Source organism: Priestia sp. 10L35 (genome assembly GCF_056395685.1).
In genome coordinates this window covers 288,358-402,778 of record NZ_JBFTKA010000004.1, presented here as the reverse complement: position 1 = coordinate 402,778, position 114,421 = coordinate 288,358, and the positions used below count along the sequence as shown (strand labels likewise).

The following is a 114,421-nucleotide window of genomic DNA, read 5'->3' as shown; positions in this document are numbered from 1 at the left end:
TATGAGTGTTTGACTCTTTGCCCTTGATGAGAGAAAAGCAGCAGGTCGTTACATACGATGTACATAGATTAGAAATAGGAAAGTAGGTTAAGAGAAAGATGGATATTTTGCTAGGTGTTCTTCCTTCCGTTGCGTGGGGAAGCATGATTTTAGTTAGTATGAAGATGGGCGGTGGACCTTACAGTCAAACGCTTGGAACAATTATTGGAGCTTTGATTCTTTCATTTGTTCAGTTTATGATTGTGCAGCCAGTGTTAACGCCAACACTCGTTATTGTCGGAATTGTTTCAGGTTTGTTCTGGTCAGTAGGTCAAAGCAATCAGTTTAAAAGTGTTCCATACCTTGGTGTTTCAAAGTCAATGCCGATTTCAACGGGTATGCAATTAGTATCAACAGCTCTTTTTGGTGTTATTGTATTTAAAGAATGGTCAACGCTTCAAACGATTGTGCTTGGATCTATTGCAATTCTTTTAATACTAGCAGGCGTTGTGCTTTCTTCATTAGACGGTAAAAAAGAAGGAGCACAAGGGGCTCCGGGACAAACGAAAAAAGGAGTTATCACTCTTATCATTTCAAGTCTTGGGTTCTTAGTTTACGTAGTTATCGCACGTATCTTCAACGTAGACGCATGGGCAGCTTTATTCCCGCAAGCAATCGGTATGTTAATTGGCGGCTTAATCATTACATACAAACATAAGCCATTTAACAAATATACGATTCGTAATATCTTACCAGGTCTAATCTGGGCATCTGGAAACATGTTCTTATTCTTATCTCAATCAAGACTAGGCGTAGCAACAAGCTTTTCATTATCGCAAATGGGTATCGTTATTTCAATTTTTGGCGGTATTGTCTTCTTGGGAGAAAAGAAAACAAAGCGTCAATTATTCTATGTATCTCTTGCGAGTGTACTGATTATTTCAGGCGGTATCTGTATCGGTCTCGCAAAAGCACACGCTTAATTTATCGATGTAGAAAAACCCTCATGGCTAAAGTGCAGCCATGGGGGTTTTTTTTAGACCTAAGGTTAAAAACTTAGTCAAAACCTACCTACCCATAGTGCTCTGCGGAATTTCAAGGCTGCGTGTTTATGTTGGGGTTTCTCGTTCTTAAGACTGATAATTTTTCATTCTTTGTTAGGAAGCTGTTTGGTGTGTGATGGCTTATAGTAGTAGAAAAGGATGGAGGGAAGGCTATGATTAAGAGTATTTATGAGACGCATGTGCAGGTGCGGAATTTGGAAGATTCGATTGAGTTTTATAGACGTCTTGGGCTGACGTTTGTTCATAAAATTGAAGAGAGGCGCTGTGCTTTTTTCTTTGTTGGGGAACAAAAGCAGATGCTTGGACTTTGGGAAACCGATGAAAAAGAGTTGAAAAGAAGTCATTTTGCTTTTGGAATTGAAGCAGCGGATATTCATGAAGCGTTAACGTGGCTGCGTTCAAAAGGTATTGAACCGGAAGAGACGTCGTTTGGAAAGCCGCAAACAGAACCGATTGTTCATACGTGGATGCCAGCGGCTTGCGTGTATTTTAATGACCCTGACGGTAACCGTTTAGAGTTAATTACACTTTTAGATGATAAGCCCGTTATATCTAAGGATTTTCCTTATTTAAGTGAATGGAATAAAGAGACCGGAACGAAATTATTTTAGCCTAAGTGAAAAACGCACCATTGATCAACGTGTTTGATTCGTGGTGCGTTTTTTTGGTTATGGTTAACGTAGGTTTCATGTGTGTAGGTCTTTCTAGCAGTTGATTGGAGGGCAAGGCGAAGACTCCTGCGGGAAAAGCGGAAGGGGTGAGACCCCACAGAGCGCAAGCGACGAGGAGGCTCACCGGCCGCCCGCGGAAAGCGAAGCCTTGCACGGAAATCAACTGCGGTGTCAAGCGATCTGTGTGAGCTCATGTATCCCATTTGTTCGTATTTAGGTTGGGTTCATTTCGTTATAATTCAACCTTTCTTGTGTATCATAAAACGTATGATTGACATATTTATAAACATATAATATATTTGTTTATAAATTAATAAACAAATAAGAAAGGTGTCTATTTATATGGTAAACGATTTGTTTTGGGAATCATCTTTTGAAGATATGAAGAAAGGGTACGGGGAAAGCGAAGATCACTACCACTGCTTACTGTGCGGTGAAAGCATTGAAAAAGGCATTATTTATCCGGTGGAAGGTGTTTTTTATGAAGCAAAACGTTATATGAAGCTTCATGTGGAACAGCAGCACGGGTCTGTGTTCCAACATTTAATAGAGCTAGATAAAGATGTAACGGGTCTGTCTGATCATCAAAAAAATTTAGTGAAGTTTTTTAAAGAAGGAAAAAGCGATAGTGATATTCAAAAAGAAATGGGAATTGGCAGTTCATCGACCATTCGGAATCACCGCTTTACGTTAAAGAAAAAAGAGCGTCAGGCAAAAGTGTTTTTAACGCTGATGGAACTGTTGAACGACGGGGAAGAAGAGAAGGCGGTACCCGTAACAAATACGGCGCCTAGAAGAAGTCAGCGCTACAGCGTCAGTGATGAAGAGCGTGAAAAAATTTTAGCGAAGAATTTTCCGCAAGGCTTGAACGAACCTCTTCGCACCTTTCACTTGCAAGAAAAACACCGTCTTGTTGTTCTTGAAGAATTAAGTGGACATTTTGATGTTGGAACAACGTATACCGAAAAAGAAGTAAATGATAGGTTAGCACCTTTTTATGACGACTACGCCGTGCTGCGACGCTATTTAATTGAGTACGGTTTCTTAGAGCGCAGCGCAGACGGAAGCAGCTACTGGAGGAAAGGAGAGACAGAGATGAGCGAAAAAGACTATAAAAAGCAAATGAAGCAGCTAGCGAAAGAAGTAAAAACAGAAGGCGGCGTGTATCAAATAAAAAACCTTCACAATGATAAGATTTACATTGGCTCTACGCCTAACATCAAAACGTTAAACGGCGTAAAGTTCACGTTAAAGACGAACACTCATCAAAATAAAGAGCTTCAAAATGAGTGGAATACGTACGGAGCGGATTCTTTTTCAATTGAGATGCTGGAAACGATTAAAAGAGAAGAAGAAAAAGCACTTTCAAAAAAGGATTTGCTGAAACTGGAAGCGAAATGGTTAGAGAAGCTGCAGCCTTACGGCGAAAAAGGCTATCATTCGCCGAAAGCTGATACAAAGGAGAAATAGGTGTGAAGAATCAAGATGTTAAAAGTGAAGCAGTGGAATCAGAAAAATCCGTCAGTAAGCTGATGCTTGTGTTTTTGATTCCGCTCATGTTAAGTAACGCCATGCAGTCCGTTGGGCAGCTGGCGGGGAGTATTATTGTCGGAAGAGCGCTTGGAGTTGATGCGTTAGCCGCTATTTCCGCTTTTTTTCCTCTGTTTTTTCTGCTCGTGTCGTTTTCGATTGGAATTGGTTCAGGAAGTTCCATTTTAATCGGGCAAGCGTACGGGGCGCAAAATGAAAAACGAGTCAAAGAAATTATCGGTACCACGCTCACGTTTACATTTTTAGTCGGGATTGTGCTTGCTGTTTTGGGAAGCATATTTGCTCCGGATATTCTTCGGATTATGGGAACGCCGGCTAATATTATTGACGTAACGGTTCACTATGCGCGCATTTTGTTTGTGGCAATTCCTGTTTTGTTTTTATACTTTGTTTATACGACGTTTATGCGCGGAACCGGAGACTCTAAAACGCCTTTTTACTTTTTAGTTGTGAGTACGGTCTTAAACATCATTTTCCTTCCGATTTTAATTTTTGGATGGATCGGAGTGCCAAAGCTTGGAGTGTACGGCGCTGCGTACGCAACGGTGTTTTCAACCGTATTAACGTTCATTATTATGATTATCTATTTACGCAAGAAAAATCATCCGTTAAAGTTTGACTCATCTATTTCATTAAAAATGGACGGAACGCTTTTAAAGCTGCTTATGCGTTTAGGGATTCCAGCGAGTATCAACATGATTTTAGTTTCTCTTTCTGAAATCGCGGTCATTACGTTTGTAAACGGATTTGGCTCAGACGCTACAGCAGCGTACGGAGCGGTGAACCAAGTGGCAAGCTATGTACAAATGCCGGCAATCAGCTTAGGGATTGCGGTTTCTATTTTTGCGGCGCAGTCGATTGGTGCCAATAAATTTGAGCGTTTAAAAGAAGTTATTCGCTCTGGAATTATGCTGAATTACGTTATTGGCAGCGTATTAATTTTACTTATTTATCTCTTTTCTAATCAAATTTTAGCTTTGTTTTTAACAAGTCAGCACACGCTCCATATTGCCGAAGAGCTGTTAGTGATAACACTTTGGAGCTATTTGATTTTCGGTCATGCGCAAATTATTACCGCTACAATGCGAGCAAGCGGTACGGTGCTTTGGCCTACGGTATTTAGTATTATGGCTATTTGGTGTGTAGAAGTACCCGTAGCCTACGTGTTATCGCAGTTTACACCTCTTGAAATCAAAGGGATTTGGATTGGATATCCAGCGGCGTTTGTTGTCAGCTTAATCTTGCAGTACAGCTATTATCAATTTGTATGGAAGAAAAAGAAAATTGAACGTCTTGTCGGATAAAAAACGAGTGGAAACGCTCGTTTTTTATTTTTCCTAATTAAAACACCCTTAGCTAAGAGTTTTAATAGGATAGTGCATATAACTTTTTGATGAAAAGAGGGTATGACACTATGAGTAAATCTGGATTTGTGCCGGATAATTCAAATATTAAAAAAAGCTCCGGAACGCCTAATCTGTCAGTGAACTATAAGCAAAACGTCCTGTTCAAACGAAATGATCAAAATATAGCGTATCAACTAACCTCAACTCAGCTGCCTGCTATGCTTGGAGGTGCTTTTGTTGATTTATATATGACGAAAGGGCATATGAGAGAACCCCACTGGCATCCAAACGCGTGGGAATTAGATGTCGTCGTTTCAGGTGAAGTGCAGGTGTCTGTCTTGGATCCTGATACAAGCAGCATGCACAATTACCGGATAAAACAAGGGGAAGTTGTGTTTATACCGATGGGCTGGTGGCATTGGATTGAGCCCTTATCGGAAGAAGCGCATCTTCATCTCTTTTTTAACAATGATCAATTCGAATCTACAGAAGGATCCGACGTGCTGCGCTTAACGCCTCCGATCGTGTTTCAAAAAGCATACGGAGTAAGCGCAAGCGAAGTAGCAGAAGCCGTTGTTCCGATTACGGATACGGTTATCATTGGGCCGCCTAATGATCATTCTTTTTATCAAAAGAGCTATCTCAAAGATGAACGGGATGAAAGAATTGTGGTTAAAATAAATGAAAAAGTAGTGCCTGCTGAAGATAAGTAGCATAAAAAACCATTGAGCCTATGGTCAATGGTTTTTTCATGAAGCGTTTTTTATAAAAACAGCTCGTTGCGTTCTAAATGCTTATACAGCCGCGTTGTGACTTGTTTTTGATTCCATTCATTTTGCGGAAACTGCTGCTTGTCTACGTGAGAAACGGCCGGCTTGTAGGTTTTTTGAATCCGTTTGATATCATTAAAGGTTGCGTTGGTTTCAATGTGATCAGCCAGCGTAAATACAAGGGAATGCAGCTTTGCAACATTGGGAATCGTAGCTGCTTGGCTGAAAATAGCTTTCGCAACGGACAGCTGTCTTTCATGCGCAGTAAAGATGTCTTGCTCATTACGCTCCTTTAAAAAAACAAGTGCTTCTTCTCCGTTAAGGCGAATCGATCCTTTTGGAAAAACAATGTTGCTATGTTCAAAAGCACGTTTGTTTGTGACGATAATGCCGCCTAATTTATTTACAGCATCGACGACTGCCTGCTGATCCATTTTGACATAATAATCAACAGGAAGCTTTGCATACGTTTCGACGTTCTTTACGACAGCATTCATATTTCCTCGATGATAAATGGTTCGCAGTGTTTCATTGCCGAGCTGAGTTGACCCTGGCCAGTGGGTCATTTTTATTGATTCATGCTGTTTATTAACAGTCATATATACAAATGACGTATTTTGATCGTTCTCTTGAATTAAAAGCAGGGAAAACGGTTGCCCTTTTTTTAAATTGACGTGTGTTTTGTTCCCATGCTCAAGCGGTACATACGTTTGATCAACGGCGGCTTTCACCGTATGATAGCCTGCAAATGTGATGCTGACAAAACTGACGAGTAAAAATAGTACGAGACCGCCAATCCACTCTTTTTTTGCTTTGCTGCTCATCGTCTCACCTTTTTCTATCGAAGTCGTTCGTAGTATTGCCATCTTAAAAGGGGAGTAAAACAAATGAGCGCTATTTTTATTGCTTATCTTGCTTTTTCTTGGCGTAGGTTTTGAGCTCTGTAATTAAAATCGCTTGTTCTTCCACATCGTTAAACGCTTCGATGCCATAAAGGTATTCGGTGTGCCGTTTTTCTTTCCACACGCAAAGTCCGGTAATATGGATAGGTTTTTCATTTAAATAAAAGCTGATTTTCAGCTGAATTTGATGGTTGAAAATAGGTAAATCAAGCGGTGTGATTATTTTGATTCCTTTTGGTGAAAGGTCGATAACGGACAAAGGACCTGGCTTAGAATCGATTTCTTTGTTGTCGTATTTAGCAATGGAAAACGTTCCAACAATGGGAGTCTCAAATAAAAAGCGAAACGGTTCTTCACGTTTAAAATGCATGTATCATCAGTCCTTTTCGTAATCTAAGTTTGTTAAGTAAGTATTCGATGAAAGTCCAAAAATTCCTACACGTTTTTCCTCATCACACATATAATGTTTATCGGTGTAGAAAATCTCACATGACCAAAGACCGGTCATGTGAGATATTCTAGACCTAATCGTAGGGGGATCCCCCTTGAGGGGTTGATCGTCTACGATTAGGTGAACCTTTGCGGGAGGATTCAAGCTTTATTAGTTATCGATTGCCGATTATAACTGCTTTTATAGTATCGGAAGTTTTGTTTGAAACTTTAAATGGTGAGGAAAAGGTTTTGAAAAAAGCGCTACGCTAGAGTTGGATTGTATGTTAAAATTAAACTTTGTGAAGTAGCTGTATTACAAGTCAGCATTCCTTCAACTAATTAGGAGGTGAGATGAATGGGCACTGATGACCCCATTTCGATGAAGGTTACTGCAAAACAAGATAGGGGCAACAAAGGTGTATATGTTCCTCTCATTTCAACGAAGGAAAATACTCCTTAATGCCTCAATGATGTGAGGTGAAAAATCAATGATTAAAACATACTTATATGATGATGAAACTAAAGAAATGGTAACGAATCTTGATTTAGGAGACGTGCATGAGAAATTGCGCAATCCTGATAATTTGCTGTGGATTGATTTGTATGATGTCCACGGACAAGAGCTTGCTCAAATTGCTAAATTATTCGATTTTCACCCATTGGCGATTGAAGACTGCTTACACGACAGTCCTCGCGCTAAAATGGATGATTACGAAGACTATAAATTTTTCGTCTTTCACGCGCTTCGCTATAACGAAGAAAGTGATGACGAGATTACGACGCTTGAGTTAAATGCCTTTGTCGGATCAAATTACGTAGTGACGATTCATAAACATAAAATGGGCTGGCTTCGCAAAATGGATGCTGTGTGCTCACGCTATCCAAAGTTTATGAACCGCGGCGCCGACTTTTTACTGTATGCTTTGATTGATGGCATCACGGACGAATACTTTCCGATTTTAGACCGAATTGACATGCGTATTGATGAATTAGAAGATGAAATCTATAACAAAGAAGTCCGCGGAGTGACGGAAGAGTTCTTGGCGTTAAAAAGAACGATTATCTTAATCCGTCGCGTTATTCTGCCTCAGCGCCGAATTTTCTTAACGGTTAATGGAAAGTGGAAATTCGACATACGAGAGGAAAATGTTCCTTTCTACATTGACTTGCTTGACCACTTAGAGCGTATTGTAGACTCTGCTGAAACATTTAGAGACCTCGTAAACAGTGCACTTGATACGTACTATTCTATTACCAATGCCACTTCATCTGAAAAGCTGAACGTCTTAACGCTGATTTCAACGATTATGCTTCCGCTGACGTTCGTAACCGGATTTTTTGGGATGAACGTACCGATTCCATATCAAAATTCCCACTGGGCTACTGCTGTTATTATCGTTATGTTAATTGTGTTAACGTGGGGAATGTGGAAGTACTTTAAAAACAAACAGCTTTTATAACAAAAAGGCACTTGGCCATAAGCCAAGCGCCTTTTTTCTTTATTTTGTCACCGTTTTTGTTGTTGCTTTACTCGTATTGTTCGCTTTGTCTTTTGCAGTTACGCTTAAGACTGTTTTTTCTTTTTGCTTTTTAATTTTTACTGAGTATTGTCCTTTGCTGTTAGCAGCAGCAGAGCCAATGCTTTTTTTGTTTACTGTTACCGTTACGGTAGCATTTGCTTCTGCTTTACCTGTTACAGCCGTGCTTTTTGTTGTGACAGCATTGACGCTTGGTGCAGCAGGGGGAGTTTTATCGCTCACTTTTACAGTCGTAGCTTTACTTGTATTGTTGGCTGCGTCTGCTGCTGTTACGCTGATTGCTGTACCTGCTTTTTGTTTTTTAATCGTTATGCTGTACTGGCCTTTTGCATTGGCTTTTGCTTTGCCGATTTCTTTGTTGTTCACTTTCGCTACAACAGATGCATTTGCTTCAGCTGTTCCTTTAATAGCTGTATCCGCGTCGCTGACTGGATTCACTTTAGGTGCATTTGGAGCAATAACGTCACGCACCGTTACTTTTACTTCTTCACTTTCTTGTTTTTGGCTGTTTGTAGCCGTGATGTACAAGACTGTGTTTTCTTTTTGTTTTGGAATTTTTACTTTGAACGCGCCTTTTGCATCAGCTTTTGCTGAAGCAATCACTTTCTTAGCGCTGTTTTTAACATTTACCGTAAAATTCGCTTTAGACGTTCCTGTTACGTACTCATCTTTATTCGTTACGGCTTTTACCGCTGGTTTGGCAGGTGCTTTTTGAACAACTGCACGAATGCTCGTACTTGCTTTTCCGTTTGTGACAACTACTTGTAAAACGGTATCAGCTTTTTGAGCTGGAATGTTCACAGAGAACGTATTTTTTGCATCAGCTTTAACTGTGCCAAGTGTTTTTGAGCCGTTCATTACTTTAACAGTTGAACCGCTTTGAGCTTTACCTGTAACAATTTTTTGCGTGCTGACAAATGTATTTACCTGCGCTTGCAGCTGCTGTGCACTTACTGCGCTGTACGCATTTAAACGTCCCCATCCTGATACGTAATCGTAGCCTGGAGCAGGGGGTTCTGCTGGACTTTCTTCATCATCGTATACAGGAGCATCTTTTTCATCAAATTTAATATCTTTAGCTGTATCCGTTAGACGTTTTTCAACGTCTTTTGGCTTTAAGCCTGGGTTTTGTGATAGCAATAATCCCGCAACGGCTGCCACGTGAGGTGTTGCCATTGATGTTCCGCTTAAATAAGTGACGTTTCCGTCTGGAACAAGACTTGGAATATCAGAGCCAGGAGCTGTAATATCTAATCCTTTTCCGTAGTTTGAGTAGTCAGATACGATATCTAAACGGTTTGATGCGCCTACTGAAATCGCATAGGCAGATGAAGCAGGGTAAGAGAGTTCTTCCATACCGTCGTTTCCACTTGCAGCTACAACCGTTACGTTATGATCGTATGCGTATTTTAACGAATATTCAAGCACGCGGCTGTAAGATCCGCCAAGGCTTAAGTTAATGACTTTTGCACCGTGATCAACCGCGTATTTAATACCGTACGCAATTTGTTCTGTATCTCCGCTTCCAGATGCGTCTAGAATTTTAACCGGTAAAATTTTTGCATGAGAATTAATGCCGGCCATTGAATAGTTATTGTTTGCAGAGGCTGCGATAATACCTGCTACGTGAGTTCCGTGTCCGTTGTCGTCTGTTGCATTTGACGAACGATCCACGTAGTTATAGCCTGTTTTTGTATCCACCACGCCTTTTAAATCAGCTAGTGATGAATCGACGCCCGTATCGGCAACGGCAATAACCGTATCTTTTAATTTTTGACCGTCTAGTAATTTTTCAAGTGATTCGTATTGAATATCGGCATGTTGCGTACCGTCATTTTTACCCGTATTGTTTAATGACCATTGATACGGATATTGTGAATCCATTGAAAGAGCGTGGTACTCTTGAACCGGCTCGATAAATTCAGTTTCAGGAAGTGCCTGAATTTGTTTTGCCGTCATTTTACCTTGAGCAGATGACGTGCTGAAGCTTTTTGCATTGCTGTCATCTAATTGAATTACAAACATATTATCAAAAGAAGCAGCTGATTGTTTTAATGGATTAATAGATTCAATGCTTGCTGATTTTGACTGTGCTTTTGTTTTGAATGATTTAGCATTTGCACCGTCTTTTAATTTAACAATATAGCGAGTTTCAGCTTTTGTTGAAATGCTGTTTGCGCTGACTAACTTTGCTCTTACTAATACAGACGATACGTTTAAGTCCGTTACGTCTTTTAATTTTGTCTGTGCTGCTACTTTTTCCAAGTCTTTCTTTAAAGCAGCCGGAACGGATTTATAAGCGATGCTGTATAAATCATTGATTGCTTTTTGATCAGCACTTGTAATCATATATGTGCTTGATGCGCCGTTTTTCGCCACATCTGTAAATAGACCCTTTAGCTGAACTAAATCTTTGTATACTTGTTCGCGCATCGATTTATCAATAATCATTTTAGAACTGATAAACGGAGCGGCTTTGTAGTAAAGAGAAGAAAGGTCTTTTCCGCTTGCTGTTTTTGAAAGCACAGCGTCGCGAATCGTACGCAAATCTTTTAAAATACCTTTTCCGTTTTCTTTTTGGCTTGTACTTAATTCAGCCGGGCATTCTTCTTCCATCATTTGAGAAGGAGGAAGTGAAGCGCCTTCATAGCTGATTGTATATGGAACTTCTGTTTTTTCTTCCGGCTGTGGTTCTGGAGAAGTTGAACCATCTTCCGCATCTTCTTCAATCATGTCGTCTTCGCTTCCATAATACTCAACTTTCACATAATAAGGGCCAGTCCAAGCGATTGGAAAATCAAGCTGAGCAGGCTCATCTTTGTAGGAGTATCCCATATAACGGTCAAATGCCACGTTGTTTTTGGCATTTTCAAGACTAGAGTAAACCGTGATGTTTACTTCATCATCACTTTGAAGCTTAATTCGGTAGTGTGAAAACTTTGCTACCTCTTGCTTAGAAGGATTAATTTTGTACCAATGTGTTTGTTCTGGTTCTGTAAATGTTCCTTTTGCTGCTTTACCAATGCTTAATGTTTTTTCATTAGCAGGTGGATTGCCTGCCGCTTGTGTTTTCAGTAAGCCTAATTGGCTAAAACACAAGGTGAACATTAAAGCAAAAGCAATAAAACGATAAATTGACCCTTTTTTCATGTTAAACCTCCAAAAAAATATAGTAAAAAACAGGAATTACATACCTATTAAACCATAAAGTTTAAAAAATTGTAAATAATTACTGTTGCTTATTTTAGTATTTTGTCAAGTTATTAATCTCGCATAAGAAATGGTGAGATAAGTCCTAGTTGCAAAAAGTAGAAAAAATTGGAATAATAAAGATTGAGCCTTTTTATAAGAGGCGAGAGTACGCTGAAAAGGGAAGAAGGGAATGAGAATTATTTTTCAAAGCAGAATTCACTGGAGAAAATCTGATCGGTTTCTTTTTACCTGTGTTTATAAAGAGGAAATCGGGCTATATAAATAAAGATTGGAAAAAATTTCAGTCTAATTAAGTTCATTTGTAGCATATAATACGAGCTGGATTTCTTTTATAATAAACAAAAGCAAAGAAAGAGCAAATGGTGAAAAGGAGTGAAAGAAGTTGTCAAATGTGATGCAACGACAGGAAAAACGAATGAAGTTTGATGCCGAACAGCTTGCACCCCTTGATGTTGATAAAGAGACAAAGAAGTTGCTAACAGAAAAAGGATTGCCCAAAGAAGCTTCACCATTTCTAGAGTTCGTTTCATCCAAAGGAAAGCTAACAACATTATGCGAAACATTTGAGTTATCATCTCGCTACCAGCACTATTGGTTTTTAGGAACAACAGGCGCTGGAGATCCAATTTGTCTTCATCAAAAAAACGGTTCGGTTGTGCTGCTCGATACGTCCAACGATGACTGCGAGCGTTTCGTGAATACAACTTTTCCGCAGTTTTTAGCATGCTTAGATGTGTTTGAAGAGCTAGTAGAAGAAACGATTCAAGCTAACGGAGAATCTGCATACTTAGAGAGACACATTCCTGCTGAGGTGCTGCAGCGATGCAAAAAACGTATGAATGAAATTGATGAAGCTTGCTTAGCCCCTTATTCTTTTTGGTTCAAAGAACTTTCTTTTTAATATAGTAGAAAAATAGACATGGCCGTTTTGGTCATGTCTATTTAGTTGTGGCTGCAGGGCTATTAATATAGATAGAATAAATAAAAATAATAGTATATAATGGATATAAATTCCTTTTTTTAAAGAAGGCGGAGGGTGTAAATGATTTCTTTATTTGGATTAATGGGTGCTTTCTTTGTTCTGCTTTTTGGTGCGTCGTATTTCTTCTATAGAAGGAACTCACCTGGGCAGTACGGAATTTCACTTAGCAGCATGCTAATAAGCATATTTCTATTTCTATATAGCATATTTGGAGTTGGCGGCTTTGAAGGAATGGGGCTTGGTGCTTTAGCGGCTGCTTTGTTCTTGGCATCTGTTTTGGGCTTGTTCGTCAGTGTTCTTTTTAATATCATAAATAGACACGGGAAAGGTGCTGTGTGAAATGGGAGAAATAACCTTTAGAGAAGCGGTGCGGGAAGATTTAGATCAAATTGTTGGAATGCTTGCTGATGATATGCTTGGAAGCAAACGAGAGCGCTACGAATCACCGCTTCCAGCCTGTTATGTTCAAGCATTTCAGGCAATTGATGCGGATCCAAACAATGAACTGATTGTCGCATGTAAAGATAGTGAAGTAATAGGTGTTCAACAAATAACCTTTACGCCCCACATTGTACGACAAGGCGCGTGGAGAGCAACGATTGAAGGAGTCCGAACCGCTTCGTCAGAGCGCGGAAAAGGGGTTGGATATCAGCTGATTACATGGGCGATTCAACGAGCGAAAGAACGTAATTGTCAGTTGATACAATTAACAACTGACAAGGAACGGTCAGAGGCTTTGCGTTTTTATCAAAAGCTTGGATTCACAGCTTCTCATGAAGGATTAAAGCTCCATTTGTAATTCGCTATTAATGATTGTATCTCCGTAGTAAGAATTTTTTGATTAAAATGAATTTTTTAGTTTAGTTCAATTGAAACGTGGTATACAAATAGTACAGAGCCGATAGAAATTTTTCTAAGGCTACTGTGAAAGGTAAATACTTAGCTTCATGAAGGGACTGGTTTCGTTTTGGAATACTTAACAGCAACTTCAGCAAACGTATTACCTCATATGAAAAGCAGATATTCTGATCTGACAATTGGCACTCTCGTTATGAACCGATATACGTAGCGAAAGGGCCTCACAAGGGCAAATGAACATGAAATAATTAGCATGATATGAAGGGAAGAACCTGCATCAGTTTTGATGCAGGTTCTTTTTTGTGAGATGCGGCAGGAAATCTTATACAAAATTTTGGAAGGAATTTATATGTAAAATCTATAAGTTACGTATGGTAAGTTATTTTACCATCACGGATGAAATCATACATACAACAATTATGAAAGAAGCTAAAAGCCAGCTGGAACATTACCGTAAGAAAATCCTCAAATGAATGCACTACGAAATTTCTTATAACTTATTTGACACCTAAGGTATAAAAGAGTATACTTATGTTAAACATAGTAATTATGTCGGATAAGTAGGTTATGGTGCTGTGAACAAGACTTCTACTAATAAAGAGGAGATCTAGTCCAAATCGTACAGTCCGACTTTGATGAGATGCTTTCAAGCATCTTTTTTTTGTGCAAAAAAACAGCCGCAGGGGCTGTTATAGGGCAGTAATTCTTCCTTTGTAAGCATCAATCAACCGCTGGTTATGTTCATCTGAACCTTCCATGTTTCCGCTTAAAAAGACAGGAGGCGTGATACCGCGGCTGAGCAGTTTTTGGATGGCTTTAGATAGGACATTATTTAAGATAGCGCCTCCAATTACAGTGGAACCGGAAGCGAAAGAAATATCTTGCTGATGAAGAAGAACGTCTCCTTTTGGAATATGATTATTAATAACAAGATCTACGACATCATGAAGGTATTTTCCGCTTTTATGTCGCGAAGCCCGGCTCGTGGCATAAGAAGGAGAGGTAAGCCCGATAACAAAGGCGCCTTTTTCTTTTGCAATTAAGGCCACATCAATCGGAACGGGATTTACGCCCGACGTAGAAATCACAATCATGATATCGCCTGATACGATATCTTCTTTTTCCATAAAGGTGGAGGCATAGTCGTTTTTACGCTCTAGCTGTGAAGAGCGCGAAGCTCCTTTATGAAGCATCAGTTCTTCTACAAAAATAGGATGAATCGGCGCAAGCCCTCCGGAACGGTAAAACACTTCTTCCGTTAAAATATGAGAATGACCGCACCCAAATAAATGAATAAGGTGATGAGAAGCTAGTTGCTGTGAGATTTTCTCGGCTGCGGATTCCATTGCCTGCTGTTCATGCGCCTCCACTTTAGCAAGCAGTTTTGTTAGTTCCTGTAGATATAAACTAGACATAAAAAAACTCCTTAGTTAAGATCGTGTCATGTTAATCGTAAACTTATAGCGGTCTGCTCGGTACGAAGATTTCACCACTTCAAGCGGCGTACCGTCTTGCAAATGCGTATTTCTTTGAATTAATAGAACGGGTGAATATGAGCTGATTCCAAGATACTTCACTTCGGTTTCAGAAGCTAAAATGGATTCTAACGTTTGGTTGGCTTCGCCAATTTTTAGTCCGAGCTCTTCTTCAATATAGCGGTAGAGAGAGTCATTAACAATGGATTCTGTTAAGCCTTTGACTAAGTTAGCGGATACATATACGCTTTCGAGCGCCATTGGCACGTCGTCAGCTAAACGAATACGCTTGATTTCATAAACGGGCGCATGAAGAGAAATGTGCAGCTGCTCGGCAATTTTTTCTGAAGCCGCAATAATTTCAAAGCTCAGCAGCTTACTGCTTGGCACCATTCCGCGCGCTTTCATATCTTCTGTAAAACTCGTTAATCCAACGAGCTGCTGCTCCAGTTTTTTTTCAGATACAAAGGTGCCGCGGCCTTTTTGACGGTATAAATAACCGTCGTTTACTAAATTGTTAATTGCTTGGCGAACGGTCATTCTGCTGATTTCAAATCGTTCTGCAAACTCTCGTTCAGAAGGAAGCGAATCATTCGGTTTTAACTCTCCGTTTTCAATTTGTTTTTTCAACTGTTCTTCAATTTGATAATAAATCGGAAGAGGTGAGCTTTTATCAATCACTTAAGTTCTCTCCTTTATGTAAACCTCCTCATCTAAAAAAGACGAGGAGGTATGTTATCTATATATGCTCTAACTAATAGCGAGACACCTTTCTTTCATAAAGACGGATTGATTATAGCCCGGTCAGGCTGCTTGACTATTCTTTCAAAGGCTCACTTTAGATAAAGCTTCTTGGTCCGCAATAATTGTAACACAGTGGTGCTTCTTTAAAATAGAAGCAGGGAAGTTCTCTGTGATTTCTCCGTTAAGCAGCTGATACATTGCTTCTGCTTTGGCTTCCCCGGAGATAAGCAGTAAAATTTCTTTACTTTTCATAATCGATTCAATTCCCATTGTAATAGCCTGAGTAGGCACTTCGTCAAGAGAATTAAAGTAGCGCGCATTGGCTTTTCGCGTTGACTCTTCTAACGTCACAATATGAGTAGGAGAGTTGAATGACGTACCAGGTTCGTTAAAGCCAATATGTCCGTTTTGGCCGATTCCAAGAATCTGAAGGTCAATGCCTCCGTGATTTTGAATCATTTCATCGTAGCGGCGGCATTCTTCTTCAGGCGTATCAGCTAGGCCGTTAGGAACGTGCGTGTTGCTTACGTCAATATCAATATGATTAAATAACGCATCTGCCATATAGTAATGATAGCTGTTTGGATCTTGCGGCTTCATTCCGACATATTCATCTAAGTTAAAGGAAGTAACGTGTTTGTAAGACGTGCCGTGCTCTTTATGATCTTGAATTAAACGATCATATAATCCTTTCGGCGTGCCTCCCGTTGCAAGTCCCAGATTCATATTTGGTTTTTTATGAAGTTTGCTAATCAGCATATCAGCTGCTTTTGCGCTCATTTCACTGTAATTTTTCACTTGGATGATATTCATTGTTAGTCCTCCTTTTTAAAGCTCAGTGTGCCTCGGCAAAATGTCATTTCAACATCTAAGTTTTCATTTAACACCACGATATCCGCATCTTTTCCAATTTTGATGCTTCCTTTTGTATCGAACAGATTAAGCTGTTTTGCTGGGTTTTCAGCAGTCATTTTTACGATTTCTTCCAATGAACAGTTCGTAAAGCTCATCGTGTTTTTAATCGCATCGTTCATCTTTAAGATGCTTCCTGCTAATGTTCCGTCTGCAAGGGTAGCGGTTGTGTCGTTTACGTGAACAGGCTGTCCTCCTAAATCATACGTACCGTTTTTTAGCCATTTGGCACGAAGAGAATCCGTGATAAGAATCATGCGTTCACTTGTGATTTGATCGTACGCAAGCTTGACCATTTCAGGTCGGCAGTGGATGCCGTCTGTAATCAGCTCTACAAATAATTCATCTCTCAAATAAGCGGCGCCTAATACGCCCGGCTCTCTATGGTGAAGACCGCGCATGCCGTTGTATAAGTGCGTAATATGAGACGCTCCTGCTTCGATGGCTTCACCAACTTGATCATATGTGCTGTCAGAATGACCAATAGAAGCGACGACGTTTGTTTCTTTTAAATAAGAAGTAAGCGCTAAGCCGTTTGGCTGCTCCGGAGCTAATGTAACAAGTTTAATATGTCCTCCGGCTGCTTTTTGCCACTCTTGAAACAGTGACACATTCGGATCTTGAATGTGAGTAGGCGGCTGTGCACCCGCACGTTTTGGTGAAATAAACGGACCTTCTAAGTGAATACCTACTACTTCAGCATCCGCATTTGTTTGCTCTTCGATATAAGCGCCCGCGTTGCGAAGCGCTTTTTCAATCGCTTCATTCGATTGCGTCATAGTAGTTGCCAAAAAGCTTGTTGTACCTTCTTTTGGGAGCGTGCGTGCCATTGTTTTTAATGCTTCTGTCGTACCGTCCATTGCATCGGCATTGTTAACGCCATGAATATGCACATCAATGGCACCCGGAATCACTTTATAGGAAGGAGAAAGTTCAATTACATGGTCTTTTGGCTGACGTACGTATTGATGTGTCTCTCCGATTTCAGTAATTTTCTTGTTCGTTAGTTTAATATACCCGTTTTTTAATGTCTGATTTTCACTATAAACGGTTACATTATAAATAATGATGGATGAATGTGTATCCATACATACACTCCTTTGCTCGTTGTATTGATTTAAGTGTAACGCTTTTTGGAATAGTTGTCTAGACCAGTTGATTCTTTTTTGTGAACTAGAAAGTTTTGTAAGGGCTTTTAACATTGATATAGAAAGGTTTTTAAAAAGAAAATTGGTATAGACAACTATATATTTTCTGTGCTAGTATGAGTCCATGCAGTAAAACCGCCGTTATTTCAGCTGATGATGTAATCATAGGCCGGGGATGAATGCGGTAACTTGTCATCCGATAAATATTGTTACGAAAATCCTTGCTCGTAACATCGGGTTAAATACGTTATATAAAGGGGATAGAAACATGCTGAATTTTTTACAACGTATTGGTAAATCGCTTATGCTGCCAATCGCAGTATTACCTGCTGCGGCATTGCTTCTTCGTTTGGGTCAAAAGGACTTATTGGATATTCCATTTATGGCTCAAGCCGGAGATGCGATTTTTGCGAATTTAGCACTACTGTTTGCACTCGGAATTGCTGTAGGGCTTTCAAAAGATGGAAGCGGCGCAGCAGCACTTGCCGGAGTGGTCGGTTATTTTGTTCTAACAAAAGGAACTGTAGCTATTGATAAAGATATTAACATGGGTGTACTCGGCGGGATTGTCTCGGGGGTCACGGCTGGTTTACTATACAATCGTTTCTCAGCCATTAAGCTGCCAGAGTGGCTCGGCTTCTTTGCAGGAAAGCGGTTTGTACCGATTATTACCTCAGTCTTTATGCTCGCGCTTGCAGGAATCTTCGGGGTTATCTGGCCGCCGATTCAAGATCAAATTAACAACTTAGGAACGTGGATTACAGGAGCAGGAGCGCTTGGTGCAGGTATATACGGATTTTTAAACCGTCTACTGATTCCAATTGGACTGCATCACGTGTTAAACAGCTTAGTATGGTTTGTATTCGGAGACTATCACGGCGTAACGGGAGATTTGAACCGCTTCTTTAAAGGCGATCCAACCGCAGGAACATTCATGTCTGGATTCTTCCCGGTTATGATGTTTGGTTTACCGGCAGCTGCGCTTGCGATGGTTGCAGCAGCTAAAAAAGAAAAACGCAAACAAGTCAGCGGTATGTTAATTGGACTTGCTGTTACTTCTTTTTTAACGGGAATTACAGAACCAATTGAATTTCTATTTATGTTCGTAGCGCCGCTATTATACGTTATTCATGCCGTTTTAACGGGAATATCGATGGCTTTAGCCGTTGCCCTTGGCATTCACGCTGGATTTGGATTTTCAGCAGGGGCCATTGATTTCTTCTTAAACTACGGAATTTCACAAAAACCGCTGCTGTTAGCGGGAATTGGAATTGTGTATGCAGTCATTTACTTTGTCATTTTCTACACGCTGATCAAAGCGTTAAATTTAAAAACACCGGGACGTGAAGATGATGAAGAAGTAGACACATCAAACGAAACGGTTGTGGCAACAGGCGATAAATATGTGGATATGGCGTCTTATTTTATTGAAGATTTAGGCGGAAAAGAAAACTTAACCGCGATTGATAACTGTGCGACTCGTCTTCGTTTACAAGTAGCTGATGCCGGCAACATTAACGAAGCTGCCTTAAAGCGTCACGGAGCGAGAGGAATCATGAAGCTCAGCAAAACAAATGTTCAAGTCATTGTCGGAACAGAAGTAGAGTTTGTTGCGGACGCAATGAATCAATTAGTTAAATACGGCACTGCGTCAACCGCTGCACCTGTTGAACAACAGACTGTTCAAACAGACGCACACACAGAGTTTGTTTTACCGTTTGAAGGCGTTGTAAAGCCGCTTAGTGAAGTAGAAGATCAAGTATTTTCACAAAAAATGATGGGTGACGGCTTTGCGATTGAACCGATTGAAGGAACGCTCGTATCACCGATTAACGGTGAAGTCATGACCGTATTCCCAACAAAACATGCGATTGGCTTAAAAACAGTAGAAGGAATTGAAATCCTCATTCACGTTGGATTAGATACCGTGAATTTAAAAGGCGAAGGATTCCAAGCGCTTGTTCAAGAAGGCGACAGCGTTCAACAAGGGACGCCGCTTTTACAAGTGAATGTAGACTATGTTAAAAAGCATGCACCGTCTATTGTGACACCAGTTGTATTTACCAATTTGCCAGCAGATAAAGAAGTGAAGCTGTTAAAAACAGGCTACCAAAAGCAAGGCACAAAAGACGTTATTACATTTTAATCAAAAGGCTGGAACAAATGTGTTTTAGTTAAAGATCCGAATGATTCATCGTTCGGATCTTTTTCTTTTCTTCATAATTGAGAGAATTTTGTGTTAAAATTTAGGATGTTTGATACAGCTAGTGTGGAGCAGAGAGGGAGTAGAACAAGTGAAAAAAGAAACGGCATTATTCACAGTAAAGGTGACAGCATGTTTATTATAGGAGCATTAGTCAATGGATTAGCAATTGTTATAGGAACATTAATGGGCAAGCTTGCTCACCGCATTCCTGAAAAAGTAAGCGTGACGGTGATGCAAGTGATGGGTTTATCCGTTATCACCCTCGGTTTGCAAATGGGCTTTAAAAGTCATCAGTTTTTAATTGTGATTTTGAGCTTAGCCATTGGAGCGGTTATTGGTGAATTCATTGATTTAGATGAAAAGCTAAACCTTTTAGGCAATATGATTGAACGAAAATTTCAATCTCAGCAAAATGACAAGCAAACATTCAGTATTTCACAGGGGTTTGTAACAGGGACGTTAATCTTTGTCATTGGAGCGATGGCGATTGTCGGGGCATTAGACAGCGGAATACGCGGCGATCACAGCGTATTGTTTACAAAAGCGGTGATGGATGGATTTATCTCATTATTATTAACCACTACGCTTGGAATAGGCGTTATTTTCTCAGCTGTGCCCGTGTTTCTATACGAAGGCATCATTGCGTTATTTGCCACGCAAATTAATGCGATTGTGCCACAAGATTTAATGAATAGTATCATTGCCGAAGTCACGGGAGTAGGCGGCGTATTAATTTTAGCAATTGGGATTAATTTATTAGAAATTATTAAAATTAAAGTTGCGAATTTACTGCCTTCGATTTTAATTGCGGTTGTGATTGTAGTTGTACAGCATACATATTTTTCATGAAGAAAAAGCTTGTGAATAGTATTCGCAAGCTTTTTTGTATATATGAGCAAAAGTTAAGGGAATAGCAGGTATAAAATGATGCGTGGATAATGGTATAGAATGAACCGAAAATAAAAAGGAGGATTAAAAATGCCGAGTCCCGTTTTCAATAAAATGAATACGGTATTTATTCACGTAGCTCATTTAAAAACTTCGGTAAAATGGTATAGCGAGTTATTGAATCAAGAATACAAGATGAGCGAAGTTAAGAACCCGGTTTATAATCTTAAAATTGATGGAGAAACAGGATTAACGCTAGACGCAGGTCCTGAAGGAAAAGAAAAACAAATAGCGGTTAGTCTCCATCCAATTTTTAATTTTCATACTGAAGATATTAAAGAAGCATATGAATTTGTTAAAGGGCTGCACTATACGATTGATTCTCCGATTACTTCTTTTGAAGATTTTTCGTTTTTTACCATAAAAGATCCGGATGGACATGTGGTCATGATTTGCACAGGTTAAGTCGTTAGCTCCAGAAGTTTAAGGTATAGTATACTAAGAAGAAAACCCTAATGAGATGAAGTAAGGAGAAATACTGCTTATGAAAGACAATCAACAGATTACAGCTCTTATTGCTGCACAAGTGGAAAAGTTAGCACGTCAATTTGGCTATGACTTTTTATCTGAAAAACAAGGAAATCAAACGCTTTGTCAAATTCTTCAGCGAGATGAAGACGGATCTATTTTGGCAACGCCGCTTAGTTTTCATTTACATATGAATGAAGACAAAGGGACGGGAGATATTATTTACTACCATGAACAAGGAGAATTTAAGCGTCAGCAGGTGAATGTATATGAAGAAAACAGCCTTGTGAACGTGTTGTTATTTATCCAAGAGCGCTTAAAGGTCAATCGATAGAAGCGAGTTTCCTAACATATGCAAGAAAAAAAGCAGGGAGTTAGCTCCCTGCTTTTTTCTATGAATTGATATAGCGCAATCCTACGCGGTTATTAAAAATTTGGTTGTGATTTTTGAAGATAAAAGCACCTGCTGCGTGATCAATTACCAGCTCATTGTCGTACACTTCTTCCATGTCGTCATCAACAATAAATTCTAAGTCTTCAACCGTTACAACTTTTTCATAGGGTTGAAGGCTGCGCTTTGAGATGATCTTCATTTCATAAATTGTATTAACAATATCGCAGCTTCCTCGATCAAAAGAAAGCTGAATCATTTGATTTTGTTCTACGTTCCGCAACGCTTCTTTTGCAGAAGGAGTGACGCGTATATTCATAATGATATCCTCCTTTTTCTATCCTCAAATTAAATTGTGTAAAATGTATTTAGCAATACTTTACTCGATTTTTATATCACCGGCAAGAAAAAAGCTTTCTTATATTATTTCCCTTTCGAACCAGAACAAAACGCTGCTTTTTTATCATCTTTTCATAAAGGCGTACATAGATATCACCTGTATGTGATTAAAGGAAAAAGAGATCGACTATAGAAAAGTACCGATTCGTAATTCTTAGGTGTAAATGCTTAAAAATAGGAATATATTGTAATAAAATAAGAAGTTAAGTCATTTACCTATTTTAATAGTTATTGAAATAGTTTTGAATAATTGGTTTTATTTTCAATATATTGGGTACTTAAGTAGAGTGCTTTGCACACGATATTGCACCGAAAGACATCGGTTTATCGGACTAATTATTGTCTTATTTTGTCGAAGTAGTAGAATTTATGGAAACCATTCCTTATCATGTACAAAGTGACTAACAAAATACATAGGAGGTTCTGGTGTAGATGAGTGAGAAAGATCAAAACAGAACAACAGACGAAACAGCGGCTTCGCTAGAAACAGCGCCCGCTCCCAAAAAAGCACCGGCTAAATGGATTATCATTTTAGCAGCTTTAATTGTGATTATTGGAGGAGCAATTACATTTGCTACGGTATTTAAAAAATCTCCTAAGCAATTATACTTAATTTCTGAAGTAAATACGTATCAAAAAGCAGCTGATGAATTAGAAACAAAGTACAGTGAAACGATGGCTTATCAGGAAAAAGCGATGAAGCAGCCTTCTGCTACAAATGCTACTATCAAAGGCGGCTTTAACATGGATTCACTTTCGTATGATCCAAGCTTTAAAATGATTCAAGATCTTATCAGTAAAGCTGAAATTAAAATTAAAGTGGAACAAGATCCGAAAAAAAGTGAAGGATACGGTTCACTGGCTCTTAATATCGGCGGTTCAAAAGCGCTTGACCTAGAAGGCTTTCAAACGAAAGAAAGAATAGGCTTTAAAGCCCCGATTCTAGCAAATGAATATTTCTATTTAAACTTAGACGAATATGGACAGGTAGCGCGTAAGTTCGATCCTTCTTATTCTGGTCCTGAAACGCTTGATATTAACACAAGCAACGTGAGTTTAGAAGACTTAAAGTTAACGGAAAAAGAAAAGACCTACATTGCAAAAGAGTACGGAACGTTCATTTATGATGAGTTAGACAGCGATTATTTTACAAAAGAAAAAAATGTGGATTATAAAACAAATGGCAAAACGCTTCAGTTAACAAGCGTGACGCTTAACATGTCTGATAAAGAAACAAAACAATTTATGGATAAGCTTATTGCGAAAGTAGCAAAAGATGACAAGCTTCATACCATCTATGCAAATCACGTATCTAAGCTGTTTAAATCTTCGGCAGCAACGAATCCAGAATTAAAAGATATGGCAGATCCAAAAGAATTGAAAAAATCAGTAAAAGAAAGTCTTCAAGACTTCCAAAAAGAAGCAAAAGATACGACTTACCCTGGCGGTGTTAAATCAACTGTGTACGTTCAAGATGATGTTGTGGTAGCTCGAGATATGAACATGGGCGTAAAAAATGCTTCTAACGATAAAGGCAAACTTAACGTAGTAACTAAAAATATTCCGTATGAAGATAACAAAACGGCTAAGCAGTTTAAAGCAGTTTTAGCGGATAGCACTACCGATGATGCGTTTACGTTTGATATGAAAAATAACGTAACAACGGAAAGTGAAAAACGAAAAGAAAACATGTCTATTCATTTGTTAACAAAAGATTCAAAAGATGAAGACACGAATATGACGTTTAAAATGGATTCGGTAATCAATGGTAAAACCGATGCGAAACAAACGGCTGACCGTACTTTCTCTTTAGACTTAGGTGATCAAGAAGATCTAGTAGTAAACGGGGAAGTAAAGCAGAATCAAGCAATAAGTGCTTCAAAAGGAAAAGCAGATTATTCGTTTGATATTCGTACAAAAATAGGACCAAAAGCAGATCCGGCAAACGTTACGTTAAAAATTGACTCTGCTTCTCAATTAAAAAAATCAGCAGCTATTCCAGAGCTTGATGCGTCTAATGCAACAAATGTAAAAGATGTAACGCCTGAAGATATGCTGTCGATTCAAGAAAATTTCGCTAAAAATGTTCAAGGTCTCATGATGAATATGGGAACCGCTGGTTACTAAAAGGTGCAAAGCAGATGAAGATATATTTCTCTTTGACTCTTTTTACATGTAAAGCTCTATTGAAAAATATAAAATCTCTCATACTGCTAATAATGATCCCTGCTCTGTTTTTACTTGGAGCAGGGATCATTATTAGTCAGACCATGCAAGGTGAGGAGAGAGTAAATCGGTTCCCCGTGGCAATTGTGGATAAAGATGACACTGCACAAACGAAGTACGTCATCGAACAGCTGACTGAAGGTAAGCTTCGCAAGATCATGAAGCCTCTTTACACGAATGAACAGAAAGCTAAACAGCTGCTGCAGCAAAATAAAGTGGCAGCCATTGTGACGCTGCCAAAAGGTTTTAGTCACGATATTGCTCATGGGAAAAATCAGCCTTTACACGTCATTGGGAATAGCAATAAGCCGCTTCAGTCACAGCTGTTTCGCTATGTGATGGAAAGTGCAGCCGACTACACATCAGCTGCTCAAAGCGGTATTAATACGGTTGAAGCCTTTTTAGAAAAAGAAAATGTTTCCGATGAAAATAGACGCGCAGAGTTTAAGAAGAGCTTGGTGACGTTTGGGCTTCATGTGTTAGATCGAGGAAGTTTATTTGATGAACAAATAGAAACGAGTTTCTTTCAGCAGGATATGAAGCAATATTATGTCCTGTCTTTTGCTGCTTTGCTGCTTATGATTTGGAGCTACGGCGGATGGCTGCTTGCTAGTGAAACGCAGACTTCTCCCGTGCTGGCTCGAATGAAAACAAGAGGTGTATCGTTTGTCCACATTTATTTAGCACAGCTGACGGCTCTGTATGTTCTTTTGCTACCGGCCTCTGTCGTTTTGTTCGGAAGTCTCCTTAAAGGACTCAAACTGCCTGTAACCGGTACGTACGGAGAGCTTTTTTTAGGGGTAAGCGGAAGCTTGTTTGCTTTTTTATGTTTGTTTTTACTGCTTCGGGTTCTTTTTTTATCACAAAAAGCTTATCAAATAGCTGGTTTGCTGTTTATTTTGCTGAGTGCGATTTTAAGTGGACATGTTGTGCCGGTCGTCTATTTACCGGACTGGGCGAGTGGTTTTCAAAAATGGTCACTCAACACCAGAGTCTTGGAGCTGTTATTTTATGAATTTGATGGATATAACACAAACGAAGCTTTTCTTTACCTTAAGCCTATTCTCATTACGGCAGCGGGAAGTTTTGTTATTGCTGTTTTCTACGTGATGACGCTGCAAAGGCGGTGGAGAAAATGATCAGTGAAAAAATAAAGCAGCTGCTGAAGCGCCCTATGCTTGTTATCATGATTTTCTTTTTACCTTTAATAGGAACGATTATTAGCAGCTCGTTTTTAGCAAAAGTACAAAGTGATTCAAAAATACCTGTTGCTCTTGTCGATCAAGATCACAGCCAAATGTCTAAACAAGTGATCAATCGACTACAGAAAACAACAGAAATTCAGTTTCTTTCTCTGAACGAAGAACAAGCGAGAAAGCAGCTGGCCAAAAATAAAATTGACAGCATTTTTATGTTTCCTAACGGATTTCAACAAGAAGTAGAAGCGGGGAATTATCAAGGAGTCATTGATTTGCTCACGCTGCCTTCTTCCGTTGCCACAGAAGCGGTTCGAGAAGTCGTGGCGAGTGAAGTGACAAGGTTAACGACAAATATTAAAGCGGCAAATGAAGTGCGTTTTTTATATAAAGTTTATAACATTCATGCAGGACCGGATTTATGGAAAGAAGCGTATCGTTATACCGATAACCAGTGGAAGCCAAAGCCGCTGATGACAATTGATTACGAGGCGCAAGGAACGAAGCATACGAAGCAAGGGAGCGCTCAAGTGACCGGATACGTGCCGCTATGGGGATTCTTTACGCTTTTACTTTGCTGCCTCACATCAGATTGGATGATTAAAGAGCGGAGGCACCTTTTCAAACGAATGAAAACGATGCAAAAAGGACTTTACGGTTATATTCGAAGCGTCAGCACTGCTTATGCTGTGCTATACGTGCTTCAAGCTCTCATAAGCTTTGCTCTATTTAAATGGCTTTATGGAGTAGAGTCTTACGGTGTGCTGCTGTATATGTGTATCTATGTGATTGTGTGCGTTGCTTTTAGCACGTGGCTTGCAAGTGAAAGCCAGGGAGTTGGATCTTATTATATGATCAGCGTTGTCATGGTCCCAGGACTCAGTATAATAGGAGGGAGCTTTTTCCCGGTAGGAGAGCTTTCTGCAACGATTGAAAGAATAAGTCAGTGGCTTCCGCAGCATCTGCTTCTGTATCAGCATGCACTGCCGCTTACGTTCATTTGGAAAGAGCTAGCTGTTTCCATTGCATGTATATGTTTGTGCGCGTTTAAAATAGTGTGGAATGTGAGGAGCATGAAATGATTGAAATTAACAATGTTAGCAAAACATACGGAAAAAAACGGTCGTTAGCAAATGTTACCCTGAACGTAGAAAGTGGAGAAGTCATCGGTCTTTTAGGACCAAACGGCGCTGGTAAGTCGACGCTTCTGTCTATTTTGTCTACCATTACGGCTCCTTCAAGCGGGAATGTCACGATTGGAGGCTTATCGCTTAAGAAAAATCAAAAAGCAATTCGAGAAGTCATTGGCTACGTTCCACAAGACATAGCGCTGTGGGAAGAGCTTAGTGTAAAAGAAAACATGAAAATGTGGAGCAAAATGACTTCACGCTCTCTGTCGAATGAACAGCTTCAATCTCTTTGCTCAGCTGTACAGCTCGAAGGAAGATGGAAGGAAAAAGTGAAAAATTTATCAGGAGGCATGAAGCGAAAGCTAAACATAGCCGTTTCACTTATTCATGAACCGTCCGTTTTGTTAATGGACGAGCCAACGGTCGGAATTGATTTGCAGTCCAAGCTTGAGATTATTCGTTATATTAAACAGCTGGCGTCAAAAGGAAAGACGATTATCTATATTACCCATGATTTGAATGAAATCTTAGACGTGTGTCATCGGTTTGCGGTCTTAAAGGAAGGAAAGCTGGAATTTGTCGGCACGATGGACCAAGCGAAGGAAAAGACTGGGGAAGAGGCAGAAGAGAACGTTGTGTATAAGCTGCTGCATGATTAAGATAAAGTAATGATAAAAAAGAGCCGCTTCATGAAGAAGCGGCTCTTTCTATTATGCTTGTGTAACTTCTTGTTCTGGTGAATGACTTTCAGGCTGCACGCGTTCTTCTTCAGGAAGGGCACGTACTTCTACTTCTTTCATTTGGTGACCGTCCATTTCTTTTGCAATAAACTCGTATCCGAAAAGTTTGAACGATTCGCTTTCCTGGATATCGATATTTTGCATTAGCATCCAGCCGCCAATTGTATCGATATCGTCGTTTTCAATTTCGATATGAAGGACTTCGTTAACTTCTTCAAGCAGTACTTTTGAGTTAAAGACAAAGTGCTGATCGCTGATTTTTTGAACAAGCGGCTTTTCATCTGTATCAAACTCATCTCGAATTTCTCCAACGATTTCTTCTAAAATATCTTCAACGGTAACGATACCAGCCGTACCGCCGTACTCGTCAATCAACACAGCCATATGCGTACGTTTCTTTTGCATCGAGCGCAATAGATCTTGAATCGCTACGGTTTCAATTACTTGAATAATAGGATTCATATAAAGCTTCACGCTTTGCTTTTTTAACGCATCGTTAATTACGACATCGTTTAGAATCTCTTTGACGTTGACTAAGCCGATAATGTTATCTTTGTCTCCGTCAACGGTAACAGGGTAGCGAGTGTAGCGATCTTCTACAGCAAGCTTTAAGAAATCTTCAATGCTGTCGTCTTCAGAAACAGCTGAAATTTCTGTTCTTGGTACCATGATTTCGCGAGCAACACGGTTATCGAATTCGAAAATGTTGTTCACGTACTTATATTCAGACTGGTTAATTTCCCCGCCTTTAAAACTTTCTGATAAAATAATGCGCAGCTCTTCTTCACTGTGCGCAAGTTCATGCTCTGAAGCTGGCTTTAATCCAAACATTCCAGTTAATAAACGGGCAGAACCATTTAGTAACCAAATGAAGGGGAACATAATTTTATAGAATAAAATTAACGGACGAGCAAACAATAACGTAACTGTTTCAGCTTTTTGAATCGCAAATGTTTTTGGCGCTAATTCACCAACGACTACGTGAACAAACGTTACAAGCGCAAATGCGATAATGAATGAAAGAATATGTGTTAAAGATGCAGCAACACCCATTTTTTCAAACAGGGGTTCTACAATCTTCGCAACAGTCGGTTCTCCCAACCAACCGAGTCCTAAAGCAGTAATCGTAATACCAAGCTGACACGCAGATAAATACTCATCTAAGTGTGTCGTCACGGTTTTAACCGCATTCGCTCCTTTTTTTCCTTCAGCAACAAGTTGATCTACCCGTGAACTACGAAGCTTCACAATTGCAAACTCTGAAGCAACGAAAAAAGCAGTGAGTACAATTAAAATCGCAAAAATAATTAAGTTAATGGTTATCAATGAATATACTTACTTTATAATGCTATAAAGTAAGTAAACACCTCCTGTAAATAATAAATTTACGACAGCAGCAGCAGTAAAGAGTGCAAAAGAGTGACGCTTTCTGGTGAGAGCCGATTCATCATTACTTTTCGATCTTCTTCATTCAGCTTTTCCATAAGCGGTGCAACTTCTTTTAAACTGTCGTTTAGTACGTAAAATTTGGATGCCAATTCGTCTTTGGAGTGGCTATTCTCGGATTGCTCTATAGAAAATAGAGAAGAAATCTCTTCAAGAGAACGGCCTTCGCTTTTTAATTTTTCAATTAAGTAAAGACGTTTCAGCGCTTCTTCGTTATAAAAGCGATAGTTAGAAGCAGAGCGTTCTGCTTTTAACAAACCAATGTTGGTATAATAGTCAACCGTGCGTTTCGTTACATGTGCCATCTCTGCAAGTTCGCCAATTTTGTATGTCGCAACCCCATCAGAATACCACCTCCTTTAACTGTGTCAACCATCACGTGATGGTTTTTATCTGCGTAACTATTTATCTTTTATCCTATCGTAATTAAGTATACGCGCGTAAGATCAAAAAGTTTCATTTTTTTATTAGCATTCAGTATATCTCAAAATAAGGTAGTTTGACAAAGATTTTATAAAAAAACTCGCTTATATTAAGCGAGTTTTTTAGTAGGATGACGTACGATAATGTGCATGCGTTCATACACATATTGAATACGTTCAGTATAATCTATGAACTCAGGGCTCATTGGAGATAGCTGATCAGCAATACGGTGCATAATAGCAGCTTCTTCTTTTAACGAATCTAAATTTTGAGTTCGGTCAATTCTTGCTTTAAATGTTAACGAAATCATGTTATTCACCTCGTTGTTATGTTACTCGTTATAAGGCGCTATGTCCGTGACTTTTATCACTCTAGTCAAAGGTGATAACGTAATTATTTGATGTTTGCCGGCGTTTTGTGTAGGATGATTAGAAAAGGGTTTTTATGGGAGAATGAAATGAATTTAAAACGAATGCACCACGTAGCCATTATAGGAAGTAATTATGAACGTTCAAAAGCTTTTTATGTAAATGTGTTAGGATGCAAGATTATAGAAGAAACATATAGAAAAGAAAGAGATTCATATAAACTAGATTTAGAAGTAGCTCCTGGCTATCAAATTGAGTTGTTCTCGTTTCCAAATCCGTCACAGCGTCCTTCAAGACCTGAAGCGTGCGGTTTACGCCATTTAGCTTTTGCCGTTGAAAGCGTAGAGGATTCCAAGCGTGAACTAGAGCAGCAAGGGATTGATGTGGAACCTATTAGGGTAGATGAACTAACGGGAAAAAAATTCACTTTTTTTGCTGATCCGGACGGGTTACCGCTAGAGCTTTATGAAGAGAAAGAGGGGGAATAAGGAGTATGTGCAATTATTTATTTGTATACGGAACGCTTCTTGAAGGAGAAGGTAATCACGGATTGCTGCATCATGCGCGCCCTATTGCCAAGCAGGCAAAAACGAAAGGGAAATTATATGACACAAAGCAAGGCTATCCTATGCTTGATATTGACAGTGAACATAGTGTATACGGAGAAGTATATGAAGTGACCGATCAGCTTATGTGGAAGGCTCTTGATGAATTAGAAGGGTATATTCATGAAGGTCATAAAGATAATGAATATGATAAAGTTGTGCAAACGGTTGAAACGGACCAAGGTGAATTTGAAGCCGTTGTGTATGTGGCAAGCGATCGTTCGCTGCTGCACGAATTTATCCCGAGCGGAAACTGGCGCGTGTGGAAAGAAGATTTATTAGAAGGTATGCTGTATTTTGCTTACGGTTCATGTATGGATAACGATCGTTTTATTAAGCACGGGGTGGATCAGCATTTCCAGGACTGTCTCGGCAGAGCGGTTTTTAAAGGCTATACGCTTCGATATAACCACGTTATTCATGACGGAGGACGTGCAGATATGGTGGAAGAAGGCGGAGTCGTTGAAGGCAAACTGTACCGCGTGCCGCCTGAAGCAATTACGTACCTGTATGGCAGAGAAGGCGTAGATAATAATGGCTATCGTCCTGCTATTATTTCTGTCGAGCATGAAGGTAAGATGGTGGATCATGTTCTTACTTTTTTTGTGTTAAATAAAGAAAAAGAAGTCGCACCTCCGGATCATTATTCGACTGAAATTATTCGAGGGGCAACAGGTGTACTCAGCGAAGAATATGTTCAGAAGCTAATAGAACAAGTCCATGCGCTAAAAAATAGCGATGTTGTAAATAACTAATGTAAAAAGAAGCAGGAACAAAAATAGTTTAGTTGAAGAAAGCTCCGAACGAGTAATCGTTCGGAGCTTTTTATTGTTATGGTGAACGCAGGCTTAATCTATTTAACTGCTTCTAGCTGTTGATTGGAGGGCAAGGCGAAGACTCCTGCGGGAAAAGCGGAATAGGTGAGACCCCGCAGGAGCGTAAGCGACGAAGAGGCTCAACAGCCGCCCGCGGAAAGCGAAGTCTTGCACGGAAATCCACAGCGGTGTAACAAGCAGTCCAGCTCATGTATCCCATTTGTTCGTCTTAAGATTGGATGGATTTTGTTATGTTATATGTTGCATCAGCTAAATGAAACGGAGAATTCTGTTTGAAATACACCGTCTTTTGATAAACGGTTGATGCCTAATTTTTCTTTGAAATTTCCGTTGTGATCATGCGTATCTGCAATTCCAAACCAAGGTTCGATACAGAGAAAAGGAGCGATTGTATGATTTTCTGTATCATACTTTGACCAAATACCGACATACGGGAAATCATTAAACTGAACGTTAATTTGATTTTCATTAACCGGCGATTTAATCGTAATTCCGTCAATATGACTAAAAATTAACGCATCATTTGCAAATAAATCTGCGCTTAGCGGCAGCTGATGCAAATTTTCTGCAGCTCCTTTTTCATGAATAAGAGCGTCTTTTAATATAAATTCCTTCGGCGTAGTTTCAGAAGGCTCTATTTCTAAAAAGTAATCAGAAATCTGCTCGTTTTCACGTAACGGAATACGAAAAGCAGGGTGGGCTCCAATTGAAAAATACATATCGTCTTTATCTTCGTTCACTACTTTCCACTGAAAAGTTAATCGGTTATTTTCCAGACGGTAGCTGATTTCAACTGAACATTCAAACGGATATACGTCTTTAAAGCGGCCGTTTGTAGCAAATTGCAGCCGTGCCGTTTCGTTTGTTTGTTCGATCACGCTGAAAGCAGAATCACGTAAAAAACCGTGCTGTGGCAAAGAGTATTCGCGCTGATCAACGGTATACTGATCATTTTTTAATCGGCCTACGATTGGAAACAATACGGGGGATACTCGTCCCCAATAAGCGGGGTCTCCGCTCCACATGAACTGCAGGTCTTTTTCTTTATGAAATACTTCTACAACTTCCGCTCCTTTTTCTTGAATACTTACTTTCATTTTGCTATTTTCTAGTACAATCATTACAACATCTCCCAAATCATTCTTGTACGCTCGAGCAGCCTCAAACGTACTGGCTTTGCCTATATTATACCCTTCTTGGCAAAAAAGGTATTAATTTCCCTATTTTTGTTCAAATTAATATAGAAAAAGGAGGGTTCAAATATGAATCATGCAACATTATTGCTCATTAAATTTGCAGCGGCACTTATTGCGTTTGGTATAGGCCTTGATTTGTTTTTTGATGCAACCATCGGAGACATTATTTCCTTTAGCTTGCTAACGACAGTTGTGACATATTTAGTAGTGGATCGAATTGTACTGCCTCGAGTGGGCAACCGTGATGCCATTATTGTTGAATTTGTTCTAACCTATATGAGCGTATGGATTTTTGGAACATTGTTATTAGACAGCTACGTTCAAATTGCTTGGGGAAGTATTATTTCTGCAGCTATTATTACATTTGCCGAGGTTTTTGTTCACCGCTACTTATTCAACCATATTGAAACGAAACATACAGCGAGAACGCGTCCCGCTTTTAAGCGAAAACTAGCGTATGACACAGAATTTGCAGAAGAACAGCATGTAGAAAACAAGGAAAATCCAAAATAAAAAGAAAGCTCACTTTTGAGCTTTCTTTTTTATGTGTTAATGCATAAAAGTTATTTCCTTTAAAGGCCAGTATTTCATATTGACTTCTCCCATGATCGAAGAAATCGGAGTGAGGCCAAAATGTCTGCCATCTCGGCTAATGCGTCTGTTGTCACCAAGAACTAATACGTATCCATCGGGTATCGTGCCGTCTTGAGACAGTTCGTACGTGGAAAAATTTTCAGTAAATCGCTCGTAAGCGGGCACTTTGGATAAATATTTATGAAGATGCGGTTCTTTTTTGACTTTGTTATTTATATACAGAACATCATCTTTGTATTCGACCGTTTCTCCTGGTAAGCCGACGATGCGCTTTACTAGAAAATCACTGCTATAGGGAGCTTGCAAAACGACAATGTCAAAGCGCTCCAGCTTGCTGTGTTTGTTAATAATAATTCGATTGCCTTCGTGCAAAATAGGCTTCATAGAATCGCCTTTTACAGTGTAGGGCTGAAACCAATAGTGCTGAACGACAACAGAAAGCAAAACGGTGCCGAGGATGACGCTTATGTATGTAAGAATTTCACGCTTTATTTTTTTATTGACCATAATGGATGAACACCTTCTTAACGGTAAGACTGTCAATTTAAGTTTTTCATAGAGATATAACAGTGTTGATTGTACCATTCAGAACTAAAGTTTTCCATATCTATCTGTTTATGCGTGTATGCCAAAAATATGCATGAGGGAACAAAAAATGAAAAGAGCCGTTATTCTAGGGAATAACGGCTCTTCTTTATTATAACTGAGCGCGCTCAGTTCGAGTAGCTGGTTGATTTGGTTCTTCTTCCACAACAGGCTCAACAGGCTTATGCTGCTTGATTTCTTCTTCCAGCTCAGCAATTCGCTTGTTTTTCTGTTTCACTTGTCCTCTTAGTTGAACAATTTTTACAAAGCTCAATGAAGCAGCAACAACTCCTCCAAACACGGCTGTTGTTAAGATAATTAAAATAAGAGGCCATTTTTGTGAACCAAATACATAGTTGAATTGTACAGGATCGTTGTTAATTACAGCTAAAACAGCAATGATAAGAGCAAATATAAGTCCTAAAATAAAAAAGCTCTGTCCTTTCATAAGCTGCACTTCCTTTCTTTACAGAGTCATTACAACTTTTATAGCGTAACCACTCATCTTAAGTGTTTGCTATCTTGCTTATAGGTATACGTATCCACATTTAAACAAAATCAAACATTTTCTTGATTATATATATCTTTCTTTTAAAACACAATATATCGATTGGTGTAGAAACTTTGACATGTCCAAAGACCTGGTATGTCGAACTTTTGGAATAAAGAGCTCGCGTATCCTTTTTTGCTTAAGCAGAGGGAGAGACTGGCATTTAACTCATATATGCACAAAGAGACCTTTATCTATTAAAGGTCTCACTGTTAATAAAGGGGTATAAACACAAGATGAAAATCAGTCCAGAAGCTGAGACTTTGGCTTAATTGCATTAAACTATTTCATTATCTATCGCCCGGAGCAGGATGGTCTACACCTTTGACATGATGCCGATGCTGGTTGTCTTCACTGGTATAAAAGTCATAATAGTGAACATGCATACCGTTGCCAATGGGAATAGCGGGACCAGAGTAGGCTTTGTAATGATGTGTATGTCCGTCTTCAAAAACAACATAGCCTTCTGTATAGTGAATGTGGCTTCCATCCTCGCTTTGAATTGGAGGAGACGTTACATCGAGGCACTGATGGACATGTCCTGACGCAACAGAAGTGTAGTCCACTGAGCCATGATTATGATGAGGAACAAACCCTGAAATAAAATCATCTTTGCCTATTTTTTTCATTTTACTTCCCCCTATAAATTCAATTTTAAAAAACTGTTTAAGTAAATTTTTTAAATGGACATTTGAATTTCTCTGTTTAGTTAAATTCAAAAATACATGCTATTGATATGAACAAAGAAAAATAAATATGACTTTTGATAATGAGGATTTATAAAATGGGTAGTTTTCCTGTGTGTTTGCCGTTTCTACTTGATAACTTTCACATATATTTATTAAGGTAGGACAAGTTATTACAAGAGAGGAAGTCAGCATAATGAGTTGGGAAAATAAAAAGAGTCTATGTCAGGAGTTTGCGAGAATTCTAGGTGGACAAGGCAGTTTAGATGAAAATGGCGTTTGTTTGGTACAAAAATTTCGGACGATTCGTTTTAAAATTTTAGGGCGTCCAACACGCTCTCCGTTAGTTACTCCTCAATTTTTTACTTTTGAAGATTTAGATAGCAAGGGAAGAGCGCTAAATCTAGGTGAAACCGTGCTTTTGCAAGAAGAGGTAAATCCATTATTAACGGAGCTTAGAAAAAGAGATATTAAGGTTACGGCCGTTCACAACCATTGGCTATTTGAAGAGCCGAGAGCAATGTATATGCATTTTGAATCCGTAGAACCACCGTTAGATTTTGCACGAAAAGTAAGAGAAGCGTTTAAAGTATTAAAAGGATAGAAAGCAGTTTTTTATAGAATCAGTTTATTCTTACTTACTGCTTTTAAAATTAGATTAATAAAACTTTAAATATGTATATTATATATTGGTTTATAAACTGCGCTTGAATGAACCTATCAGGTTAACTAATTTTTGAGCAGTGAGATTATTCGGGTACTTCTATCCAAATAAAAAAAGCACGCGTTCGCCGCGTGCTTTTTTTATGTATAAACTTAAAATGCGTTTAGGGTGTTATCGCTTAACCACTGTTTGCGTTCAGCTGCATCTTCGAATAACTCATCTGCATTTGTAAATTGAGAAGCAATGACATATTCAATTGTTGCAAGAGGAGCTGTTAGCAAACGCCAGTTTAATACGATTGTATTATCTTGAGTCGTAGCGTATTCTTCACCTAACTCGTCCCACTTAACAGATTCAGGAGCATTGTCTGCAGTTTTTTTAACAGATTTCAAAGCTTCTTGGAATTTTTCACCTGCGCGGCCTTGGTACCATTCTGTTAATAGTTGTCCAATACCTTCATTTGTTTGCTGCTCGTTCCAGCTTTCAGGTACTGTAGCAATGAATTTTGCACGGAATGTCATTTCAGCCTTTGCTACATCTCCACGAACGATGTTTAAGCGGTATTGACGTCCTAGGTAAGGGAATTTGTCTCCCTCTTCAAAAGAACCAGTTTTAGCTGCAGAAGCTGCTGCTTTAGGAGCCTCTTTTTTAGCTGTTTCTTTTTTTACTGCTTCTTTCTTTGGAGCAGCTGGCTTTTCCTCAGCTGGCTGTGAACCGTTTAGTTGTTTTAAAATCCATGTTGCTTTGCGTGCGATGATTGAACGCACATTGTTTTCATTAAGACCTCTTGGGATAATAACTTTTACCCCTTCTTTGTCACAAATTTGCACCGTGATATCGGTTCTATTTGGAACGACTTCAATTTTGTAGTCAATTGTTTGATTGCCTGTTTGATACGTATACATAAAATTTTTCGTACTCCTTTCTACAAATCTTCATTTTATAAGCAAAGGTAGAGTTTGGTCAAATGAAAGAATAATCAGACAGTTATCAACTGCTGTTGCAGCGCCTTGCAGAATGAAATGTATTCCAATATTTAGTGGAAAAGCGCCAATAATAATTGTTTCAATTCTTCTTTAGTTTTTACAAAAAAATATAAAAATATGCCGATACTACTAATATAGATTAGACATTCTATGTCTTTAGATTGTATAGGGGATGAAAAAATGAAAAAAGCTTTTCAAAGTTTACGCATGAAAATGCTATGTATGATTGCAGCCATGATGGCCATAACATCTACTGTAATTGAAGTAACAAATTATTATCTTATTGTGAAACAAGAGCAAGCAGCTTCGATTACGCTAGTGATTACATTTCTGTTTGTTTCTTTTACAACTACCGTGTTCTATTTTATCATACGTCGCTACATAATTGCGGTTGAAAATTTGTCAAAAACAATGAAAGGGATTTCAAACGGTGATTTATCTGTAGATCTTGCTCCTTTGAAAGGGAAAAATGAGATTAGTACACTCATATCTTCATTTAATGAAATGATGATTCACATGAGAATGCTGCGTCAGAAAATAAGTAAAACAAAGAGCACGGTCAGTCATTCCTCAGAGCAACTGTTTGCAAGCATGGAGGAAACAAAAACAGCTGTGACAGAAGTTACGATGTCGATTCAAGAAATTGCTGCGGGTTCTGATAAGCAGTTGCTAAATGTGGTTGAAACCGAGCAAGCTATGGTGGATATGGCCAAGCTCCTTCAGAAAATGACTGATCATTCTTCAAGGGTACAGCAATCGATGAACAGAGCCTCTGAACATGCTTCCACTGGAAATGTTTCGGTGAAAGAGGTGACGAACCAAATGAATAAAATCTATGAATCAGTTAAGATATCCACTAGTGAAGTAAAGGGACTCGAAGATCGTTCTACAGAGATTGGACGAATTATTGACACGATTACAAGAATTGCTGAACAAACAAATCTTCTTGCACTTAATGCTGCTATTGAAGCTGCAAGAGCTGGGGAACATGGAAAAGGTTTTGCTGTAGTAGCAGGAGAAGTACGTAAGCTAGCGGAAGAATCTAAAACGTCCGCTATACAAATCAGTCATCTGTTAAAAGAAATTGAAGCGCAGGCAAAGCAGGCTTATCAAAACATGGAAGTCAATACAGAAGAAGTCACACTTGGTATTGCCACTGTCGAAGATGTAAATGAACAATTTTCCACAATCATGGAAGATGTTTTTGCTGCTCAAGAACAAATGAACAAAATGACAAAGGCAACAGGAGAGATTGATGGGTATTCGTTCAAGGTAATGGAGTCTGTCATGGGCCTTTCAGAGGTTGCTAAACAAGCAGCTGCTTATGCTGAAGAAGTAGCTGCGGCTTCACAGGAGGAGTTAGCATCTATAGAAGAACTTGTGGTGTTGGCAGCTACTTTAAAAGCTACGGTAAGTGAATCCTGAAGTTGATCTTGGTATATACGTAATGAGGCTGTGAAAAAAGTATTTTCGTTGCAGGAAGATCCGAACGATGAATGGAGATTCTTGATAGAGAATCCAACTTCGTTCAGATCTTTTCATGGTTATGTTGGACGTAGGTTTCATGTATGTAGGTGCTTCTAGCTACTGGTTGGAGGGCAAGATGAAGACTTCTGGGGGAAAAGGAAAAGGGGAAGAGGTGAGCCACCCAGGAGCATAAGTGACGAGGAGGCTTAGCTGCCGCCTGCGGAAAGCGAAGGTTTGCACAGAAATCGACAGCGGTGTAACAAACAGTCCAGCTCATGTATCCCATTTCTTCATCGTCAGCTTGGAGTGATTTAGTTATGTCTCAATCTCTTTTGTTTTATTTATACCCTTTATAGAAAACGATAAATAGAATTGACACGTTATAAAAGCAGTTGTATAGTGAGTACGCAAGGCGGCAGTCTGTCTTTTTTAATTCTTAGTAAACTTATAAGTTAAATAAAATATTTAAGCACTACATAAGGAGACGAAGAGATGAAAAATGAATTCCGTTTGGCAACAAATGACGACGCAGATAACTTATTGAACTTAACTCTACAAGCATATAAGCCTATTCGAGAGCTAGGCATTCCTTTCTTAGCAGCTACTGCTGATCTTGCCCTCGTTAAGAAAAATATTTCTCAAAACCTTTGCTATGTATATGAAGAAGATAAAAGAATCGCTGCAACTGTGTCTATACGAATGCCTTGGGGAGAACATCCAGGTCCGTTTGCTGTTCCGCATCTTTGGTGGTTTGCAGTAGACCCGTCGTTTGCCAGGAAAGGCGTTGGATCTAAGCTGCTGCATCTAGTAGAGGAAGAGATAATAAAAAATATGTTTAAATCACCAGGTGTGTCTTTAGGAACAGCAAAAGAACATCCTTGGTTAGTTGAGATGTATGAACGAAAAGGATATGTTCAAGCTAAAGAAAAGCGCCTTGCAGAAGGTTATACGACCGTATTTCTTTATAAAAAATTCAATAAGGTACACTCTTTGTCGTAAAAGATAGAGAAGTGATCCAAATTAAGAAATGTGAAAGAGTGATAAATATGACAGATCAATTACTACTAAATGAGTTAATAGACATACGCCGTGAGCTGCACCGGTTTCCAGAGCTTTCAATGAAAGAATATGAAACAACTAAACGTATTAAAAAGTGGTTAAAGCACTATGATATTTCTATAGCGGATGCATTCCAATTAGACGTAGGGACAGTAGCAGAAATTGTAGGAGGAAAGCCGGGACCTACTATCGCTATTCGAGCTGATATTGATGCGCTGCCAATTGAAGAAAAAACCAATCTGCCATTTGCTTCTGAAGTGAACGGTGTTATGCACGCGTGCGGCCATGATTTTCATACGGCTTCTATAATCGGAGCAGCTATCCTTCTTAAAGAGCGTCAGCAGGAGCTTTGCGGTACGATTCGATTTATCTTTCAGCCAGCCGAAGAAACGGCTTCAGGGGCAAAAATGCTAGTTGAAAAAGGTGTGCTCGAAGGAGTGGAAGCGATATTTGGGATGCATAACAAACCGGATCTTCCTGTAGGAACCATTGGTATCAAACCGGGACCTTTAATGGCAAGCGTTGATCGTTTTGAAATTGACGTCAAAGGAGTAGGAGGTCACGCGGGTATTCCTGAAAAAACAATAGATCCGATTGCTGCTGCTGGTCAAATTGTTACTAGTTTACAAACCATTGTCAGCCGTAATCTCAGCCCCTTTCAAAATGTTGTTGTCAGCATAACTCAAATCCACGGAGGGAGCTCGTGGAACGTCATTCCTGACAAAGTAACGCTTGAAGGAACGGTGCGTACCTTTCAAGAAGAAGCGAGAGAAAAAATACCGGCTCTTATGAAACGAACTGCTGAAGGGATTGGCGCAGCTTTCGGGGCTTCAGTAGACGTTAAATGGTATCCATATCTTCCTGTAGTCAACAATGATGATAAGCTGGAAAAACTGGCTATTAAAGCGGCAGAGGATCTTAGTTATCAAGTCGTAGAAGCTGAACAATCGCCTGGAGGAGAAGATTTTGCCGTATATCAGCAGCATGTACCAGGATTTTTTGTATGGATGGGTACAGCTGGAGAATATGAATGGCACCATCCTTCTTTTTCATTAAATGAAGAGGCATTACTTGTAGCAGCTTCTTATTTTGCTAATCTAAGCTTTCATTTTTTGAATTCATTCCATTACCGAAAAAATTAAAATATTTTTATTTTTCTATTTACGCGGATGGAATTGTTTGATAAAATAAATTTTAAATTAAAAAGTTATCACGAGTGGACGAGAGATCTGGCTCTTTGACTCCACAGCAACCTACGAATGTAAGGTGCTCCTACCAGCAAAGCATGTGCTTTGGGTGATAAAACGGGTGAAAAACTCATTTTGCATCAAAGCAAAATGAGTTTTTTTTATTTTTCTAAAAGGAGAGGGTTTTATGAGTCATACAGCAGTTGCAGCACATACAGGAGAGAAAGCATTAAAGGAAGCAGTGAAATTATTAGGAAAGCATTATCAAGTAGCTTATCGTGAGTTAGAAACATTTTATGAAATTGTGGTCGAAAACCATGTTCGTACATATGCTGTAGGCATAGATATTAAAGATATACAAAAAGCAAATGAACTAGAAATTTATTCATCATGCTGTTCCAAGCTTGAGCGAGTAGGCTGTCTTTTATAGAAGAAGTCTGCTCGCGCCTCTATTTTTTAAGTGTTTTTAAATAGAAAGCATGGTTTTTGACAAGCAAAGAATCTGGTGGGTATAATCAATACTCACTAGGTTTTAAAATTAATCATAAATTGTCGAAATTTTTACACAAATTAAAGGTTACATTCGAAATGAATTGTGGTATGTTATAAAACAAGAATATTTTATGAAAGGAGCATTGAAATGGAAATGTCTCTTGAACACGGAAACGATGCAGGAAGCGAACAGCTTATTGATCGTATCCTAGATTTTTTAGAAGATGACCAAAAGTAAAAAAAGAGTGTGCGGTGCTATCCCTAGCCGCGCACTCTTTTTTTATCATGTGCATAAAGGCAGCGCCATACTATGATACATAGGGATAGAATGAAAGGGTCTCTGTCAAAGGGATTGACGAATGGTTTTGTTTGATAGAAAATTTAGAAAAAGGAAAGAGATGAAGGGTATGTCGAACAAAACATCTTTGTATCAAACAAAAGAACAGTTAAAAAAACTTGTAAGCGAATTGGTTTCTATACCTAGCGTGACAGGAACGATGGCAGAAGTGGAAATGGCTGAATCGATAGCGTCGTATTTATTGAAGCTGCCTTACTTTCAAAAAAACGAGCAAGTCGAGCTTCATTCAACAGGAGACGGGCGATCGATTGTCACAGCTTTTGTTCAAGGGAAAAATACGAATAAAACAGTTGTACTAGTAAGTCATTACGATGTAGTGGATGTACAAGATTATGGACAGTGGAAAAAGGATGCTTTTCACGCTGATACATTAACGAGTACTTTTTATAACCATATGGAACAAGTTCCGGCGCACGTACAAAAAGATATGATAAAAGGAGACTGGCTTTTTGGCCGAGGAACGATGGACATGAAAGCAGGCATTGCCTTGCATATCAGTATGGTTGAACGAGCATGCAACGGAGAGTTTGACGGAAACATCCTGCTGCTGTCGGTACCGGATGAAGAAGTAAATTCGCTTGGGATGAGAAAAGCAGTGCCTGTTCTTTTAGAACTTGCCCGCAAACATCAGCTGGATTTTTCTCTCATGCTAAATGCAGAACCGGTGTTCAGCCGCTATCCTGGAGATCAAACGAACTATGTGTACTCAGGATCGATTGGAAAAATCATGCCAAGCTTTTTGTGTTATGGAAAAGAAACTCATGTAGGGGAACCGCTAGCTGGTTTAAATGCTAATTTACTAGCTTCTTATTTAACAAAAGAAATAGAATTAAACGTTGATTTTTGCGAAAAAGTAAGAGATGAAACGAGTCCACCTCCTACGGTGCTGATACAAAAAGATTTAAAAGAAGAGTATTCAGTTCAAGTTCCGCACTCTGCCGTTGTATTATTTAATTTATTTATGTTAAACCGCTCTCTTAAAGAAGTAACAGATCTGCTGTTGAAATCGGCTGACAAAGCGGCTTTGAATGTAAAAAAACATTATAATAAAGCCGCTAGGCAGTACGCTGAGGGAATGAAGGGTTCATCTCTTGACGTGAACGTATGGACGTATGAAGAACTTTATACTCATGCAGTCAAACAGCACGGCGAAAAATATGTGCACGAAATGGAAGCAGCACTTTTGGCACAAGAGGAGGATGACAGAAATAAAACCATTAAATTAGTAAACTCTTTAGCTGGTTTATGTAAAGAAGCAGCTCCGATGATGGTCTTATTTTTTACGCCGCCTTTTTATCCGGCCGTTTGTTCACATGATGATCCGTTTGTACAAGAGATTTTGTCAAACGTACAGGCAACTGCCAAAGAGCAATTCCAATTGGAGCTAGTTGAACAAAGCTATTTTGGCGGAATTTCGGATTTAAGCTATGCCAGCCTGCAGCATCCGCTTCATACATTTAACACGTTAGTAGCCAATATGCCCCTATGGAATAAAGGGTATCATATCCCGTTAGAAGAGCTAGAGGAGCTGAAGATGCCGGTGCTGAACATTGGACCGCTGGGAAGAGATGCGCATCAATGGACCGAAAGATTAGACGTTCAGTATTCCTTTGAAATTTTGCCTCATTTCATTTATCAAGCTATAAAAGAAGCACACAAATAAACATCCGTCCGCGGATGTTTATTTGTTGAATTTAAAAAAAGCTCCTTGTACGGTAATTTGTTGCGGTGTTAGAGCGTGATCCAATTCAACCAAAAATGGACGTTCTCCAACTTTTTTTAATGTATCATGGACAACACCTTGTGTTCCGCTGCAAAAAATAAGGTTTCCTCCATTGACATATAGTTTTTGACAACGTGCATCAAGTAAAGAGTCTTTGTAGCTTTCGCCAGACTGAACGTCCAGCAGTTTCGTCCACTTGCTGATGGATTCTTCGAGGTTATGTACAGCACAGTAAATATTTTTTAGCTGCAGCTGACCAGCTTGGTGGGAAGAAAGATCCGCTAGCTTTGGCTTGCGTTTTTCTTCTGGTTCACCCCATTCAATAAAAAAAGGAAGAGGCAGGGAATCGTGGTCAGCTTCAATAAAACACATTTTCCATTGAAGTCTTTCTCCATCATTGGTTTGGCGAGAACCCGCTACAGGGCCTTTTACAGTGACGTTCTTGCTTTCCAGCTCTTTTATCAGCAAATCCATATCATCTGTACGAAGTGCAAATCGGCCAAAATGACCAAGCGGTGTATGTTCGTTAACAAGCTGCTGAATAAGGTCATTATCTGTAACGTTTTGAGCTAACGCGATATCTCTAAGCCCAAGCCATTCAATATAGCTGAGGTTAAAATAAGCCAACGTGTTAAAAGTGCCCCATTTTTCATGGATGCCGCCTTTAATGACATTTATTCCATATTCGTTTAGTTCTTTCTGAGCTTTAATAGGATCAGGTGAAAAATGAACAAGATGATCAAAAGATAAGTGCATGGATAGGCCTCCTTTTAAGAGAGATTCTTTCCCATTATTATACGTTGTTTTCCTTTTCAAGAAGAGTAAAACGAATGATTATGTAAAATAAAAATCTTAAAAAAAGCAAGCCGCGTATGTTTTAAACTCGACTTGCTTTAGATTTATTTAGCGACGACAGCCATGCCCTTTAAAGCAGCAGCCAAATGATTTATTAAACCATGGGTATGAGCAGCAAGGTGAACCGCAGCGACAGCGGCGACGGCTAGAACGACGAGTAGAACGGCGAGTAGAACGGCGAGTAGAACGGCGAGTAGAACGGCGAGTAGAACGGCGAGTAGAACGGCGAGTAGTGCGGCGAGTAGAACGGCGAGTAGTGCGGCGAGTAGTGCGGCGAGTAGTGCGGCGAGTAGTGCGACGAGTAGTGCGGCGAGTAGTGCGGCGAGTAGTGCGGCGAGTAGAACGGCGAGTAGAACGACGACGAGAGCGTCTGTGAAGAGCAGTTGGCTCTTGGTACATAAACGTTTCAAGCTCAGTAGAAGCAATCGCTTCTGTTGCTTCTCTAATTCTTTCAGCAGTGATATGCATATAAACACCTCCTGGCTAATTCGGTATATAATACAATATGTACAAGGAAGGCGTTTGGATATAGTGAAAACATGGAATTTGTCTAAATTTGTGAAAGAAATGGAGTGGTTTTCATGCTTCAAATCCTCGAACATCAAAGAGTAGATATCGCTCTTCAAATAGTAGCTGTGCAAGTAGAAGCTTATCAAGAAGAAGCAAGGCTCATTGGTTTTTCAGATATTCCTCAGCTTACAGAAAGCAAAGAAGATATTATGAAAAGCAAGGAAGTGTTTATCGGAGAAATGATTGAAGGTAAGCTAGCAGGAGTGCTGTCGTTTGAAAAAGAAAATGAGCGATTAACGATTTGCCGCCTCGTTGTGCGTCCTCGTTACTTTCGAAAAGGAATCGGAAGCCGTCTTTTAACACATGTACTTCAAAGATATTCTGAATGTGAATGTATGGTGTCTACAGCCGAAAAAAATACACCTGCGATTAAGCTGTACAAAGCGCATCAGTTTTCAATTATAAAACACACTGCAGCTGCTGATAACCTTGTGTTAGTAACGATGAAAAGAGGTTAAGACATCGCTAAATTAATCTAAAGGCCAACAAATGAGCTAGTAGGAATCGACTGTTGATTTCCAATTAACACAGCTAGAATACTCCTAACAATAAAAAATCCGAACGCGCTGGATTCTCCATCAAAAATCTCGATTCACCGTTCGGATCTTCTTTCGACTAAAATAATGTTGTCCCGGCCTCTACGATGAGAGTGTTTGCTCAGAATAATCTAGAGCTGTATGACGCTGAATCAGCAGTAAAGCAGCTAAAGTGACAACTGCTCCGATAATAAAGGGCAGCGTCATATTGAGTTTAAAGGCAAATGCACCAAGCAGAGGACCAAAAATACGCCCTAAGCTATCCATTGAGGCGGTTAGCCCCGAAGCAGAGCCATATCCTACTTTGGTTCTCATTGTAATTAATGAGAGGACACAAGGACGAATAAGGGCATTTCCTGCTGTAAATATGCACAAAAATAAGGTAGCATTAACGGCACTAGAAGATAACAAAATAGACGTAAATCCTATTGCTGAAACCAATAAGCCAATGGCCATCAGCTTTTTTTCATTTCCTTTTTTAAATCGCTGCAGCACACCGCCTTGAATCAGCGCTTGAGTTAAACCGCTCGCCATAAACATCCATCCGATTGTCGTAGGAGTAGCATTAATTTTCGCTATTTGAAAAAATTGAAAAGTAGCTTCTAAACCAGCGAGCGTAAAAGTCGCTAAAAATGAAAGAACATATAAATACTTCATAGCTCCTTGAAAATCTGACGTGAAGTCATGCCATCTCGATGTCTGTACTTTATCAGCAGATTCTTTTCGTAAAGATTCTTTTAACGTAAAGAATGAGAACGCTGTCATAATCAGTGACAAGATACCAGAGATAACGAAGGGAACAAACAAGCCGAAAGATGAAAGGACGCCGCCTAATGCCGGTCCAAAAATAAAGCCTAAGCCAATCGACATTCCTAACAGTCCCATTGCTTTCGTTCGGTTTTCTTCATCTGTACTATCAGAAGCATATGCAAAAGCACAAGGAATAACAGCTCCTGCGAACAAACCTCCGATGATGCGCGACGTATACATTAAAGTCAGAGAGTTTTCTGCCACCGAAAAAAGAAAAAAGCTTGCGCTAAAGCCGAGTAAGCCCCAAAGTAAGATGGGACGCCGGCCTTTTATATCGGAAAGCTTCCCCCAAAAAGGTGCGGTAATAAAAGATGCGATCGAATAGCTAGCCATTAGTACTCCTAAATTGACCGTGCTTGCACCCGTGGCACGAATAACTTCAGGTACGATGGGGATGATCACTCCAAAGCCGACAAATACCATAAAAATAACAAACATTAACGTTCCAAGCTGTTTGTTCATATGCAATTAAGCCCCTTTCTCTGTAGAACATGCCGTGAGTTTAGTATACCAAATACAAAGAAGTTTTTTACGTATATTTGGTAAAAAGCGTTTTATTTACAAATGGATAACTATGTTAATATTTACCTGTTTTGCTGAGGATGATACAATTAAAAGAAAAGGGACGTGAAGCGATTGCCAATATGGATTGTATTTGCTGGGATCATAGGCGGTCTTTTAGGGTTTGGGGCGCTAGTGGATTATATAGCTAAGAAGAGAAGTATCGAATTAGATCCAGAAGAAGGAATAAAGAATGCTTCTGATGCAGAACAAATCTATGTGGAAAATTATCTTTATCAAACAAAAGAAAATAACAATCACTTTCAATAAAAAAAGCTTGGAGACGAATCTCCAAGCTTTTTTAATGCGGTAAAAAGATGAGCTGATAGAGAAATAAAACAGCAAAGACATACACAAGTGGATGGACTTGTTTGCCTTTTCCTTTTACCAGCTTCATTAACGGATAAGAAATGAAGCCTAGCGCAATTCCTGTTGCAATACTTGATGTAAGAGGCATCGCTAGAACAACTAAAAAGGCAGGGAACGCTTCATCAAAGTCATTCCAATTAATTTTAGCTACAGCACCCATCATCAAGCTTCCGACAATAATTAATGCAGGTGAAGTAATAGCTGCTACGCCAGAAACCGAGCTTACAACCGGACTAAAGAACGCTGCAACAATAAATAAAATGGCTACCGTCACACCTGTTAGACCTGTACGTCCGCCTGCTGCTACACCAGATGAAGATTCAACGTAAGCCGTTGTTGGGCTTGTACCAAATAAAGCTCCAATCGTTGTACCAAATGAGTCAGCAAGCAATGCTTGACGTACGCGAGGCATCTTATTACCTTTCATAAGACCGGCCTGTTGAGCTACTCCTACCATTGTACCTGTTGTATCAAAAATTGTAACAAGTAAGAAAGAAAAAACAACTGTGTACAGATCATGATGAATAACATCTCCAAAAGCAGCAAAAGGATTTGAAATCATTAAGCCGTCTGGAAGGTGAGGAGAAGCAAACAAACCTTTATCAAATGAAAGCTGTCCTCTAAAGAAAGCAATTAACCCCGTAATAATCATACCGAAGAATAAAGCGCCGTTTACATTTAGCGTATATAAAATGATTGTAATCGCAAGTCCAATCAGTGTTAAAACTACTTTTTCAGACTGCAAATCACCAAGTCCAATTAAATTTGACTTATTTGCAACAATAATACCGGCTGAACGAAGCCCGATAAACGCAATAAATAAACCGATACCAGCACTAATCGCGTGCTTTAAATTGTTTGGAATAGCTTCAATTAATTTTTCACGAAACGATGTTAACGATAGGATGATAAAGATAATACCCGCTACGAATACAGCTGAAAAAGCAGTAGCATAGTCGATACTTCCATTTGAACCAACAACTAAAGCAGCAAAGTATGCATTCATTCCCATACCGGGAGCAATAGCGATTGGATAGTTAGCTGCAAGAGCCATCCATAGCGTAGCTACGACTGCTGAAATAATAGTAGCTGTAAATACTTGATCAAAAGGAACGCCGGCGCTGGACAAAATAACTGGGTTCACAATGACGATATAAATCATGGTTAAAAACGTTGTAATACCAGCTAAAATCTCCGTTTTAGCATCCGTGTTATATTCTTTTAACTTAAACATAAGTAACCTCCAAAAATAACGAACATTAAAAGCAACATGATATATAATATTCGTTTTTTACTTGAAATGCAATAGATTTGCATATAAAAAATCAAAAACTAAAAAAGTGACGATAAAAGAGCTAAAACAAGTGTGAAATATTTCTTTTTTTCGGTGCTTTTTATAGTGTGTGCGTATAGAAGAGGCTCATACGAAAAAAAGCCGCTTGGGCTGCAGCGGCTATGTTGCTTGTTTTGAGGCAACGACTATTGGAAATTTTATTTTAATGGAAAGAGTTAAATCGTTATACGTATATTCCAAGCGTCCGTGGTAGTTGGAAACAAGTTCAGAAATAATCCACGTGCCAAGGCCTTCGTGGCGTTCTTTCTTTTCTGTAACATGAAAAGAAGTAAACAAGTGATCTTGACGCTCTCGTGATAAAGGAGCGGTAGAATTGCTGACTTCTAAAATGTAAATGCCGCTTCGGATCATACTCGAAACGGTTATCTCTTTTTTCTCAGAAGAATGAGCGGCTTCTAAAGCATTATGCAGTAAATTCATGATGAGATTCATTTGGTCAAGATGCTTTAAAGGCAGCTGTGATAAAGGTGAATCTAATTGAACATTCATATGTATTCCCCACGTATGTGCTTGATTCTTGCTTTGATGTACAACAGAAGCAACGTGCGAATGTTCACCTTGAATATATGAATGGGTATCATTCAAAGCTTCAACGTAATCTTGAATATACTCTTGTGCCTGCTGTCTTTGATTTGTTTCTAGAAGATAGGATACGGCACTGACATGTTTAATAAAATCATGTCTTTCAGCCCTTAACGCTTGAAAAAGCTCATTGTTTTTTTGAATTTCACGTGAAGCACTGCTTTCCCGGTTGGTTACGAATATGTATTGTTGATAAGACGAAAACATGTCGGTCATGTAACCAATCATTGCGATAACGGTTAGGCCAATACTAAAAGGTGAAGATAGGCTAAATAAAAGCAGGAAAAAAGACGTCAGTACGATTGCTTTTTTTATAGTTAGTGAAGGAGCCGTTTGATATTTCTTTCTCCATATAAAAAATGAACCAATTATAAAAGAACTAAGTAGGAGATGTAAACTAACAGGCAGGTCTTTAAAAAAGAGGAGCACGAAAACAGTTAGTAAAACTAGTGTGTAAAATAGTTTCATTTTAGATAGTCCCTCCTTTAAAAGTATTCTTTTTGCAAGATGTCTAAATTTGTTTTCGTGATTAAAGCTGTTTTTTCGGTGCTTTGAAACATCACTGAGTAGGAGTGCTTAGTATACAGGGAGAAATTTTGAATATAGGAAATGTTGATAATAAAAGCTCGATGAGACCTTAGAAAATGACTCGCTGTTAATTCTTTTTCAATTTCGTTTAATGATTGATAGGTACTAAATTCTCCATTTGTCGTTATGATTGTGGTAGAGCGACCTGTTCGTTCTGCATATATAATATCTTGTTTGTTCAGCACTTGCATTTCGGTTTTTTGTTTTAAAATAAGCTTATCTCTTGTGTCAGTTGATTGTTTTTTTTGATGAAAACGCTGAATGCCTTTTAACAAACGCTCTTTAGAATAAGGCTTCATAATGTAGTCTAAAACGTTGAGTTCAAATGCATGAACGGCAAAGCCGCTGTGCCCAGTGACAAAGATGACTTGAATATCAAGTGCGTAGGCATTGATAAAGTCTGCAAGCTCATAACCTGATAGCTTTGGCATTTCAATATCTGTAATTAATAAATCAATTTCATTTTTTTTAATTTCGTTATAAGCTTCCTCCGCGCTGCTAGTCGAAAAAAGTATGTCTATATCATCTTCTCTTTCTAAAGAAATCCTCAATTTCTCTAAATCATATGAATGATCGTCCACTAATCCTACTTTCATAAATAAAAACCCTCTTTGTTTCATTCTATTGGATATTACCACACTATTTTACCATGATTTACAAGGTGGAAAGGACGTTTCGCGACATAAAAAACCCTCTTTATGACAAGATGGAAGATGCTGTATGAAAAATAAGCTAAGATATAGTCAATCACAGTAAAAGGGGAGAGCGGATATGATTGAAATCAAAGGTGTTACGAAATATTTTAAAGAGAAAAAGCAAACAATTGCAGCAGTTCAAGATATTCATGTAACTATCTCACAAGGAGAAATTGTAGGGCTATTAGGTGAAAATGGTGCGGGGAAAACAACTCTTTTACGTATGCTGTCGACTGTACTTGAGCCATCGGAAGGTAATATGTTCATTCACGGAATTAACATTCATAAACAGCCGGATAAAATAAAACAAAGAATTGGCGTGCTTTTTGGCGGTGAAACAGGCTTATACGACCGTTTGACCGCTCGTGAAAACTTAGCTTATTTTGCTAAGTTTTATGGCATGAGCAAACATGAAACAAAGATAAGGATTGAGGAACTGGCCAAACGTTTTGGAATGAAAGACTACTTGGATCGCCGCGTCGGAGGCTTTTCAAAAGGAATGCGTCAAAAAGTAGCCATTGCACGCACTATTCTTCATAACCCGGACGTTATCCTATTTGATGAGCCGACTACAGGATTAGACATTACATCAGCAAACATGTTTCGTGAGCTTATTAAAAGTCTGCAAAGAGAAGGAAAAACGATTATTTTTTCCAGTCACATTATGGAAGAAGTGGAGATGCTGTGTCAGTCTATCATCATGATTCATAAAGGAAAAATGATTTATCAAGGAACAAATGAACAGCTTTATAAAGAAGAAGAAAGCACAGATTTAAACTATATCTTTATGTCGCGTATCGTGAGGGGGGCTTAATATGATTTGGCATATTTATAAAAAAGAGTTAATTGATTGTTTGCGAGATCGAAAGACGATTATCTTTAGTGTGTTGATTCCGATTTTATTAAATGTAGGGATGCTGTTTTTTGTAGATAGAATGATGTCTAGTAATCAACCTGATGGTATGTCCATAGCTGTTGAGAAAGGCTCAGATACAAGTGTAGTGGAATGGTTAAAGAAAGATAGAAACCTTCAAGTTGTGGAAAGCGAAGATCCACTTCAAACAGTGGAAAAAGGCAAAGCATCAGTAGCTTTAAAAGTTGATAAGAAATTTTCTGATAAAATTCTCCATATGCAATCGCCGGACGTAATGATTTATACAAGTCCAGATAGCGTAGAATCTTCACGTACAACAGAGTACGTTACAGCTATATTAAATAAACAGAGGGACGGCATTATAAAAGAACGTTTAACACAATTAAATATTAATGATCAAACGATTCAGCCCTTCTATGTCAAGGAACAAAGCCTTTCAAATAAAGATAATAGTTCATTAATTATGGTGGCAATTTATGCTCCTATGATTATTGCTATAGGGGTGTTAGGTGGTATTGTACCTTCCGCTAATGATATTTTCGCAGGAGAAAAAGAGCGAAAAACGATGGAAGCTCTACTCATGGCTCCTATTAAAAGACTACATTTACTAATAGGGAAGTGGTTTACTATTTCTACATTTGGGGTCTTAAGCGGAGTGCTTTCTACTATTTCATTTGTGCTTTTTGTACGCTACTTTACCGTGACGTTAAATGATGCCTTGAATCTAAATAATCATCTCATTGCTTTTAGCGCTTCATTACTAGTGGCTATCACTTTGTTTGCCTTATTAGCAGGGCTAATTCTTTGTATCTTTAGTCTCTTAGCAAGTTCGGTTAAAGAAGCGCAAAGCTATACATCGCAAATTGTTACAGTAGCGATACTGCCATGCTTTTTACTGATGGGAAAATCTGTAAACGAGCTGCAGTCCAATGTCTTTTTAATTCCTATTTATAACGTATTTGCACTTATGAAACAGCTTCTCTACGGTGTCTATGACATGCAGAGTCTCGTCTATACAATAGGAAGCTTATCGGTTTGTACGGTTGTTTTATTTGCGGTTGGTTATACGATGTTTACGAAAAGCCGCTGGGTGCTTGGTAAAGGTTAAGAGACTGGGCAAAAGTAGTTTAGTTGAAGGAAGGTCCGAACGAGTAATCGTTCGGATTTTTTTATTGGAATGGTGAACGTATGTTTCAAGTATGTAGTTAGCTGCTTCTAGCTGTTGATTGGAGGGAAAGACGGAGACTCCTGTAAAAAAAGCGGAACAGGTGAGATCCCACAGGAGCGGAAGCGACGAGGAGGCTCACCGGCCGCCCGCGGAAAGCGAAGTCTTGCACGGAAATCAACAGCGGGGTAACAAGCGCTTCATAATAGCTCATTTACCCCATTTGTTTGTCTCTAGATTGAATTGATTTCGTTATGTCTCAACTTTTTGTGTAGGGAAAGAGCAATTAAAAGAGAATGTAGGAAGAAAGGAGAGTGAGACAGTTGCATCCTATTATAGTAGAAGAAATTCCTGACTCTATAAAAAAGTATGTGAAAAAAATCGAAAAAGTGACGTTTCCAAAGCAGGGATGTACGTCGGATGTTGGTATCCTTCATACCGCTAAAGGAAGGTATGTTTTAAAGCGGACAAAAGGGGAAAAGTACAGAAAATGGTTATATAAGGAATATTATGTATTAAAAAATATACAGGCACTGGCGGACTTTCAAAGCCCGAGTGCTTACAAATTCGTTCAAACAGCTGTTATTGACTGGAGCGGAGGAACTTGCGGAGATGCTCGTTATGATATGGCGCTTGCTGTGCGCTTTGAAGACGGAATCTTTACAGGTAAAGAGCGCGCGTCTTTTTTTAAGGGATATGGCAAGCAGATTTCACAGCACGAATTTTGTTATTTTGCAGAAGGATTGTACGAGTTTTTCTAAGCAATAATGACATCATTTTCTTCATTTGTTGAACGTCCACTTTCTTTGACGAATTCATACTAGTTTTGTCACGCATGAAGGGATTTAAAAATTTCTCTCGAAATGGCTAGTAAATGAAAAAAATGGAGGGATGGAACATGACGATGAAAACGGTAGATGTGGCAAAAGCGCTGGGAATACATCCAAGTACGGTATTAAAGTGGGTCAAAATGGCGGATATCGAGCTAGAGAGAAATGAATCAGGACACTGTGAGTTTACAGAAGAAAATGTTGAAGCACTTAGAAACTTTCAAAAAAATCGCAATCGTCAAGCCGTCGTCAAAGTGGTAGAAAAAGTAGTGGAAAAAGAGGAGGTCGTTATATCTGATGAACGTGCACAAGACATGCAAAAGCAGCTTGATCAGCTTTTTTTAAGGCTAATTGAAAATGAAAAGCGTACAGAAGAAAAAGCGGGAGAAGTAGTGACTTTTCAAATTTTAGAGCATCGTTCAGAAATAGATCGATTAAATAAAGTTATTACGAAATTAGAAAATCGAGTAGTGGAACTTGAAAGTCAGTTAAAAAGTGAAGACAGCTTAAAAGGTAAAAAGCCTGTTCCGAGATGGAGAAGCTTTTTAACCGGTATTTTTAGCTATTAGCAGCGATTTACCATAACGGTAAATCGCTTTTTTTATGGAATTTTATGAAAAATACATCAACTTGTACAGAATTGTGGAAAAAAATCTCAATAATAGTTGACGAAACGCTTAGTAATTTGATAAAACTAATTAAGTTAAGAAAGTGAAATACTTTCGTAAATACATATTCGTTATCAGGCGATAGCGTTAAGGAGAGTGACAAGTGAAAAAAAGAGAAGAGCTCGTTCAAGAAATGGAGACGCTGTTTCGCTTTGTGTTCAGACAGCTTCGCCAAGAAATTAATGAAGTATACAATTCAGAGCTATCAACAAATGAATTTATGGTGCTTCGTATGCTGGTTGATTCCGGCAGGCAGCGATCAACTGATTTATCAAAGCATCTTCAGGTTTCAGCAAGCCACATTACGGCGGTAACCGACTTGCTTTTATCAAAAGGCTACATTGCACGCAAACGGTCTGAAAACGATCGGCGTATTATTGATATTGAACTGACCAAGGAAGGACAGGATATTTTTAATGCTATTCAAGAGAAGAAACGAGCCTATTTCCTTGAGCGTTTTGAGCACTTTACAGATAAAGAAATTGAAACGGTGAATAAACTGTTTCACAAAATTAAAGGCGATCAAAAATAAAGCGCTTTAAATGCGGAAGAATAATCAGTGAACATGGCTTTCACTGATTATTTTTTTGTCTTAAAACGCAAAGAGTATGAAAGGCAAGTTAGTTGGTGAGAACATAAAATCAGCGTATAATAATAGAAAGAACACATGAAGGAGGTCATCTTTTTGACAGAACAATATGAAGTAGCAACTTTTGCGGGCGGCTGTTTTTGGTGTATGGTGAAGCCCTTTGATGAACAGCCAGGCATTATAAAAGTTGTATCTGGCTATACAGGCGGTCACAAAGAGAACCCGACGTACAAAGAAGTATGCTCAGAAACCACGGGCCACTATGAAGCGGTCCAAATTACATTTGATCCAGAGGTTTTTCCATATGAAAAGCTTTTAGAACTATACTGGCCTCAAATTGATCCAACGGATGCAGGGGGACAATTTGCGGATCGAGGCGATTCATATCGAACAGCTATTTTTTATCACAATGAACATCAAAAGGCACTAGCTGAAGAATCGAAGCAGCAATTAGAAGCAAGCGGTCGTTTTTCTGAGCCGATTGCTACACAAATTCTACCGGCAAAACCGTTTTATGAAGCGGAAGAATATCATCAAGGTTACTATAAGAAAAATAAATTCCGCTATGCTATGTATCGACGCGGATCTGGACGTGATCGTTTTATTAAAGAAAACTGGAAAGACTTTGGACACGACGAGCAGCTGAAAACGACATTAACGCCTATTCAATATGAAGTTACTCAAAATGACGCAACGGAACCTCCGTTTCGCAATGAATTTTGGGACCATACAGAAGATGGTATTTATGTAGATATCGTATCAGGAGAGCCGTTGTTTAGTTCAACTGATAAATATGATGCCGGATGCGGATGGCCGTCTTTCACAAAAGCGATTAATAAAGATGAAGTAAAAGAAAACATGGACGTTAGTCATAATATGGTTCGTACAGAAGTACGAAGCAAAACGGCTAACTCTCATTTAGGCCATTTATTTGATGATGGTCCGCAAGATGCAGGCGGCTTGCGCTACTGCATCAACTCAGCAGCTCTTCGCTTTGTTCCGAAGGAAGATTTAGAAAAAGAAGGATACGGGGAATACGCTGTTTTATTTAACAAATAAAATAATATGAAAGAAAGAGCGTGATTCAACTTAAAGTTGGCTCACGCTCTTCTTTTTGTGCTTTCTTTTGTTTTATTTTGGCTCGAATAAGGCTATAGAGAAAAAGGAAAGGAATGTAGCCATAAATAAAGTAAAAGCCGGTCATGGATAATCGTGTATTAAGCTGATCGATGGTTTCTCTATCATCAAAGAAAATAGAAAAGCCAAGAAGAGCAATAAGAACTAATATGAGAAAAATCGTAGGCGGCTTATTAAATGTTTTACTAAATCCACGAATTGTACACCATACGCTGACAGCAATAGTAGGAAGAACGACTAAAAGCCACAGAGAAATTAAAATATATTCAAAACGCTGTAAAAATGGGATTTCAATAATTTTAGCCATTGTTAAAGTTGGCCAGATGGTATGGCCTAACTGTCCTTGACTAAAGTAAGCAAATGATACTAATGCTGTGCACAAATATAAAAAAGTACTGAACAAAACCCCATATTGCCCCCACTTCTGACTAGTAGCGCCATTTTTTATAAATGGATAGAAAAAAAGCACGGATTCAAATCCCAAATTCTCAAAGGTCATCATTTTAGTTGAAATTAAAAATTCCCATATTGTGTGGTCAAATAAAGGAAATAAATTATTAAGGTGCCCATACTTTAACGGATAGAGTAAGGCAAATACGAGCGGCAAGGGAAGCATGACTCCAAAAAAGGCAATTCCAGTAATCACACGAAACCCACCGGAAACTGTGTAGTAAATAATAGGCAGGTATACAAGTGATACGACCCATGTTTCTAACTGTGGAAACATCCATATTTGCAAAATCTCTACATATGTTCGGTAAATCGTTAATGCAAAGATAAAATAATAAATGGAAGCGGCAAGGGTTAAAGCCCCTCCAAGGTATTTTCCAAAATATAGCCGGTGAATATCAATAATATCGCTGTTTTCACGGGTTAAAATATTAAAAATCATTGCCAATAAAATACAGGTGCTGATCGCTGCAAGGATGATAGATATCCATGCTTCATATCCGGCACCTTTAATAACATAACGCTGAAATCCTAGTATTCCAACGCCAATCTGAGTAGAGTGAACTAAGAAAAAAAGAAAAGAAGGGGAAACTTGATTTTCTTCTTTAATTGTATTGTGCATCTTTTCTTCCTCCTAGTTGCTAATACCGGTTTGAATAAGGTGAACGCGAGCTTTTACTTCAATATTCATATCCGGATATTGCGCTTTGAATTTTTCACTGTTAAACCTTCTCGTTTTACTTCGAACATAATCTGTAAAACAAATGGGGTCGATTTTGTGCTGCTGAAGCTTCTTAATAAAAGCATCCCCGTCTTTTTCAATATCTTTTTGAAGCGTTTTTTCAACCATTTTAATACGGGCTGGGTCTGTTAAATCTATCCATCCAGGAAACTCTTTTACAAGACCATCGACAGTTAAGTGGGCAACGATACTTGGGTTTTGATTATTTCCTTTAATTTCATATTTTGTTTTGGTTCGCAAGTTTTGCAGTATAATTTCGCCTTTACGGTCACTTTCTTTAATTTTTACTGAGTAGCGGCCGTGCTTTGTTCCGCTTGTTAGCAGCTTAAATAAAAACGTTTCTTTCATTCCGATGGTTGTAACGACTTTTTGTTCTTTGAAAAGCGCCAGCCCCTTTAATTTAATAGCATCTTTTTCTTGTGCTAAAACAGGAAGGTATGGGTCACGGTCGTCGCTAAAAAAACTGAATAAAAAAATTTGTAAATTGGTGTTAGGCAAATTTTCTGTGCGGATATTTTGTTCGATTAAATTAGAAATAAACTGATAGTCCTTAATTTTCTTTTTTGTAACGGAGCTTAATAATTCATGTGCGTTGCCGTCTACAATGCTTAATTTAATATTACGTCCAAGGTCTGGATTTCTAGCAATTGTATTTACTAACTCCTCTACTCCATGTGTTGCAAATTCTTTTCCCATAACGATGCTTCTCAGCTGCCCAAACGCGACGGGAAGAGATGATTTATTGTTTAAACGGAGTGGAATATCAAATGACGAATTAGCAGTAGCCGCAATAATACTCGGTTCTTCCGTTGGTCCGTATTTATAGATAGGGTATAAAATGGTTCCTCTCACTTTATTGCTTTGAGGAATATAATCATATCCGATGGAGTTGACTACTTGAATTTCGTCAATCGTTTCACGGTCTGCACAGCTCGTTAAAAAAGTAAGGCAAGTGCATAAAATTAGTATTCTTTTCATGACGTTTCCCCGCTTTACTCATTATCTAAATTACTTTTTCGTTTCATCTTATTCGCTTTATTAGGGTTATAGCGGAAGCGCTCTAAAGGGCGCAAGTAGCTTGGCCGCTTGGCCGTATGACTATAGGGCAGTCGCAGAAATGTATCCCTATACTCTGTGGGGCGAAACGGAAAAAGCGGAACAAGATAAGGCATTCCTAAAGATTTTAAGCGAAGCAAATGAACCAGCAAGAAACAAAAGCCAAATGTGATGCCGACTAAACCGAACGCAGTGGCAAACAAAATAAACGGAAAACGTAGCAGCCGGATCGTGTTAGACATTTTAAAAATAGGCGTTGTAAAAGAGGCTAAAGCTGTCAGTGAAACAATAATAAGCAAAATATTGCTTGTTAACGCAGCTTCTACCGTTGCTTGCCCAATAACAATCCCGCCTACGATTCCCAGTGTTTGCCCTACTTTTGTTGGAAGTCTGGCTCCTGCCTCCCGAAGCAGCTCAATGGTGATTTCTAAAAAAAGTACTTCGATGACCGGTGGAAAAGGAACGTTTGTCCTTGAAAAGATAATAGGCCCCAGCAAATCTTTTGGAAGCATCTCATAATGATACGTAACAATGGCTACATAAAGAGGCGTAGCAAAAATAGAGAAAAAGACGCCCAAAATACGAATAACCCGGAAAAATGACCCTAGAACCCATGGTAAATAGTAGTCTTCAGGTGAAATAAAGAAGTCAAGCAACGTTGACGGCCCTGTAACTGCGTAGGGTGAACCACTCGAAAAGAAGGCAGCTTGCCCGTTTAACAGACTAAACAGGACCCGATCAATCCGCTCTGTTGTTAAAAAAAGCGGAAACGCCGTAGAAGAATTATCGGAAATTAATTGATCAAGCATTGTACTATCAAAAATGACGTCGAAATCAATATCTTCAAGGCGCTGGGTCATGGTGTCTACGTGCTGAGGGTTCGTTACGCCTTCTAAGTAAACAAGCACCACGCGCGTTTTCGATTTATTTCCTACGGTGAGTTCTTTAAAAATAAGGTTTTCGGAAATGACCGTTTTTCTCATTAAATAGAGATTGACATCTAAATCCTCCACAAAACCAATTTTAGGACCAACGACGCTGAACTCATTTTCCGTTTCATTTTCTTTTCGAAACCCCGTATCAAAGCTTTGAACTTTAATAAGAGCTACTAGCTTATCGTCTTTATGCAGTTGAAACATCACATAGCCGCGCAGCAGCTTTTCTAAAATTTCTTTTGTATCTTTTGTAACGGAAATATCTTCAATGGGCAGAACATTTTCGACTTCATATACACTGCTTAACGTGAAGTCTAGTTTTTGAAAAGGCTCAAGTATTTTATCTTCAACACTTTGCATGTTTACGAGCTGTTTAAAATAAGTAATGATGTATTTTCGGTGCTGCGAGCCAATGGCTAATGTTGTAAAATCACTTGATTTTTTAAATTGGTTAATCAGTTCATCCAATGTTTTTTTGGGCTGATCGTCTGCATTTTTTCTTTTAAATAAATGTTTAAACATAACCGTGCCCCTCGCTTGACTTTCTATTACTGGTAGTTTGTTCATGTACTTCCTTTTTATTCGACTATTTTTTCTTAAGAAGAAAGGAAGAATATAAAGACAAACTTTACACTCTTTTACAGCAGATAAACAGTGGGTTTACGTTTGAATGGTAACTTTAGACATGTCGAAGACAATTAAATAAAGGAGCGGGTACATTTATATGAAGAAAAAATTAGCAGGTATTACACTGGCAGGAGCAGTAGCATTGGCATCGTTTGGTGTAGGAAACTCACTTATTCAAACGGAAGCAAAAGTGGAGCACAAGTCAGCTAAGAAACCTCAAAATGTCATTATGATGGTAATGGACGGGACGAGTTCAAATGCTACTACACTCGCAAGATGGTACAAGGGAAAACCGTTACATATGGATCAGCTGATGGCCGGGGGAGTACGTGCGTATTCGGCAGAATCTGCTATTACAGATTCCGCTCCGGCAGCTACTGCTTTAGCAACAGGAAATAAATCAAATTCAGGCTATGTAGGTGTGCTTCCTTCAGTAGTGAATACACCCGGGGTTAAATCCGTAGAAAAAGAAGATCAATTTCGTCCCGTAGCAAACGTTCTAGAAGGAGCAAAGCTTTCAGGGCGCGCGACAGGAATTGTGGCTACCTCTGAAATCCAGCACGCCACACCAGCTGGTTTTTCAGCCCACAACTATAGCCGTGATGATTTTCAAACGCTAGCGGAGCAGCAAGTGTATCAAAACATCGATGTAGTGCTTGGAGGAGGTAAGCAATCTCTTCTTCCAGGAAAAGAAGAAAAAAGCCGGAAAGACGGTGAAAACTTAGTCAATGTATTGAATAAAAGAGGATATGACTTTGTAGAAAATAAAAAGGAATTAGAGCAGTCACACGCCAAAAAAATCTGGGGGAGCTTCGCCGACCGAGACTTAGCATATGATATGGACCGACCGCAGACAAAAGCAGAACAGCCAAAGTTGTCCCAGATGACAAATAAAGCAATAACAACACTATCCAAAGATAAAGACGGTTTTTTCTTATTTGTTGAAGGAAGCAAAACGGATTGGGCAGCTCATGCGAATGATCCAGTAGGAATGATTAGCGATGTACTAGCGTTTGATGAAGCAGTGGGCAAAGCAGTAGAGTTCGCTAAAAAAGATGGAAATACGATGGTTATTGCGATTGCCGATCACGGAAACAGCGGTCTTTCAATCGGTAATGCAAATACAACAAAAGGATACGATACCACACCTGTTTCTGCTTATATTGATCCATTAAAAAAAGCAAAAATGACGTTAGAAGGTGCTACGTCTAAATTAAAAGAAGATTTATCAAATAAAGAAGAAGTAGCTGCTTTGTATGGTTTATCAAATCTAACTTCAGAGGAAAAAGCGCAGCTGACTAAAGCAAGAGATAAAAAAGAAATCAGTGCTACACTATCGAAGTTATTAGCCAACCGAGCAAACCTTGGATTCACAACAGGCGGTCATACGGGTGAAGATGTATTTCTGTATTCATACGGCGTAAATCGACCAACGGGGCACTTTGATAATACGGATATTGCCAAACATATGGCTAAATCACTGAATATTAACTTAAACCAGTTAACAAATGAATTATTTATTGAAGCAAATAAAGCTTTTAAAGGCTCAAATGTAGCGGTTGACACAAAAGATAAAAACAACCCTGTACTGGTTGTTACAAACAATAAGCGAACGGTGCGTTTTCCAGTAAATAAAAATATTGCTATTGTAAATGGAAGAGAAATTCAAATGGACAGCGTAGTGATACAGGATAAAAAGAATCGCTTCTTTGTATCAAAACAAGCACAGCAAATTGTAAAAAATGAAAAATAAGAAATGAATGCAAAACAGGCCGGGTTATAACTTTAGGCCTGTTTTTTTACAAATAATAGATGGTTAATTAAGTTATGTAGCCTTTATAGAGGAATGAAGCTATTTATTTTACAAATAAATAGCTTTGAACACTTAAAGAAATGGAAAGTCTTCACGTTTAACTATATGTGATTTATACTATGAAATGGTATAATAATCATAGTTTTAAAAGGAACTAGTTCGGAATACATATGTAAGTTCATACCTTTGTATGCTAGAATTTTTATAATAAAATGAATAAAAAATACATAAATTCTTTTGGATTAAATCACAAAATCAGGGTTGTTAAGGACAATATGTAAGTAATTACCTTTAATGAAAAGTAAAAAAATTAACAAAAGTACGGGTGAAAGAGCGTAGAACATGTTTTAATAGTAAGAGAAAACAAAATGATTGAAAAGAGCGTGTCGTCTTTATGGAAAATGTTAAATAAAGATTTTGACATGCTGATTTACAGATTATAAAAAGGGTATTAAATCATTGTTAGGAAAATAAATGATAATAGATAAACGGTTTTTATGTCTTCTTCTAGAAAACCTACAATTATTGCAATATTCCCCATGAACAATCGTTGTGTGTTCATTAACGATTAGCGTCCGTGTAGATCATTCATCTCAACATAAAAACACTATAACGATGTGTAGACATGCATAAAACAGAATGGGCAATAGTTCGTACTATACTTTAACATTGTATCCTAGGGGGAGTCAGGATGAACAAAATTAACTTAATTATTGCCGATGATAACGAAGATTCGGTTGAAATTTTAGATTATTTTATAGAACAGCTTCCGGAATTTGAAGTGATTAGCATCTGCAAAGACGGAGAGCAGCTTGTACAGGAAGTGATGGCCAAGAGTCCAGACCTTTTGCTCGTAGACATTAATATGCCTACGATTAACGGTGTAGATGCCATAAAAAAGTGCCTGCGAATTAAGCCGAATTTAAACTTCATTTTTATCACCGGTTACGATGAATTTGCTGTGAAGGCATTTGAGCTGTCAGCATTGGATTACATCGTAAAACCGATTGAAAAAACCAGGCTTTATATGGCGTTAGAGCGGGCAAAAAACTCCATTGGAATTGATGAAAATCAGTCGAAAAAGCCAGGTCAGCAATTAAAAAGGCTGCCTGTAAAATTTAATGGATCTACTTACTACATTCCAATTGATCAAATTATTTTTATTGAAAAATCCGGAAAAAAATGTTTGATCTATACTCAATCACGTGTCTATGAGACATATGAAAATATTAGTGATATCTATATGTATTTGAACCCTTCTGTATTTAGTCAAACACACCGGTCTTATATCGTGAATTTACAGAAAGTTTCGCACATCACACCAAAAAATGAAACATATCTTGTTTATTTCTTAGAAATTGATGAATATGCTCATATCTCAAAATTAAAAATCCAAGACGTTCAAAAACAGCTGCATCAGTTAATGACCAATTAAGAGATGCTGCTGCTTCTAAAATAGCTATGTTGATGAAAGGACGAAGCTTATGCAAGTTTCGTCTATTTCATGTGTCTGCTTTCGGAGCAAATGATCGTAATATAGTTCTTATAAGAAGAGTTAGATAGAAGAAGTAACGTTAAATTGAAAGGAAAGCAAATGATTTCAATTACTGGTCACTATAATGAATTTACCGTATTTCTTGCTGTCATTGTAGGGATTCTTGCCTCTTATACAGCACTTGATATTATGAGCAAAATGATAAAAAAACAGCGGAACAATTATTTGTGGCTTACGCTGTCAGCAATTTCAATGGGGCTTGGAGTGGGGGCGATGCATTATATTGCTATGCTTGCTTATTATGTTCCTGTTAGCTTTCATTTTGATGCTGTACTTTCTGTCCTTGCTTTAATAATAGCGATTAGCGGATCATTAGTTGCGTTTTGGACCTTCTGGAAATGGCGCACGTCGGTATGGTCAGGGCTTATTTTAGGAAGCAGTATTCTGGGTACGCATTACATTGCCATGGCAGCAATCGAAACAGAAGCACGCATTCATTATGCTCTGCTATCTGTTTTGCTTTCCATCATCATCGCCCTGGTCGTTGCATTTTATGCGATGCACTTGTTTTTTCGCTCGAAAAGCGTGAAAGCTAATCCCTTTCTTAAACTTGTTAGCTCTATTTTACTGGGCATTGGAATTTCAGTTATGCATTTCATCAGTATGTATGGAATGAAGCTGCATATTGCACACTCAGTTGCTAGAAAATGGGGGCAGTGGCTGCCGTATCAAGCGCCATTTTCCAATATTATTGCAAGTATTACAATTACGCTACTCATTGTCTTCCTGCTCGTTGCTGCTTTTAAGCGTCAGGAAGAAGTGAGGGAGAGTCAATTAAAAGAAGAGTATTATCAATCTCTTTTTAACTACAATCCTAATATTGTGTGTGCGGTTGATTTGTACGGCAATATTCAAACGATTAATCCAAAAGGAATCGAGCTAACGGGATACACGTTGCATCAAATGGAGAAAATTCCGTTTCCTTATATGTTTAGAGAAGCTGAACAAGCTGAAGAATATATGTGGAAATCTCTGAACGGAGACTCTGTTTATTATGAGGCAACGCTCATTCGCAAAGATAATCAGCCTGTATATGTTGAAGTAACGCAAATGCCTATTATTGTTCATGGTCAAATTAAAGGCAGTTACGTCATCGCCAAAGATGTGACAGACCGAAAAAAGGCTCAACAGCAGCTGTTGGATTTACAAGAAGATTTAAAACGCACGCTTTCACAGCAAGATGGCGCTATTTTTAAATTTGTGAAAAACGATAAAGGGTATATCCATACCATGTGCGAAGGAAAAATGGTTCGTGAAATGGGATATGAGGAAATAGATGTTGTTGGTAAAACACTTGAAGAATTTTTGCCTGAATCTTACGCGAAAGAAAATAAGAGATACTATGAGAAAGCATGGGCGGGAGAGAAAGTGTCTTATGAAGTACTTATGAACGACTTTGCTTACTATACGAAGTTAATACCTCATATCTACAAAGGAGAAGTACAAGAAGTTATTGGTTCTATAGTAGATATCACTGATCTTCACGAAGCAAGAGAAAAGCTGGCTAAAAGTGAAAGCATGTATCGCTCCGTTCTCTCTACAATGTCAGAAGGTGTAGTGTTTCATGACCTTGAAGGAAATCTAATTGCTGCCAATGCCTACGCTGCTAAAATTCTAAACGTGCCTTACGACCAAATGTTATCGGTTAACCCCTTTGGTTTAGACTGGGAAATTATTCATCCTGATGGAACAGCTTTTGCACTGGAAGACATTCCATCTGTTCGATGTCTTCATACAAAAGAACCTGTACGAAACACGGTTATGGGCATTTATTTAAATGAGAAAAAGTTGACTTGGATTTCGGTGAATGCTGAACCTCTTCAAGAAAGCAAATATTATAAGGGCGTAGTTGTCACATTTTATGATATTACAAAACAGCAGGAACAAGAACAAGATTTGCTTCATTCCAATCAGCAAATGATTGTAGCAAAAGAAGAAGCCGAAAAAGCAAATCAAGCCAAGTCTGAATTTTTATCAAAAGTAAGCCATGAGCTTCGTACGCCTTTAAACAGTATTTTAGGTTATGCACAGATATTGGAAGAGCAAGGGGAAAAAGATTTAACAGAAAAACAATTGAATCGTATACGAAAAATTTTAAAAGCTGGTAATCATCTTCTTTATTTGATAAATGAAACGCTTGATTTATCGAAAATTGAATCAGGTCACTTAGCGATTAATCTTGAACCGGTGTCGGTAAAAGAGGCAATTGAAGACGCGCTTAAAATTATGAAACCACTAGCAAAAAATAAGCATAGTATACTTTATACTCGCTTTCACGCATACCAAGAAGTCTTTGTTGAAGTAGATGAACTTCGGTTTCAGCAGATCTTATTAAATCTGCTTACAAACGCCATTAAATACTCGCCCGCTTATCGCGATATCACTATCTATACTGACATCACTCAGCATCACGTAACTATATCGATTGAAGATAAGGGCTTTGGAATTCCAGCTTCAGAATTAAATCGGATTTTTGAGCCTTTCTACCGTGTAAATAGACTAGAAAAAGACGGAACAGGAATTGGGTTGGCGCTTGTAAAACAGCTTGTTGTATTAATGAATGGAACGTGCGGAGTCCGAAGTGAAGAAGGCAAAGGCAGTACATTTTGGGTGCGTTTTCCCATAGTCCATCCACCTGTTCCTAAACGATTATCCGATCAAGGAGAAGCCGAGCCGTTTTTAGGTTTTTCCATGCCAATTTCAATTGTGTATATTGAGGATAACGATACAAATATCGAGCTTATGCAATCGATTCTTTCTCCATATAAAAACGTTAAGCTTTTAATTGCTAAAACAGGAGAAAATGGCATCGGGCTAATCAGGTCTATTTCACCGGATATAATCTTAATTGATATTGATCTGCCTGATATGAATGGTTTTGAGGTATGCACACAGCTTCAGCTGGAAAAAGAGTTGAAGCATATTCCGCGAGTCGCCCTGAGTGCAAGCGCGATGCAAAGCGATATCGATCAAGCTTTTTTAGTCGGTTTTAGTGAATACGTAACAAAGCCTATTCATATTGCAACGTTTTTGAATGTATTAAAACGCTTAACAAAAGCTTAACAAAAGTTTAGAGGGCTTTTAATTGACTTATTAGTGGACTCTTTGTAAAATAAAAACAACTTAATACATTTACTTCTTAAGGAGTAAAGGGGAGTAGCGTCAGGGAAACCTGAAACAAAGTCGTCATTACATGGAGTATTCCATCGGCTTTGTTGGCATAATGATTATGCTTAGCAAGACCTTTGCCATATTTGGCAAAGGTCTTTTTGTGTTTTATTCCGGTAATGAGGATAAATAAACTTATACAAAGAAACGAGAGGGGATTTTTATGGATGCATCACTTTTGTTAGAGTATGGATGGGTATTGCTAGTGCTGGTTGCATTAGAAGGAATTTTGGCGGCGGATAATGCTCTTGTGATGGCCATTATGGTCAAACATTTACCGGAAGAAAAACGCAAGAAGGCATTATTTTACGGATTAGCCGGTGCCTTTATTTTTAGATTTGGTTCATTGTTCTTGATTTCATTTTTAGTCGACGTATGGCAGCTTCAAGCTATAGGAGCCATTTACTTATTGTTCATTTCCATTAATCATATTGTGAAGCGATATGTGAAAAAAGACGATCGTGAAAAAGTGAAAGAAGCAGATGAGAAAAAGGGATCAAGTTTCTGGATGACGGTTTTAAAAGTAGAAATAGCGGACATTGCTTTTGCCGTTGATTCAATTTTGGCCGCTGTGGCTCTCGCCGTTACATTGCCAACAACAAATCTTCCTCAAATTGGCGGACTAGACGGCGGACAGTTCTTGGTGATCTTCGCCGGAGGAATTATGGGATTAATTATTATGCGTTTTGCTGCAACTTGGTTCGTCAAGCTATTAAATACGCGCCCAGGCCTGGAAACGGCGGCTTTTGCTATTGTAGGCTGGGTAGGAGTTAAGTTAGCGGTGTATACCCTTGCTCATCCGGAGTTGGGTATTATTAATGAACATTTCCCTGAATCAAAAGTGTGGAAAATTACGTTTTGGATTGTGTTACTTGGCATAGCAGCTTCAGGCTGGTTTCTATCTAAAAATAAAGAACAAACTGATCTTGAAGGCTCAGAGAAAGAAAAAGAATCGTTAAAAAAAATTGAAAATCAATAATAAAAAAACGCGCTTTCAATGCTAATTGAAGGCGCGTTTTTTATATTAAGACAAAATACCTAGTTTGGATTGTTTAGATAAAGGGTAAAAGAACTAACTAATGTTTAATTATTTTATATCCGAATGTTTTGCTTTTTCGTTCATATTCTTAAGAGAACAGAAGCAGCCGTGAGTAATTCAGTTCAATGAAGTTTATTTCAGTTTATAAACATATATTTCAAATGTATGTTAATTGGTAAAATTGAGCTATTATGGGTTATAATAAAGGGAAATTAAAAGGAGCAGAACGCTTCTCAACCCTGTTCGTCATCAAAAGAATAGATATTAACATGGTATAAAGCAACTGAGTATAGTAAAAGAGGTGAAGCCAATGCTCACAAAAGTTCAAACGCCTCCATCGCTTGAAACGCTTGTACTGACGATTCAGCAAGGGGATAAACAATTACATAACGAAATGATTCAACAATATAAACCGTTTATTGCTAAAGTTGTTTCAGCTGTATGTAAACGTTATATAAGTGAAGCTGACGATGAATTTAGCATTGGTCTGATTGCATTTAATGAAGCCATTGAAAATTACACAATCCAAAAAGGACGATCTCTTCTTGCATTTGCGGAACTTATTATTAAAAGAAGAGTAATTGACTATATTCGAAAAGAAAAGAGAAATCAAACGCTGCTCTATAGCCGAATTGAAAATGAAGGTTTTATTCAAGGCAAGGTAGAAAGGGATATATCGCTTTCTACCTATAAAAGGCAAAGTGAAACTTCATATATTCAAGAGGAAATGACTTATTTTTGTCAGGCGCTAAAATTGTTTAAATTAACTCTTGAAGACATTATCGAGACGTCTCCTAAACATAAGGATGCAAGGGGAAATGCAGTCGAAGTTGCATCATTTATCGTCAATGAAAAAGAATTAAAAGATAAGCTGTTTTTAAAGCGGCAGCTTCCTATTCGCTTGATTGAAAAACATGTCAAAGTGAGCCGGAAAACAATTGAAAGAAACCGTAAATATATTATCGCGATGGTTATTATATTAGCGGGGGACTACGTGTATTTAAAAGACTATATTATGTAAGAAAAAGGCACGCGCAGGTGCCTTTTTTTAGCCATGTTATGAAGTTATGTTTTATTTTTGTGTGCTGCCGCTTAAGTGAGCTTGAGCTTGTTGCACCAAGCGTTTTGTGATTTCTCCGCCTACTGAACCGTTGCTGCGTGCAGCAGTGTCAGAACCTAGAGTTACCCCAAATTCTTGAGCGATTTCATATTTATATTGATCTAAAAATTGTTCTACACCTGGTGTTAATAGTTTATTTGTTCTAGCCATGATTAGTCATCTCCTTTTTTAGTGGTACAGCAGTTCACTGCTGTACCTGTATTATTTGTTGTTTCCTATTTTGCATACTGGTAATGGTTTGCAAGAAAGTATAAAAAAGCCCAGCTTTCAAAGAAGCTGGGCTTTTTTATATATTATTTTACAACTGCATATTGCTCAAGAGACTGAGCAAATGACTTTTGAAGAGATTTTACTTGTTCTACGTATGCATCAGATACGTGTTGGAATTCTTGGCGCGTTTTCTTTTGCTCTTCTACTAATTGTGTTACTACTTGATGATATTGTTCTTGAGCTTGCTTTACTAAAGAATAGCTTGATTTGCTTTGGTTAAGAGAAAGCTCTTGTAATTTATTTAATGCTTCATGCGTGCGGTTTGTCCATTCTTCATAAGAATCGGCAACAGCGTTTCCAGCTGTTTTACGTAAGTTTTCAACTGTTTTTTGTTGAAGATCTTCTAATTCAGCTTTCCATTGTTTGTCTGTTGCTTGAAGTTGTTCAACTGCTTTTGTTACAAATTCTTGCTGTTGCTCAAGTGCTTTTAACGTCCATTGCTCAATTTGTTTGTTTCCGTCTGCAATGTTTTGTAACCCCTTTGTCCATTGTTCCCACATTGCATCAATTACTGTATCATACTTTACTGTTGACATAATCAAATTCCTCCTTGAATAATTTGGTCTGGCGAACAGTTATCGTAATGAACAAAACGTTAAAGAAGAAATTCGTAGTTGTGTGATAAACCTAACATTCCGCGCTCGCTGGTTGACCGTGAAATTTAACATTATATTAGGAAACGCAGATGTACTGCGTGAATCCCTTTAATCGTTTTCTTCCTCTTTTGATTCTTTTGACTTTTTAGAAGAAGAAGAGCTAAAAGGGAACAACATGTCGGTATACATGTGAAAAAATGAATCTAACATGTTTTGATACTGTTCAAGTGAATTAGCCCACATGCTTAAATATTGTTCGCCGGCATCTGTTAATGAATAAATCCGGCGTGCAGGTCCTTCAGCTGACGTATCCCATTGCGATGTAATCAAGTTGTCTTTTTCAAGCTGTCTCAGCGTGCGGTAGACATTTCCCTGATCAACTGATGTGAATCCAAAGCTCATTAGTTGCTGAATGAGCTTGTAACCATGTAGATTCCAACCTCTTAAACTTAAAAGAAGAAAAGGAACCATCAAGTTTTTTGGTGCACCGCTAATCGATTTTTCTAAGTTGTTTGAATTAGAGGTGTTATCTTTTTCACTTGATCCCAAGGTAATCACCCCTTCGAAAAAAGAGAATTTGTTTTCCATATGTGTAATTTACACCTAGATGAAAAAATTGTCAACACTTTAAAACAGGTCTTTCAAATACAGGAAAAAAGAACGATTTTTTGGATTTCGACAAAAAGCGTCAAAAAAATTCAAAAATAAACAAAGATTTAGAATTGTTTATTTTGGAAAACGTATTTATAATAGTACATGTAGGTAATTTTTATAACATTTATAATTTGTTGGTAAGTGAATTGTGAAAAGATTTACATTATCCAATAAATAAACGCAAAATTGGTTGCGTTTACTTAGAGCTTCTAATATGTCGCTTGTCACATTAAGTGTCCATATTGAAAGCCATCACTTTTAACGTACACAAGAAAGGAGATGGAGTTTTGGAACAGCAAAAAGTATTTGATCCGTTTCAAGCATGGAAAGACGTATATGACAAAACCGAATCTTACTGGGGTAAAGTTATTGGGGACAATATGAATCGTGAAGAATTTTCCCAGCTCATGGGAAATGTGCTAAATATGAACCTTCAATATCAACAAGCAGTAAATGAAGTAACGGGGCGCTATCTGCACCAAGTAAATGTACCAACAAAAGAAGATGTAGCAAACGTTGCGTCATTAGTCATCAATGTGGAAGAAAAAGTAGAATTATTAGAAGAGCAATTTGACGATCGTTTTGATGAATTAGAAGCACAGCAAGAAAGTGCATCTGCTTTGAAAAAAGATGTAACTAAGCTGAAATCTGATGTCAAATCGTTAGACAAAAAACTCGACAAAGTTTTATCTCTTCTTGAAGGGCAGCAAAAAACACAAGACGAGTTAAAAGAAACTATTCAAAAACAAATTAAAACTCAAGGTGAGCAGCTTCAGGCTCAGCTGTTAGAAAAACAAGAAAAATTAGCTGAAAAGCCAAAGGCAGAAGCTAAATCTGAAGCAAAACCATCAAACGCTCAAAAAACTGAGCAGCCAGCTCGCAAGTAAGGTATAGGGGATTTTATAACAACATTAACTGCTGTATTTACAGTAAAAATCATAGCTGAAGAAGCAAGGGGGAAATTTTTCATGACAACATTACAAGGTAAAGTAGCAATCGTAACAGGCGGATCTAAAGGTATCGGGGCAGCAATTACACGTGAGCTTGCTTCTAATGGAGTAAAAGTAGCAGTAAACTATAACAGCAGTAAAGAATCTGCAGAAGCAATCGTAAAAGAAATTAAAGACAACGGCGGAGAAGCTATTGCGGTTCAAGCTGACGTGTCTTATGTAGATCAAGCAAAACACCTAATCGAAGAAACAAAAGCTGCGTTTGGTCAATTAGACATTCTAGTAAACAACGCTGGAATTACGCGCGACCGTTCATTCAAGAAGTTAGGTGAAGAAGATTGGAAAAAAGTAATTGATGTAAACTTACATAGCGTATACAACACAACATCAGCTGCGCTAACGCACCTTTTAGAATCTGAAGGTGGTCGTGTTATCAATATTTCATCAATTATTGGTCAAGCGGGCGGATTTGGTCAAACAAACTACTCAGCTGCTAAAGCAGGTATGCTAGGATTCACTAAATCATTAGCTCTTGAGCTAGCTAAGTCAGGCGTAACAGTTAATGCAATTTGCCCAGGATTTATTGAAACGGAAATGGTAATGGCAATGCCGGAAGAAGTTCGTGCAAAAGTTGTAGCAAAAATCCCAACTCGTCGCTTAGGCCACGCTGAAGAAATTGCACGTGGAGTTGTTTACTTAGCAAAAGACGGCGCGTACATTACAGGACAACAGTTAAACATTAACGGCGGCTTATACATGTAATAAATGCTGGCCCTGACTTTTGTCGGGGCTGTGCTTGTTAACTAACTACTAATGGAATGAAAGGGTGTGTATATTCGTGGCAATTCCTTACGTGCAAGAGTGGGAAAAATTAATCAAATCAATGCCAAGTGAATATAAAAGTTCTGCAAGACGTTTTAAGCGTGCATATGAAATTATGACAACAGAAGCGGAACCGGAAGTTGGATTAACACCAAAAGAGGTTATTTGGAAAAAGAACAAAGCGAAATTATACCGCTATACGCCAGTAAAAGATAACCTGCATAAAACACCAATCTTACTCGTATATGCATTGATCAATAAACCGTATATTTTGGATTTAACACCTGGAAACAGCCTTGTTGAATACTTATTGAACCGCGGTTTTGACGTGTATTTGCTTGACTGGGGAACTCCTGGGCTTGAAGACAGCAATATGAAGCTAGATGATTATATTGTAGATTATATTCCAAAAGCAGCGAAAAAGGTGCTGCGCACTTCTAAATCTCCTGATTTGTCTGTTCTTGGTTACTGCATGGGCGGAACTATGACATCTATTTTTGCTGCATTAAATGAAGACTTGCCGATTAAAAACTTAATTTTTATGACAAGTCCATTTGATTTTTCCGATACAGGTTTATACGGAGCATTCCTAGACGATCGCTACTTTAATTTAGATAAAGCAGTAGATACATTCGGAAACATCCCTCCAGAGATGATTGACTTTGGAAACAAGATGTTAAAGCCAATCACGAATTTCTACGGCCCGTATGTAACGTTGGTGGACCGTTCGGAAAATCAGCGGTTTGTTGAAAGCTGGAAGCTAATGCAAAAGTGGGTTGCTGACGGAATCCCATTTGCTGGTGAAGCTTATCGTCAGTGGATTCGTGACTTCTATCAACAAAATAAATTAATCAATGGTGAACTTGAAGTTCGCGGACGCAAAGTAGATTTAAAAAATATTAAAGCTAATATTTTAAACATTGCTGCTAGCCGTGATCATATTGCGATGCCGCATCAAGTGGCAGCTTTAATGGACGCTGTTTCAAGTGAAGATAAAGAGTACAAATTGTTGCAAACAGGTCACGTATCTGTTGTATTTGGTCCAAAAGCAGTGAAGGAAACATATCCTTCAATCGGCGATTGGCTAGAAAAACGCTCTAAATAAAATAAAGACGCGGCTGGGACAAAAGTATTTTAGCCGAAGTGAAAAACGAACCACTGATATTAGTGGTTCGTTTTTTTGTTATGGTAAACGTAGGTTTCAAATATATAGTTGCTTCTAGTTGTTGATTGGAGGGCAAGGCGAAGTCTTGCACGGAAATCAACAGCGGTGTCACAAGCGGTTCAGCTCATGGATCCCATTTGTTCGTCTTTAGATTGGATTCATTTAATTATGTCTCAACCTCGTTTTTTTTGTAAACAGACAATATTGATTGACGGTTCTTTATGCGGGCTGCTGGAATATATGATATCTAATGACAAGTGAGGTGACTTCTTTTATACTAATGTAGTCACCTTCTTGAACATGGGATTTTTTACATGGATATTGCAATCCATGTAACAATGAGTATGCTTTGAGAAGAAAGAAGAAAACTATTAGTATTATAACAAAAAGGAATGTCAGATTATGCCGCAACCATGGAAACGACGAGTAAGGCAGATGTCTTCAGCTCAAATTATTGTTACATTTTACATAGTGGCTGTTACGCTTGGATTTCTATTACTTAGTATTCCAGAAGCTTTAAAGCCGGGAGTGAAGTTAGCATTTATTGATCGCTTATTTATTGCCGTTAGTGCGGTAAGTGTAACAGGGCTGACACCTGTCTCTACTCCGGATACATTTAGTACGACGGGCTATTTTTTGCTCGCTTTTATTTTTCAAATCGGTGGTATTGGTGTAATGACACTCAGTACATTTATCTGGATGATTTTGGGTAAAAAAATCGGTTTAAAGGAACGTCAGCTCATTATGACAGACCATAACCAATCCCGCTTATCAGGATTAGTTGACTTGATGAGAAATATTTTATTTATTATTTTTGCCATTGAACTAGTTGGCGCCATTGTTTTAGGATTACATTTTCTCCGTTATTATTCGAGCTGGACAGATGCGTTTTTGCATGGTTTCTTTGCTTCTGTCAGCGCTACAACAAATGCTGGCTTCGATATTACAGGATCTTCATTTATTCCGTATGCCCATGATTATTTTGTCCAAGTGGTAACCGTTATTTTAATTACGCTTGGAGCGATTGGATTCCCTGTATTAATTGAAATTAAGCACTATTTTTTAACATTTAAAGATAAGCGTAAATTTCAATTTTCGCTATTTACGAAGCTAACGACCATTATGTTTTTTCTGCTGTTAGCAGGGGGAACAATCTTGATTCTTGTGCTAGAGCATTCAGGATTTCTAGCAGATAAGTCTTGGGATGAATCGTTTTTTTATGCGTTTTTCCAATCCGCTGCCACAAGGAGTGGAGGAGTGGCGACCATGAATATTAATGAGTTTTCACTTCCTACGTTAATTATGATGAGTGCGATGATGTTTATCGGTGCTTCACCGAGCTCAGTAGGGGGAGGAATTCGTACGACGACGTTTGCATTAAATATTCTTTTCCTGTTTTATTACGTCAGAGGAAATAAGACGATTAAAATCTTTCGCCGCGAAATTCATGAAGACGACATTATTAAATCAGTAGCTGTATCGATGTTAGCCGTAATCATTTGCTCGAGTTCTCTTCTTATTTTAAGTATTACAGAACATTTTTCTCTCATTGAGCTTATTTTTGAAGTGTGTTCAGCTTTCGGGACAACAGGTTTATCAATGGGAATTACAGGAGGGCTTTCTGATATCGGTAAATGCGTTATTATGATTTTAATGTTCATTGGCCGAATCGGCATGTTTTCATTTATTTTAATGCTTCGCCGTCCAACGTCTGGACCGGATTATCACTATCCGAAAGAACGTATTATTATTGGATAAAAGAGGCTGAGGTAAAAATATGTTAGTTGAAGAAGGATCCGAACGAGCTTAATTCTTAATCAAGCTCGTTCGGATTTTTTTATGATGGTAAACATAGGTCTCATATTTTTACCTGCTTCCAGCTGTTGATTGGAGGGCATGGCGAAGACTCCTGCGGGAAAAGTGGAACAGGTGAGACCCCGCAGGAGCATAAGCGACGAGGAGACTCACCGACCGCCCGCGGAAAGCGAAGCCTTGCACGGAAATCAACAGCGGTGTCACAAGCGGTTCAGATGAACTCATTTATCCCATTTGTTTGTCTTTAGATTAAAGTAATTTCGTTATGTTTCAACCGCTTTTTTACAGCTTTTTCTGCTTATATTACGCATCAGAAAGTGCATTCTAAGAAAAGGAAGTTCAATGGACTTCCAAGCATAGGAGGGATAGATGATGGCAAAGCGTAAAGTAGGGTACAAATCAGCACTGACTAACAATAATACACCAAAAGAGAGCCTTTCAGATGCAGAATTTGCTGCTGAATATGCTGGCGGCGAGGAGCCGGCTAAAGGCGCGAATCGTAATTCCAAAAAAGGAAAGCAAGGTAAGTAACAATGAGCAAACATAAACAACAAAATAAGCATATCGCAAGCACTGAAGCGAAGCAAAAACAATTACTGCAAGAAGAGTTTGGAGCGGAAATGGGCGATCCCAACGCAGCTAAAATATATGAATCCCTAGGAAAGACAAAGTCTGATAAAGAGCATGAAAAGAAAAAAGAATGTTAAAGAAAAAAACCTCGGTTATCCGAGGTTTTAGCTTACAACTGGAAGGCCAAATGCCTCTACAGGTGCCGAATAAAGTTTTGTATCATTTGCTTTTTGATCATAATAAGCAAGAAGAACAGATGGTTGTTCATTTATTTTTCCCGTTTGTTTATAATACATATAGTCAAATGGCAGAATCTCTAAAACAGTGTGCTTGTATAATTCTTTTTCAGCAAGCTGTTCAGCTTCAAAAGCCTGTCCCATAATAGAAGGATTAGCAAGCATTTGCTGATAGTAATGAGAGCGGACTTGTTTTTCTACTTTATCGTCCCACCAAGGTTTACGAGGCTTATGCTTTTGGTTTTGTAAATAATCAATTTTCATAAACCCTTCAATCATTTCTTCATTTGAAAAATTCTCTGTTTCAATGTACTGTCTAAGGCGTCTGAATAAATCTTCAAGCTGATGGCCGATTCGAACCCAGCCCATTTCATCCCAATACGTCCCGAAGTTTTGGAAGAAATCAAAAGGTGTATTATAGCAGTGCTCAACTAAAAACTCTATTGTCTCATCCATTCGATGGTCATTCCAAAACTTTTCTAAAATATCTTCTACATGTTTAATACGTACGACATCTGAAAATGGCAAGACGTTATTGCTTAAAATCTCATAAGGCGACTGATCCATGTATTGATAATTATAGCGAGGCGCACTTAAGCGTAAGCCAGTGCCGCGAAGCATTTTTAAAAAGCCTAGCTGAAGCTCTTCAGGGCGAAGTGCAAATACATCATTAAACGTATTCTTAAATGAGTTATAATCTTCGTCTGGCAGTCCCGCGATTAAATCTAAATGCTGATCGATCTTTCCGCCTTCTTTCACCATTGTTACGGTACGCGTTAACTTTTTAAAGTTTTGTTTGCGTTTGACTAGTTCATTAACAGCATCATTTGTAGATTGAACACCAATTTCAAAGCGGAATAATCCTTTTGGCGCATGATCGTTTAAGAACTGAATAACTTCTGGGCGCATAATATCGGCAGTAATTTCAAATTGAAATACGGTGCCTTCACGATGTTCATCAATTAAAAATTGGAACATTTCCATGGCGTAGCTGCGGCTGATGTTGAACGTGCGGTCTACGAACTTAATCGTGCGCGCTCCGTTATCCATCAAATAGCGAATATCTTCTTTTACCTTTTCTCTATCGAAATAACGAACGCCTACTTCAATAGAAGAGAGACAGAACTGACAGCTAAACGGACAGCCGCGGCTTGTTTCAATATATACAACGCGTTTTGAAAGTTCTTGGCGGTCTTCTTCAAAACGGAAAGGAGAAGGCATTTCGCGCAGATCAATTTTATTGCGCTGCGGGTTTACAACTGGTTTTCCTTCTTTTCGGAAAGCCACGCCGCTTACGTTTTCAAACTTACGCTCTCCGTGAAGTTCGTCCAACAGCTGCTTGAATGTTTCTTCTCCTTCACCAATAGCGATAAAGTCAGCTTCAGGAATACGCTCTAGCCAGTGAGTTACATCATAGGTTACTTCTGGTCCACCGAATATAATGATGAGCTCGGGATTGATCTTTTTTAGCATTTGGGCGACTTTAATCGTTTCTTCAATATTCCAAATATAACAGCTGAAACCAATAATATCTGGGTTGCGTTTATATAAATCCGTGACAATGTTCATAGCAGGATCTTTAATCGTATATTCGGCCATATCCACTTTATAGTCAGGCTCTGCATAGGCTTTTAAACATCGAAGGGCTAAAGAAGTATGGATATACTTCGCATTCAATGTACTGACAACAATGTTCATTCAAAAAGCTCCTTTTAACTCGTAATATGAAATCAATTTACTATTTTAGCACATTTGAGAAATAAAGTATAAATACCTTGCCACTTTTGTTGTGGAGGGGAAAGGATTTCGGTAAAATGTAACAGAAACGTAAAAGAAGAAAGAGTCTCGGTTAATGTAAACCTTGGTGAACGAAAAAAATGAGGTGGAAAACGTGGAATATAAGCGAATTAAGCCAAAAAAAATATATGAAGAAGTAGCCGAAACGCTTCTTGAGAATATAAAAGAAGGCAGTTTAAAGCCTGGTGACCGTTTGGATTCAGTGCAGCAGCTCGCAGAAAACTTTCAGGTAGGGCGCTCAGCTATTCGTGAAGCTCTTAGCGCTTTGCGGGCGATGGGGCTGCTGGAGATGAAGCAAGGAGAAGGCACATTTGTACGCGAATTTAACTCTGATATGCTGTCTTTGCCTGTAACTAGCGCTGTATTAATGAATAAAAATGATATTGAACATTTGCTTGAAGTGAGAAAAGTATTAGAAATTGGGGCTGTTCGAGCGGCAGCTCAAAAGCGAACGGATGCGGATCTTAACCAGCTGTCCGATAGCCTGGAACAAATGAAAGGAGCGTTTGGCAATGAAGAGCTGGGAGAGAAAGCAGATTTTGCTTTTCATTTAGCCATTGCCAAAGCATCGCAAAACCCTCTTTTAGTGAAGCTTATGAATAACGTATCAGAAATGATGATTGAAACGATGAAAGAGACAAGACGCATCTGGCTTTATGCGGAAGAAAAAACAGCTGAACGGATTTATAAAGAGCATCAGCAAATTTATGAAGCTATTCTTTCTCAGCATGCAGAAGATGCTCAGCATTTTATGATGAGTCATCTTGATAATGTTGAACACGTGTTAATGAAATACATACCAGAAGAAAAATAATGCCATTTCAGGTAGAAAAGTGTGCACCAAATAACAGAAAAACTAAAATTCAAGCACCTTCCGATAATTTATGCTTGCTCTATTGTGAAAAGATTTACATAATAGAAACTAGGATTGTCAAATGGAGGGTTACAAAGTATGAAAAAGCAATATAGAGATGATAGTTTAGCTTTGCATACAGATTTATATGAACTGAATATGGCACATACGTATTTTAAAGACCATATTCATAAACGCCGTTCTGTATTCGAAGCTTACTTTCGTCGGATGCCGTTTGAAAGCGGTTATGCTGTGTTTGCCGGGCTAGAAAGAGTAATTGATTTTATTGCTAATTTTAGGTTTAGCGAAACGGACTTAGATTATTTATATGAAGAATTGCATTATGAAGCGGAGTTTATCGACTATTTAAAGCAAGTTCGCTTTAGCGGTAATGTTCGTTCGGTTGTAGAAGGCGAAATGATTTTTGCTAACGAACCGATGCTGCAAATTGACGCTCCTTTAGCGGAAGCGCAGCTTATTGAAACGCCGCTTTTAAATATTTTAAATTTCCACCCGCTGATTGCGACAAAAGCATCGCGTATTCGCCTAGCCGCGGGAGAAGATAATTTATATGAGCATACGGGTACGAATCAGCTTATGGAATTTGGCTCAAGAAGAGCACACGAGATGGACGCTGCATTTTACGGAGCGAGAGCTGCTTATATTGGAGGCTTTGATGCAACCAGTAATGTCAGAGCGGGGAAAGTATTTGGAATTCCTGTGTCCGGTACTCACGCTCATGCGCTTGTTCAAGTCTATCGTGATGAGTACAGCGCGTTTAAAAAGTATGCGGAATCACACCGTAACTGTATCTTTTTAGTAGATACATATAATACGTTAAAATCAGGTATTCCCAATGCTATTAAAGTAGCAAAAGAAATGGGAGATCGCATTAATTTTATCGGTATTCGATTAGATAGCGGAAGACTTCCATATCTTTCTCAAGAAGCAAGAAAAATGCTGGATGAAGCTGGCTATCATGATGTGAAAATTTTTGCTTCGAATGATCTCGATGAGTACAGCATTCTAGATTTGAAAGCGCAAGGTGCCAAAATTGATGGATGGGGAATTGGAACAAAACTCATGACATCTTTTGATCAGCCTGCGCTAGGAGCGGTGTACAAACTGGTTTCGATTGAAGATGATCATGGAAACATGGTGGATACGATTAAGCTGTCAGAAAATCCAGAGAAAATTTCCACTCCTGGTTTAAAAGAGGTATACCGAATTGTAAATCAAGTGAACCACAAATGGGAAGGTGATTATATTACGATGCAAGACGAAGTGCCGAATGAAGAGCAGCATTTAAAAATGTTTCATCCGATTCATACACACGTCAGCAAGTTTGTCACGAACTTTAACGCACGTAAAATTCACCAGCCAATCTTTGCGCAGGGAAAGCTTGTGTACGAGCAGCCTACCATTGAAGAAATGAGAGCCTACTGCTTACAAAACTTAAAGCATCTATGGGATGACTACAAAGTCATTACAAAATCGAACGAAGATGTATTTCGTCCTACAGAGTATCCGGTAGACTTGAGTACAAACTGCTGGGATAACAAAATGCAAAATATTGAAGAGACTAGAAGCAAGTTACTATCTGATACCGTACTTGTGTAGATTCCGTCAGCTAGTAATGAGAGGAGAGTTTTTTTATGAAAGAGCTACAAAAGCAAATTATTGAAGAAATGCACGTCCAAAAAGAAATTAATCCCGTGGAAGAAATTCGCCGCAGCGTTGATTTTCTGAAATCCTACATGAACAAATATCCTTTTTTACGTTCGTTTGTACTAGGTATTTCCGGCGGCCAAGATTCTACGTTAACGGGAAAGCTGGCGCAGCTAGCGGTTAATGAGTTGAACGAAGAGGCCGGAGAAGAGCGCTATCAGTTTATTGCTGTTCGTCTTCCATACGGTGTGCAAGCAGATGAAGCAGACTGTCAAGATGCACTTGCTTTTATTCAACCAACAAAATCTATTTCTATTAACGTAAAACCAGCAGTAGATGCGATGCTTTCTGCTGTTGAAGAAGCGGCAGATGATAAAGTTTCCGACTTCAACAAAGGAAATGTAAAAGCACGTGAACGAATGATTGCGCAATATACGGTAGCGGGCATGTACAGCGGAGTCGTACTCGGAACGGATCACTCTGCTGAAGCTGTTACAGGGTTTTATACAAAATTCGGTGATGGAGGAGCTGACTTAGTACCTATCTTCCGTCTGAACAAGCGACAAGGAAAACAAATGCTAAAAGAATTAGGCTGTCCTGAGCATCTATATATGAAAAAACCAACGGCTGATTTGGAAGAAGATCGTCCACAGCTTCCGGATGAAGAAGCGCTCGGCGTAACGTATGAGCAAATCGACGATTATTTAGAAGGCAAAGATGTAGGTGAACATGCAAGTAACGTCATTGAAGGTCACTTCTTAAAAACGCAGCATAAACGCCAATTACCAATCACAGTATTTGATGATTTTTGGAAATAAATAAGTAAGAAGCTAAGACAAAAGTAGTTTAGTTAAAGGAAGATCTGACCGGTGAAGATTCTTGATAGAGAATCTTCACCGGTCAGATTTTTTTAATGTTATGGCAAACGTAGGTTTCACATGTTTCGTTTCTTCTAGCAGTTGCCCGGAAATCAACCGCGCTCTAACAAGTAATCCAAATTAAATCATTTATCCGATTTGTTTGTCTTTAGATTGAAATGATTCAGTTATGTCTCGATTTCCTATTTTTTATGAAAAAAGATAGCAAACAAAGAAAGGTATTTTTGAAAAACTAGTGAAATTAGAAAAACATAGGAGTATAATAGCATTAAGTCATCTGATGACCTGTTAACTAAAAGAAGTAAAATGATCAGCTTGGAGGGAGCAAATGATGAAAGTATCTTTATTTGCGACATGTTTGATTGATATGTTTCAAACAAATGTAGGAAAAGCGACGGTAGAATTGTTAGAACGATTAGGATGCGAAGTGGATTTTCCAAAGAGCCAAGTTTGCTGCGGGCAGCCTGCGTATAACAGCGGTTACGTAAAAGAATCAAAAGAAGCGATGAAAAACATGATAAAAGCGTTTGAGCATGCAGAATACGTTGTATCTCCGTCTGGATCGTGCGTGACAATGTTCAAAGAGTATCCTCATCTTTTTGAAGGTGATGTTGCATGGCATGAACCTGCCGTGAAGCTTGCTGATAAAACGTATGAGCTAACGGATTTTATTGTAAATGTTTTAAAAGTTGAAGACGTGGGAGCCAGTTTAAATGGTAAAGCCACTTATCATTCTTCCTGTCATATGACGCGTTTGCTAAACGTAAAAAAAGAACCTTTTACACTATTAAACAATGTAAAGGGTCTTGAAATGGAAAACCTTGAAAACAGTCATAACTGCTGCGGATTCGGCGGGACGTTTTCGGTTAAAATGGGGCAAATCTCCGAACAAATGGTCGATGAAAAAGTGGGCTGTATAGCTAAGACAAACGCAGAGTACTTAATTGGAGCCGACTGCGGCTGTCTTATGAATATTGGAGGAAGAATTGAACGAAAAGGACAGCCCGTAAAAGTGATGCATATCGCTGAAGTGTTAAATAGCAGAATGTAAAGAAAGGAGAATACCAAATGTCTATGAAAATAGGAAACGATCAGTTTAAAAAACGTGTTGATGATGGAGTCAATAATGCGTTTATGCGCTTTGCGGTTTCAGGTGCTCAAGAGCGCTTAAGAAGCCGTAGATTAGATGCGGCAGAAGAGTTAGGAAACTGGGAAGAATGGCGAGCGCTTGGGGAAGAAATTCGTCAGCATACGCTTGAAAATTTAGATTACTATTTAGAACAGCTCACTGATAATGTGGCTAAACGCGGAGGCCACGTTTTTTTCGCTCAAACAGCTGAAGAAGCGAATGAGTACATAAAAAATGTAGCGAGGCAAAAACAGGCAAAGAAAGTGGTTAAATCCAAGTCAATGGTTACAGAAGAAATTCATATGAACGCTGCATTAGAAGAACTGGGCTGCGAAGTTATTGAAACGGACTTAGGAGAATATATTCTGCAAGTAGATGATCACGATCCGCCTTCTCATATCGTAGCTCCTGCACTTCATAAAAATAAAGAACAAATTAGAGATGTATTTCAGGAAAAGCTTTCTTATAAAAAAACAGAAAAACCTGAAGAACTAGCCCTTCATGCCCGGGAAATGCTGAGAAAAGAATTTTTATCAGCGGATATTGGCATCACGGGATGTAATTTTGCGATTGCAGAATCTGGATCTATTTCACTTGTTACCAATGAAGGAAATGCAAGGCTAACGACCGCCCTCCCTAAAACGCAGATTACGGTGATGGGAATGGAACGAATTGTGCCAACATTTGAAGAATTTGAAGTGTTGGTAAGCCTGTTAACTAGAAGTGCAGTAGGTCAGCGGCTTACAAGTTACGTAACGGCACTTACGGGACCTAGACTTCCAGGGGAAGTAGACGGACCGGAAGAATTTCACCTAGTGATTGTAGATAACGGACGATCTGCGATTTTAGGAACTGAGTTTCAATCTGTTTTACAGTGTATTCGCTGTGCGGCATGTGTGAATGTATGTCCCGTGTATCGCCATATTGGAGGACATTCATATGGATCTATTTATTCAGGTCCGATTGGAGCTGTATTATCTCCTTTGCTTGGAGGCTATGAAGATTACAAAGAGCTTCCATATGCCTCAACGCTATGCGCAGCCTGTACAGATGCCTGTCCGGTCAAAATTCCGCTGCATGAGCTATTGCACAAGCACCGTCAGCGAATTGTGGAAAAAGAAGGAAAAGCACCTATTTCGGAAAAGCTGGCGATGAAAGCATTTGGCTTGGGAGCAGCTTCTTCTTCTCTATATACAGTGGGCGCTAAAGTAGCACCGGCAGCTCTTACTCCTTTTATGTCAGGAAGCAGTATTTCCAAAGGGCCTGGTCCATTAAAAGCGTGGACGGAAAGCAGAGAGTTTCCAGCGCCTACAAAAGAGCGCTTACGAGATTGGTTTGATAAAAGGAGTGATAATGATGAACGGAAGCATTCAAAATAGAGACAGTTTTTTAGACAATATTGCTGCTAATCTTAAGAGAAGCAGGCGAACAAACGGCGTAGTAAGGCCACAATGGAAGCATGCTCCTCAGCATAAGGTTTACCGCAGCTATTCGCCGGATCAATTAAAGAAAGAGCTTGAAAACCATTGCGAACGTATTCATACTCGCTATGTAGAAACATCATCACAACACTTGCCAGCTGTCCTTGAGGAAGCCGTAGCGAACTATGGAAATGGTCTTGTGAGCACGTGGGATGATCCTAGGTTTTCCGAATATGGATTGAATCTGCTGATGGAGAAATGGGAAACAAGCAGTAGCCTTCATGTATGGAATTCTGCAAAAGGCGATGAGAATATTAAACTAGCTGAACAAGCAAATGTTGGCATTACCTTCAGTGATTTGACGCTAGCGGAATCCGGCACAGTTGTTTTGTTCAGCAGCGCTGAAAAAGGACGATCGGTCAGTTTGCTGCCCGCCACTTATATTGCAATCATTCCTCAAAGCTCAATTGTTCCTCGCATGACACAAGCCGCTGAAATGATTCATGAAAAAGTAGAGCGAGGAGAAACGATTGCTTCTTGCATTAACTTTATTACGGGACCGAGCAATTCAGCTGATATTGAAATGAATTTAGTCGTTGGTGTGCATGGACCTATTCAAGCCACTTATATTGTAGTGAATGATCGATGAGGCTGTGACAAACGCATTTTAGTCGAAGTGAAAAACGAACCGTGAATCAACATGTTTGATTCACGGTTCGTTTTCTTTGTTATGTTGAGCATAGGTTTTAGCTGTTTCATTCCTTCTAGCAGTTGATTGGAGGGCAAGGCGAAGACTCCTGCGGGAAAAGCGGAATAGATGAGACTCCGCAGGAGCGGAAGCGACGAGGAGGCTCACCGTCCGCCCGCGGAAAGCGGAGTCTTGCACGGAAATCAACTGCGGTGTCACAAGCGGTTCAGCTAGCTCATGCATCTCATTTGTTCGTCTTTAGATCGGATTCATTTTGTTATGTCTCAGCCTCTTTTATTCATGCTTCATTTTTAAATAGCGGGAGAATGTGAAGAAATGTCGCATTTTGAATAAACGTGGCTAATTTTAAAAAGGTAAAAAGCAAATCTTGTAGAATACTAAGTCTATAGATAAAAGGTGGGGAAATGGGAAGTGCAAAAGAAAGGAGCAATGAGCATGTCACCACACAGAGAATTAACATCTGAAGCTGAGCAAAAGCAGCAAGGTGAATTACAGCAGCTACGAGCTATTTTTAATGACGTATTAGATGCCATTGTCGTATTTGATGAGTATTTTCAAGTTATAAATGCAAATGAATCAGCCTGCGGGCTGTTTGAAAAAACAAAGGATGAGCTATTAACCTATCAAATGAAAGATTTTCTGATGTATTTTCCGTATGACATGATTGAAGCGTATTATCCAGCACTCTTAGAAGAAAGCTATTTCAAATATGAAGGCGCGATGACGCTTCGAAGCGGCATGATGAAACATGTTGAATTTACTTCACACAAACATAGTCACATGTCGGGCATTATTGTGTGTACATTTCGGGATATTACGCAGCACAAAATAATGGAAAATGAACGGTTTATTAGTCATCATATGTTTATGGATGTATTTAATGAAGCGGTAGACGGAATTGTCATTTTTGATCGCACGGGTCAGCTTATCGACGCGAACCCTTCATTTTGCGAAAGATTAAATTATACAAGAGCACAGCTTCTAACCAAAACATTAGAAGAGCTTGTAGAACCTACTTATCATTATAAGGTGAAAAAATTATGGAGAACTCTGCATCAAGAAGGAAAGACAAGCGGTGAGCTACCGATCAGGCTCGAAAATGGAGACGTTACTTTTTTTGAATTTACCACAACGGCTAATATATACAGTCAATACTATATGTCCATTATGAGAGACGTGACGGAAAAACGGCTGATGGAGCAGCAGCTGTTGAGAAGCGAAAAAAATTTCAGGGCTATTTTTGAAAATGCGATTGAAGCGATCTTGATTTGGAGAGATGATGGTGAAATCTTGAACGCTAATCTTGCTTCTTCGCGTACATTTGAGCTGCCGTTAAACAAATTAATTGGAAGCAATTTGTATACGTTTATCGATACAAAAAGCTTTAGTGCGTTAAAGGTGCTCCAAACGTTTCAAACAAAAGGAGAAATTCGTAATCAGCTTCCTTTTTACATGCCAAATGGAGAAATCAAGCAGTTGGAATTCACAGGGAAAAAAGGCATTATAGAAGGAGACCATTTAACGATTTTTCGAAACATCAGTGAACGTACAAAAATCGAACAGGAGCTTCGGAATAACGAAGAGAAATTCAGACAGATTTTTAATGGTTCGATCGATGGGTTAGTTTTATGGGACGGCAAGCGAAATATTATTGATGTAAATTCTTCTCTTTGTGATATTCTAGAACTCAGCAAAGAGGAGATTTGTGCGCACTCCATGGAGGATTTTATTTCTTCAGCGAATTTAGATGCGGTCATTGAGCATAAAGAAACGATTGAGCAAAAAGGGGAAGCAGAAGGAGAGATTACGTACGTTACGGGGAACGAAAAAGTTAAAAATATCGAATTTTCCACGAAAAAAGATATCTTGCCAGGTCTATATATGACGCTTTTAAGAGACGTAACGGAACGAAATCAAATGCAAGAGCAGATTCGAAAATCGGATACGCTTCAAGTAGTCGGCCAGTTAGCAGCTGGGATTGCGCATGAAATCCGCAACCCGATGACAGCTTTAAAAGGGTTTGTGCAGCTGTTAGAAAGCAGCATTCAAGAAGATCACTCTCTTTATTTTGATATTATTAAATCCGAATTAAAAAGAATTGAAACCATTATTACAGAGTTTCTCGTACTCGCTAAGCCACAGGCCGTAAAGTTTGAAAAGAAAAATCTAGCTGGGGTTGTTAAAGAAACGATTGATTTATTAAATGCTCAAGCGCTTTTAGAAAATATTCAGTTTGAACTAAGTGTGTCTCCTCAGCTGCCAATGGTATACTGCGAGCCGAACCAAATTAAGCAAGTACTAATAAATGTCATTAAAAATGCAATTGAAGTCACGTCAAACGGAGGAAGAATTATTGTTGAAGTTTACTCTACAGAGCCGCACTACGTGACGGTCTCCATTCGAGATCAAGGGGACGGAATGCCCGAAGAGCGCATCAAGCGCTTAGGAGAACCATTTTATACGACAAAAGAAAAAGGAACGGGACTCGGTTTGATGGTCTCATATAAAATTATCGAAGAACATAAAGGGCGAATTGAAGTGGAAAGCAAAATAGGAGAAGGCACAGCTTTTCATGTTATTCTTCCAGCTTAATTAGAAAGGATAAAAAATATGTACTACGGAGAAATGAATTTATTTTCTGATTTGAAAATTTATATTGTAGCCTCGGAAAAAGGGGTTCAACATATTTGGTTTGATAGCGATGATCATAACGAGCAGCTTAAAAAACTTGTCCATGACGAAAATTATCATCATGTGAAAGAAGCAAAGCGACAGCTGCAGGATTATGCTGAAGGGCGCACGTTAACATTTGATTTGCCTTTGGATATAAAAGGAACAGACTTCCAAAAAGAAGTATGGTTAACGCTTAAAGGTATACCTTATGGACAAACGTGGTCTTATAGTGATGTAGCGGAGTCTGTTCATCGCTCTAAAGCCGTAAGGGCTGTGGGACAAGCGAATCGTCGAAATCCACTGCCTATTATTTTACCTTGTCACCGTGTGATTGGAAAAAATGGAGCTTTAACAGGTTATGCTGGTTCCCAAACTCATATAAAAGAGAAACTATTAATGCTTGAAAGAAATGTAGCAAAAGGCGCTCTGGAGTTAAAATAACTATTCACCGTCCAATTTCCAGCCTTCTCCTTGCACAAAAACACCGTCAATTTGCTGAGGAGAAGGAAGGGAATTTAGTTCTTCATCTTTGGATAAATCGAATAGCTGATAGTGTTGCTTACGATTCAGCGCTTTGTTTTTATCCGTTTTTTGCTCTGAACTCATATTTACTCCCCCTTATTCAAAAAGAATCCCCTATAATATATGTAGAAAAAGAAGAGAGTACTGTTACAATTGTGTTACAAATGCAGGTGAAAACCAGTGCTCAACAAAAAAAAGCCGCATAGCAGCGGCTTTTTTTATTGAGCAGATTGCAGCAAAACTTTTTGAATGGATTCCAAAGACGGGGAATGGATAATTCCATGCTCTGTAATAATGGCCGTAATCAGTTCGCTTGGCGTCACATCAAAAGCTGGATTGTACACAGAGATTCCGTCTGGAGCAATTTGTGTATCTCCAATGTGCGTTACTTCTTTAGGTGAACGTTCTTCAATAGGGATGCTGCTGCCGTCTTGAATAGATAAATCAAATGTGGACTGCGGCGCTGCTACGTAAAATGGAATACCGAATGCTTTCGCTAAAAGAGCAAGTCCATATGTTCCAATTTTGTTAGCCGTATCGCCATTTGCTGCAATGCGGTCAGCACCTACAATAATCCCATTAATTCCTTTTGTTTTAATGGTATGAGCGGCCATATTATCCGTAATCAGCGTCACGTCCACTCCCGACTGCTGAAGTTCCCAGGCTGTTAAGCGAGAACCTTGAAGAACGGGTCTTGTTTCACAGGCAAATACTTCAAGCGGAATATCGCGCTGCTTAGACAAGTGAAAAGGTGCTAAGGCTGTTCCATAATAAGCTGTAGCAATTGAACCAGCATTACATATTGTCATGATTTTATCTTTCTTTTTAAATAAAGAAAGAGCATGATCTCCAATTCGGTAGCACGTTTCCTCATCTTCTACTTGAATTTGAATAGCTTCATGAACAACTTTTGTTTTAGCTTCATTAACGGACGAAGCGGATTCAGCGCTTTTCGCTACGCGCTCCAATGCCCAAAATAAATTGACGGCAGTAGGGCGTGAACTAGCTAAATACTGTTGATCAAGAGCTAGTTTTTTGTTAAATTCCTTGACTGAATCTGTGTCATAGCTAAGCGCAGAAAGAGCAAGACCAAAAGCCGCCGTAATGCCAATTGCAGGAGCTCCGCGTACTTTCAAGGTAGTGATAGCATCCCATACGTCTTTAATGGTTTGCAGCTTAATATATTCAACTTTGCCAGGAAGCTGCTGCTGATCTAATAAAGTAATATATGATTCATTCCATTCCACTGAGCGCGGAAGTGATAGTGTATTTGTCATGCTGATACCGATCCTTTCATTGTGTACATTATTCGTTATCGAAGTAAATGTTCAAATTCATTTGGTGAAACGTCTTGTTGGTGCAGAAGCAAATAGCGTCCAATTTTTAACGCAGTACGTTTAGCGTTAATTTTTCTTTCCTCTGAAGAAATTTCGTCTAAGTCCGCTACGTGAGCTAAGCCAATCGTACGTCGAATGATTTCACATCCTGCATATCCAACAGCATCTTGCCACATTTGCGTTAAAATTTCATGTAATAAGCGCTCATCTTTAGCGAAAGGTTCAGTGTTTTCAGAATGCCAAAGCGCAGTAAAGGTATCTTTGAATACGTTCCATGTGTTCGTAATGTGTGCAAATAACGGTTCGCGATTTGTTTCTCGAGAAAGAGCATTTAAAAATAAATTCGCAACAAATTGCCCTAAATCGAATCCAAACGGACCGTAAAAAGCAAACTCTGGATCAATCACTTTCGTTTCTTGACTGCTAGCAAAGATGCTGCCTGTATGTAAATCACCGTGGATTAGCGTTTGCGCATTTGTTAAAAATTTATATTTTAATTTTGCTGCTTGTAGCTTTACATCACCATCATTCCACAATTCTTCTACATCAGGACGCAGCGCTTTTTCAAATTCATTTGTATCAATATCAAAAAAAGGATCTGTAAAAACTAAATCTTCCGTAATATTGCATAAGTCGGGGTTGCTGTACTTAACAACTTCTTCTTTTTTATCCTGAGGTTTTAAGGCGAAATCAGACGTTTTGAACGCAATATGTCCTAAAAAAGAACCGATATGCTGTGAGAGCAGAGGATAACTTTCACCTTGAATAAGTCCGGCGCGAGAAATCGTTAAATGAGACAGGTCTTCCATGACCGTAACAGCAAGCGTTTCATCGTGGTAATAAACAGCGGGCACAAGTTCTGGCGTAAATGCACCGAATTGCTTGAGCGCATTGCTTTCAATTGTGGCACGGTTCAAGGATAGAGGCCAGCTTTCGCCTACAACTTTTGCATAGGGAAGCGCTTGTTTGACGATGATGGATTTATTTGTTTGATCATTTATGATGTGAAAGACGAGATTTAAGTTGCCGTCACCAATTTCACGGGCAGTCAGTGCTTCTGTGGCATCAAAAAGACCTAGCTTTTTCACAAGTTTGATTGCTGAAATTTCTGTTAAAGGGTGATATTTCTCTGTTTTTGTTGTTGACATCGGAATCCCTCCATAGTTTATTAAACTGATTTGTTTACTAAGTTAATAGGTTTAAGAATATATGGAGGCTTTTATAATTTTAGAAAATATAAAAGCCTCTTTCGTTGGAAAGAGGCTTGATTGTAGTGTTCAAACCTCTTATCTGCCAGAAAAAATTACTTTCTGTTGGAATTAGCACCGTGCCTTTGTAAAACATGTTTTACGGGTGTGATCCATCTTAGGATGGAATGACGGTCGGTTGCTGGGCTTCACAGGGCCAAATCCCTCAGCCAACTCTTGATAAGAGTACGATTACTTATTCAATTTTGATTTGTTTGAATATTTTATGATATCTGGTGAAAATCGTATCATGCAAAAAAACGGCTGTCAATACATAATTAATAAAATTCTGTACGGCGATCTGTAAAGACGGGAATTTGTTTACGAATTTCTTTTACAAGTTCCAGGTTAACGTCAGCACTTAAAAGTTCTTCGCTATCGCCAGCTTCAGCGATTATTTCTCCCCACGGATCGATGACTAAGGAATGTCCGGCAAATGTGTTATTAGGATCTTGGCCTACACGATTACATGCGATTACATAGCATTGATTTTCGATTGCACGGCTAATGAGCAGGGCTTTCCAGTGGGCAAGTCTTGGAGCCGGCCACTGAGCGACAACAAACAAGACTTCTGCTCCGCTGCTAGTATGAACCCGTATCCATTCTGGGAAACGAATATCGTAACAAATAACTCCTGCGCACAGTGACTGTTCAAGTGTAAAAAGATTTTTTGCTGTTCCTGCTTCTAAATACAGGTGTTCATCCATTAATTTAAATAAGTGCAGTTTACTGTATTGTGATACTTCACGACCTTTTCGGTCAAAAATATACATCGTATTCGTGACGCCTTGCTCTGTTTTTTTCGCGATTGAACCTGCCACAATATTTATTTCGTTTGTTTTAGCAAATTGAGAGATTAATTGCTTGGCTTGCTGTCCTTCATCATCTGCAATTTCGTCTAGCCGCGTCAAATCATAAGCTGTATCCCATAGCTCAGGAAGCACAAGGATATCAGGGTTTTCTTTCAGGGCTTCCGTCATTTTTTGTTCGATATATTTTCGGTTTTTAGTTGGGTTTCCAAACGCAATATCAAGCTGCAAACACGTAATTTTTACACTCACTTTATCATCCGTCCTTTTTTTAGTAGTTGAAAAAAATGACTTTACAAGTTGAGTATTACAATATATTATTTGTGACTAGAATTTCAAGAATTTTTTGAGAAGGTGTGCGATGATGAAACAATTTGAGCAATCGGAACTATTAAAAAGTTTACCAAAACAATTTTTTGCATCACTTGTAGGCAAGGTAGGAAAAGTAATGGCCCAAGGTCACGACGTTATTAACTTAGGGCAGGGAAATCCTGATCAGCCTACTCCTTCACATATTGTAGAAACACTGCAAAAAGCAAGTGCTAATCCTATGCATCATAAATATTCTCCGTTTCGGGGGCACCAGTTTTTAAAAGAGGCCGTTGCGACTTTTTATAAACGAGAATATGGCGTTGATGTGGATCCTGAAAAAGAAGTAGCTATTTTGTTTGGCGGGAAAGGTGGACTTGTAGAAATCCCGCAGTGCTTATTAAACCCTGGAGATACGGTGCTGGTTCCGGATCCTGGGTATCCTGATTACTGGTCTGGAGTAGAGCTTGCAAAAGCCAAGATGGAAGTGATGCCGCTCACGGCTGAAAATCATTTTCTACCCGTATACGAAGAGATAAGTGAACGTGCTAAAGAACAGGCAAAGCTCATGTTTTTAAACTATCCGAATAATCCTACTGGTGCAGTGGCAACGGCAGAATTTTTTGAAGACACCGTGGCGTTTGCTGCCAAGCACGATATTTGTGTGGTACACGACTTTGCTTACGGAGCAATTGGATTTGATGGTAAAAAGCCAATCAGCTTTTTACAGACTCCTGGTGCAAAAGAGACGGGAATTGAAATTTATACTCTTTCTAAAACGTATAACATGGCGGGATGGCGAGTTGGATTTGCTGTAGGAAATGAAAGTGTTGTAGAAGCTATTAATCTTCTTCAAGATCATATGTATGTCAGTCTATTTGGGGCGGTTCAAGAGGCAGCCGCCGCAGCTCTGGTGGAATCTCAACAATGTGTGAATGATTTAGTTAAGCGCTATGAATCTAGACGCAATACCTTTATTCAAGGGCTTCGAGAAATTGGTTGGGATGTTACATCTCCAGCAGGCTCCTTTTTTGCATGGCTAAAAGTTCCTGAAGGATATACTTCCGAACAGTTTTCAGATTTACTTCTTGAAAAAGCCCACGTTGTAGTGGCGCCTGGTGTAGGCTTTGGAACATATGGTGAAGGCTATGTGCGCGTAGGAATGCTGACGGATGAAGAGCGCATGAGAGAAGCAGTATCTCGAATAAAAAAATTAAATTTATTTTAAAAACGCATTGACAATCCTTTTTGAGTTGGCTTAATATGTAAGAAGTTAACGAGATTAATAACCGATAAATCCTAGCGGTATTTTGTATTTAGTATATAATCTACGAATTTAAATTAAATAAATAGCAACTTTCTTATTAAGAGTAGGTGGAGGGACTAGCCCGATGAAGCCCGGCAACCGACTTAACGCATGTTAAGCACGGTGCTAATTCTTGCAGCAGCAGCTGAGAGATAAGAAGAGCAACGAAAGCCTCTTCTTAATCACAGAAGAGGTTTTTTTTATTAACGATATTAAACAGCAAGGGAGTTTTTAGCATAATGAGCGAAATCGTTGCAAGCTACTTACTACATGATAATAAAGGGAATTTTCATAAAAAAGCGGAAGGAATCGCTTTAGGACTAACCGTCGGCTCATGGACAGATCTGCCGCTTTTAGATCAACAGCAGCTTCAAAAGCATAAAGGGCGCGTCGTGTCCGTAACTGAGCTTCAAGATTGCGAACGTGTAAACGGATATTTAGGCGGAGAAATTAAGCAGGCTATTGTCAAAATTGCTTATCCAACTGCCAACTTTTCAAGAGATTTACCGGCTATTTTAGTTACGGTTTTCGGAAAACTATCACTTGATGGAAAAGTGAAATTATTAGACTTGAATTTTCCTGATGAATTATTAGCTGAATTCCCAGGACCGCGCTTTGGAATAGAAGGTATCCGAGAGAAACTAGGCGTTTATGACCGTCCGCTTGTGATGAGTATTTTTAAAGGCGTGATTGGAAGAGGTATGACGTACTTAACAACTCAGCTGCGTGAGCAAGCGCTTGGCGGAGTGGATTTGGTTAAAGACGACGAGATTTTGTTTGATAGTGAACGAACACCTTTTGAAGCTCGCGTTACAGAAGGGAAAAAAGTACTGAATGAAGTATACGAAAAAACGGGACACCGCACGCTGTATGCTGTTAATTTAACGGGACGAACGTTTGAGTTAAAAGAAAAAGCGAGAAAAGCAGCTGAGCTAGGAGCCGATGCTCTTTTATTCAACGTATTTGCTTACGGGTTAGACGTACTGCAGGCACTTCGAGAAGACGATGAAATTAACTTGCCGATTATGGCACACCCAGCTGTTAGCGGAGCGCTTACGCCATCAGAGTTTTACGGTTTTTCAAATTCATTGCTGCTTGGAAAGCTATTGCGTTTAGCCGGAGCAGATTTCTCACTGTTTCCATCACCATACGGAAGCGTAGCGCTTTCTCTTGAAGATACGACAGGCATTGCCTACGAATTAACGCGTCCTGTATACAAATATAAGCAGTCTTTCCCGGTTCCTTCAGCAGGAATTCATCCTGGAATGGTACCGCAGCTTGTGAAGGACTTTGGAATCGACAGCATTATTAATGCAGGAGGCGGAGTTCACGGTCATCCAGACGGAGCTATCGGAGGAGGAAAAGCCTTCCGTGCGGCGATAGATGCAGTACTCTCTCATCAAACACTAGCCGAAAAAGCTGAAGAATCAAAAGAGTTGCAAAAAGCTTTGCAACTATGGGGAACAGTAGAGGTGAAAGCATGACATCGTTAAAAATCTTTTGTGACTTTGATGGAACAATTACAAATAGCGATAACATTATTGCTATTATGAAACAATTTGCTCCTCCGGAGTGGGAAAGTATTAAAGACGACGTGTTGGCACAGCGCGTCTCCATTCAAGAAGGAGTTGGGCAAATGTTTGCCTTGCTCCCAGTGGAATTAAAAGAAGATATTATTTCTTATATTTTAGAGACGTCTGCTATTCGAGATGGATTTGATGATTTTATTGCCTATACAAAAGAACACCATATTCCGCTTTATATTGTAAGCGGAGGAATTGACTTTTTTGTAAAACCACTTTTGGGAAATCGAGTTGCAGAGGAAATGCTCTACTGCAACGGATCTGATTTTTCCGGTGAGCATATTTCCATTACGTGGCCTCATACATGTGATAAACAGTGTACAAATGACTGCGGCTGCTGTAAGCCAACGATTATTCGCCATCTTGCAGATGAAAGAGATCATACGGTTGTTATTGGCGATTCCATTACGGATTTGCAGGCTGCCAAATTAGCTGATACGGTCATTGCACGTGACTTTTTAATTGAAAAATGTGAAGAGCTATCTCTACCGTATCGTCCTTTTTCTACTTTTTATGATGTCATTCACCATTTACAAGAATTAACAGAAGAGGTGAAAGCATGAGTATTATGGCTCAGCAACGATTACACGAGCTTGCAGATATAAAAGATGAGCTGGCAGAGCGCGATTGGTTCTTCGGTACGAGCGGAAACTTAGCGATTAAAGTGGATCAAAACCCGACAACTTTCTTTGTATCAGCAAGTGGAAAAGATAAAAGAAAACGCACAAATGAAGATTTTTTATTAGTTGATCAATATGGAAAGCCTGCAGAAGACACGCATTTAAAGCCTTCTGCTGAAACGCTTTTACACGTTAAGATTTACGATTTAACGAATGCTGGGTGCAGTCTTCATGTACATACAATCGACAACAACGTGATCTCTGAACTGTACGGAGATGAAGGCGTTATTTCATTCAAAGGTCAAGAAATTATTAAGGCGCTAGGCATTTGGGAAGAAGATGCGGAAATTACTGTTCCGATTATTCCGAATTACGCAGATATTCCGACACTAGCAGAAGAGTTTTCTCACCATATAAAAGGCGATCAAGGCGCGATTTTGATTCGTAATCACGGGATTACGGTATGGGGGAAAAATGCATTTGAAACAAAAAAAGCGCTAGAAGCCTATGAATTTCTATTTAGTTACCACGTCAAATTACTGTCACTTAAAGGCATTAAGCCAAAGGTGCATTTATAAAAGGAGGAAACAAAAATGGCGCACATTCGCTTACATGTAAACAATAAAAGAATTGAAACTCAAGAGGAAGTATCAGCTTTTCTGGCAAACAATGAAGTTATTTATGAAAACTGGGATATTACAAAACTTCCAGAAAATCTTCGTGAAAAATATGATTTAACTGATGAAGAAAAAACAGAAATTTTAAACGCTTTTGGTGAGGATATTAAAGATATTTCGGAACGCCGCGGCTATAAAGCTCAAGATGTTATCTCGTTATCGGAATCTACACCAAATATTGATGAATTGTTAAAAAACTTTCAGCGCAAGCATATTCATACAGATGACGAAGTTCGCTTTATTGTAAGCGGTCATGGAATCTTTGTTATTCAAGGAAAAGACGGCGAATTTTTTGATGTTGAATTAGAGCCGGGCGATTTAATTTCAGTACCAGAGAACATTCTTCATTACTTTACACTAATGGAAGATCGTAAAGTAGTCGCTGTCCGAATTTTCGTGACAACTGAAGGATGGGTACCTATTTACGCATAACAATTACTTGTAAAGCATAGGTCATTTTCACCCCGCTTTTACATCTAAAAGCGGGGTATTCTTTGGATTATTATAAAACTAACTATTTTTATATGAATAATAAGTTTAATGGGAGGAACACCATGAAAAAGAGTAAAAAAATGCTGTGGCCACTTACTTTGCTCGTGCTTCTAATCTTTGCACTGGCTGCCTGCACGAAAGAACAGCCAAGTCTAAACGAGAAAGCACAGGCAGCTCCAGCGCAGCAAGCGGCTTCTGCTAAGCCTGTACAGCAAGAAGGAAAAAAGGTTACGAAAGATACAAAAATTGCGCTTATTTCTGAATTTACGTCAGGCACTCACGCTGCTCAGTACATAACAGGTGTGACAAAAGCGGCTAAAAAAGCAGGGGTACAGCTATCCGTTTCTGATTCAAACAATGATCAATCCAAAATGGCTGCTTATTTAGACACGGCTATTAACCAAAATGTTGACGGTATTATGATTGACCACGGCCGGGCTGAAACCCTTGAACCTGGCGTGAAGCGCGCGATTGCAAAAGGAATTCCCGTTATTGCAACAGACGTAGAATTAAAAGTAGAAGGCGTTACAACAATTGACCAAGACGATTATATGCTTGCGCTGCAGGGTCTGAAACAAATGATGCAGGACATTAATGGAAAAGGAAACATTGTATATGCATTTGTTGGAGGGTTTGCGCCGATGGAAAAGCGCGACAGCATTTATAAAATTATGATGAATCGCTATCCAGATGTAAAACAAATTGCTACGTTTGGAAGCGCAACGGACAACACCTCATTAGACACACAAAATAAAATGGCAGCTGTGTTGAAGCAGTATCCAAATAAAGGAGACATCGCGGCCGTTTGGGCACCTTGGGACGAATTTGCAAAAGGAGTAACAAGAGCGATTAAAGAAGCAGGACGAGACGAGATTAAAGTGTACGGAGTAGACTTATCTGATGAAGATCTACAAATGATGCAGGCAAAAAACAGCCCGTGGAAAGCGTCAGCTGCCGTAAATCCAGCTTCAGTAGGAGAAAAGCAAGTTGATCTGCTTCTTAAAAAGATTTCCGGTCAAGAGATCCCTCGTTATTATTCCTTTGATCCGGTTTTAGTCAAACAAACAGACTTGCCTAATCAAACGATTAATATGGATCAGCTTAGTCAGTATGTAGAAGAATGGGGTAAAAAAGAATAGAAGTGGAGGGACAGATATGACGAACGAGCTTTCAATGAAGAACATAACAAAAAACTTTGGTTCTTTTCAAGCGCTGAACAAAGTTGATTTTACTGTTCGAAAAGGGGAAATCCATGCTTTATTGGGAGCCAATGGTGCCGGTAAAAGTACGCTGATGAAAATATTGTGCGGAGCTTACGACGAGTACGAAGGAAAAATCTGCAAAGACGGAGAAGAAATCTCCATTTCTTCTCCTAAAGAAGCTAAGCGCCAGGGCATCGGCATTGTGCATCAAGAAGTAGATGTAGCGCTGATTCCTTCGCTGTCAGTGGCTGAAAACATTGTGTTAGACGTGCAGACTTCTAATAAAAGTAAGACATTTGTAAACTGGAAATCTATTTATAAGAAAGCGGAAAAAGCTCTTTCTTTACTTGGCTCTTCTCTATCCGTTAAAAAAAATGTCGTTGACCTAACTCTATCAGAAAAACAGCAGGTGCTTATTGCACGTGCAATTGTACAGAATGTTGATTATTTAATTTTGGATGAACCAACCGCACCTCTTAGTGTGGAAGAGACGAAACAATTGTTTTCTGTGATGAGAGAGTTAAAGAAAAGCGGAGTAGGCATTATTTACATTTCACATCGCCTTCAAGAAGTGGTTGATATTTGCGACCGCTTAACGGTTTTAAAGGACGGACGCTATGTAGCTACAAAAGAAACTGCACATACATCAATTGAAGACGTGATTACGCTCATGTTAGGAACGTCTTCTGTAAAGCAGTGGATCAAAAAATCAGTAGAATTTGGAAACGAACTTTTACATGTAGAAGCATTATCTCTTCCAGGGCGCCTTTCTAATATCTCTTTTCATGTGAAAGAAGGAGAAGTAGTCGGTATTGCAGGGCTTGTCGGAGCGGGAAAAACGGAGCTTTGCCGAAGTCTATTTGGTTTAGAGCAATATGTGAGCGGCAGCGTGCGGTTAAAAGACAAGAAACTAAAGTTGAATAAACAGCCTTATTATTATATTGCACAAGGTCTTTCTCTTGTTCCTGAAGAACGAAGAAAAGAAGGGATTTTTGTTCATGAATCGATTGCCGATAACTTAGTTTTGCCAAGTCTGTCCCGCTTTACAAAGTATTCGTTTTTAAAGCGAGGAAAGATCAAAGAAAAAGCGCAGAAAACGACTGGGCAAGTTGGCGTAAAGTCTCATTCTATCGAGCAGTCAGTTGGAACGTTAAGCGGTGGAAATCAGCAGAAAGTAGCAATCGGAAAATGGCTTGTTACGGACTCTGACGTGCTGTTGTTTGATGAACCAACTAAAGGGGTTGATGTAGGCTCCAAGCGAGAAATATTTGATTTAATTACAAATCTTGTGTCGCAGCAAAAAGGGGTTGTTTATGCAACCTGTGAATTTGAGGAGCTGCTAGGGGTAGCGGATCGAATTTATGTTATGTACAACGGAAAAATCGTGAAAGAATTATCCAAAGAAGAAGCAACTAGTGAAAAATTATTTTATTATACAGCAGGAGGAGTAAAAGGATGAGTGCGGAGTATGTAACAGAACCTGTAGCGAAACCAAAGAGAAAAATAAGTGTTTTCGACTTTTTTTATAAATATGGGACAGTCTTAATGATTTTTGTTATTATGATTATCTTCTCCATTGCCACACCTAACTTTTTAACAGGAGAAAACATTAGTGATATCCTGCGCTCTATTTCCATTGTTACTTTAATAGCGCTTGGTGTAACGATATCGTTAACCGTCAACGGACTCGATTTATCTGTAGGGTCTACGGCGGGGTTAGCCACTATTTTATCAGCCTCTATGCTTGTTTTACACAGACAAGAAATTGCAGTCGCTATCATTGTTCCGATTATTGCATCGCTTCTTATCGGGTTAGTAAATGCTTTTTTAGTAGTGAAAGTAAAGATTCCTGATATTTTAGCAACTCTTTCAATGATGTTCATCGTACAGGGGATTTTATTAACGTATACAAAAGGCTCAGCTATTTATACCAATATGCCTTTACCAAGCGGAGACAGAGCTCCGGGAATTTTTATTCCATCTTTCCTTGCACTGGGGCAAGGTCATTTACTAGGTATTCCTGTCCCGGTTATCATTATGCTGCTGACTGTGCTGCTTGTTCATATCGTTTTTTCCTATACGAAGTTTGGGCGTTTTTTCTACGTAACAGGAGGGAACATAGAAGCAGCAAGACTTTCGGGTGTCCCGGTTAATCGTTACCGTATGTATGCCTATATGTTTTCAGGTTTGCTTGCTGGAATTGGAGGAGTCGTTTTAGCTGCCCGTATTGGAGTAGGAGAAGTGAACGCCGGCTCACCATTTTTAATGGATGCCGTAGCTGCTACATACATTGGCTTTTCCGTATTTGGAGCAGGGAAACCGAATGTATTCGGGACGCTGATTGGTTCTATTTTAATTGGTGTGCTGTTAAATGGGTTAACGATGCTAAATGTTCCGTATTATATGCAAGACATTATTAAAGGAGCTGTATTAGCAGGAGCCTTGGCTTTAACGTATTACCGCTCAAAACAAACATCTACGGCTGTGTAAACAGCCGTTTTTTTTCGTTTGAAATCGGGAAGAATAAGGAAAAACAATAGTATAGCCTATTATTTATGTAGAAAGAGGGAGTATAGATGAAACGTGTCGTCATTATAGGAGGAGTAGCCGCCGGAATGAGCGCAGCTTCACAGCTTCGTCGGATGAAAGAAAAAGAAGAAGTGGAAATCCTTGTGTTTGAAAAAGGTGGAGATATCTCTTACAGCGCATGTGGCATGCCTTACTATCTGTCAGGTGTTGTAAAAGAAAAAGATGATTTGGTTGCTCGGACGAAACAAGAGTTTGAAGAGCGAAACATCTCCGTCCATCTTTTTCACGAAGTAAAAGAAGTAAATCATACAAAAAAATACATAGTAGTGCAAAATGTAAAGACGCAAACGGAAAAAGAGGTAACATATGATGAACTCATCATTGCAACTGGAACAACAGCTGTTAAACCCAATTTTATGAGTGATAACATGCCGAATGTATGCACATTAAAATCATTAGCAGACAGCGAAAGAATCTATACATATCTACAAGCTCACTCCGTAGAGAAAGTCACCATTATCGGCGGAGGATATGTCGGAATGGAAGTAGCTGAAGCAATGAAGGCTTTGGGAAAAGAAGTACGGGTTATTGAACAGGGAAAGCAGATTCTATCTATTTTAGATCAAGAAATGGCAGAGCATTTGCAAAAGCAGCTAGATGACGATATTTTATTTCATTTCGAAGAAGAAGTGGAAGCATTGTTGCATTCAGATGGTTCCGTCACTCACGTTCAAACAAACCGCCAAACGTATCAAACAGATTTAGTGATTGTAAATGTAGGAGTTCGTCCGAATACGCAATTCTTAGAAAGAAACGGACTAAGGATGCTTGAAAATGGAGCTATTTTAGTAAACGAGAAGTTGGAAACCAACGTGCCTCATATCTACGCAGCAGGAGATTGTGCAACGAGCTATCACCGCGTATTAAAAAAAGATGTTCATATTGCTCTTGGAACCATTGCCAATAAGCAAGGAAGGGTTCTTGGTTACCGATTAGGGGGAGAAAAGCGAGAATTTCCGGGTGTTGTAGGTACAAGTATTGTCAAAGTGATGGACTATGAAATTGGAAAAACCGGCATTTCAGAAAGAGAAGCAAGAGAAAATTCTCTTTTATACAAAGCCATCACAGCAGAGGCTCCGAGTCATGCTTCTTACTATCCAGGAGCTGAAAAGATTGTGATAAAACTTGTTTATCATCCTGAAACAAAAGAGATTTTGGGGGTTCAAATGATTGGGAAAGAAGGAGTAGCAAAACGAATCGATGTATTTGCGACAGCTATTACTTGCCGCCTGACAACAGATGAAATAACCATGCTAGATCTTTCGTATGCCCCTCCTTTTGCTACGGTATGGGATGCTGTACAAATTGCTGCTCAGAAAGCTGAATAGAAAAAGATATAGAGACAAAAGTATGTTAGCTGAAGGAAGATCCGAACAAAGTGATTCTTGATTAAGAATCAACTTCGTTCGGATTTTTTTATGGTGAGGGCGAACGCAGGCTTCATATATTTAGCTGCTTCTAGCTGTTGACTCGAGGGCAAGGCGAAAATTCCTGCGGGACAAGCGGTTCGGCTCATGTATCCTATTTGTTCGTTTTTAGATTGTATTGATTTCGTTATGTTTCAATCTTTTTTCGATTCGACAAGCAGCATCTTTTGTCGAAAAACAAGTTGTAAAAAAAAGATAAATGGTATTCCTATAGTAATGTAAGCGCTTGTAAATTCCGACAAAATAATTTTTTTGCAAAAAAAATGTCTATTATTGCGACTCTATTTACATATTTAGTAGAATTTGTAATAATGCGTTATAAGCTAATTTCTTTGTCATAGGAGAGGATTTTGTGTTTGGAGTGAGAAATAGAACGAAATCAGAGAGATTATTAGTAGAAATCGTCCAAAAAAGACAAAAGATGGTGCAGCTCGGAGAAGAAAAAGGTTTGACTAATGAAGAAACCGTTACCTGTAGTCAAGAGCTTGATCAGCTCTTACTCGTTTATCAAAAGAAGCGTTTAAAAGAAGAGGAAGAAAAGACATCGTTTGCCACACTGATTAGCCGCTTTTTATCTTTTTCAAAGCTGTAATACAGGACAAGCATTCGGGATCGGGCAGTAAAACAATCATGCTGCCCGTGGCCTCTCTTCACCTTTAAAAAATGTTAATTAAAAAGATCATAAACAAAATACCAAAAATAAACGAATAAGTAGCAAATCTTTCGTTTCCATCGCCGTGACTTTCTGGAATCAACTCTTTATAAATAATAAAAAGCATGGCTCCAGCAGCAAAAGCTAATCCATATGAAACGAGAGAATCAACAAAATTAGTTAAATAAAACCCGAGTAAAGACGTTACAATCTCAACGGAGCCTGTAAGGGTAGCAATTAAAAATGCTTTTATTTTACTGATATTTTGCTGAGCTAAAAATAGCGCGACCAACAGTCCTTCAGGTGCATTTTGAAGACCGATTGCAAGGGCGATTAAGTTCCCTGTATTTTCAACATTTGAAGCGTAGCTAACACCAACAGACAGTCCTTCAGGAAGGTTATGCAAAGTAATAGCGGAAACAATTAAAAGTGCTTTTTCATCAAACTGAATGCCGGTTTTAGAATGCTCAAGATCAATGTGAGGAATATTCTGCTCCAAGAGTGTTAATGTTACAACTCCAAGCAGTAAGCCAATGGCTAAGGAAAAAAAACCGCCGCTTTGAAGAGATTCTGGAATCAAGCTCATAGTAGAAGCTGCTGTCATAATACCTGCAGTGAGCGCAAGAAGTATATCTTTCCAGCGATGAGTGAGTTCTTGATTCAAAAACAGAATAGGCAAAGCGCCTACTCCAGTCGATAGCGCAGAAAGAATGCTTCCAATTAGTACCTCAGTCATAAACCGTCTCCTTTTACGTATTCTTCTTTTTATCCTCAATTCACATCGTTCTTTTAGTGTATGTTTTTTTGGTTTCTATGAGCATGACTATTTTAAAAGTGAATAGCTTTATGCAATAACCTTACAAAAAAGTTGAACCAGTGAAGGTTCAACTTTTTAGGTAAAGTACAGCTCCTGAACTTGGTTAGCAATGTGCTCAAGCTTATTGGAAACTTGAGGAATGCCATATCCTACATACAAAGGAGATGTGGCAAAGCGAGGAATGATTTTCGCCGCAATTTTGCCGTTTTTAAGATTATAAAAAAATAAGTTGTAGCTCGTGCAGCTACGATGAAAATGATTTAATAAATAGTGAGCAGCCGTTTGAAGATAATCTGCAAATGCATGCATCTCTTTGTCAAGCTGATCCGTTATCACGTTAAATTCAAAAAAGCCCATTCTAGGTTTTGCAGATAAATTAAATGTGACGTGTTCATTTTGGGCAATTGTGACTCCTTCAAACTGCTCTAGCTTCACATTTTCATTTACATCCATCTCATTTAAACCAATAATTTGCATATGAGGATGTCGTAATGATCCTCCGGACATGGGGCCGTGGTTTTTAAAGAAAAGAACAGAAGCATATTCTCCGCTGTTTATCATAGATATCCATCGTTCAGTAGCGAAGCTCAGCAAGGTGTACAGATGTTCCTTTGGATAAATAGATAGTTCCGAAGAACATTCATCGGTCTCAATAATAACCGTCTGATAAGCATCTTGCAGAACGGGAAACTTATTTTTCAGCCAAATGATAGGTCCTTGTTTTTTAATAATGCCTGTAAGAGATTCTACGTCGCAAAAGGGACAGGGATTTTGCCGGTTAACGATTGTTTCAGGCTTTTGTGAACCAATCGCGGAATTAAATAATAAATGGGTTGGTTTCATAATCATTCACCTTTTTATGTAATGGTCATATGTTTATTGTATTAAAAGCATATGTATAAATCCACTTATATACATTTTTTATCAAAAAAATTGTACAAGCGGAGAGAATAACCGCTGAAATAAGCCTGCTTTGATTGACTTTGAAGGGAAATTTTAGTATTATCTTGATATCAAGATAATATTAAAGGAACTGATTAAAATGACGAATGATGTAACTAGAGAAGAGTTAGACCAATCTCTTAAATTATTTATTGTACTATCTCGTGCCAATCGTTCAATTAATGATCATGTGCATAAATTTATTCAACAGCATGGAATGAATCCAACCGAATTTGCTGTCCTAGAGTTATTGTACCACAAAGGCCAGCAGCCTCTGCAGCAAATTGGCGGAAAAATTCTACTCGCAAGCGGCAGTATTACGTATGTAGTAGACAAGCTTGAGAAAAAAGGCTTCTTAGAGCGCGTTGCTTGTCCGAACGATCGTCGCGTAACCTATGCAGCTATCACCAAGCAAGGTAAGGAAATGATTGAAAGCATGTTTCCGAGTCACGAAAAAAGAATTCATGATATTTTATCCGTCCTGTCTAGCGAAGAAAAGGAAGTTGCTATTTCGATGCTTAAGAAATTAGGACACTATGCAGATGAATTTTTGCCGGAATCGACTGATTAATTAAGGAAAGCTCGTTTGTTTCTGTTGAACAAACGAGTTTTTTTCTATGACTTCTTTCATAACCAATCGACATAAAAAATAAAAAGTGACAAAAAATTGAAATTAACAGGAATACAGCTGGATAAAAACGAATTAGGTTACATACAGACAATAGAGAAAGGGGTACAAATGATGAAATTTGAGAATTATACATATACGCGACCTGATATGAATGAAATTGAAAAGCAGTTTGAAAAGGCCATTACACACTTTACGGAAGCAGCGTCAGTCAGTCAGCAAAACGAGGCAATTCGTTTAGCAAATGATGCGTATTCCCAGTACAGCACAATGGGGAACATCTGCTATATTCGTCATTCTATCGACACAGCGAATGAATTTTATAAGGAAGAACAAGACTATTTTGATGAAACACAGCCGCTTTTAGAAGGATATGTAGAGAAATTTTACAAAGCGTTAATCTCTTCGCCTTTTAAACAGCAACTAGAAGAAAAGTGGGGCAAGCAGCTGTTCTCTCTTGCTGAAATGCAGTTAAAAACGTTCTCTCCGGAAATAGTAAAAGAGCTTCAGGAAGAAAATAAGCTATCGTCTCAATATACGAAACTAGTGGCGTCAGCTAAAATTGTATTTGAAGGAGAAGAAAGAACGTTAGCTCAGCTCGATCCGTTTATGGAGTCACCTGATCGAGAAATGAGAAAAAAAGCAGCAGAAGCGAAATTTCAATTTTTTACCGATCATGAAGAGGAATTTGATGATATTTATGACAAACTTGTAAAAGTGCGGACCAAGCTTGCTGAAAAATTAGGCTATAAAAATTTCGTAGAAGTGGGCTATGCTCGTATGTCTAGAATAGGCTACGATGCTGAAATGGTTGCCGCTTTTCGCAAACAAGTAAAAGAGTATATTGTTCCCCTTACTGAAAAACTAAAAAAGCGTCAGCAAGAAAGAATTCAAGTAGAGAGCTTAACTTATTATGATGAACCGTTTCAGTTTGAAACAGGAAACGCAGTGCCAAAAGGTGATGAAAAGTGGATTATTGAAAATGGACGGGTTATGTATAAAGAGCTTTCTAAAGAGACGGACGAATTTTTTTCATTTATGCTTGAAAATAATTTGATGGATTTAGTCGCTAAAAAGGGCAAAGCAGGCGGAGGCTACTGTACGTTTATTGAAGAATACAAAGCACCGTTTATTTTTTCGAATTTTAATGGAACATCAGGGGATATTGATGTGTTAACGCATGAAGCAGGGCATGCTTTTCAAGTGTATTCCAGCCGAGATATGGAAACCAATGAGTATCACTGGCCTACGCATGAAGGAGCTGAAATCCATTCGATGAGCATGGAGTATTTTACATGGCCTTGGATGGAGTTGTTCTTTAAAGAAGACAAAGATAAATACCAGTTTTCTCATTTAAGCTCAGGCTTAACTTTCTTGCCTTACGGGGTAGCGGTAGATGAATTTCAGCATGCTGTATACGAACGCCCTGAGATGACGCCTTCGGAACGAAAACAAACGTGGCGAGAAATTGAAAAGAAATATATGCCTTCTAAAAACTATGACGGCCATCACTATCTGGAAAGCGGGGGCTTCTGGCAGCGCCAGCTTCATATTTACACGTCTCCGTTTTATTATATTGATTACACGCTCGCTCAAATTTGTGCATTTCAATTTTGGAAAAAAGATCGAGAAAACCATGAACAAGCATGGCAAGATTACGTTCATTTGTGTAAGCTTGGCGGAAGTAAGCCGTTTTTAGAATTAGTAGAGGCAGCGAATTTGATCTCTCCATTCGAAGAGGGCTGCGTGCAGTCTGTAGTAGATGAAATTGAAAACTATTTAAATAGTATTGATGATAAAAAGCTATAAAAAAGAGATTGAGACACAACAAAATTAATCCAATGTAAAGACGAACAAATGGGATAAACAATCTAGTATGAATCGCTTGTTACACCGCCGTTGATTTCCGTGCAAGGCTTTGCTTTCCGCGGGCGGCCGGTGAGCCTCCTCGGCGCTGATACTCCTGCGGGGTCTTACCTATTCCGCTTTTCCCGCAGGAGTCTTCGCCTTGCCCTCCAATCAACAGCTAGAAGCACCTAAATTCACCCTCATAATAAAAAAATTCGAATGAGTTTGATTCTTAATCAAGAAACAAACTCGTTCGAATCTTTCTTCAACTAACATACTTTTGTTCCAGCCTCTTTTTTTAATGATTAATTTCTTGTTCCCATAAAGGAATCGTAAGGGAAACGCTGGTTCCTTCGCCAACAGTGCTTTTAATCTCAAATGTTCCTTTATGCTGATACAAAATGTTTTTAATCACAACAAGTCCAAGACCGGTACCTGAGGGCTTCGTGGTAAAAAAGGGCTTTTGAATGTGCATAAGCAAATGTGAAGGAATGCCGACTCCTGTATCTTTAATGAAAATAGTAAGATCTTTAGTATGCTGAGTAACGTTTAAATGAATTTCTCCTCCACTAGGCATAGCTTCGAGCGCATTTTTCAACAAATTAATGAGTACTTGCTTAATTTGATTTGCATCACAGCAGATGTATGTATGCGGGGCTTCCACCTGCGTTTTAACTACGACATTTTTTAATACACATTCTGATTCATACAAAAGAATAACGTCATTTAAAATAGTAGAGAATGCGTGCTTTTTCATAACCGTGTCATGAGGTTTAGCGAGCAATAAAAATTCTCCAACGATTGAGTTAATACGATTCAGTTCGCTCAGCATGATGGTTGTATAAGAATGATAGCGGCTGCTGTCTTCATGAATAAGCTGAATAAATCCATTTAAAGAAGTAAGTGGATTTCGAATTTCATGAGCGATTCCCGCTGCCATTTCGCCCGCTAAAGATAACTTATCGGTTTGGCGAAGAAATTTTTCTGTTTCCTTTTCTTCTGTAAGATCGCGTGAAATACCAAAAAGCGCAACGACCTGTTGATCACGATTAAAAATAGGTGAAACAGTGATTTCTACATCAATTATTTTTCCGTCTTTTCGCTTATCTTGGGTTTCAAAGGCTACCAGCTTTTCTCCTTTTTTACCCCTTTCTAATCGGCTTTCAGCGTCGCCTTTTAAGCCAGCAGGAATGAATGGAATGGCTTTTCCAACAATTTCTTCCGCTTTCCATCCGTATATTTGCTCAAAAGCATCGTTTACTTTAATCACTTTGCCGTCTAGACTGAACACGGAAATGGCGTCGCGATTGTATGTAAAAAAAGATTGCAAATACTCTTGAGCTGAGTACAGTTCATCTTCGGTTTTGTTCATTTTGACCGTCGTAATAGCAATCAATTTTTTAGAGAAATGAGCACAATACAATAAAATAATCATTGTGATCAGCGTAAACAAAATGAAATAAACGATATCTAATTTCACGAAAGTCACAGATGTAAAAAGAGTGTTGCTTACATAAAAGTACAAAACAATTATTATGGACATTAATGTAGAAGTTACAATAGCAATATAGCTATTGTAAATAAAGCTAACAATAATTCCAAGAAACAAAAACAAATAATTAATAACAGCAGGTTCAATAGATGCCATGTACGCAATATAGGCATAATAACATATAAAAAAAGAATACATAATGATGGCAGGGTGAAAACGAAAGTAGTACATAGCCGTCACTACCAATAATAAAATTCCTCCGCTTATAAAAACAATCATATGAGGATCAGCTGCAATAAAGTGGTATAACACAATGTGGACAAAATATAGCAGCCAAAAAATAAGTAAAAGAATAAAATTCCGTTTTTTTATGAGGTTGTGTGATTCCATAAAAAATCCCTTTCTTAAATGGTGAATAATTTTATAGGAGAATAACTTTATAGTCAGCTAGTCGCACGATGTAGTGATATATCACTCATATTAGCATAGTTACAACTGTGTGAATAGCCGAATTGAGCACTTAGACCAAGGAAGATAGATCTAGAATACAGCTAGTCATAAACTATTAAGGAAATATGAGGGGAATATGAACGAAATGAAGGGGATGTAAAGCTTTTGTGATAACCTTGTAAAAGTGAACTTTTTTCTAATTGGATAGGCTATACTGCCAGTAGAGCCATATGAATGGTGACTACATAGAGGCTCAGATGATTCGAAAGGAGACGGTAAAATGAACAAAAGTTTATTAGTCAAGTTATTTGGATCACTTCTAGCAATTATGTTAATCACAGCATGCAACTCACAAACGGATGAAAAAGATGCCACAGAACAGCAAACAGAACAGTCGGATGATACTCAAGCGGAGGACACAACTACAGATGATTCACAGGAAACAATGAAGCAAGACGAAGCAGATGATTCATCTGGGGATGAAGCATCTGATGATCAAGAAGAATCAACGGATAGTGCTGACGAAAAAACAGATGAAAGTAAATAAACGTAAGTATTTCTATAAAAAAAAGCGACTCAAGTAGAGTCGCTTTTTCTATTAGTTTTGTACGGTGATTTCGCTTGCTTCATTTAACGTTACGTTCACTGTTGATACGTCTGCGTCATCTAAAAGTAAGTCTGTAATTCGATCTTCAAGCTGTTCTTGAATTGCTCGGCGGAGCGGTCTAGCACCGAATGCAGGGTGATAGCCAAGTTCAGCTAGTTTTTCTTTTACCTCATCTGCTACGCTCAGCGTGATATTTTGTTCTTGTAATGTTTCTTTTAATTCAGCAAGCATAAGGTCCACAATTTTAATCAAGTTGTCTTTTTCAAGATGATTAAATTCAATGATTGTATCAAATCGGTTTAAAAACTCTGGTTTGAAATAAGATGAAAGTGAATCTAAAACGGATGCCTGTTTAAGTGCGTCATTTTCTGCGTCAAATCCAACCGTAATTTTCTTTTCACCTACACCAGCGTTACTTGTCATAATGATAACTGTGTCTTTAAAGCTTACTGTGCGACCTTGACTATCTGTTAGACGTCCGTCTTCTAGAATTTGTAGAAACATATGCTGAACGTCTGGATGAGCTTTTTCAATTTCATCTAGTAAGATGATGGAATAAGGATTACGGCGTACTTTCTCTGTTAATTGTCCTGCCTCTTCGTGACCTACGTAGCCAGGAGGTGAACCGATTAATTTAGACACCGCGTGTTTTTCCATATATTCACTCATATCTAGACGAACCATAGCATCTTTTGAGCCGAATAGTTCTTCAGCTAATGTTTTGGTTAACTCTGTTTTACCGACACCTGTTGGGCCGACAAATAAGAATGAACCAATTGGGCGATGCTTCGCTTTTAATCCAGCGCGAGAACGTCGAATCGCTTTTGCTACTTTTTCTACAGCTTCCTGCTGTCCGATTACTTTTTGAGCTAAGTGCTCTGCTAAATGCTTCATTTTTGCTGATTCATTTTCTTGAAGTTTACCAACAGGGATACCCGTTTTCTTTTCAATAATTGCTTGAATGTCAGCAATATCCACATTCATTTTTTGCTGTTCTTCGTTTAGTTGTTTTTCAAGAGCAGCTTCTTCATCGCGCAGTTTTGCCGCTACTTCATATTTTTCATCCTTTAGCGCCTGCTCTTTTTCTTTTGTAATTTCTTTTAAGCGAGCGGCCGCGTCGTCTTTATTTGTAATGCCTGCCTGTAAGTTCATTTTTGAACCTGCTTCATCTAGCAAGTCAATTGCTTTATCAGGCAAGAAGCGATCTTGAATGTAGCGGTGTGATAAATTTACACAAGCGCGGATCGCTTCATCTGTATAGCTAACGCCGTGATAATCTTCATATTTACTTTGGATTCCTTTTAGAATTTCAACGGCTTCTTCTACAGACGGTTCGTGAACCATAACCGGCTGGAAGCGTCGTTCAAGAGCCGCATCTTTTTCAATGGAACGGTACTCTTTTAAAGTTGTAGCTCCGACTACTTGAAGTTCGCCTCGTGCAAGAGCTGGCTTTAAAATATTGCTTGCGTCCATTGAACCTTCCGCTGAACCAGCTCCTACAAGAAGGTGAATTTCATCGATAAATAAAATCACGTTTTTTCGCTGTTGAAGCTCAGAAATTAACTGCTTCATGCGCTCTTCAAATTGACCGCGAACCCCGGTATTAGCTACGAGAGATGCTACATCTAACAGATATACATCTTTATTTAACAGCTTGGCAGGAACTTTTCCTTCCGCAATTTTTAAAGCTAATCCTTCAACAACAGCTGTTTTACCAACACCGGGTTCTCCGATTAGTACCGGGTTGTTTTTGTTTCTTCTATTTAAAATTTCAATGACACGCTCTACTTCTTCTTCTCGGCCAATAACAGGGTCAATTAATCCCGTTTTCGCAATTTGAGTTAAGTTTCGACCGAACTGGTCTAAAAAGCCTCCGCCGCCATTCCCTTGCTGTGGCTGTTCTGGTGCAGCTTGTTCGTGCGCCATTTGATTGAATAAATCATCGATGTTCATAAAGCCGCCACCTCCAAAACCTGATGGGATTTTATGTTCTTTCATTAGTGCTTGATAACATGTATGACATAAACGATATTGAGATTTTTGGTTATTTGTTTGTACATTTAATTGAATAGATGCTTCACGTTTATTACAGTTTTGACAAATCATTTAATTAGCCTCCCTAAATGATTTTAATCGAAGATCAGCAGGTGTTTGACCTTTCTTGACCTTTCGTAATTTCATTATACTTTGACCTTTTTTGACTTTCAAGTCTTTTGCTTAAAAAATTTTTGAAGGAAGTTCCTCGCTTATGTACAAAAGGTAGTACATTAAAAAAAGATGTGTTTTATGTGTACCCGTTCTATACATGTAAAAACATAAGAGGCATTTTGTACAATGATCTGCTTGGAGAGGGAATTAATATTAATAAGAAGAAAAGTGGAAAAATGAGTGCAGAGCTTACCGTTGGATAAAATAAGTTATTGACAGCAAGAAGGATAAAAATTATACTCAAGAAGGTTTGCACTTAACTGCGTAAAAGCATAAAAGCGTTTAAGTGAAAAAGAAAGATAGAAAGGGAATACCTCATGAAAAAAGAAATTTCATTTATACAATCAATAGCGGTGGTTTTGGTGCTATTAGCTATTATTTTTGTTTCATTATTTACGTTAAAGCTGCCGCCTCATATTCCGCTGATATTTGGTGTAGCATTTATTAGTGTGATTGGCTTTTTGTTGAAATATAAGTGGACAGAAATGGAGAAAGGGATTTTAGACGGTGTCAGACTGGGCATTAAGCCTATCCTTATTTTAATGCTGATCGGGATGCTTATTGCGATTTGGATGGTAGGAGGAACGATACCGACGATTTTATCCTACGGCTTCCACTGGATTTCACCCCAGTACTTTTTAATTAGTGCTTTAGTTATTACCGTATTAGTTTCAACATTCACAGGAAGTTCATTAACAACCGTCAGTACGGTAGGGGTCGCTTTATTTGGCGTAGGAACTGCTATTGGTGTACATCCAGGGCTAGCAGCGGGGATGATTGTTTCAGGAGCTGTGTTTGGAGATAAGATGTCTCCCTTGTCTGATACAACAAATTTTGCTTCTGGTATCGTTGAAGTCCCGCTTCCTAAACATATTCAGCACATTACGTGGACGACGGTTCCAAGTATTGTTATTACAGCAATCATTGCACTGGTAATCGGAATCAACGGAAATCAGGAAAGCGTCAATTACGGGGAAATTCAAGGAATTCAAGACGCATTAAAACATACGTTTAATTTACATGTGTTAACGTTGCTTTCTCCACTTTTAGTTCTTATTTTTTCGATGAGAAGAGTCGATGTACTGCCAACGTTAGTTTTAGGTATTGTAACGGCCATCATTACAGGAATGATTACACAGCATGAATTTACGCTGAGTCAATTGCTAGGCGTTCTTCAAAGCGGGCCGGCAGTAGAGTCAGGAAATAAAGTAGTGGATGCGATTGTGAATAAAGGCGGACTGCAGTCCATGATGTTTTCTATTTCCCTTATCATGATTGCCTTGTCGCTAGGTGGCTTGATGAGAGCTGTTGGAATTATTGATGCTTTGTTAGAAGGATTAGCAAAACAAATTCGCCGCAGCGGAGACGTTATTTTTGCTACGCTTCTATCTTCAATTGGAGTGAACGTTATTACAGGCGAACAGTATTTATCGATTCTCTTGCCTGGACAGACGTTTAAGCCGCTGTATGAAAAATGGAATTTAGATCCAAAAAACTTATCACGAACGCTTGAAGACGGCGGAACGGTTATTAATGCTATTATTCCGTGGGGTGTCAGCGGTGCTTTTATTTCAACTGCATTAAATATTCCCGCAGCTGACTATATTCCATTTACATTCTTTAGTATTTTATGTCCTATTTTTTCAATTATTTTAGCATATACAGGCATTGGCATTGCCAAGAAAAAAGCTCAGTCTTAACTGGGCTTTTTTTTTTGGAAAAAGGACAGGTAAAAAACGACAAAAAAAGTATCATTCCACTTTTCAAATCTATAATTTAATAATACAATTTACTATACGTCTTTCTTGTTAATGTATTTGGATGAATTCTTATTTCTTTATTGATGAAGAAATTTGAGTTTTGCGGTATGATAAATAAGCTGTATTGGCGATGGGATGAATGCCCTTTTTAGCAAACATTTAAGAAGGGTAAAGCCAAATGAAAACACTCATTATAAAAGAGAAAAGATATTTATTGAGGAGAGGGTTTCTGTTGAAAAAATGGGGCATCATTGCATTAATCACTGTAGCTGTGCTCGGTGTGACAGCGGTTTTCAACCGAGCTGAAAGTGATGATGTAAATAAAGAAAAATTGAATTTATTATCGCCTTATTCAAATAAAGTAGATGTATATAGCATTACGTATCCTAGTGATAATTTAAAGATAAAAGGGTTTTTAGTACAGCCTAAAGACATTGCAGACAAACATTATCCGCTTTTAGTATATAATCGCGGAGGAAATCGCGAACATGGCATGATTCGCGCAAAAACACTGCAGTACTTATCATATTGGGCAAGTAAAGGCTACGTCGTGGTTGCGACTCAATACAGGGGAAATGGCGGAAGTGAAGGTACAGAGACGTACGGCGGTAAAGATATTGACGACGTGTTAAATCTTATTAAGTGGGGAGAACAGCTTCCTTATGTAAATCACCAGCAAAAGGTAGCGCTAGGATATTCACGCGGCGGCATGATGACGTATTTAACGATGAAAAACGGCGTTAAATTTGATGCAGTTGTCGTACAATCAGGTATTACAGACATGTTTCAATTCTATGATCAAAGAGGGCCTGAAATGAAACAAGTGCTGCGGACGATTGTAGGAGATCCGGCGCAGTATCCGGAGAGGTATAAAAGTCGTTCTGTTGTTTATTGGAGCGATAAAGTAAATTCACCTCTTTTGATTTTACAGGGTGATCATGATCGTAAAGTTCACCACACGCAGGCTGAAAAGCTTGTGAAACAATTAGATGAGCAGGGAAAAGAATACAAATATGTACTGTACAAAAACGGAGACCATCCGCTAACTGCTTATTATGATCAATATAACGCGGAAATTGATAAATGGTTTAAAATACATTTAGCTAAGCAGTAAAGAAATTGGAAGCAGTTTTGATGAATGGAAAAGAGCAGCTTGTTTGATCCTACTACATGTAAGCATATAAAAAGGGGATGAAGCAAAATGACTCAGTCTAAAAGTCAAAAAGAGCGTCAGTGGAATGTGCGAAAACAATCACAAAACCCATCGCATGGAAAAGTGAAATCTTTTGAAGAACTATCAGAAGAAATCACGCCTAAACGTAAATAAGGTAACCACCATATAAAGGAAGACACAAAAAAGGAGAGCTGAAGCTCTCCTTTTTCTATGTTTGTTTATGGATTTGTGGACCACATGCCCGCAGATTTGATAAAAATACGAGGATGCAATTTTAATTGTGCGACCATAATTTCTGCTAGGTCTTCAGGCTGCATCACTTTATCAGGATTGCCATCCGTTAAGTTTTCTTTATACGCTAATTCCGTTGCTACTGTACTTGGTGTTAGAGCTGTTACACGAATATTGTGTTTGCGTACTTCTAACGCTAGAGATTCAGTTAAGCCGAGCACGCCAAATTTTGAAGCGCTGTAAGCACTTGTAACGGGAGCGCCTTTTTGACCAGCAGTGGATGAAATATTGATAATGTCTCCACCATTTTTTTCGATTAATTGAGGTAGAACGGCGCGCGTTACGTAGTAAACGCCCATTAAATTCACATCAATGATTTGTTTCCACTCAGCTGGGTCTAGCTCTAAAAAGCTTCCGAATTTACCGATTCCTGCGTTGTTGATTAAGATATCTGTTGCCCCTAATTTTGTATGTAGATGCTCAACTGCTGCATTTACTTCTTCCATAGAAGAAACATCTGCTGTTGCATAAGCAACTTGTACATCAAATGCTTCTAGTTCAGAAGCAACAGCCTTTAAATCTGCCTCTGTACGAGCAATTAAACCGATATTTACGCCTTCCTTTGCTAATTCAATCGCAGTTGAACGACCGATGCCTTTTCCTGCTCCTGTAATAAGAGCTACTTTGCCTTTAAGTGATTGTGCCATGTATAGACTCCTTTCAATGTTCCGCATAAACATTCTTCATAATAACAAAGAATTATCCATTACTATCCTATAGAAATGCACAAATGATGTCAAAAATAAAGATTATTAAAATGGCTTCAAGTATAAATTTCCTTTTCATACAAAAACTATAGAGACTAAAAAGAAGAAATTCCGTTTCTTTTCGTTCAATGTAGTGGAGGATGAACAATGCGTATAAAAAAACTATCTGAGTTAACGAATAAATCCAAACAGCGGAAAGAAAAAGCTGATGAATCGAAGGACTCTAAGGACACTAGTGCTTCTTCTACACAGGAAGAGCAGAAATTATCTGAGAGGGTGGGAGATAATTTATCCCGCATGAAAAAAGCATTGGGACAGAGCACGGATTTAGTTGTGCGAGAGTTTCGAATTTCGATTGAAGAAAAATTTACTTTAGGTGTTGCTTACATCGACGGATTAGTAAATAAAGACGAAGTTGAACACTATGCGCTGGACTCCATTATGCACTATCACGATGAACATTTAACACATGATGATGGCATCGTTAATATGTACGAATTGATTAAAAGCTATAGTTTGGCAGCGGGTGAAATCATGGAAGCAAAGACATTGGATGATGCTCTTCTTCATGTTTTATCAGGAGATACCGTACTGTTTTTAGAAGGGTATCAAACGTGTATTGTGGCAAGTACCAGAGGATGGAGAGACAGGGCTGTTTCTGAACCACAATCTCAGACCGTTGTAAGAGGGCCTCGAGACAGTTTCACAGAAACACTGCGAACGAATACCGCATTGATTCGGCGCCGAATAAAATCTCCAAAACTTTGGATTGAATCTCAGCAAATAGGAGAGTTTACAAAAACGGATATTGCGCTCGTTTATATAGACGGCATTGCGGATGAACAGGTCATTCAAGAGGTAAAGGAGCGTCTTTCCAAAATTGATATAGACGGTATTTTGGAGAGCGGATATATCGAAGAGTTGATTCAAGATGAAGATTATACACCTTTTCCTACTATGCATAACACGGAGCGTCCAGACTCCGTGGCAGCAGGTCTTTTAGAGGGGCGGATAGCCATTTTAGTAGACGGTACACCTTTTGTATTAATGGTTCCTGCCTTATTTATTCAATTTTTTCAAGCAGCCGAAGATTATTACCAGCGCGCAGATATTAGTACATTGATTCGCTTAATGCGCTACATGGCATTTTTCTTAGCTCTTTTAACACCTTCTGCTTACATTGCTTTAACTACTTTTCATCAAGAAATGCTTCCTTTTGCTTTGTTAATTAGTATTGCAGCTCAAAGGGAAGGTGTTCCGTTTCCTGCTATTATTGAAGCGTTTATTATGGAAATCACGTTTGAAATTTTGCGAGAA

General features: G+C 38.7%; 113 protein-coding genes, 1 pseudogene and 4 riboswitches (1 of these 118 cut by a window edge). Of the genes and pseudogenes, 75 read left to right on the top strand and 39 right to left on the bottom strand.

Annotated elements, in window-relative coordinates:
- Positions 1-98 precede the first annotated feature (98 nt).
- From AC1DEF_RS17650 to AC1DEF_RS17625, 6 genes and pseudogenes are all read left to right on the top strand, one after another.
- A complete protein-coding gene (locus AC1DEF_RS17650) occupies positions 99-962 on the top strand; it encodes a GRP family sugar transporter (protein ID WP_013055866.1) in 864 nt (287 codons plus the stop codon).
- A 233-nt stretch (positions 963-1,195) separates the two neighbouring features.
- Complete coding sequence (locus tag AC1DEF_RS17645) at positions 1,196-1,654, top strand: VOC family protein (protein ID WP_097824075.1); 459 nt, start codon at positions 1,196-1,198, stop codon at positions 1,652-1,654.
- A 100-nt stretch (positions 1,655-1,754) separates the two neighbouring features.
- Positions 1,755-2,008, top strand: a pseudogene (locus AC1DEF_RS17640) (hypothetical protein).
- A gap of 48 nt (positions 2,009-2,056) precedes the next feature.
- On the top strand, positions 2,057-3,184 hold the full coding sequence (locus tag AC1DEF_RS17635; protein ID WP_097824074.1) for a DUF2087 domain-containing protein: 1,128 nt from the start codon (positions 2,057-2,059) through the stop codon (positions 3,182-3,184).
- Positions 3,185-3,246: 62 nt separating this feature from the next.
- Positions 3,247-4,569, top strand: a complete 1,323-nt coding sequence (locus AC1DEF_RS17630; RefSeq protein ID WP_223268955.1) for an MATE family efflux transporter — start codon at positions 3,247-3,249, stop codon at positions 4,567-4,569.
- Positions 4,570-4,679: 110 nt separating this feature from the next.
- Positions 4,680-5,324 (top strand): cupin domain-containing protein, encoded by a 645-nt coding sequence (locus tag AC1DEF_RS17625; protein ID WP_477727469.1) that lies wholly within the window; start codon positions 4,680-4,682, stop codon positions 5,322-5,324.
- 50 nt (positions 5,325-5,374) lie between these two features.
- Here the strand turns inward: AC1DEF_RS17625 and AC1DEF_RS17620 are convergent, their stop codons facing one another.
- Positions 5,375-6,247 (bottom strand): LCP family glycopolymer transferase, encoded by an 873-nt coding sequence (locus tag AC1DEF_RS17620; protein ID WP_477727468.1) that lies wholly within the window; start codon positions 6,245-6,247, stop codon positions 5,375-5,377.
- A gap of 34 nt (positions 6,248-6,281) precedes the next feature.
- Positions 6,282-6,653 carry a PilZ domain-containing protein gene (locus AC1DEF_RS17615; RefSeq protein ID WP_028407825.1) on the bottom strand — a complete coding sequence of 124 codons (372 nt, stop codon included), beginning with the start codon at positions 6,651-6,653 and terminating at the stop codon, positions 6,282-6,284.
- Between the two features lie 550 nt (positions 6,654-7,203).
- On the opposite strand from AC1DEF_RS17615, the gene corA reads away from it, so the two are divergent.
- Positions 7,204-8,175 carry a magnesium/cobalt transporter CorA gene (corA, locus tag AC1DEF_RS17610; protein ID WP_013055874.1) on the top strand — a complete coding sequence of 324 codons (972 nt, stop codon included), beginning with the start codon at positions 7,204-7,206 and terminating at the stop codon, positions 8,173-8,175.
- Between the two features lie 39 nt (positions 8,176-8,214).
- Here the strand turns inward: corA and AC1DEF_RS17605 are convergent, their stop codons facing one another.
- A complete protein-coding gene (locus AC1DEF_RS17605; protein ID WP_477727467.1) occupies positions 8,215-11,403 on the bottom strand; it encodes a S8 family peptidase in 3,189 nt (1,062 codons plus the stop codon).
- Between the two features lie 454 nt (positions 11,404-11,857).
- Here AC1DEF_RS17605 and AC1DEF_RS17600 point away from each other — a divergent pair, with 454 nt between their 5' ends.
- The 3 genes from AC1DEF_RS17600 to AC1DEF_RS17590 all read left to right on the top strand — a co-directional run bounded on the left by AC1DEF_RS17600 (position 11,858) and on the right by AC1DEF_RS17590 (position 13,247).
- Entirely contained in the window at positions 11,858-12,367 is a 510-nt protein-coding gene (locus AC1DEF_RS17600; RefSeq protein WP_255255760.1) for an SUKH-4 family immunity protein, read from the top strand.
- 141 nt (positions 12,368-12,508) lie between these two features.
- Positions 12,509-12,787: a YesK family protein gene (locus AC1DEF_RS17595; RefSeq protein ID WP_097824068.1), complete on the top strand. Its 279-nt coding sequence runs from the start codon at positions 12,509-12,511 to the stop codon at positions 12,785-12,787.
- A gap of 1 nt (position 12,788) precedes the next feature.
- Positions 12,789-13,247, top strand: a complete 459-nt coding sequence (locus AC1DEF_RS17590; protein WP_043979775.1) for a GNAT family N-acetyltransferase — start codon at positions 12,789-12,791, stop codon at positions 13,245-13,247.
- A gap of 748 nt (positions 13,248-13,995) precedes the next feature.
- Here AC1DEF_RS17590 and AC1DEF_RS17585 read toward each other — a convergent pair.
- The 4 genes from AC1DEF_RS17585 to nagA all read right to left on the bottom strand — a co-directional run bounded on the left by AC1DEF_RS17585 (position 13,996) and on the right by nagA (position 17,525).
- Positions 13,996-14,721: an SIS domain-containing protein gene (locus AC1DEF_RS17585; protein WP_477727466.1), complete on the bottom strand. Its 726-nt coding sequence runs from the start codon at positions 14,719-14,721 to the stop codon at positions 13,996-13,998.
- A gap of 15 nt (positions 14,722-14,736) precedes the next feature.
- Entirely contained in the window at positions 14,737-15,462 is a 726-nt protein-coding gene (locus AC1DEF_RS17580; protein ID WP_097824066.1) for a GntR family transcriptional regulator, read from the bottom strand.
- A 144-nt stretch (positions 15,463-15,606) separates the two neighbouring features.
- Positions 15,607-16,338 carry a glucosamine-6-phosphate deaminase gene (gene nagB, locus AC1DEF_RS17575; protein ID WP_477727465.1) on the bottom strand — a complete coding sequence of 244 codons (732 nt, stop codon included), beginning with the start codon at positions 16,336-16,338 and terminating at the stop codon, positions 15,607-15,609.
- 2 nt (positions 16,339-16,340) lie between these two features.
- Positions 16,341-17,525: an N-acetylglucosamine-6-phosphate deacetylase gene (nagA, locus tag AC1DEF_RS17570; protein ID WP_471875990.1), complete on the bottom strand. Its 1,185-nt coding sequence runs from the start codon at positions 17,523-17,525 to the stop codon at positions 16,341-16,343.
- A 328-nt stretch (positions 17,526-17,853) separates the two neighbouring features.
- Here nagA and nagE point away from each other — a divergent pair, with 328 nt between their 5' ends.
- The 4 genes from nagE to AC1DEF_RS17550 all read left to right on the top strand — a co-directional run bounded on the left by nagE (position 17,854) and on the right by AC1DEF_RS17550 (position 21,541).
- Positions 17,854-19,731, top strand: a complete 1,878-nt coding sequence (gene nagE / locus AC1DEF_RS17565) for an N-acetylglucosamine-specific PTS transporter subunit IIBC (RefSeq protein WP_477727464.1) — start codon at positions 17,854-17,856, stop codon at positions 19,729-19,731.
- Between the two features lie 189 nt (positions 19,732-19,920).
- The gene (locus tag AC1DEF_RS17560; protein WP_477727516.1) at positions 19,921-20,640 is read left to right on the top strand and encodes a DUF554 domain-containing protein; all 720 of its coding nucleotides are present in this window, start codon (positions 19,921-19,923) and stop codon (positions 20,638-20,640) included.
- Positions 20,641-20,769: 129 nt separating this feature from the next.
- Positions 20,770-21,144 (top strand): VOC family protein, encoded by a 375-nt coding sequence (locus AC1DEF_RS17555; protein ID WP_097824062.1) that lies wholly within the window; start codon positions 20,770-20,772, stop codon positions 21,142-21,144.
- 79 nt (positions 21,145-21,223) lie between these two features.
- Positions 21,224-21,541 carry a hypothetical protein gene (locus tag AC1DEF_RS17550; protein WP_013082157.1) on the top strand — a complete coding sequence of 106 codons (318 nt, stop codon included), beginning with the start codon at positions 21,224-21,226 and terminating at the stop codon, positions 21,539-21,541.
- A gap of 58 nt (positions 21,542-21,599) precedes the next feature.
- On the opposite strand, the gene AC1DEF_RS17545 is transcribed toward AC1DEF_RS17550, so the two are convergent.
- A complete protein-coding gene (locus AC1DEF_RS17545; protein WP_097824061.1) occupies positions 21,600-21,917 on the bottom strand; it encodes an iron-sulfur cluster biosynthesis family protein in 318 nt (105 codons plus the stop codon).
- Positions 21,918-22,429: 512 nt separating this feature from the next.
- Between AC1DEF_RS17545 and AC1DEF_RS17540 the strand changes: the two genes are divergently transcribed.
- From AC1DEF_RS17540 to AC1DEF_RS17525, 4 genes are read left to right on the top strand one after another with little or no spacing between them, the layout of a single operon-like run.
- Positions 22,430-24,124 (top strand): DUF6583 family protein, encoded by a 1,695-nt coding sequence (locus tag AC1DEF_RS17540; RefSeq protein WP_097824060.1) that lies wholly within the window; start codon positions 22,430-22,432, stop codon positions 24,122-24,124.
- 59 nt (positions 24,125-24,183) lie between these two features.
- On the top strand, positions 24,184-25,362 hold the full coding sequence (locus tag AC1DEF_RS17535) for an ABC transporter permease (RefSeq protein WP_477727463.1): 1,179 nt from the start codon (positions 24,184-24,186) through the stop codon (positions 25,360-25,362).
- A complete protein-coding gene (locus AC1DEF_RS17530) occupies positions 25,359-26,501 on the top strand; it encodes an ABC transporter permease (protein WP_477727462.1) in 1,143 nt (380 codons plus the stop codon). Before AC1DEF_RS17535 ends, AC1DEF_RS17530 begins: the two co-directional genes overlap by 4 nt.
- The gene (locus tag AC1DEF_RS17525) at positions 26,498-27,208 is read left to right on the top strand and encodes an ABC transporter ATP-binding protein (protein WP_162213817.1); all 711 of its coding nucleotides are present in this window, start codon (positions 26,498-26,500) and stop codon (positions 27,206-27,208) included. Before AC1DEF_RS17530 ends, AC1DEF_RS17525 begins: the two co-directional genes overlap by 4 nt.
- 51 nt (positions 27,209-27,259) lie before the next feature.
- On the opposite strand, the gene AC1DEF_RS17520 is transcribed toward AC1DEF_RS17525, so the two are convergent.
- From AC1DEF_RS17520 to AC1DEF_RS17510, 3 genes are all read right to left on the bottom strand, one after another.
- Positions 27,260-28,615 carry a hemolysin family protein gene (locus AC1DEF_RS17520; protein ID WP_013082163.1) on the bottom strand — a complete coding sequence of 452 codons (1,356 nt, stop codon included), beginning with the start codon at positions 28,613-28,615 and terminating at the stop codon, positions 27,260-27,262.
- A gap of 59 nt (positions 28,616-28,674) precedes the next feature.
- Positions 28,675-29,040, bottom strand: coding sequence for a MerR family transcriptional regulator (locus AC1DEF_RS17515; protein WP_013055894.1), 366 nt, complete (start codon positions 29,038-29,040; stop codon positions 28,675-28,677).
- A gap of 227 nt (positions 29,041-29,267) precedes the next feature.
- Positions 29,268-29,468, bottom strand: a complete 201-nt coding sequence (locus AC1DEF_RS17510) for a hypothetical protein (protein ID WP_013082164.1) — start codon at positions 29,466-29,468, stop codon at positions 29,268-29,270.
- Between the two features lie 147 nt (positions 29,469-29,615).
- On the opposite strand from AC1DEF_RS17510, the gene gloA2 reads away from it, so the two are divergent.
- The 3 genes from gloA2 (at position 29,616) to AC1DEF_RS17495 (ending at position 31,140) form a co-directional block, all read left to right on the top strand.
- Positions 29,616-30,014 (top strand): SMU1112c/YaeR family gloxylase I-like metalloprotein, encoded by a 399-nt coding sequence (gloA2, locus tag AC1DEF_RS17505; protein ID WP_097824056.1) that lies wholly within the window; start codon positions 29,616-29,618, stop codon positions 30,012-30,014.
- Between the two features lie 5 nt (positions 30,015-30,019).
- On the top strand, positions 30,020-30,886 hold the full coding sequence (locus AC1DEF_RS17500) for a gamma-glutamylcyclotransferase family protein (RefSeq protein ID WP_043979742.1): 867 nt from the start codon (positions 30,020-30,022) through the stop codon (positions 30,884-30,886).
- A 119-nt stretch (positions 30,887-31,005) separates the two neighbouring features.
- Positions 31,006-31,140 (top strand): hypothetical protein, encoded by a 135-nt coding sequence (locus AC1DEF_RS17495; protein ID WP_255255733.1) that lies wholly within the window; start codon positions 31,006-31,008, stop codon positions 31,138-31,140.
- A 72-nt stretch (positions 31,141-31,212) separates the two neighbouring features.
- Here the strand turns inward: AC1DEF_RS17495 and AC1DEF_RS17490 are convergent, their stop codons facing one another.
- Complete coding sequence (locus tag AC1DEF_RS17490; protein WP_097824055.1) at positions 31,213-32,088, bottom strand: aldose 1-epimerase family protein; 876 nt, start codon at positions 32,086-32,088, stop codon at positions 31,213-31,215.
- Between the two features lie 141 nt (positions 32,089-32,229).
- Between AC1DEF_RS17490 and AC1DEF_RS17485 the strand changes: the two genes are divergently transcribed.
- Positions 32,230-32,676: a YndM family protein gene (locus AC1DEF_RS17485; RefSeq protein ID WP_016763336.1), complete on the top strand. Its 447-nt coding sequence runs from the start codon at positions 32,230-32,232 to the stop codon at positions 32,674-32,676.
- Positions 32,677-32,712: 36 nt separating this feature from the next.
- Here AC1DEF_RS17485 and lepB read toward each other — a convergent pair whose 3' ends face one another.
- The 3 genes from lepB to AC1DEF_RS17470 form a co-directional block, all read right to left on the bottom strand.
- Entirely contained in the window at positions 32,713-33,264 is a 552-nt protein-coding gene (gene lepB / locus AC1DEF_RS17480) for a signal peptidase I (protein ID WP_097824054.1), read from the bottom strand.
- A 190-nt stretch (positions 33,265-33,454) separates the two neighbouring features.
- Complete coding sequence (locus tag AC1DEF_RS17475; RefSeq protein ID WP_014461129.1) at positions 33,455-33,790, bottom strand: LapA family protein; 336 nt, start codon at positions 33,788-33,790, stop codon at positions 33,455-33,457.
- Between the two features lie 392 nt (positions 33,791-34,182).
- Positions 34,183-34,521 (bottom strand): YmaF family protein, encoded by a 339-nt coding sequence (locus AC1DEF_RS17470; RefSeq protein ID WP_013055902.1) that lies wholly within the window; start codon positions 34,519-34,521, stop codon positions 34,183-34,185.
- A gap of 253 nt (positions 34,522-34,774) precedes the next feature.
- Here AC1DEF_RS17470 and AC1DEF_RS17465 point away from each other — a divergent pair, with 253 nt between their 5' ends.
- Positions 34,775-35,182, top strand: a complete 408-nt coding sequence (locus AC1DEF_RS17465) for a DUF1259 domain-containing protein (RefSeq protein WP_025749486.1) — start codon at positions 34,775-34,777, stop codon at positions 35,180-35,182.
- A gap of 212 nt (positions 35,183-35,394) precedes the next feature.
- Here AC1DEF_RS17465 and AC1DEF_RS17460 read toward each other — a convergent pair whose 3' ends face one another.
- The gene (locus AC1DEF_RS17460; RefSeq protein WP_043979736.1) at positions 35,395-36,147 is read right to left on the bottom strand and encodes a M48 family metallopeptidase; all 753 of its coding nucleotides are present in this window, start codon (positions 36,145-36,147) and stop codon (positions 35,395-35,397) included.
- A gap of 261 nt (positions 36,148-36,408) precedes the next feature.
- On the opposite strand from AC1DEF_RS17460, the gene AC1DEF_RS17455 reads away from it, so the two are divergent.
- The 5 genes from AC1DEF_RS17455 to AC1DEF_RS17435 all read left to right on the top strand — a co-directional run bounded on the left by AC1DEF_RS17455 (position 36,409) and on the right by AC1DEF_RS17435 (position 42,454).
- Positions 36,409-37,653: a methyl-accepting chemotaxis protein gene (locus AC1DEF_RS17455; protein WP_176521254.1), complete on the top strand. Its 1,245-nt coding sequence runs from the start codon at positions 36,409-36,411 to the stop codon at positions 37,651-37,653.
- Between the two features lie 534 nt (positions 37,654-38,187).
- Entirely contained in the window at positions 38,188-38,694 is a 507-nt protein-coding gene (locus tag AC1DEF_RS17450; RefSeq protein ID WP_162213822.1) for a GNAT family N-acetyltransferase, read from the top strand.
- A gap of 47 nt (positions 38,695-38,741) precedes the next feature.
- Entirely contained in the window at positions 38,742-39,896 is a 1,155-nt protein-coding gene (locus AC1DEF_RS17445) for a M20 peptidase aminoacylase family protein (protein ID WP_097824051.1), read from the top strand.
- Positions 39,897-39,958: 62 nt separating this feature from the next.
- A riboswitch (SAM riboswitch) is annotated at positions 39,959-40,060 on the top strand.
- Between the two features lie 68 nt (positions 40,061-40,128).
- Positions 40,129-40,371 carry a hypothetical protein gene (locus tag AC1DEF_RS17440; protein ID WP_013082177.1) on the top strand — a complete coding sequence of 81 codons (243 nt, stop codon included), beginning with the start codon at positions 40,129-40,131 and terminating at the stop codon, positions 40,369-40,371.
- A gap of 469 nt (positions 40,372-40,840) precedes the next feature.
- Positions 40,841-42,454, top strand: coding sequence for a M20/M25/M40 family metallo-hydrolase (locus tag AC1DEF_RS17435; RefSeq protein WP_377577911.1), 1,614 nt, complete (start codon positions 40,841-40,843; stop codon positions 42,452-42,454).
- A gap of 18 nt (positions 42,455-42,472) precedes the next feature.
- Here the strand turns inward: AC1DEF_RS17435 and AC1DEF_RS17430 are convergent, their stop codons facing one another.
- Complete coding sequence (locus tag AC1DEF_RS17430; protein ID WP_097824049.1) at positions 42,473-43,270, bottom strand: VOC family protein; 798 nt, start codon at positions 43,268-43,270, stop codon at positions 42,473-42,475.
- Positions 43,271-43,417: 147 nt separating this feature from the next.
- A complete protein-coding gene (locus AC1DEF_RS17425; RefSeq protein ID WP_477727461.1) occupies positions 43,418-43,837 on the bottom strand; it encodes a CotG/ExsB N-terminal domain-containing protein in 420 nt (139 codons plus the stop codon).
- Positions 43,838-43,950: 113 nt separating this feature from the next.
- Here AC1DEF_RS17425 and AC1DEF_RS17420 point away from each other — a divergent pair, with 113 nt between their 5' ends.
- Positions 43,951-44,397: a GNAT family N-acetyltransferase gene (locus tag AC1DEF_RS17420; RefSeq protein WP_097824047.1), complete on the top strand. Its 447-nt coding sequence runs from the start codon at positions 43,951-43,953 to the stop codon at positions 44,395-44,397.
- A 180-nt stretch (positions 44,398-44,577) separates the two neighbouring features.
- On the opposite strand, the gene AC1DEF_RS17415 is transcribed toward AC1DEF_RS17420, so the two are convergent.
- Positions 44,578-45,747 (bottom strand): MFS transporter, encoded by a 1,170-nt coding sequence (locus AC1DEF_RS17415; RefSeq protein WP_050688235.1) that lies wholly within the window; start codon positions 45,745-45,747, stop codon positions 44,578-44,580.
- Between the two features lie 174 nt (positions 45,748-45,921).
- Between AC1DEF_RS17415 and AC1DEF_RS17410 the strand changes: the two genes are divergently transcribed.
- Positions 45,922-46,116 (top strand): hypothetical protein, encoded by a 195-nt coding sequence (locus tag AC1DEF_RS17410; RefSeq protein ID WP_013082184.1) that lies wholly within the window; start codon positions 45,922-45,924, stop codon positions 46,114-46,116.
- A gap of 31 nt (positions 46,117-46,147) precedes the next feature.
- On the opposite strand, the gene AC1DEF_RS17405 is transcribed toward AC1DEF_RS17410, so the two are convergent.
- The 3 genes from AC1DEF_RS17405 to AC1DEF_RS17395 all read right to left on the bottom strand — a co-directional run bounded on the left by AC1DEF_RS17405 (position 46,148) and on the right by AC1DEF_RS17395 (position 49,335).
- The gene (locus AC1DEF_RS17405; RefSeq protein WP_013055916.1) at positions 46,148-47,449 is read right to left on the bottom strand and encodes an NCS2 family permease; all 1,302 of its coding nucleotides are present in this window, start codon (positions 47,447-47,449) and stop codon (positions 46,148-46,150) included.
- A gap of 219 nt (positions 47,450-47,668) precedes the next feature.
- A complete protein-coding gene (locus AC1DEF_RS17400) occupies positions 47,669-48,619 on the bottom strand; it encodes a sensor histidine kinase (protein WP_318331088.1) in 951 nt (316 codons plus the stop codon).
- A 17-nt stretch (positions 48,620-48,636) separates the two neighbouring features.
- Positions 48,637-49,335: a LytR/AlgR family response regulator transcription factor gene (locus AC1DEF_RS17395; protein ID WP_318331089.1), complete on the bottom strand. Its 699-nt coding sequence runs from the start codon at positions 49,333-49,335 to the stop codon at positions 48,637-48,639.
- A gap of 175 nt (positions 49,336-49,510) precedes the next feature.
- Between AC1DEF_RS17395 and AC1DEF_RS17390 the strand changes: the two genes are divergently transcribed.
- From AC1DEF_RS17390 to msrA, 7 genes are all read left to right on the top strand, one after another.
- Positions 49,511-50,248 (top strand): ABC transporter ATP-binding protein, encoded by a 738-nt coding sequence (locus tag AC1DEF_RS17390; RefSeq protein ID WP_028407859.1) that lies wholly within the window; start codon positions 49,511-49,513, stop codon positions 50,246-50,248.
- Between the two features lies 1 nt (position 50,249).
- Positions 50,250-51,416, top strand: coding sequence for an ABC transporter permease (locus AC1DEF_RS17385; RefSeq protein WP_318331090.1), 1,167 nt, complete (start codon positions 50,250-50,252; stop codon positions 51,414-51,416).
- Between the two features lie 114 nt (positions 51,417-51,530).
- Positions 51,531-51,665 carry a hypothetical protein gene (locus tag AC1DEF_RS17380; RefSeq protein ID WP_318331091.1) on the top strand — a complete coding sequence of 45 codons (135 nt, stop codon included), beginning with the start codon at positions 51,531-51,533 and terminating at the stop codon, positions 51,663-51,665.
- 122 nt (positions 51,666-51,787) lie between these two features.
- Entirely contained in the window at positions 51,788-52,234 is a 447-nt protein-coding gene (locus tag AC1DEF_RS17375) for a hypothetical protein (protein WP_318331092.1), read from the top strand.
- Positions 52,235-52,371: 137 nt separating this feature from the next.
- Complete coding sequence (locus AC1DEF_RS17370; protein ID WP_034653601.1) at positions 52,372-52,872, top strand: MerR family transcriptional regulator; 501 nt, start codon at positions 52,372-52,374, stop codon at positions 52,870-52,872.
- 202 nt (positions 52,873-53,074) lie between these two features.
- A complete protein-coding gene (locus tag AC1DEF_RS17365) occupies positions 53,075-53,503 on the top strand; it encodes a MarR family winged helix-turn-helix transcriptional regulator (RefSeq protein WP_097824042.1) in 429 nt (142 codons plus the stop codon).
- A gap of 153 nt (positions 53,504-53,656) precedes the next feature.
- On the top strand, positions 53,657-54,619 hold the full coding sequence (gene msrA, locus AC1DEF_RS17360; protein WP_097824041.1) for a peptide-methionine (S)-S-oxide reductase MsrA: 963 nt from the start codon (positions 53,657-53,659) through the stop codon (positions 54,617-54,619).
- A 25-nt stretch (positions 54,620-54,644) separates the two neighbouring features.
- Here the strand turns inward: msrA and AC1DEF_RS17355 are convergent, their stop codons facing one another.
- From AC1DEF_RS17355 to AC1DEF_RS17345, 3 genes are read right to left on the bottom strand one after another with little or no spacing between them, the layout of a single operon-like run.
- Positions 54,645-55,769, bottom strand: a complete 1,125-nt coding sequence (locus tag AC1DEF_RS17355; RefSeq protein WP_097824040.1) for a GerAB/ArcD/ProY family transporter — start codon at positions 55,767-55,769, stop codon at positions 54,645-54,647.
- A gap of 12 nt (positions 55,770-55,781) precedes the next feature.
- Positions 55,782-56,867, bottom strand: a complete 1,086-nt coding sequence (locus AC1DEF_RS17350) for a Ger(x)C family spore germination protein (RefSeq protein ID WP_097824039.1) — start codon at positions 56,865-56,867, stop codon at positions 55,782-55,784.
- Positions 56,868-56,881: 14 nt separating this feature from the next.
- Positions 56,882-58,402, bottom strand: a complete 1,521-nt coding sequence (locus AC1DEF_RS17345; protein ID WP_097824038.1) for a spore germination protein — start codon at positions 58,400-58,402, stop codon at positions 56,882-56,884.
- Positions 58,403-58,604: 202 nt separating this feature from the next.
- On the opposite strand from AC1DEF_RS17345, the gene AC1DEF_RS17340 reads away from it, so the two are divergent.
- The 5 genes from AC1DEF_RS17340 (at position 58,605) to sigI (ending at position 67,103) form a co-directional block, all read left to right on the top strand.
- On the top strand, positions 58,605-60,260 hold the full coding sequence (locus AC1DEF_RS17340; RefSeq protein ID WP_477727460.1) for an alkaline phosphatase: 1,656 nt from the start codon (positions 58,605-58,607) through the stop codon (positions 60,258-60,260).
- A 751-nt stretch (positions 60,261-61,011) separates the two neighbouring features.
- Positions 61,012-61,755: a LytR/AlgR family response regulator transcription factor gene (locus AC1DEF_RS17335; RefSeq protein WP_318331094.1), complete on the top strand. Its 744-nt coding sequence runs from the start codon at positions 61,012-61,014 to the stop codon at positions 61,753-61,755.
- 144 nt (positions 61,756-61,899) lie between these two features.
- Positions 61,900-64,938 carry a PAS domain S-box protein gene (locus AC1DEF_RS17330; protein WP_477727459.1) on the top strand — a complete coding sequence of 1,013 codons (3,039 nt, stop codon included), beginning with the start codon at positions 61,900-61,902 and terminating at the stop codon, positions 64,936-64,938.
- 76 nt (positions 64,939-65,014) lie between these two features.
- A riboswitch (yybP-ykoY riboswitch) is annotated at positions 65,015-65,110 on the top strand.
- Between the two features lie 96 nt (positions 65,111-65,206).
- Positions 65,207-66,022 carry a TerC family protein gene (locus tag AC1DEF_RS17325; protein ID WP_043979698.1) on the top strand — a complete coding sequence of 272 codons (816 nt, stop codon included), beginning with the start codon at positions 65,207-65,209 and terminating at the stop codon, positions 66,020-66,022.
- A 370-nt stretch (positions 66,023-66,392) separates the two neighbouring features.
- On the top strand, positions 66,393-67,103 hold the full coding sequence (sigI, locus tag AC1DEF_RS17320) for an RNA polymerase sigma factor SigI (protein WP_477727458.1): 711 nt from the start codon (positions 66,393-66,395) through the stop codon (positions 67,101-67,103).
- A gap of 51 nt (positions 67,104-67,154) precedes the next feature.
- Here sigI and AC1DEF_RS17315 read toward each other — a convergent pair whose 3' ends face one another.
- From AC1DEF_RS17315 to phaQ, 3 genes are all read right to left on the bottom strand, one after another.
- Entirely contained in the window at positions 67,155-67,352 is a 198-nt protein-coding gene (locus tag AC1DEF_RS17315; protein WP_013055933.1) for an alpha/beta-type small acid-soluble spore protein, read from the bottom strand.
- A 143-nt stretch (positions 67,353-67,495) separates the two neighbouring features.
- Positions 67,496-68,008: a polyhydroxyalkanoic acid inclusion protein PhaP gene (phaP, locus tag AC1DEF_RS17310; RefSeq protein ID WP_014461097.1), complete on the bottom strand. Its 513-nt coding sequence runs from the start codon at positions 68,006-68,008 to the stop codon at positions 67,496-67,498.
- A 168-nt stretch (positions 68,009-68,176) separates the two neighbouring features.
- Positions 68,177-68,656, bottom strand: coding sequence for a poly-beta-hydroxybutyrate-responsive repressor (phaQ, locus tag AC1DEF_RS17305; RefSeq protein ID WP_013082201.1), 480 nt, complete (start codon positions 68,654-68,656; stop codon positions 68,177-68,179).
- Positions 68,657-69,009: 353 nt separating this feature from the next.
- On the opposite strand from phaQ, the gene phaR reads away from it, so the two are divergent.
- From phaR to AC1DEF_RS17270, 7 genes are all read left to right on the top strand, one after another.
- On the top strand, positions 69,010-69,609 hold the full coding sequence (gene phaR / locus AC1DEF_RS17300) for a polyhydroxyalkanoic acid synthase subunit PhaR (protein ID WP_013055937.1): 600 nt from the start codon (positions 69,010-69,012) through the stop codon (positions 69,607-69,609).
- Positions 69,610-69,690: 81 nt separating this feature from the next.
- Positions 69,691-70,434, top strand: coding sequence for an acetoacetyl-CoA reductase (gene phbB / locus AC1DEF_RS17295; RefSeq protein WP_014461095.1), 744 nt, complete (start codon positions 69,691-69,693; stop codon positions 70,432-70,434).
- A gap of 76 nt (positions 70,435-70,510) precedes the next feature.
- Positions 70,511-71,599, top strand: a complete 1,089-nt coding sequence (locus AC1DEF_RS17290; RefSeq protein WP_013055939.1) for a class III poly(R)-hydroxyalkanoic acid synthase subunit PhaC — start codon at positions 70,511-70,513, stop codon at positions 71,597-71,599.
- Between the two features lie 462 nt (positions 71,600-72,061).
- Positions 72,062-73,417, top strand: coding sequence for a TrkH family potassium uptake protein (locus AC1DEF_RS17285; RefSeq protein WP_043979693.1), 1,356 nt, complete (start codon positions 72,062-72,064; stop codon positions 73,415-73,417).
- Between the two features lie 125 nt (positions 73,418-73,542).
- Positions 73,543-73,722 (top strand): hypothetical protein, encoded by a 180-nt coding sequence (locus AC1DEF_RS17280; RefSeq protein WP_141425876.1) that lies wholly within the window; start codon positions 73,543-73,545, stop codon positions 73,720-73,722.
- Positions 73,723-73,843: 121 nt separating this feature from the next.
- On the top strand, positions 73,844-74,005 hold the full coding sequence (locus AC1DEF_RS17275) for a hypothetical protein (RefSeq protein WP_013055942.1): 162 nt from the start codon (positions 73,844-73,846) through the stop codon (positions 74,003-74,005).
- Between the two features lie 2 nt (positions 74,006-74,007).
- The gene (locus AC1DEF_RS17270) at positions 74,008-74,181 is read left to right on the top strand and encodes a hypothetical protein (RefSeq protein ID WP_164797379.1); all 174 of its coding nucleotides are present in this window, start codon (positions 74,008-74,010) and stop codon (positions 74,179-74,181) included.
- 27 nt (positions 74,182-74,208) lie between these two features.
- Here the strand turns inward: AC1DEF_RS17270 and AC1DEF_RS17265 are convergent, their stop codons facing one another.
- Positions 74,209-75,978, bottom strand: coding sequence for a B12-binding domain-containing radical SAM protein (locus AC1DEF_RS17265; protein WP_318331096.1), 1,770 nt, complete (start codon positions 75,976-75,978; stop codon positions 74,209-74,211).
- Positions 75,979-76,171: 193 nt separating this feature from the next.
- On the opposite strand from AC1DEF_RS17265, the gene AC1DEF_RS17260 reads away from it, so the two are divergent.
- The 9 genes from AC1DEF_RS17260 to AC1DEF_RS17220 all read left to right on the top strand — a co-directional run bounded on the left by AC1DEF_RS17260 (position 76,172) and on the right by AC1DEF_RS17220 (position 85,849).
- A complete protein-coding gene (locus AC1DEF_RS17260) occupies positions 76,172-76,891 on the top strand; it encodes a FadR/GntR family transcriptional regulator (RefSeq protein WP_014461089.1) in 720 nt (239 codons plus the stop codon).
- A 138-nt stretch (positions 76,892-77,029) separates the two neighbouring features.
- The gene (locus tag AC1DEF_RS17255) at positions 77,030-78,550 is read left to right on the top strand and encodes a nicotinate phosphoribosyltransferase (RefSeq protein WP_318331097.1); all 1,521 of its coding nucleotides are present in this window, start codon (positions 77,030-77,032) and stop codon (positions 78,548-78,550) included.
- 35 nt (positions 78,551-78,585) lie between these two features.
- The gene (gene nadE, locus AC1DEF_RS17250; protein ID WP_013082209.1) at positions 78,586-79,416 is read left to right on the top strand and encodes an ammonia-dependent NAD(+) synthetase; all 831 of its coding nucleotides are present in this window, start codon (positions 78,586-78,588) and stop codon (positions 79,414-79,416) included.
- Between the two features lie 391 nt (positions 79,417-79,807).
- Entirely contained in the window at positions 79,808-80,527 is a 720-nt protein-coding gene (locus AC1DEF_RS17245; protein ID WP_477727515.1) for a (Fe-S)-binding protein, read from the top strand.
- A gap of 17 nt (positions 80,528-80,544) precedes the next feature.
- A complete protein-coding gene (locus AC1DEF_RS17240) occupies positions 80,545-81,984 on the top strand; it encodes a LutB/LldF family L-lactate oxidation iron-sulfur protein (protein WP_318331098.1) in 1,440 nt (479 codons plus the stop codon).
- Positions 81,962-82,675, top strand: coding sequence for a LutC/YkgG family protein (locus AC1DEF_RS17235; protein ID WP_318331133.1), 714 nt, complete (start codon positions 81,962-81,964; stop codon positions 82,673-82,675). The genes AC1DEF_RS17240 and AC1DEF_RS17235 overlap by 23 nt, the downstream gene beginning before the upstream one ends.
- Positions 82,676-82,797: 122 nt before the next feature.
- Positions 82,798-83,046 (top strand): hypothetical protein, encoded by a 249-nt coding sequence (locus AC1DEF_RS17230; protein WP_477727457.1) that lies wholly within the window; start codon positions 82,798-82,800, stop codon positions 83,044-83,046.
- A gap of 124 nt (positions 83,047-83,170) precedes the next feature.
- Complete coding sequence (locus AC1DEF_RS17225) at positions 83,171-85,327, top strand: PAS domain S-box protein (protein WP_377569181.1); 2,157 nt, start codon at positions 83,171-83,173, stop codon at positions 85,325-85,327.
- A gap of 18 nt (positions 85,328-85,345) precedes the next feature.
- The gene (locus tag AC1DEF_RS17220; protein ID WP_097824028.1) at positions 85,346-85,849 is read left to right on the top strand and encodes a methylated-DNA--[protein]-cysteine S-methyltransferase; all 504 of its coding nucleotides are present in this window, start codon (positions 85,346-85,348) and stop codon (positions 85,847-85,849) included.
- Here the strand turns inward: AC1DEF_RS17220 and AC1DEF_RS17215 are convergent, their stop codons facing one another.
- The 4 genes from AC1DEF_RS17215 to AC1DEF_RS17200 form a co-directional block, all read right to left on the bottom strand.
- Positions 85,850-86,014, bottom strand: coding sequence for a hypothetical protein (locus AC1DEF_RS17215; RefSeq protein WP_013082215.1), 165 nt, complete (start codon positions 86,012-86,014; stop codon positions 85,850-85,852).
- A gap of 134 nt (positions 86,015-86,148) precedes the next feature.
- The gene (mtnA, locus tag AC1DEF_RS17210) at positions 86,149-87,207 is read right to left on the bottom strand and encodes an S-methyl-5-thioribose-1-phosphate isomerase (RefSeq protein ID WP_043979675.1); all 1,059 of its coding nucleotides are present in this window, start codon (positions 87,205-87,207) and stop codon (positions 86,149-86,151) included.
- A gap of 35 nt (positions 87,208-87,242) precedes the next feature.
- Positions 87,243-88,415 carry an S-methyl-5-thioribose kinase gene (mtnK, locus tag AC1DEF_RS17205; protein ID WP_097824027.1) on the bottom strand — a complete coding sequence of 391 codons (1,173 nt, stop codon included), beginning with the start codon at positions 88,413-88,415 and terminating at the stop codon, positions 87,243-87,245.
- A gap of 135 nt (positions 88,416-88,550) precedes the next feature.
- Positions 88,551-88,701, bottom strand: a riboswitch (SAM riboswitch).
- A gap of 91 nt (positions 88,702-88,792) precedes the next feature.
- On the bottom strand, positions 88,793-89,575 hold the full coding sequence (locus tag AC1DEF_RS17200) for a carbon-nitrogen family hydrolase (protein WP_274155823.1): 783 nt from the start codon (positions 89,573-89,575) through the stop codon (positions 88,793-88,795).
- A 112-nt stretch (positions 89,576-89,687) separates the two neighbouring features.
- On the opposite strand from AC1DEF_RS17200, the gene AC1DEF_RS17195 reads away from it, so the two are divergent.
- From AC1DEF_RS17195 to AC1DEF_RS17150, 10 genes are all read left to right on the top strand, one after another.
- Entirely contained in the window at positions 89,688-90,860 is a 1,173-nt protein-coding gene (locus tag AC1DEF_RS17195; RefSeq protein WP_274156236.1) for a pyridoxal phosphate-dependent aminotransferase, read from the top strand.
- Positions 90,861-90,990: 130 nt separating this feature from the next.
- A riboswitch (SAM riboswitch) is annotated at positions 90,991-91,097 on the top strand.
- A gap of 80 nt (positions 91,098-91,177) precedes the next feature.
- A complete protein-coding gene (mtnW, locus tag AC1DEF_RS17190) occupies positions 91,178-92,422 on the top strand; it encodes a 2,3-diketo-5-methylthiopentyl-1-phosphate enolase (protein ID WP_477727456.1) in 1,245 nt (414 codons plus the stop codon).
- Positions 92,419-93,084 (top strand): 2-hydroxy-3-keto-5-methylthiopentenyl-1-phosphate phosphatase, encoded by a 666-nt coding sequence (locus tag AC1DEF_RS17185; protein WP_028407890.1) that lies wholly within the window; start codon positions 92,419-92,421, stop codon positions 93,082-93,084. The genes mtnW and AC1DEF_RS17185 overlap by 4 nt, the downstream gene beginning before the upstream one ends.
- On the top strand, positions 93,081-93,719 hold the full coding sequence (locus AC1DEF_RS17180) for a methylthioribulose 1-phosphate dehydratase (protein WP_013082222.1): 639 nt from the start codon (positions 93,081-93,083) through the stop codon (positions 93,717-93,719). The genes AC1DEF_RS17185 and AC1DEF_RS17180 overlap by 4 nt, the downstream gene beginning before the upstream one ends.
- 15 nt (positions 93,720-93,734) lie before the next feature.
- Positions 93,735-94,250 (top strand): 1,2-dihydroxy-3-keto-5-methylthiopentene dioxygenase, encoded by a 516-nt coding sequence (locus AC1DEF_RS17175; protein ID WP_013082223.1) that lies wholly within the window; start codon positions 93,735-93,737, stop codon positions 94,248-94,250.
- Between the two features lie 122 nt (positions 94,251-94,372).
- On the top strand, positions 94,373-95,449 hold the full coding sequence (locus AC1DEF_RS17170) for a sugar ABC transporter substrate-binding protein (RefSeq protein ID WP_097824024.1): 1,077 nt from the start codon (positions 94,373-94,375) through the stop codon (positions 95,447-95,449).
- Between the two features lie 16 nt (positions 95,450-95,465).
- Positions 95,466-96,971, top strand: coding sequence for a sugar ABC transporter ATP-binding protein (locus AC1DEF_RS17165; RefSeq protein WP_097824023.1), 1,506 nt, complete (start codon positions 95,466-95,468; stop codon positions 96,969-96,971).
- On the top strand, positions 96,968-98,002 hold the full coding sequence (locus AC1DEF_RS17160; protein ID WP_025749439.1) for an ABC transporter permease: 1,035 nt from the start codon (positions 96,968-96,970) through the stop codon (positions 98,000-98,002). The genes AC1DEF_RS17165 and AC1DEF_RS17160 overlap by 4 nt, the downstream gene beginning before the upstream one ends.
- An 86-nt stretch (positions 98,003-98,088) precedes the next feature.
- On the top strand, positions 98,089-99,429 hold the full coding sequence (locus tag AC1DEF_RS17155) for a CoA-disulfide reductase (protein WP_097824022.1): 1,341 nt from the start codon (positions 98,089-98,091) through the stop codon (positions 99,427-99,429).
- A 451-nt stretch (positions 99,430-99,880) separates the two neighbouring features.
- Entirely contained in the window at positions 99,881-100,120 is a 240-nt protein-coding gene (locus AC1DEF_RS17150) for an aspartyl-phosphate phosphatase Spo0E family protein (protein WP_016763388.1), read from the top strand.
- 64 nt (positions 100,121-100,184) lie between these two features.
- Here AC1DEF_RS17150 and AC1DEF_RS17145 read toward each other — a convergent pair whose 3' ends face one another.
- Both AC1DEF_RS17145 and AC1DEF_RS17140 read right to left on the bottom strand, forming a co-directional pair.
- Entirely contained in the window at positions 100,185-100,916 is a 732-nt protein-coding gene (locus tag AC1DEF_RS17145; protein ID WP_016763389.1) for a ZIP family metal transporter, read from the bottom strand.
- A gap of 156 nt (positions 100,917-101,072) precedes the next feature.
- The gene (locus AC1DEF_RS17140; protein WP_097824021.1) at positions 101,073-101,840 is read right to left on the bottom strand and encodes a DUF4931 domain-containing protein; all 768 of its coding nucleotides are present in this window, start codon (positions 101,838-101,840) and stop codon (positions 101,073-101,075) included.
- A gap of 199 nt (positions 101,841-102,039) precedes the next feature.
- On the opposite strand from AC1DEF_RS17140, the gene AC1DEF_RS17135 reads away from it, so the two are divergent.
- Positions 102,040-102,510 carry a MarR family winged helix-turn-helix transcriptional regulator gene (locus AC1DEF_RS17135; RefSeq protein WP_025749435.1) on the top strand — a complete coding sequence of 157 codons (471 nt, stop codon included), beginning with the start codon at positions 102,040-102,042 and terminating at the stop codon, positions 102,508-102,510.
- Between the two features lie 171 nt (positions 102,511-102,681).
- Positions 102,682-104,376 carry a M3 family oligoendopeptidase gene (locus AC1DEF_RS17130; RefSeq protein WP_097824020.1) on the top strand — a complete coding sequence of 565 codons (1,695 nt, stop codon included), beginning with the start codon at positions 102,682-102,684 and terminating at the stop codon, positions 104,374-104,376.
- Positions 104,377-104,455: 79 nt separating this feature from the next.
- On the opposite strand, the gene AC1DEF_RS17125 is transcribed toward AC1DEF_RS17130, so the two are convergent.
- On the bottom strand, positions 104,456-104,590 hold the full coding sequence (locus AC1DEF_RS17125) for a hypothetical protein (protein WP_255255728.1): 135 nt from the start codon (positions 104,588-104,590) through the stop codon (positions 104,456-104,458).
- A gap of 123 nt (positions 104,591-104,713) precedes the next feature.
- The gene (locus AC1DEF_RS17120; RefSeq protein WP_477727455.1) at positions 104,714-106,297 is read right to left on the bottom strand and encodes a PAS domain S-box protein; all 1,584 of its coding nucleotides are present in this window, start codon (positions 106,295-106,297) and stop codon (positions 104,714-104,716) included.
- 340 nt (positions 106,298-106,637) lie between these two features.
- Between AC1DEF_RS17120 and AC1DEF_RS17115 the strand changes: the two genes are divergently transcribed.
- Positions 106,638-106,904: a hypothetical protein gene (locus tag AC1DEF_RS17115; RefSeq protein WP_047931154.1), complete on the top strand. Its 267-nt coding sequence runs from the start codon at positions 106,638-106,640 to the stop codon at positions 106,902-106,904.
- 51 nt (positions 106,905-106,955) lie between these two features.
- Here AC1DEF_RS17115 and AC1DEF_RS17110 read toward each other — a convergent pair whose 3' ends face one another.
- Positions 106,956-109,070 (bottom strand): ATP-dependent Clp protease ATP-binding subunit, encoded by a 2,115-nt coding sequence (locus AC1DEF_RS17110; RefSeq protein WP_097824018.1) that lies wholly within the window; start codon positions 109,068-109,070, stop codon positions 106,956-106,958.
- A gap of 419 nt (positions 109,071-109,489) precedes the next feature.
- Here AC1DEF_RS17110 and nhaC point away from each other — a divergent pair, with 419 nt between their 5' ends.
- From nhaC to AC1DEF_RS17095, 3 genes are all read left to right on the top strand, one after another.
- On the top strand, positions 109,490-110,872 hold the full coding sequence (nhaC, locus tag AC1DEF_RS17105) for a Na+/H+ antiporter NhaC (RefSeq protein ID WP_097824017.1): 1,383 nt from the start codon (positions 109,490-109,492) through the stop codon (positions 110,870-110,872).
- A 292-nt stretch (positions 110,873-111,164) separates the two neighbouring features.
- The gene (locus tag AC1DEF_RS17100; protein WP_014461062.1) at positions 111,165-112,046 is read left to right on the top strand and encodes an alpha/beta hydrolase family protein; all 882 of its coding nucleotides are present in this window, start codon (positions 111,165-111,167) and stop codon (positions 112,044-112,046) included.
- A gap of 87 nt (positions 112,047-112,133) precedes the next feature.
- Complete coding sequence (locus AC1DEF_RS17095) at positions 112,134-112,259, top strand: DUF6254 family protein (protein ID WP_013082238.1); 126 nt, start codon at positions 112,134-112,136, stop codon at positions 112,257-112,259.
- A 65-nt stretch (positions 112,260-112,324) separates the two neighbouring features.
- Here AC1DEF_RS17095 and AC1DEF_RS17090 read toward each other — a convergent pair whose 3' ends face one another.
- Positions 112,325-113,044 (bottom strand): 3-ketoacyl-ACP reductase, encoded by a 720-nt coding sequence (locus AC1DEF_RS17090; RefSeq protein ID WP_013082239.1) that lies wholly within the window; start codon positions 113,042-113,044, stop codon positions 112,325-112,327.
- Positions 113,045-113,251: 207 nt separating this feature from the next.
- On the opposite strand from AC1DEF_RS17090, the gene AC1DEF_RS17085 reads away from it, so the two are divergent.
- Positions 113,252-114,421 carry the 5' portion of a spore germination protein gene (locus AC1DEF_RS17085; RefSeq protein WP_097824016.1) on the top strand. The gene runs 429 nt beyond the window's last position, so only the first 1,170 of its 1,599 coding nucleotides appear in the window; it begins with the start codon at positions 113,252-113,254; the stop codon falls past the right edge of the window.

What these genes read in the sequence shown, in the direction of transcription:
- nagB (WP_477727465.1), bottom strand. Translation starts at nt 16,338, where the DNA reads ATGAATATCATCCAAGTGAAAAATTACAGTGAAATGAGCGCAAAAGCA.
- AC1DEF_RS17540 (WP_097824060.1), top strand. Translation starts at nt 22,430, where the DNA reads ATGAGTGAGAAAGATCAAAACAGAACAACAGACGAAACAGCGGCTTCG.
- AC1DEF_RS17605 (WP_477727467.1), bottom strand. Translation starts at nt 11,403, where the DNA reads ATGAAAAAAGGGTCAATTTATCGTTTTATTGCTTTTGCTTTAATGTTC.
- gloA2 (WP_097824056.1), top strand. Translation starts at nt 29,616, where the DNA reads ATGAATTTAAAACGAATGCACCACGTAGCCATTATAGGAAGTAATTAT.
- AC1DEF_RS17115 (WP_047931154.1), top strand. Translation starts at nt 106,638, where the DNA reads ATGAACAAAAGTTTATTAGTCAAGTTATTTGGATCACTTCTAGCAATT.
- AC1DEF_RS17160 (WP_025749439.1), top strand. Translation starts at nt 96,968, where the DNA reads ATGAGTGCGGAGTATGTAACAGAACCTGTAGCGAAACCAAAGAGAAAA.
- AC1DEF_RS17180 (WP_013082222.1), top strand. Translation starts at nt 93,081, where the DNA reads ATGAGTATTATGGCTCAGCAACGATTACACGAGCTTGCAGATATAAAA.
- AC1DEF_RS17450 (WP_162213822.1), top strand. Translation starts at nt 38,188, where the DNA reads ATGAAAAATGAATTCCGTTTGGCAACAAATGACGACGCAGATAACTTA.
- AC1DEF_RS17490 (WP_097824055.1), bottom strand. Translation starts at nt 32,088, where the DNA reads ATGATTGTACTAGAAAATAGCAAAATGAAAGTAAGTATTCAAGAAAAA.
- AC1DEF_RS17120 (WP_477727455.1), bottom strand. Translation starts at nt 106,297, where the DNA reads ATGGAATCACACAACCTCATAAAAAAACGGAATTTTATTCTTTTACTT.
- AC1DEF_RS17485 (WP_016763336.1), top strand. Translation starts at nt 32,230, where the DNA reads ATGAATCATGCAACATTATTGCTCATTAAATTTGCAGCGGCACTTATT.
- AC1DEF_RS17500 (WP_043979742.1), top strand. Translation starts at nt 30,020, where the DNA reads ATGTGCAATTATTTATTTGTATACGGAACGCTTCTTGAAGGAGAAGGT.
- AC1DEF_RS17235 (WP_318331133.1), top strand. Translation starts at nt 81,962, where the DNA reads ATGAACGGAAGCATTCAAAATAGAGACAGTTTTTTAGACAATATTGCT.
- AC1DEF_RS17265 (WP_318331096.1), bottom strand. Translation starts at nt 75,978, where the DNA reads ATGAACATTGTTGTCAGTACATTGAATGCGAAGTATATCCATACTTCT.
- AC1DEF_RS17415 (WP_050688235.1), bottom strand. Translation starts at nt 45,747, where the DNA reads ATGAACAAACAGCTTGGAACGTTAATGTTTGTTATTTTTATGGTATTT.
- AC1DEF_RS17585 (WP_477727466.1), bottom strand. Translation starts at nt 14,721, where the DNA reads ATGTCTAGTTTATATCTACAGGAACTAACAAAACTGCTTGCTAAAGTG.
- AC1DEF_RS17595 (WP_097824068.1), top strand. Translation starts at nt 12,509, where the DNA reads ATGATTTCTTTATTTGGATTAATGGGTGCTTTCTTTGTTCTGCTTTTT.
- nagA (WP_471875990.1), bottom strand. Translation starts at nt 17,525, where the DNA reads ATGGATACACATTCATCCATCATTATTTATAATGTAACCGTTTATAGT.
- phaQ (WP_013082201.1), bottom strand. Translation starts at nt 68,656, where the DNA reads ATGGAAAACAAATTCTCTTTTTTCGAAGGGGTGATTACCTTGGGATCA.
- AC1DEF_RS17525 (WP_162213817.1), top strand. Translation starts at nt 26,498, where the DNA reads ATGATTGAAATTAACAATGTTAGCAAAACATACGGAAAAAAACGGTCG.
- AC1DEF_RS17405 (WP_013055916.1), bottom strand. Translation starts at nt 47,449, where the DNA reads ATGTTTAAGTTAAAAGAATATAACACGGATGCTAAAACGGAGATTTTA.
- AC1DEF_RS17175 (WP_013082223.1), top strand. Translation starts at nt 93,735, where the DNA reads ATGGCGCACATTCGCTTACATGTAAACAATAAAAGAATTGAAACTCAA.
- AC1DEF_RS17395 (WP_318331089.1), bottom strand. Translation starts at nt 49,335, where the DNA reads ATGAAAGTAGGATTAGTGGACGATCATTCATATGATTTAGAGAAATTG.
- AC1DEF_RS17095 (WP_013082238.1), top strand. Translation starts at nt 112,134, where the DNA reads ATGACTCAGTCTAAAAGTCAAAAAGAGCGTCAGTGGAATGTGCGAAAA.
- mtnK (WP_097824027.1), bottom strand. Translation starts at nt 88,415, where the DNA reads ATGTCAACAACAAAAACAGAGAAATATCACCCTTTAACAGAAATTTCA.
- nadE (WP_013082209.1), top strand. Translation starts at nt 78,586, where the DNA reads ATGAAAGAGCTACAAAAGCAAATTATTGAAGAAATGCACGTCCAAAAA.
- AC1DEF_RS17460 (WP_043979736.1), bottom strand. Translation starts at nt 36,147, where the DNA reads ATGTATACGTATCAAACAGGCAATCAAACAATTGACTACAAAATTGAA.
- lepB (WP_097824054.1), bottom strand. Translation starts at nt 33,264, where the DNA reads ATGGTCAATAAAAAAATAAAGCGTGAAATTCTTACATACATAAGCGTC.
- mtnW (WP_477727456.1), top strand. Translation starts at nt 91,178, where the DNA reads ATGAGCGAAATCGTTGCAAGCTACTTACTACATGATAATAAAGGGAAT.
- AC1DEF_RS17195 (WP_274156236.1), top strand. Translation starts at nt 89,688, where the DNA reads ATGAAACAATTTGAGCAATCGGAACTATTAAAAAGTTTACCAAAACAA.
- AC1DEF_RS17530 (WP_477727462.1), top strand. Translation starts at nt 25,359, where the DNA reads ATGATCAGTGAAAAAATAAAGCAGCTGCTGAAGCGCCCTATGCTTGTT.
- AC1DEF_RS17630 (WP_223268955.1), top strand. Translation starts at nt 3,247, where the DNA reads ATGCTTGTGTTTTTGATTCCGCTCATGTTAAGTAACGCCATGCAGTCC.
- AC1DEF_RS17335 (WP_318331094.1), top strand. Translation starts at nt 61,012, where the DNA reads ATGAACAAAATTAACTTAATTATTGCCGATGATAACGAAGATTCGGTT.
- AC1DEF_RS17145 (WP_016763389.1), bottom strand. Translation starts at nt 100,916, where the DNA reads ATGACTGAGGTACTAATTGGAAGCATTCTTTCTGCGCTATCGACTGGA.
- nagE (WP_477727464.1), top strand. Translation starts at nt 17,854, where the DNA reads ATGCTGAATTTTTTACAACGTATTGGTAAATCGCTTATGCTGCCAATC.
- AC1DEF_RS17165 (WP_097824023.1), top strand. Translation starts at nt 95,466, where the DNA reads ATGACGAACGAGCTTTCAATGAAGAACATAACAAAAAACTTTGGTTCT.
- AC1DEF_RS17545 (WP_097824061.1), bottom strand. Translation starts at nt 21,917, where the DNA reads ATGAATATACGCGTCACTCCTTCTGCAAAAGAAGCGTTGCGGAACGTA.
- AC1DEF_RS17355 (WP_097824040.1), bottom strand. Translation starts at nt 55,769, where the DNA reads ATGCACAATACAATTAAAGAAGAAAATCAAGTTTCCCCTTCTTTTCTT.
- AC1DEF_RS17635 (WP_097824074.1), top strand. Translation starts at nt 2,057, where the DNA reads ATGGTAAACGATTTGTTTTGGGAATCATCTTTTGAAGATATGAAGAAA.
- AC1DEF_RS17465 (WP_025749486.1), top strand. Translation starts at nt 34,775, where the DNA reads ATGAGTTGGGAAAATAAAAAGAGTCTATGTCAGGAGTTTGCGAGAATT.
- AC1DEF_RS17475 (WP_014461129.1), bottom strand. Translation starts at nt 33,790, where the DNA reads ATGAAAGGACAGAGCTTTTTTATTTTAGGACTTATATTTGCTCTTATC.
- AC1DEF_RS17385 (WP_318331090.1), top strand. Translation starts at nt 50,250, where the DNA reads ATGATTTGGCATATTTATAAAAAAGAGTTAATTGATTGTTTGCGAGAT.
- AC1DEF_RS17425 (WP_477727461.1), bottom strand. Translation starts at nt 43,837, where the DNA reads ATGCATATCACTGCTGAAAGAATTAGAGAAGCAACAGAAGCGATTGCT.
- AC1DEF_RS17325 (WP_043979698.1), top strand. Translation starts at nt 65,207, where the DNA reads ATGGATGCATCACTTTTGTTAGAGTATGGATGGGTATTGCTAGTGCTG.
- AC1DEF_RS17135 (WP_025749435.1), top strand. Translation starts at nt 102,040, where the DNA reads ATGACGAATGATGTAACTAGAGAAGAGTTAGACCAATCTCTTAAATTA.
- AC1DEF_RS17445 (WP_097824051.1), top strand. Translation starts at nt 38,742, where the DNA reads ATGACAGATCAATTACTACTAAATGAGTTAATAGACATACGCCGTGAG.
- AC1DEF_RS17440 (WP_013082177.1), top strand. Translation starts at nt 40,129, where the DNA reads ATGAGTCATACAGCAGTTGCAGCACATACAGGAGAGAAAGCATTAAAG.
- nhaC (WP_097824017.1), top strand. Translation starts at nt 109,490, where the DNA reads ATGAAAAAAGAAATTTCATTTATACAATCAATAGCGGTGGTTTTGGTG.
- AC1DEF_RS17215 (WP_013082215.1), bottom strand. Translation starts at nt 86,014, where the DNA reads ATGAGTTCAGAGCAAAAAACGGATAAAAACAAAGCGCTGAATCGTAAG.
- AC1DEF_RS17245 (WP_477727515.1), top strand. Translation starts at nt 79,808, where the DNA reads ATGAAAGTATCTTTATTTGCGACATGTTTGATTGATATGTTTCAAACA.
- AC1DEF_RS17430 (WP_097824049.1), bottom strand. Translation starts at nt 43,270, where the DNA reads ATGCACTTATCTTTTGATCATCTTGTTCATTTTTCACCTGATCCTATT.
- AC1DEF_RS17515 (WP_013055894.1), bottom strand. Translation starts at nt 29,040, where the DNA reads ATGGCACATGTAACGAAACGCACGGTTGACTATTATACCAACATTGGT.
- AC1DEF_RS17435 (WP_377577911.1), top strand. Translation starts at nt 40,841, where the DNA reads ATGTCGAACAAAACATCTTTGTATCAAACAAAAGAACAGTTAAAAAAA.
- AC1DEF_RS17240 (WP_318331098.1), top strand. Translation starts at nt 80,545, where the DNA reads ATGTCTATGAAAATAGGAAACGATCAGTTTAAAAAACGTGTTGATGAT.
- AC1DEF_RS17650 (WP_013055866.1), top strand. Translation starts at nt 99, where the DNA reads ATGGATATTTTGCTAGGTGTTCTTCCTTCCGTTGCGTGGGGAAGCATG.
- AC1DEF_RS17645 (WP_097824075.1), top strand. Translation starts at nt 1,196, where the DNA reads ATGATTAAGAGTATTTATGAGACGCATGTGCAGGTGCGGAATTTGGAA.
- AC1DEF_RS17090 (WP_013082239.1), bottom strand. Translation starts at nt 113,044, where the DNA reads ATGGCACAATCACTTAAAGGCAAAGTAGCTCTTATTACAGGAGCAGGA.
- AC1DEF_RS17470 (WP_013055902.1), bottom strand. Translation starts at nt 34,521, where the DNA reads ATGAAAAAAATAGGCAAAGATGATTTTATTTCAGGGTTTGTTCCTCAT.
- AC1DEF_RS17345 (WP_097824038.1), bottom strand. Translation starts at nt 58,402, where the DNA reads ATGTTTAAACATTTATTTAAAAGAAAAAATGCAGACGATCAGCCCAAA.
- AC1DEF_RS17185 (WP_028407890.1), top strand. Translation starts at nt 92,419, where the DNA reads ATGACATCGTTAAAAATCTTTTGTGACTTTGATGGAACAATTACAAAT.
- AC1DEF_RS17590 (WP_043979775.1), top strand. Translation starts at nt 12,789, where the DNA reads ATGGGAGAAATAACCTTTAGAGAAGCGGTGCGGGAAGATTTAGATCAA.
- AC1DEF_RS17625 (WP_477727469.1), top strand. Translation starts at nt 4,680, where the DNA reads ATGAGTAAATCTGGATTTGTGCCGGATAATTCAAATATTAAAAAAAGC.
- AC1DEF_RS17350 (WP_097824039.1), bottom strand. Translation starts at nt 56,867, where the DNA reads ATGAAAAGAATACTAATTTTATGCACTTGCCTTACTTTTTTAACGAGC.
- AC1DEF_RS17390 (WP_028407859.1), top strand. Translation starts at nt 49,511, where the DNA reads ATGATTGAAATCAAAGGTGTTACGAAATATTTTAAAGAGAAAAAGCAA.
- phbB (WP_014461095.1), top strand. Translation starts at nt 69,691, where the DNA reads ATGACAACATTACAAGGTAAAGTAGCAATCGTAACAGGCGGATCTAAA.
- AC1DEF_RS17555 (WP_097824062.1), top strand. Translation starts at nt 20,770, where the DNA reads ATGCCGAGTCCCGTTTTCAATAAAATGAATACGGTATTTATTCACGTA.
- AC1DEF_RS17155 (WP_097824022.1), top strand. Translation starts at nt 98,089, where the DNA reads ATGAAACGTGTCGTCATTATAGGAGGAGTAGCCGCCGGAATGAGCGCA.
- AC1DEF_RS17370 (WP_034653601.1), top strand. Translation starts at nt 52,372, where the DNA reads ATGACGATGAAAACGGTAGATGTGGCAAAAGCGCTGGGAATACATCCA.
- AC1DEF_RS17130 (WP_097824020.1), top strand. Translation starts at nt 102,682, where the DNA reads ATGAAATTTGAGAATTATACATATACGCGACCTGATATGAATGAAATT.
- phaP (WP_014461097.1), bottom strand. Translation starts at nt 68,008, where the DNA reads ATGTCAACAGTAAAGTATGATACAGTAATTGATGCAATGTGGGAACAA.
- AC1DEF_RS17315 (WP_013055933.1), bottom strand. Translation starts at nt 67,352, where the DNA reads ATGGCTAGAACAAATAAACTATTAACACCAGGTGTAGAACAATTTTTA.
- sigI (WP_477727458.1), top strand. Translation starts at nt 66,393, where the DNA reads ATGCTCACAAAAGTTCAAACGCCTCCATCGCTTGAAACGCTTGTACTG.
- AC1DEF_RS17275 (WP_013055942.1), top strand. Translation starts at nt 73,844, where the DNA reads ATGATGGCAAAGCGTAAAGTAGGGTACAAATCAGCACTGACTAACAAT.
- AC1DEF_RS17270 (WP_164797379.1), top strand. Translation starts at nt 74,008, where the DNA reads ATGAGCAAACATAAACAACAAAATAAGCATATCGCAAGCACTGAAGCG.
- AC1DEF_RS17255 (WP_318331097.1), top strand. Translation starts at nt 77,030, where the DNA reads ATGAAAAAGCAATATAGAGATGATAGTTTAGCTTTGCATACAGATTTA.
- AC1DEF_RS17550 (WP_013082157.1), top strand. Translation starts at nt 21,224, where the DNA reads ATGAAAGACAATCAACAGATTACAGCTCTTATTGCTGCACAAGTGGAA.
- AC1DEF_RS17140 (WP_097824021.1), bottom strand. Translation starts at nt 101,840, where the DNA reads ATGAAACCAACCCATTTATTATTTAATTCCGCGATTGGTTCACAAAAG.
- AC1DEF_RS17560 (WP_477727516.1), top strand. Translation starts at nt 19,921, where the DNA reads ATGTTTATTATAGGAGCATTAGTCAATGGATTAGCAATTGTTATAGGA.
- AC1DEF_RS17615 (WP_028407825.1), bottom strand. Translation starts at nt 6,653, where the DNA reads ATGCATTTTAAACGTGAAGAACCGTTTCGCTTTTTATTTGAGACTCCC.
- AC1DEF_RS17340 (WP_477727460.1), top strand. Translation starts at nt 58,605, where the DNA reads ATGAAGAAAAAATTAGCAGGTATTACACTGGCAGGAGCAGTAGCATTG.
- AC1DEF_RS17420 (WP_097824047.1), top strand. Translation starts at nt 43,951, where the DNA reads ATGCTTCAAATCCTCGAACATCAAAGAGTAGATATCGCTCTTCAAATA.
- AC1DEF_RS17400 (WP_318331088.1), bottom strand. Translation starts at nt 48,619, where the DNA reads ATGAAACTATTTTACACACTAGTTTTACTAACTGTTTTCGTGCTCCTC.
- mtnA (WP_043979675.1), bottom strand. Translation starts at nt 87,207, where the DNA reads ATGACAAATACACTATCACTTCCGCGCTCAGTGGAATGGAATGAATCA.
- AC1DEF_RS17170 (WP_097824024.1), top strand. Translation starts at nt 94,373, where the DNA reads ATGAAAAAGAGTAAAAAAATGCTGTGGCCACTTACTTTGCTCGTGCTT.
- AC1DEF_RS17510 (WP_013082164.1), bottom strand. Translation starts at nt 29,468, where the DNA reads ATGATTTCGTTAACATTTAAAGCAAGAATTGACCGAACTCAAAATTTA.
- AC1DEF_RS17620 (WP_477727468.1), bottom strand. Translation starts at nt 6,247, where the DNA reads ATGGCAATACTACGAACGACTTCGATAGAAAAAGGTGAGACGATGAGC.
- corA (WP_013055874.1), top strand. Translation starts at nt 7,204, where the DNA reads ATGATTAAAACATACTTATATGATGATGAAACTAAAGAAATGGTAACG.
- AC1DEF_RS17110 (WP_097824018.1), bottom strand. Translation starts at nt 109,070, where the DNA reads ATGATTTGTCAAAACTGTAATAAACGTGAAGCATCTATTCAATTAAAT.
- AC1DEF_RS17285 (WP_043979693.1), top strand. Translation starts at nt 72,062, where the DNA reads ATGCCGCAACCATGGAAACGACGAGTAAGGCAGATGTCTTCAGCTCAA.
- AC1DEF_RS17225 (WP_377569181.1), top strand. Translation starts at nt 83,171, where the DNA reads ATGTCACCACACAGAGAATTAACATCTGAAGCTGAGCAAAAGCAGCAA.
- AC1DEF_RS17455 (WP_176521254.1), top strand. Translation starts at nt 36,409, where the DNA reads ATGAAAAAAGCTTTTCAAAGTTTACGCATGAAAATGCTATGTATGATT.
- AC1DEF_RS17220 (WP_097824028.1), top strand. Translation starts at nt 85,346, where the DNA reads ATGTACTACGGAGAAATGAATTTATTTTCTGATTTGAAAATTTATATT.